A 115,343-nucleotide genomic window follows, 5' to 3' on the forward strand; every position below is an offset into this window, starting at 1 on the left:
CTGCGCCCCTATCAGACTGAGGCGGCGGACGCGGTGATCCGAGACCTCGACGCGAACGGCACCGCCTTGCTCGTCCTCGCGACGGGTCTCGGTAAGACGGTGGTGGGCGGGGAGATCATCAGCCGCCATCTCAGGGTCAATCCGGACGCCAGGATTCTCGTCGTCGCGCACATGAAGGAACTCGTCGCACAGCTCGAGAAGGCGATGTGGCGGCACATCCCCAAGTTCGTTCCCACGCGCCTGCTTACAGGAGAAAGCCGACCCGAAAGCCTGGACGGAGTTGTCGTCGGAACCGTCGAATCCGTTCTGGGTGCCGCACGCGTGGGCTACCGACCCGACCTGATCATGATCGACGAGACCCACCACGTGGCCGAGACCGGCAGGTTTGCGGAATTACTCGATCTGTGTGGGGATGCTGGGCAGTTCGGTGTGACGGCGACGCCCTGGCGCGGCGACAAGTTTGACATCACCTCCCGCTTCGGGTACCCGAGTTTCAAGATGGGTATCGCGGAAGGCATGGCCGCTGGCTACCTGTCCGCCGTCGACTACCGGCTGTACGTCGACAACGTCGACTGGAACGTGGTCAGGGACACCAGCGTGCACGGCCAGTCGATCAAGGACCTCAACAAGTCCTTGTTCCTTCCGCAGCGCGACGAGGAGATCATCGAGCACTTCCGCGAGGCGTGGCGAACCACGGTCGAGCCGAGGGCCATCGTCTTCTGTCAGACCATCGAACACGCGGAGCACATGGCCCAGTTGTTCGCCACGTCCGACTCGGCGTGGTCCAACGCGTCCTTCCTCCACAGCGCACTCCCGCGGCAGCGACGCCAGATCCTGCTCAACGAGTTCCGGCTCGGTCGGGTACCAGTGATCACGTGTGTCGACGTCTTCAACGAGGGTGTCGACGTCCCGGACGTCAACCTCATCGCGTTCCTGCGGGTCACGCACAGCCGGCGGATCTTCGTTCAGCAACTCGGGCGCGGGCTTCGGCTCAGTCCTGGCAAGGACGCCCTGAGGGTCCTCGACTTCGTGACCGACATCCGCAGGGTGGCGGCGACCCTGGAACTCCGGCGATCGCTGGAGGCGCAGGAGGCCCAGGAGAGCGAGCACCTGCGCGTACGAATGCCGCACGCCTCCCGTATCCAGTTCAGCGACGCGACCGTCGGGTCCCTGATGGACCACTGGATCCAGGACGCGGCAGACCTTGAGACCAAGGCGGACGAGGTCCGCCTTCAGTTCCCTCTGACGACTGGAATCGAATGACCAAGTACGCGATCCCCACGAACCTCGAAGAAGAAGTTGTGAGCCTTCTCTATAAGCGGATGGCCGACCTCAACTGGATCTACTTGCCGGACGCCGAACGCACCCGTCACTACGTGGCGTGGACGTCCGACCCGGCGGTCGGAGGAAGGCTTCTGCCGTTCATCGGGAAGCCGGAGAACATCCGGCCGTGGCTCAAGGACAGGCCCATGAAGGAATACGTCCGGGCCACCTACGGGGTGGGCAAGTGGGCCCCGCTCGTGGTCAAGCCCTCTACCCCGGTCAGCGAGCTCGTCGTCCGGGCTCTCGGTCCCGGCTGGATGGTCGACCTCGCGACCCTCGCCATCAAGCCGCTTTGCGTGACGATTCGCCGCGGGGACGACGAGGAGATGGAGCAGCGCTTCGCCTGGGCTCCGATGCGCGACTTCAAGCACCTCGCGTGGGCGGCCATCGCGGCGCAGGCCGGTGGCGATGCGCTGCCCTGGGTCATCTGCACGGTGGACTCCTTCGTTCGGAAGATCACCCCGGAGCAGAAGGCGACCAACGAGCGGATCGCGAACCGGCTCGATCTGATCAGCGCGCATGTCACGGATGGCTGAAGGGGGCTATTCGATGACGAGGGATGACGACGACTGGCTTGGCGCCGCGTGGCGTGCTCTCCCATTCCGGTCGCGTCGCATGGTTGAGGACCGTGCGAATGGAAGGACGCTCTGGAGTATCGGGCAGCAGCATGAGATGAGCCGCGAAAGGGTTCGCCAGTTGCTTCTGAAGGCGCAGGACCAACTCTGCGACTACGCCGACGTCTTCGTCGACGATTGGCGCGATCACCTCATGGCGCTCACCGTGAGTCCGGCGGTACGCGGATCCGAAGTGGCCGCGGCGCTGGGCGTACGCGAACACCTCGGTGTGGGACTTCTTGTCCAAGCTGTTGGGGCTGAGCCTCCGTTGACTTGGGCTGGTCGTCTGTATGGCTGGTGGACGCGCAACCCGAGCGCCCTGGAGGTTCTTCTGCGAGTTGGCGTGCAGGAGGCGCCGCTGCGTGGGGAGGACGTAGCGGTGACTTTCGCGTCGGCCGGCGTACCGGACGATGTTCCCTTGCTAGAGCTGCTTGGGCACCCGAAGAGCCCTCTTGTGCCTGGCGTCGAGGGATCTTGGCTACGTCGTCGCGCCCGCGGTAGGGACGCGGCCTACCTCTATCTGCTGGCGAATGGCGAGCCCTGTCGGGCTGAGGACTTGCTCGAACCGACTGGGATCAGGCGGAAGCCCGCTGTCGCCGAGGCGCTCAGGCGGGACGAGAGGTTCGTGCAGCTCCGACTGGAGGGGAAGTGGGCGCTCGCCGAATGGCCTCACTTGAACGGTACTGCGTACCCGAACGCCGCCGAGGCGTTCGTTGCCACGCTAACTGAGCTGGGGCCTTTGCCCAAGGAAGCCCTTTTCGTGAAAGTCGGCGAGCGGTACCCTGTGACGCTGTGGCGCCTCCAGCAGTGTCTGCTGGACGACAGGGTGGGCATGACGGAAGACGGGTCGATCGACCTTGTCGCGCGCGGGGCCATTCCTATCGAGGAGAGCGAGCCGGCGCGGCCGGCGACAATGGCCGCCGATCCTGCCGGCAACGTGTTCGGGATTCGGCTCACGGTGGACAAGGACATCCTCCGCGGCAGTGGCGTCGTCGTCAGTAGCTGGCTTACGTGGCAGCTCGGAATGCGGCAAGCTCCCATGGTCAAGACGTTCTCCATAGTTGGTCACCCGACGCCGATCGTTCTCAAGCGGGCGACGAGCGCGGCCCAGCTCTCCAGCCTGAGGGTGCTGGCGAAGGAGAACGGAATGGTCGGGGGCTGCGAGTTCGTCCTCTTCCTCCGCGCGGACGATTCGACCGCCCGCATCGAGCACGCTTGCGCCCGACAGTACTGTCGGGCGGCGAGGGCCCCTTTGTGAGCGAGGCGAAACTGGACGAGTCTGACGCACGAGCAGTTATTGTGGGAACGGTAGACTGTGGAATTCCTAGCCGCATGACGGCGCGCTTCGACGCCGACGGGTCGTTGTCGGTGAATCGATGGCTGAGCCGTGGCGGGCCGCGTTCTTGTCGTTGCGCTGGTGCTGATTTGTGATGCCCCTGCCCGCCGCCCACGAAGAGGTAGCCGTCTTCTTTCCATATCGGAGCAGGGTGGCTGTACCGGCCGCGACGAGGACCGGCCCGTGCGGTGCGCCGGCCGCAGGCCCTCCGCACCCGCCGACGCGAGTCGCCGCGCGATGCGGACGCCGGACTCGACGCGCTCGGCGCGGGCCGGTTGGTGGGTCGGTGGGGTTCGGCGCGCGAGGATGGTGCCATGCCGAATCGTCTCGCTGGGTCCACATCGCCGTACCTCCTCCAACACGTCGACAACCCCGTCGACTGGTGGCCGTGGGGTGAGGAGGCGTTCGCGGAGGCCCGCCGCCGTGATGTCCCGATCCTGCTCAGCGTCGGGTACAGCGCGTGCCACTGGTGCCACGTGATGGCCCACGAGTCCTTCGAGGACGAGGCCACCGCCGCGATCGTCAACGCGAACTTCGTCGCCATCAAGGTGGACCGCGAGGAACGCCCGGACGTGGACGCGGTCTACATGGAGGCCACCGTCGCGATGAACCACGGCCAGGGCGGCTGGCCGATGACCGTCTTCGCGACGCCCGACGGCGAGCCGTTCTACTGCGGCACGTACTACCCGAGCGAGGCGCGCCGGGGCATGCCCTCGTTCCGGCAGGTGATGTACGAGATCAACAAGGCCTGGGTCGACCGCAACGACGAGGTGCGCCGCACCGGCCTGCAAATCGCCACCTCCCTGGCCGCCCCGCGCGACCTGCACACGGAAGGCGACGCGCCCACCGCCGAGGACCTGGACACCGCGCTGACCCTGCTCGCGCGCGAGTACGACCGCGTGCACGGGGGCTTCGGCGACGCGCCCAAGTTCCCGCCGTCGATGGTGCTGGAGTTCCTGCTGCGCCACCACGCCCGGACCGAGTCCGAGGCGGCCCTGGAGATCGCCCAGGAGACCTGCGAGGCGATGGCCCGGGGCGGGATCTACGACCAACTCGGCGGCGGCTTCGCGCGCTACTCGGTGGACGCGGCGTGGGTGGTGCCGCACTTCGAGAAGATGCTCTACGACAACGCCCAGTTGATCCGGGTGTACACCCACCTGTGGCGGGCCACCGGAAGCGAGTTCGCCCGCCGGATCGCGCTGGAGACGGCCGACTTCCTGGTCCGCGAACTGCGGACCCCCGAGGGCGCGTTCGCCTCGGCGCTGGACGCGGACAGCCCGGACGCCGAGGGCAAGTCGGTCGAGGGCGCGTTCTACGCCTGGACCCCGGCACAACTGGTCGAGGTGCTGGGCGAGGCGGACGGCACGTGGGCGGCCCGCGTGTTCGCGGTCACCGAGGAAGGCACCTTCGAGCACGGCATGTCCGTCCTGCAACTGCTCGACGACCCCGAGGACGTCGAGCGACTGACCGACGTGCGGGCCAGGTTGCTGGCCGCGCGCGAGGAGCGGGCCCGGCCGGGCCGCGACGACAAGGTGGTGGCCGCGTGGAACGGGCTGGCCATCGCGGCGCTGGCCGAGGCCGGCACCCTGTTCTCCCGCCCCGACCTGCTCGATGCCGCGCTCGCGGCGGCCGACCTGCTGCTCGCGGTGCACCTGGGCGGCGACGAGGACGACGAGCTCGGCGACCGGCTCGTGCGCACGTCGCGCGACGGCCGACCGGGACCGAACGCGGGCGTCCTGGAGGACTACGCGGACGTCGCCGAGGGCTTCCTCGCGCTGTACGCGGTGACCTCGGACGACGCGTGGCTGACCTTCGCCGGCGTGCTCGTGGACGTGGTGCTGGGGCACTTCGTGGACGAGGACGGCGCGTTCTACGACACCGCCGACGACGCCGAGGAACTCTTCCGCCGACCGCAGGACCCCACCGACGGGGTCACCCCGTCCGGCTGGACCGGTGCGGCCGGTGCCCTGCTCGGCTACGCGGCGCACCTGGGCTCGGAGGACCACCGCGAGGCCGCCGGCCGCGCGCTCGGCCTGGTACGGATGCTGGCCGCCCGGGCGCCGCGACAGATCGGCTGGGGCCTGGCGGTCGCCGAGGCGTGGTTGGACGGGCCGCGCGAAATCGCCGTGGTCGGCCCCCGTGACGACGACGCGACCTGGGCGCTCTACCTGACCGCGCTGATGTCCACCGCCCCGGGCGCGGTGGTCGCGATGGGCGACCCGGCCGAGGAGTCGCCGGTACCGCTGCTGCGCGACCGGCCGCTGGTCGACGGCCTGCCGGCGGCGTACGTGTGTCGGCACTTCACCTGCGACGCCCCGGTGACCGACCCGGAGCAACTGGCCGAACAGGTGCTGGCCAAGGCGGTGGCCCGAGCCTGAGCCACCCGGCACGCGGGGCGGCTCGGCCCCTACGGGGCCGGGTGCGCGTCCGCTGCGCGGCCGGGGTCCGCCGGTCGCTCCGCGCTGGGTTGCTCGGTCCCTACGGGGCCGCTTGGTGGTGTGGTGTGGGGGTGGCGGGCGCGTAGCGGACGTGCATCCCGGGCGCGTAGCGGACGGCCCGACCGTGCCCGCGTAGCGGGCATGCGACCGGTCGGGCAGACCGGTGCTCGGCTCCTACGGGGCCGGTTGCGCGTCCCCTACGGGTTCGGGGTCGGGCCGGTCTCTCCGAGCCGGGTTGCTCGGCCCCTACGGGGCGGGTCGCACGTCCGCTGCGCGGCCGGGGCCGGAGCCGGAGCCGGGCTGGGCGCTGGGTGGGCCGGTTGGTGGTGTGGTGTGGGGGTGGCGGGCGCGTAGCGGACGTGCATCCCGGGCGCGTAGCGGACGGCTCGACCGTGACCGCGTAGCGGGCATGCAACCGGCGCGCCGACGGGGCGCCGCCGCGCTCTCACGGGCTGTCCCCCAACCCCCGCTCCAACAGGCCCAGGGACTCGTCGGCCAGCGCGACCAGGTCCCCCGTGCAGCCGTCGCGGGTCCACCCCACGATCGCCTCCGCCAGTGCCGCGCCGATCGCGGCGGCGGCGACCCGTAGTTCGAGATCGTCGGCCGAACGTCCGGTCCCGGCGGCGAACGCCTCGGTGATCATCGCCCAGGTCTGCATCTGGTGCTCGTAGTTGCGCCGGCGCAGCGCCGGGACCTCCAGGATCAGGGTCATCCGGGTGACCAGTTCCTCGCGGTCCTCCTCCAGGATCTCGCGCAGCGTGTCCAGGATGACGGTGCGCATCACCCGGAGCAGGCTCATGCCCTCGGGCGCGGTCCGCAGGATCTCCACCATCAGGGGGTCGTACTCGTCGGTGAGCACGATGTCCTCCTTGCTGGGGAAGTAGCGGAAGAAGGTGCTGGGCGAGATCTCCGCCGCCTCGGCGATCTGGTCGACGGTGGTCGCGTCGTAGCCGTGGTCGCGGAAGAGCCGGTAGGCCTCCCGGCGGATCGCCTGGCGGGTCTTGATTTTCTTGCGCTCGCGCAGTCCTACGGGCGAGGCGGCCAGGTCACGGATGGAGGACTCCTTCGCGGTCATGCCTCGATTCTCCCGGTCCGGCCGGGCTCGCCGCCGGCGCCGGTGCGTCGACGATGCGCCGGGGCAGGAAGGTCGCCACCGCGACGCCGAGCACCAGTGCGCTGACGCCACAGATCAGCAGGCTCAGGTTCATGCCGTGCATGAACGCCTCGCGGGCCGAGTCCAGCAGTGCCGGGTCCGCGCCGTGGGCCGACACCTTGGCCGCGCCGCCGATCGAGTCGCGCGCGGCGTCCGCGACCGGGCCCGGGCGTCCGGTGGTGTCGATCCGGTCGAGGTAGGCGGACGCGAGCACGCTGCCCAGGATCGCCACCCCGAGCGCACCCGCCATCTGACGCAGGGTCTGCACCAGGGCCGATCCCATCCCGGTACGCTCCGGCGCCAGAGTGGCCATGCACGCGTCCATCGCGGGCACCAGCGACAGGCCCAGGCCCAGGCCGGTCACGGTGAGCCAGCAGGCGATCGACCCGTACCCGTCGTGCACCGAGCCGGTCGCGCCCAGCAGCAGCCCGCAGCCGAGCACGAACAGGCCGCTGGGGATGACCACCTTGTAGCCGAACCGCGCCGCGAGCTTGGAACTCGCCAGCGAGGCCACGAACAGTCCGGCCAGCAGCGGCAGCAGCCGCAGGCCGGTGCCGAACGCGTTGTGACCGTCCACGGCCTGGAACCGCTGCGGGACCAGGAACAACACGCCGGCTATCGCGAAGGACGGCACCAGGGCGGCGATCGTGGCCCACAGGAAGTTGCGGTCGCGGAACAGGCCCAGGTCGATCATCGGCCGCGGGGCCCTGGTCTCGCGCACCACCAGGCTCGCGATGATCAGCACCGCCGCGCCGAACAGCGCGAGCACACGCGCGTCGCCCCAGCCCCACTCGGGCGCCTCGATCAGCGCGAAGATCAGCGTGGTCAGCCCCGTGACCACCAGCACGGTGACCGCGATGTCCACCTTGGGGGCGTCGGCCGAGCGCGACACCGGGAGCAGGAACCCGCACACGAACAGCGCCAGTCCGACCATCGGGATGTTGATCAGGAACACCGAGCCCCACCAGAAGTGCTCGAGCAGCAGCCCGCCCAGGATCGGGCCGAGCGGGATGCCCAGCGCGGTGCTCGCGGCCCAGACCGAGATCGCCTTGCCGCGCTCGGCGGCCGGGAAGAGCGAGGGCAGGATGGACAACGACAGCGGCATGATGAACGCTCCGCCGATACCCATCAGCGCACGCGCCGCGATCACCCCCTCGACCGAGCCGACCAGCGTGCCGACCACCGAGCCGACGCCGAATATCGCGAGCCCCACGAGCAGGAAGCGGCGCCGGCCGTAGCGGTCGCCGATCAGTCCGGCCGGAAGCATCAGCGCCGCGAACACCACGATGTACGAGTCGGCGATCCACTGCAGGTCGCCCGTGCTCGCGCCCAGTTGTTCGCTCATCGTCGGCATCGCCACGTTGATGATCGTGGTGTCCAGGCCGACCACCAGGAGTCCGACCACCAGCGCGCCCAGCGCCCACCACCGCCGAGGGTCGGGCGGCCCGTCGGCTTCGTTCGCCCGATTCGGCTCATGCTTAGTCGCATTCATGACAGTCTCCATCTATTGAGTGCATCTGCTTTATGACAGTAGCTCTCAAAATCTAGTGACAGTCAACTTCCTCGGCAAAGAGCAGCCCAAGCTCGGGGGAAAACCCGGAAAAGCCCGAAGGCCCACGACTCCGTTCGGAGTCGTGGGCCTTCGGGCCGATGAGTGGGGAACGATCAGTCGAGTGCCACCAGGGCCACGGCGACGAAGTGGCTCGCGAAGGCGAGCAGCGTGAAGGCGTGGAAGACCTCGTGGAAGCCGAACCATTGCGGCGAGGGGTTGGGTCGCTTGATCCCGTAGACCACCGCGCCCAGGCTGTAGAGCACGCCGCCGACGATCACCAGGACCACCACCGCGACGCCGCCCTCGCGCATGAACTCGGGCAGGTAGAACACCGCCGCCCAGCCCAGCGCGACATAGATGGGGGTGTAGAGCCAGCGTGGCGCGCCGATCCAGAAGACCCGGAAACCGATCCCGGCGAGCGCCCCGATCCACACCACCCAGAGCAGGATTTGATCGCTTTTGCCCAGCAATAGAATGGTCAAAGGGGTGTAGGTGCCCGCGATGATCAGGAAGATGTTGGCGTGATCGAGTCGGCGCAGCACCGCCTCGCCGCGCGGTCCCCAGTTGCCTCGGTGGTAGACCCCGGACGTGCCGAAGAGCATCGCCGCGGTCAGCGCGAACACACCACACGCTATGCGGGACTTGGTATCCCCGGCCAAGGCGACCAGGACGATGCCGGAGGCCACGGCGAGGGGAAAGGTCCCCGCGTGGATCCATCCGCGCAGCTTGGGTTTGATGGGCGTCAAGGGCGCCGTCAAGGCGTGCGCGTCCACACTCATGTCGCCGAGTGTACTTACGCCCACGTAGGTTACTGGTAAGTACGAAGTGAGACGCATCACGGGAGATCTTGTCCCGGAGGGGCGCGAAACCGCACGTCTTTGGGGTTTTCGGTCCGGTACGGGGCACAACTTCCAGGTGGGGACCTGTCCCGGGCGGTTCCGCGTTCGGATGACCGGATAAAATCCCCGCAACCCTCAACCCCGACGCCGGGGACTCGCCGTCCCAGGCGCGAAATGGAGCGATCGTGGCCAACGAGGTCCCGACGAAACACAGGCAGCTGCTCGACTGGGTGAGCGAGATCGCCCGGCTGACTCAGCCCGACCGAATCGAATGGTGTGACGGTTCGGAAGAGGAGTACCAGCGCCTCGCCGACCTCCTCGTCGAGAAGGGCACCTTCCGCAAGCTCGACGAGAACAAGCGCCCCAACAGCTACTACGCGACCTCCGACCCTCGGGATGTCGCACGCGTCGAGGACCGGACCTACATCTGCTCCGAGAAGGAGGAGGACGCGGGTCCGACCAACAACTGGATAGCCCCGGCCGAGATGCGTACCAAGCTCGGCGGCCTGTTCGCCGGCTCGATGCGTGGCCGCACGATGTACGTGGTGCCCTTCTGCATGGGTCCGGTCGGCTCGCCGCTGTCCGCCTACGGCGTGGAGATCACCGACTCCGCCTACGTCGCGGTCTCGATGCGCACGATGACCCGGATGGGTCAGGCGGTGCTGGACTTCCTGGGCACCGACGGAGAGTTCGTCAAGGCCGTGCACACCGTCGGGGCCCCGCTCGCCGAGGGCGAGGCGGACGTGCCGTGGCCGTGCAACACCGAGAAGTACATCACGCACTTCCCCGAGGACCGGGAGATCTGGTCCTACGGCTCGGGCTACGGCGGCAACGCCCTGCTCGGCAAGAAGTGCTACGCGCTCCGGATCGCCTCCGTCATGGCGCGCGACGAGGGCTGGATGGCCGAGCACATGCTGATCCTGAAGCTCACGCCTCCCTCGGGCGCCGAGCCGAAGTTCATCGCCGCCGCCTTCCCCTCCGCGTGTGGCAAGACCAACCTGGCGATGCTCCAGCCGACCATTCCGGGCTGGAAGGTGGAGACCGTCGGCGACGACATCGCGTGGATGCGGTTCGGCGAGGACGGCCGGCTGTACGCGATCAACCCCGAGGCGGGCTTCTTCGGAGTCGCGCCGGGCACCGGCGAGCACACCAACGCCAACGCGATGAAGACCATGTGGGGCAACTCGGTCTTCACCAACGTCGCGCTCACCGACGACAACGACGTCTGGTGGGAGGGGATGACCGAGGACAAGCCCGCGCACCTGATCGACTGGAAGGGCAACGACTGGACTCCCGAGTCGGAGACCCCCGCCGCCCACCCCAACGCGCGGTTCACCGTCCCCGCGTCGCAGTGCCCCACCATCGCGCCCGAGTGGGAGGACCCCAAGGGTGTGCCGATCTCGGCCATCCTCTTCGGCGGTCGTCGGGCCAGCGCGGTTCCGCTGGTGACCGAGTCCTTCGACTGGCAGCACGGTGTCTTCCTCGGCGCGAACGTGGCGTCGGAGAAGACCGCCGCGGCCGAGGGCACGGTCGGCGAGCTGCGCCGCGACCCGTTCGCCATGCTGCCGTTCTGCGGCTACAACATGGGCGACTACATGGCGCACTGGCTGGACATCGGCCAGGCCACCTCGGCGGACAAGCTGCCGAAGATCTACTACGTGAACTGGTTCCGCAAGGACGCCGACGGCAAGTTCGTCTGGCCCGGCTTCGGTGAGAACAGCCGCGTGCTCAAGTGGATCGTCGAGCGCCTGGAAGGGCTCGCCGACGGTGTGGACTCCCCGATCGGCGTACTGCCGACGCGCGAGTCGCTGGACCTGAAGGGTCTGGACCTCACCGACGCCGAGCTGGACCTGCTGCTGAGCGTGGACCGGGAGATCTGGAAGCAGGAGGCCGCGCTGGTCCCCGAGCACCTGGAGAAGTTCGGCTCGCACACCCCGCAGGGACTGTGGGACGAGTACAACAAGCTGGTCGCGCGACTCGACGACCGAGGCTGACTCGACGTCGAAATACCGGTACGCTCCGGGCCCGGCGGGATCTCTCCCGCCGGGCCCTCGGCGTTCGGAAAGCCACCCTCGGATGAGCGCGCGACACGCCGTCCGCGAGCCGACCTTCACCGCATCTTCACGCCCGCCCTCCGCCGCGTGATGTCGAGCGGGTGTCGGACGGGAGTAGGGTTTTCGGCGCGGGTGATCACGGACGGAGGAGCAGGTGGACATGGGCCTGCGGGACCTCGCATACGGCGCATACGGCAAGCGCATCGAGGCGTCGCTCGACCGTACGGTGATACCGCGTCACGTCGGCGTCATCCTGGACGGCAACCGCCGCTGGGCGAAGGCGTACGGCGAACAGGTGGCCGAGGGACACCGCAAGGGTGCCGACAAGATCCACGAGCTGCTCACCTGGTGTGAAGAGGTCGGCGTCGAGGTGGTCACGCTGTGGCTGCTGTCCACCGACAACCTCAATCGGCCGCCGGAGGAACTGGCCGATCTGATGGTGATCATCGAGAACGCGGTCACCGATCTGGCCGCCGCGCGGCGCTGGCGGGTGCACCCGGTCGGCGCACTGGACCTGTTGCCCGAACACACGCGCGAGGTGCTCAAGCGCTCCGAGACCGAGACCGCGGACCTGACCGGCGTGTTCGTCAACGTCGCGGTCGGGTACGGCGGTCGGCACGAGATCGCGGACGCCGTGCGCTCGCTGCTCGTGGAGCACGCCGGCAAGGGCACCTCGATCGAGGAACTGGCCGAGGTGCTGGATGTCGAGCACATCGCCGAGCACCTCTACACCCGCGGCCAGCCCGATCCCGACCTGGTCATCCGAACCTCGGGTGAACAGCGGCTGTCCGGTTTCCTGTTGTGGCAGAGCGCGCATTCGGAGTTCTACTTCTGCGAGGCCTTCTGGCCGGACTTCCGCAAGGTCGACTTCCTCCGGGCGCTGCGCGACTACTCCGCCCGGCATCGCCGCTACGGCGCCTGACGCCTCGTCATCGTGCCTGCGCAGAGCCGGGATTCCATCGGCATGTGATCATCCGGTTTGTGTTGGAGTCCCCTCGGACGGGAATAACCCCGTCGGGCCGGCACACATCATGTGGGCCGGTGCGCTATGTGGGTGACACCCCGTCACCTGCCCGGGAGGCCCTTCCGTGCACTACAGGCTCCACAGTTCACGGCGACAGGAGGGCCGGGCACCCGGCCTTCGGGCCGGGGCCCGGACTCCGAGCGATCAGGGCGCACGGTGCGCGTGCCCTGAGAGGGGGCGAGGCACTCCGTGGCCACGATCCAACGCCGTGCTCCGCAGCACCGGACGTATGTCCTCGACACCAGCGTGCTCCTTGCCGATCCGTCGGCGCTCTTGAAGTTCGACGAGCACGAGGTGGTTCTTCCCGTCGTCGTGATCACCGAGTTGGAGGCCAAGCGGCACCACCCGGAGCTGGGTTACTTCGCCCGTCACGCGCTGCGGATGCTGGACGAACTGCGCACGCAGTACGGCCGCCTGGACGCCCCCGTACCGATCGGGGAATCCGGCGGCACGCTGCGGGTGGAGCTCAATCACATCGACGCGACCGTGCTCCCACCCGGATTCCGGCTGGGCGACAACGACTCGCGCATCCTGGCGGTGGCCAGGCACCTCATGGCCGAGGGACACGATGTGACGCTGGTGTCCAAGGACGTGCCGATGCGGGTCAAGGCATCCGCGGTGGGACTGAGCGCGGAGGAGTACCGCGCCGAACTGGTGAACACGTCGGGCTGGACGGGGATGGCCGAACTCCAGGTGGACGCGGCCGACATCGACGCCCTGTTCGAGCACGATCGCACCCACATCGAGCAGGCCGCCGACCTGCCCTGCCACACCGGACTGGTCCTGGTGTCCGAACGCGGCAAGGCGCTGGGCCGGGTCACCGCCGACAAGCAGGTCCGCCTGGTGCGCGGCGACCGGGACGTGTTCGGCCTGCACGGACGCAGCGCCGAGCAGCGGATAGCTCTCGACCTGCTGCTCGACCCGGACATCGGCATCGTGTCGATGGGCGGCCGGGCGGGCACCGGCAAGTCGGCGCTGGCGATGTGCGCGGGCCTGGAGGCGGTGCTGGAGCGTAATCAGCACCGCAAGGTGATGGTCTTCCGTCCCCTGTACGCGGTCGGCGGCCAGGAGCTCGGCTACCTGCCCGGCACCGAGAACGAGAAGATGAGCCCCTGGGCCCAGGCGGTCTTCGACACGTTGTCGGCGGTCACCACGTCCGACGTGATCGAGGAGGTGGTCGCGCGCGGGATGTTGGAGGTGCTGCCGCTCACCCACATCCGAGGCCGGTCGCTGCACGACGCGTTCGTGATCGTGGACGAGGCGCAGTCCCTGGAGCGCAACGTGCTGCTGACCGTGCTTTCGCGGATCGGCAGCAATTCGCGGGTGGTGCTCACCCACGATGTCGCGCAGCGGGACAACCTGCGGGTCGGTCGGCACGACGGGGTGGTCGCGGTGGTGGAAAAGCTCAAGGGGCATCCGCTGTTCGCGCACGTGACGCTGACCCGGTCCGAGCGCTCGCCCATCGCGGCCCTGGTGACCGAGATGTTGGAGGACCTGCCGGGCTGACGGATGCCCTGGTGGGAACGGTTCGACCGACCCCGCCGTCGACGTCTCGACTGCTTCGAGACGTCGACGGCGGGGTCTCGCCGTGTCCGCATATTCCGGGTGGAAACGGTCTCGGGTGAAAAGGGAAAAGGCTTGGCCGTTCCGGGAGTTGTGATGTTCGCCACGCCCCGGGAAATTGCTTCCGAATGTTTGGCTGAGGCAGGCTGCTGGACTTGTAAGACCCCCGCGTACGGCTGTGCCCGACAACTCAACACATGACCTGCTGTACGCCGCCCACGCACGCGCCGAGTGAACCACTCGGCGCCGGGGCCGAAACACTCCCTCCGGGAGTGTGGGAAGACCGGGGGTTGGACTCGTTCGCCGCTTCGCTCGCGGTGCGCGCCTGCCGGAAGGAACGTGTGTGAGCCGGATCTCGGTTCGGGGGATAGCCGTGGCGTCCGCCACCGCTGTCACGGCCGTTGGCGCCGTCGTCGGATTCAGTGGCACGGGCGTTTCCGCGTCCGCCGACGCCCAGACGGTAGACGAAGCGAGCACCACGAAGCTTCTCGAGGTTCCTGCCGCCCCCCAGGCGCAGCAACTGAGCACTGGTATCACCCACCAGGCCGACGCGCAGACCGCCGCCTACGACGAGGCGCAGCGGGTCCAGGCCGAGGAGGCCGCCCGGGTCAAGGCCGAGCGCGACGCCGCCGAGAAGGCCGCCGCGGAGAAGGCCGCGGCCGAGAAGGCGGCGGCGGACAAGGCCGCGGCCGACAAGGCGGAGGCCGACCGCAAGGCCGCCCAGGAGCGCGCGGCGCGTTCGGACAACCGCGGCGCGGTGGAGAAGGTGTCGGCGTCCGCCGCCGATGCCCAGGCGATCGCCAAGTCGATGATGAGCGCGAGCGCGTACACGTGCTTCAGCAACATCGTCACGAAGGAGAGCGGCTGGCGGGTCGACGCGACGAACAAGTCGTCCGGCGCGTACGGCCTGATGCAGGCGCTGCCCGCGAGCAAGTACGCCTCGGCCGGCTCCGACTGGCGGACCAACCCCGCGACGCAGATCAAGTGGGGCCTGAGCTACATGAACGAGCGCTACGGCAGCCCGTGCCAGGCGTGGACGTTCTGGCAGAGCCACCACTGGTACTGAGTGGGCCGCGAGTCGATCGACTCGCCCTTGAACACGGGTCGAGCCCCGCACGCCGTCCGGCGCGCGGGGCTCGATCGTGTCCGGGGCCGACCGGGACTCAGATGCGTTCGATGATGGTGCCGGACGCGTTGGCGCCGCCCGCGCACATCGTCACCAGCGCGAACTGCTTGTCGGTGCGCTCGAGTTCGTGAAGCGCGGTGGTCAACAGTCGACCGCCGGTGGAGCCGACCGGGTGGCCGAGCGCGATCGCGCCGCCGTTGACGTTGACCTTGTCCAGGTCGGCCTTCTGCACCTGGGCCCAGGACAGTACGACGGACGCGAACGCCTCGTTGACCTCGAACAGGTCGATGTCGGACATCGACATCCCGGAGCGGGCGAACAGCCGCTCGGTCGCGTCGTTGGGACCGTCCAGGTGGTAGTGCGGGTCGGCGCCGACCATCGCCTGGGCGACGATCCGCGCGCGCGGACGCAGGCCCAGCGCGCGGGCCTTGTCCTTGTCCATGATCAGCAGCGCGGCGGCGCCGTCGGAGATCTGCGACGAGTTGCCCGCAGTGTGGATGCCGTCCGGCAACACCGGCTTGAGCTTGGTCAGGCTCTCGATCGTGGTGTCCCGCAGACCCTGGTCGCGGTCGACCAGGACGGTCTCACCGGTGGGCTTGCCCTCGGCGTCCAGTACGGGGGCCTCGACCGTGATCACCTGCGACGTGAACCGGCCCTCTTCCCACGCGCGCTTGGCGTTGGCCTGCGAGCGTACGCCGAGCGCGTCCACGTCGGCGCGGGTGATGCCCCGGTTGCGGGCGATCCGCTCGGCGGCGGTGAACTGGTCGGGCAGGTCGATCGCCCAGTCCTCCGGCTTGGACTTCTGGCCGGGCTTGGCGGTGTGCCCGAGCGGGTTGCGGCTCATCGACTCGATGCCGCAAGCGACTCCCGCGTCGATGGCGCCGGTCGCGATCAAACCGGCGATCAAGTGCACCGACTGCTGGGCGGATCCGCACTGGCAGTCGATCGTGGTGCCGCCGGTGCGGGTCGGCAGTCCGGCGTACAGCCACGCGTGCTTGACGATGTCGCCCGACTGCTCGCCGGCCTGGGTGACGCAGCCGCCGATCACCTGGTCGACGAGTTCGGCGTCGATCCCGGCCCGTTCGATCAATCCGCGCTGGGCGGCGGCGAGTAGCTGCACCGGGTGCAGACCGGCGAGCCGGCCGTTGCGCTTACCGATGGGCGTGCGCACGGCTTCGACGATGACGGGGTTGCCCATGAGGTCGCTCCTAGCGAGTCCTGTGTGGCCGGTCCTCGGGGCCGGGCCACGGGTGGCGACGCATTGATCCAGCCTGATCTCACCCTGCCCCAGGTGTATGACTAAGTCAAGGATATGATCGGGGTGACACCGGGGCTCTCGATCCTCCCGGAACCTGGGAATCTCCCGATCGCCGGCTCCGCCCGATCCGCGTTCCTCCGCACCGCGCCGGATCGCCCCGTGCCCTTGCGGCGGGTGGGTTCGTTGAGGCCGGTGGGGCGGAGAGGGACTACCGGAACGTGAGATTCCGCATGGGATTCCCAGGCGTACTACGCTTGGCACGTGTTGAGCGATCGAGCGGGTGCGGAGCGTCACATCAGGCCGCGAGCGGATCGACGCGCGGAGATCATCAGACACGCCTGTGCGCTGTTCGCCAAGCGGGGCTACGGGGCCACCACGGTCCGCCAGATCGCCGAATCCGCCGACATGCTCTCGGGCAGCCTGTACCACCACTTCCCGTCCAAGGAAGCGATGTTGCTGGAAGTGCTCGACACCTTCTTCGCCGACATCATGAGCCGCCAGCGGGCCACCGTCGAGCGCGGCGACGAGCCGATCGCGACGCTGCGCGGTCTGCTTCGGGACAGCCTCGAAGTGATCGGCAACAGCCCCGACGCGGCGATCGTGGTGGTCGGCGAGTCGCGGCGACTCTCCCGCAGCGAGGGCTTCGTCTGGCTCTCCGATCGCACCGCCGAGGCGTCCATCCTGTGGGGCCGGGTGCTGCGCCGGGGCATCGAGGACGGCAGCCTGCGTCGGGACCTGCACCCCGTACTGCTGTCGCTCATGCTGCAATCGGCGGTGTGGGGGATGGCGCAGTGGTACCGGCCGAGCGGGCGCTACGACCCGGACGCGGCCGCGGGACGTCTGGTGGACGTGTTCGTGCGCGGCATCGTGCGGCCCGGGCGCTACGCCTCGCAGCGGATCTGCAATCTGCTCGGCCCGGCCCGCTACGCGGCGCCGACGCTGCGTCGGGTCGGCCCCGTCGAGGACGCCAGGGTCGAGGTCGAGCGTCGGATGGCCCGGGTGCCGCGCCGGACCGACGCGCGCACCCGGATTCGGATCGCCTCGAACCTGCTCTTCGAACAGGACGGGTACGCGGGCACCACGGTGCGTCGGATCGCCGACCTGGCCGGCGTACCGGTCGGCAGCCTCGCGCATCACATCGGTTCCAAGGAGCAGTTGCTGGCCGAACTGCTCGGCGAGTTCCTCGGCGACCTGCGCACCGCGTTCGACAAGGACGCGGCCGCGCGGCCGACCCCGGTGGAGCGGTTGGCCGGGCTGATCGGGCGGACCGTGGAGGCGCACGCGTGCCACGGCGTGTCCACCGTGCTGGCGATAAACGAGGTGCGCGGCGACGAGTTGCCGGCGAGCCGACTGGCCGCGCAGCGCGCGAAGGTCTCGGAAACCTGGACCCGGGCGCTGTCCGCCGGCATTCGCTCCGGCGACTTTCACCCGGACCTGGACCCGGTGTTCACCCAGCGGGTGCTGCGCACGGCGATCTCGACCGGGAGTCGGATCTATCGCGGGATGGGCGTCCGGGACGCGGTGGGGCTGTACCGGGAGGTCGCGTTGGTGGGGATGGGGGCGGCGTGAGCGCGCGGTATGGGGTGTCGGGGCCCGGACCCGGGCCCGGACCGGTTCGGCTTCGGCGGGTGACTCGGCTGCGTGGGCTGACCCGGCTGTGGTGGGCGACGGGTGCCTTGTGGGTGACCCGTTCGCGGTGGGTGATTCGCTCTCGTCCGGTGTCCCGCTCGCGCGCGCGGCGATGAGCGCGCGGCGCGGGCGCGGACGCACGAGAGCCCGCCCCCGGATGGGGACGGGCTCTCGTGATTTTCCGGCGTTGTGGTGCCATGGTGCCGTGGGGTGTTCGCCGGTGGGCGATCAGGGCGTGCTCAGCCCTGGTCGGTCTCCAGCGTCACGCCGACCGCGTGGATCACGGCGGCGATCTTGATCGCCTCCTGGATCGTCTCGCGGGGCACGCCCTCCTTGCGCAGGACCTGCTCGTGCGACTCCAGGCACCGGCCGCAGCCGTTGATCGCCGAGACGGCCAGCGACCACAGCTCGAAGTCGGCCTTCGGGGCACCCGGGTTGGCCATCACGTTCATCCGCAGCCCGGCACGGAGGTTGCTGTACTCCGGGTCGCCGATGAGGTGCATCGAGCGGTAGTAGACGTTGTTCATCGCCATGATCGCGGCAGCGGCCTTGGCGGCGGTGAACGCCTCGTCGGACAGTCGGCTCTTGGCCTCGGGTTCGAGTTCGGCGAGCACCTTCGGGCTACGCGTGGCGATGGCGCAGGCGAGGACGGTGCCCCACAGCGTCTGCTCGGCGAGCTTCGAGTTGCCGACGACCGAGCCCAGGTTGAGCTTGAGGTCCTTGGCGTATTCGGGCAGAGCGGCCTTCAGGACGTCGAGACCCATGGATCAGGCGTCCATCAGCTTGGCGGCGTCGAGGGTCTCGCCGCCCTTCTGCCAGTTGCACGGGCACAGCTCGTCGGTCTGCAGCGCGTCGAGGACCCGCAGGACCTCGTCGGGGTTACGGCCCACCGAGCCGGCGGTGACCATGACGAACTGGATCTCGTTGTTCGGGTCGATGATGAAGACCGCGCGGTCCGCGACACCGTCGGCGTTGAGCACGCCGGCGGCCGAGGACAGCTCGCGCTTGAGGTCGGACAACATCGGGAACGGCAGGTCGGTCAGGTCCGGGTGGTCCTTGCGCCAGGCCAGGTGCACGAACTCGGAGTCCACGGATACGCCGAGCAGCTGCGCGTCGCGGTCCTGGAAGTCCTCGTTGAGGCGGCCGAACGCGGCGATCTCGGTCGGACACACGAACGTGAAGTCCTTCGGCCAGAAGAACACGACACGCCACTTGCCGTCGTAGGACTTGTTGGTGATCTGCTCGAAGGCCTTGTCCGCCTCCAGCGACACGACGCCGGTGAGGTCGTACTCGGGGAACTGGTTACCGACAGTAAGCACTGGATCTCCTCCGCGAAGGGGCCGGACTGGCAGGTTCACCAGCCCGGTCGGACGTACGGTGATCACGATGCCACGGCCAAATTGATAGATGAAATAAGCAATGCCTCAACCATTGATCGTGATCACCTATCAGTGCGTGCGTGGCGGGAAATGCCCAGCTCAACGCACACGCTCGCACGTTCGACCGCCGATCGGGGGTCACCGTGGGCGGCGGAGGAGGAGCATACGCGCCGATCGGTCGAACACCGAATCGGGACATTGCGATGATCTTGCGATCGACGGGGCGGGCGTTGGCGGGCCTGCGTCGTGTGCGCCGAGTGGGTGACGGGCTGGCTTACGCATGGTGATGGGGGCGGCGGCGCTACGGCGAACCTGGCATCGCCGCGCCGGGATCGTTCGGCGCGGCTCCTGTGGTCACGTACGCCCGCTCGCCTGCGCGTCGGGGGCGAACGGCGGGTCGTCCCACTCGGCCACGGGACCGGTGGGCAGGTCTCGTTCGAGGTCGGCGAGCAAGGCGAACCAGGCGGGACCGGTGGGTGGTTGCACGGTGGCGAGGGTGCCGTTGGAGACCGCCCACAGTTCGGTGATCTCCCCTGGCGGGCGGCGGGCCGCATCGTCCTTGCCGACGTAACGCACCCGTCGATACAGGCGCGGGGGTGGGAGTCGGAGGACCACCAGGGCCGGCAGCCGACACGTGAACTCGACCCCGCTCTTGGCGCGCAGGTAGGCGCTTCGCCCGTTCACGGCGGTGAGGATGCCCTCGCGTCCGGTGTGGCCGTCCCGACACCACGCGTCCCGATAGCGCGCGACGAACACGGCGGCCTTTGCAATCTCCTCGCCGGTCGACCATCCCGCGACCCGTTGCGTCGGGGTCATGGCATGCGTGGTCGTCGCCTCGCCCGTCCCGTCGGGGACTGCGGCCCGGAGCGGGCGGTCGAGGCGCACGAGCGCGGTCGAGCTGCCGAAGACCGTCCACACGACGGCGGCGGATGCGCCCACCGGCTCGGAAACGCCCCGACCAGGTCCGGGAATCGGCAACCGCATCCGCCGATCCGGCACCCGTTCGAGCGCCGAGCGACCGCCCGAGTCGCGCCGGCCGATACCTGCGAGATCATCTGTCATCGTTGACCCGTGTCCTCTCTGTTTGTGTTGGGCACGCCGGGGGTGGGGTCAGCTGTCCAGGTCGCCCCCACCCCCTCCGCCCGTCCCGTGATGTGGGGCGGGGCGGCGTAGGACCTCGGTGCGCGGGGGAGTGTCACGCGCGCAGCGAGGCGACTTTCAACGGCCGTGTGTGCCGGTGACCGTCGCGGATCGTGGGTGCGTCCGTGATGGGCGGCGCGCGATCGCCACGGCGAACCACACGTCCTTCCCGGCCGCATGCACCACATGGCCGTTGGCGCAGGCGAGCACCTCCACGAGCACCAGCCCGCGCCCGCCCTCGGCGTCCAGGGCCGGATCTGCGCAACGCCGGGGCGGACGGGGGCACTTGTCCCCAACGGCCACCAGAAGTCGATTCGCAGTCGACAGCCGCCAGACCCGCACCCGAGTCGCCCCACCGGCATGCCGAACCGCGTTGCTGTGCAGTTCGGCAAGACACACCCGAACCTCGAAGGCGGTGTCGCAGTCGCCCCCGACGAATCCGACGACGCCGTCCACGAGCCCCCGCAGCGACTCGGCATCGATCCGCGTGGTCAGCCGGGCTATCAACTCCGCGTCGGGCGTGGGTTGGGCGTCTTGGTCGAGAAGGGTGAGGGAGAGGCTGGACGGCGATGAACCCATGCATCACTCCTGGTGCGAGTCGCTAGAGCCATCTCGCGCAGAGTGCGAGATTGCGGACCGTGCGTGAGTGGCGACGCAGCCTGAGCATGACTTGTCAGGAATGTAAATTGCAAGTCGTAACTAGAAACTCGACAACTTTGGCGCTGTGATGGTCTCTCCAGTCACACTGCTGCCTGGAACTCGCATGCGAGGGGGATGAGATGGCTGACGCGCCGACCGTGCGGCGAAGGCAACTGGCAAGCAAGCTGTTGCGGCTGCGTTTGGCCGCAGGGCTCGATCAGGCTGATGTGGCGGCCCGGTTGGAGTGCGACGACTCGAAGGTGAGTCGCATCGAGACGGGGCGCTCGGGTGTGCGGCCCAGCGACTTGCGCATGATGCTCGACCTTTACGGTGTCGACGATCCCAACGAAGTCGAACAGATGGTGAAGGCCGCCCGTGAGTCGCGGCGTCGGGGTTGGTGGGTTCAATACTCGCTGGGGAAGACGTTCGCGTCCTTTGTGAGCCTGGAGGAAGAGGCCACCGCGATCCGAGTCTTCGAGACCCAGTTTGTGCCTGGACTGCTCCAAACCGAGGGATACACGCGAGCGATCTACAAGGTCTCCGAGCGGGTCACGGACCCGGCTCAGGTGGACGCCTTGGTGCGGGTGCGTCAGCAGCGGCAGGTAAATGTCTGGCGCGAGGGCCGAACCGTCGAACTGTGGTTCGTCATTGGGGAGGCCGCCCTCCGGCATGCCATCGGTGACGCGAGTGTGCGGATCGAGCAACTCCGCCACCTGATTGAGTTGTCCGACCTTCAGCACCTCGAGATCCAGGTGCTGCCGCTTGTTTCGAGTCTCTACGCTGCCATCGAGGGTCCGTTCAACCTGCTCAGCTTTCAGGCGGGCGAGCCGGACGTTGCCTATGAAGACACAAGTACGAGCGGGCTCTTCGTCGAAGACCCGGCAGATGTTGCGAACTTCGACCGGGCCTTCAGGCGGATCACGGCAGGTGCGTTGCCGCCGAGCGAGTCCCGTGAACTCATCGAAAAAATAGCGAAGGACCTGAAATGCGCGTAGGGGACTCCGGAATGCTCGGAAGCCAGTGGCGGAAGTCGAGCTACAGCGGTGGTGGGGAGTCCTCCTGCGTCGAGGTTGCATCCTTCGGGCGCTTCGCCGGCGTGCGTGACTCGAAGGTAGCCAACGGTCCGGCCCACCTGTTCACTTCCGCCGCTTGGGTCTCGCTCCTGAGGGTCATCCAGGAGTAGGCGGTCCCGAATGCCTATGGCCTCCGTGGTTACGGAGGGCTCTTGCCTGCTGACATGGCATCGGCGTCACTCGAAAGAGTGGTGCACTCGATTTCGGGTCACGAATTGTGTTTTACCTCTTGCGGCATGGGCTTCACCGAGCCGACACTCACAGAAAGTATCCGCTGCATCACGAGAGGTGTTCGCATGGGCAGCGACCCGCAGAAGGGCAACAAGGACAACGACAGCAACAGCGGGAACAAGCACGGAGGGAAGGGGCCGGGGGAGCACGGAAACCCCAGCGACGGCCAGAATCCGGCACCGGCGCAACCGAAGCCCTGAGGACGAGATGACGCAGGACGAGATCAGCCCCGAGGCCGGACCGGATGGACTGGCCTCCGAGCTCATCGCGAGCGGCGTACTGGCCGACGAATGGGCGTCGGCCCTCCGAGTCGCGCCTCGACACCTCTTCGTGCCGGACGTGATCTGGCCGGGGAGCGGAAACGGTGTGCGGCATGGGGGCCGTCTGGTTCGTCAGGACGATCCCGACGCGTGGTGGGCGAGCGTGCACAGCGACGTACCGATCACGACGCAATGGGACGACGGCACCTACGACGGACTCGGAACGGGCGTGCTCCCTTCGTCTTCGAGCAGCATGCCGACCATGGTGTTCACCATGCTCAACGCGCTGGGCGTCGAGGACGGCGATCGAGTCCTCGAAATCGGCACCGGGACGGGGTGGAATGCAGCGCTGCTCTCCGCCCGCGTCGGCGCCCGAAACGTCGTCACCATCGAAGTCGATCAGGACGTTGCGCACTCGGCCCGCAAGCGCCTCGCATCGGCAGGCTTCGAGCCGCGTTGTCTCGTGGGCGATGGTCGGGTGGGACGCGCAGACCTCGCCCCGTTCGATCGGGTGATCGCCACCGCGTCCGTGGGCCACATCCCGCCTGCCTGGACAGCACAGACACGACCCGGCGGAGTCGTCGTGACGCCATGGGGTCCGTTCTACGGTGGCGAAGGAATCGCCCGCCTCGTCGTCGGCCGAGACGGTTCCGCATCGGGCCACTTCGTTTCGTCCTCGGCCTTCATGCGGATGCGCCAGGAACGCAAGATCGAGCCCCCGCGCTCGCGCTACCTGACCGACCCATGGCCCGCAGCCGCCGAACGCGCGGTGACCACTCTCTCGCCCGACGATGTCGGCGATTGGATCGCGATGTTCGCGATCGGCGTGCAGGTCCCAGGCGTCTTCCTGGACATCACCGGCGGCGGAACCAGTGGTGACGAGCCCTACCGCCTCTGGCTGTTCGACACGGACGTCACCAGTTGGGCAACCGCCGACCACATTCCCGGCGCCGACAGCTTCGAAATCGCCCAATCCGGCCCACGCCGCCTGTGGACCGAACTCGAAACCGCCTGGCGCTGGTGGGACGACCAAGGTCGCCCCGACTTCCACCGCTTCGGCCTCACCGTCGACGCGACCGGCACCGAACAACTCTGGCTGGACGACCCGCGCAATCCCGTTCCCCTCCGACACCACTGAACCCCGGCGAACCCCGCCCTCGTCGAACCCCCCGTCCGCCCAGTGCGACCGAGAGGCAACGTGGATTCGGTAGCTGCGGAACTCGACATGCGCATGATCGAGCGTCTCGGCGCGGCAGGATTACCACCCGTCGAGCAGCTTCGGGTCGTGGTCACCCACGAGGGCCAATCGATCAGCCCTGGCCGAGATGATCGGTGATTGCGTTTCCTCGCGGCAAGCTCTTGCCGAGCAGGTCGCCGCGAAGGGCGGGTCCGTCGATCCGGCGTGGCGCGCGGCGGTTGAGGCGGTTCCGCGTGAAAGCTTCCTCGGTGGTGCCGTGTTTCGGCCCAGTGGGAGTCGGTGGGAGCCCGTTCGGCGGGCGAAGGTGGGCGAGGACGCGTGGATGCGGCTCGTCTACTCGGATGAGACGTGGGTGACCCAGGTGGATGGGGTTCATGTCGCCGACGTCGAAGGGCCGGTGGCGGGCAGCCCCACATCCTCGTCGACATTGCCGTCGTTGGTGGTGCGGATGTTGGAGGTGGCGGGCATTCGGGACGGTGACCGGGTGCTGGAGATCGGGACCGGGACGGGATATTCCACTGCGATTCTGTGCCATCGGCTCGGGGACGTGAACGTCACGTCGATCGAGTACGACCCCGGCGTCGCTCGGCAGGCTGCCGGAAATCTTCGCGCGGCCGGGTATGAACCGAACCTCGTAGTAGGTGACGGGCTTCTTGGCCATGAAGCGGGGGCCGAGTACGACGCGGTCATCGCCACGTGTTCGGTGCGGCATGTCCCGGTCCCGTGGTTGTGGCAGGTGACCGACTCCGGCAGCGTCACGACCACCCTCGGCGGATGGTTGCCCGCCTCCGGGCTGGTGCGGCTCACCCTCGGCGACGACGACATCGCTTCGGGCCGGTTCGTCGGCGACACGGTCTCCTATATGCTCGCGCGCCCACACGAGCGGCCGCCCCATCCCGTTTTCCATCGGTATGAGGGCATGACCCGCGATTGTCGCGTCGATCCCGACCTGATCGAGGGGTGGACCGGAGCGTTCGTTGCCCAACTGGCGGCGCCATCCGCAGAGTTGATGACTTCGGCGGACGGTTTGATCCTTTGGGACGTCGCTACCGGGTCGCAGGCTTGGACCGAGGAAACCGGCGGCGGCCACGTCGTCCATCAGCATGGCCCGCTTCGGTTGTGGGATCAGGTGGAGGATGGGCTCACCGCGTGGCAGGAGGCCGGTTCGCCCGACCAGTCCGAGTTCGGGCTCACCGTGGCTGCCGACCTCACCCAAACCGTTTGGATCATCGGGCCTGATGGTCCCTCCTGGCGGCTTCCCGTTTGAAAGGGTGCCTCGTGCGGCGCGGGGCCCGGGCGCCGACGGCTCATTCGCCGAAGGACGCAACTGTTCACCGGCGCCCGGGAAACCACGCTCCGATCAGTCTCACATCGGGTGGGTGCGCCAGAAGTCGACCGCCTCCAGGAAGGTGGGATCGGTGACCACCCGGAGCACCTGCTCGTTGCCCACCGGGGGCGCCGAGTCGGTGCGCTCGTCCCGGAACAGCGTGAACATCACCTGGGCACCGTGATATTCGAAGTGCGCGATCGGGGTGGACGGGGCCGCGACCGCTCCCTTGTCACCGGTTTCGCCGCCCTTCGTGGTCGCGATGTGACCCACCGAGATCACGCTTCCGTCCGGCAGCCGCCCGTCGACGCACGGAAGCGGCGGGTTCTGCGGCGCCCGCTCGGCGCACGGCTTGTTTCCGGCCAACCAGGCGCCGTCGCCCGGCCCGGCCTGCGCCGTGGCCCCGGCCGGGTCGATCTGCGAGTCCACCCGGACGGTGATGTTGTACGTCTTGTTGCCCGAGACCAGCCGGTAGGAGTTCATGCCGTCGTCCGGGATCACCATCCGGCCCGCGTCCGCGGGCAACAACCCGGTGAGCACGTCCGCGAGCTTCTGCTTGAAGGCGTAGCGCAGTTCGGCCTCGGCCCGGGTGGGTTCCTTGACCTTGCCCTTCTCCGTCGGCGGGACGTGCACCGTCGGATACGCCGTCGTCGGCGCGGCCAGCGGCTGGTCCGTGGGCCAGTTCGCCGGGATCAACGGCAACTCGCCGGACCGCGAGCCGCCCGCCCGGGTCGTGTCGGTGCCGGCCCACGGCGCGAGCAGCAGGGTCGGCACGGCGATCGCGGCGACCGAACCCAGGCCCACCGCGCCCATCACCGCGCGCGAGCGCAGCCGGAGCCGGCGGCCCCGGCGCACCGCGCCCGGGACCAGGTCGGGCAGCGGAGGCAACTCCGCCGTGGCTCGATCCAGCACCAGCCGAAACTCCCGATCCGTACCGTCTTCACGCGGCATGGCGATTCCTCAGCTTTCCGTCGCGTACAGGTGGAGGTCTCCGAGTTCGGCCCGGAGCTTGGCCATCGAACGGGCGCACTGGCTCTTGACGTTGCCGGTGCTACAGCGCAACAGTGCGGCGACGTTCTCCACGCTCAGGTCCTCCCAGTAGCGCAGGATGACCATCACGCGTGGCTTGGGCGGCAGCGTCGCCAGTGCCGCGAGCAGGGTCAGCCGCAGATCCGGGTGCCCTTCGACCGTGTGCGTCTCGGAGGCCAGTTCGTGCGCCGCCCTTTCCCGCCGCCGGCCGCGCTGCTCGCTCAGGAAGGTGCGGCTGAGCACGGTCTTGGCGTACGCGTCCAGGTTCTCCGCGCGGCTCGCCCGCCTCCAGTGCCGAAACAGCTTGGCCAACGTGGTCTGGGCCAGGTCCTGGGCCCGGTCGGCGTCGCCGCACAACAGGTACGCGGTGCGATAGAGCTGATGTTGGCGCGCTCGCGCGTACTCCTCGAAATCTCGCTGTCCCGCCGTCGGCATCTGTGCCCCCTTGGTGTCATCCCGTTCAGAGCAGCCGACGGGCGAAAGGGTTGCAGCCGGATCCGCGCGAATCCGAAAAAGAAAGCGGGCCCGACCGGAGTCGGGCCCGAGCGTGGTGGTTCGGCTAGGCGATGCGGACGTTGTCCGCCCAGTCGTCCGGGAGTTGCGGCAGCGGCCAGGCCGGGTTCGGACGCCAGTTCTCCCATCCCTGGTCGAACGGCGCGCCCCAGGCCCGGATCGCCTCGACCGCGGCCCGGCCCTCCGCCTCGATCGCCGCGACCTGCTCGTCGGTGAGCCGACCCGCCTCCCGGGAGGCGGCCAGTTCGTCCTGGTCCTTGTACTCCCAGCGCCGGTCCGGGGTGACCCACACGTCCAGCACGTGGTCCTCGGTGTCCACGCCGCCGGCCCACCGGGTACGCGGGCGTTCGAGGTTGACGTACCAGCCGGAGAAGCGCCAGTCGGCCTGCCAGAACAGCCAGACCGACCACGGTTCGCCGGGCCGGGCCAGCATCAGCACCCCCGTCCCGGTCCACTCGACGATCGAGGGGATCCGGCCGAGTCGGAATCTGCGTTCGATCGGGGCCGTGCGGATATCGGATCCGTCCGGCAACATCGGCTTGACCCGTGAGGTGCCGCCGGCCAGCCAGACGGCGAGCTGGTCCGGGTCGTCGCGGACGACGGTCACCGGACGACAGTCCAGGACCTGATCGCCGCGCAGATAGCGCCACAACACCTGGTCACCGGGAGACCAGGTGCCGGCCGCGTGACGGGGATCCTCGAAGTGCTCGTGTATGCGCAGGATGTTGGACATGACCTTGATTTACCCAGCGCCCGTGACACCTGACCGTGAGTCATGTTACGGGTGGGTCATCATGCGAAGAACATCACGGGTGTGGGCGCACACACCCGTCGCCGTGTGTGCGTCGCGTGACGCGTGGGGTCACGGTCGGGTCATCCCGAGCACGTCCAGCGCCGCGTCGAGTTCGGCCTCGGTCAGCCGCCCCTCGCGCACGTGCCCGCGCTCGATCACCACCTGCCGGATCGTCTTGCGCTCGGCCAGCGACTGCTTGGCGATCCGCGCCGCCTCCTCGTAGCCCAGGACGCGGTTCAGCGGGGTGACCACCGACGGCGACGACTCGGCGTACTCGCGCATGCGCTCCACGTCGGCCTCGATGCCCGCCACCGTGCGATCGGCCAGCACCCGGGTCACGTTGCCCAGCAGCCGGATCGACTCGAGCAGGTTGCGGGCGATCACCGGCAACATCACGTTGAGCTCGAAGTTGCCCGCCGCGCCGCCGAAGGCCACCGCCGCGTCGTTGCCGATCACCTGCGCGACCACCTGGCCGACCGCCTCCGGGATCACCGGATTGACCTTGCCCGGCATGATCGAGCTGCCCGGCTGCAGATCCGGCAGGCGGATCTCGGCGAGCCCGGTGCGCGGCCCCGAGCCCATCCAGCGCAGGTCGTTGACGATCTTGTTCAGGCCGACCGCGATGGTGCGCAACTGGCCGGACAGCTCCACCAGCGCGTCCCGCGCGCCCTGCGCCTCGAAGTGGTCGCGCGCCTCGGTGAACGCCAGTCCGGTGGAGGCCGCGATCTCCGCGATCACCCGCGCCGAGAACCCCGGCGGGGTGTTGATGCCGGTGCCCACCGCGGTCCCGCCCAACGGCAGTTCGACCACCCGCGGCAGGCTCGACTGCAACCGCTCGACGCCGTAGCGCACCTGCGCCGCGTACCCGCCGAACTCCTGCCCCAGGGTCACCGGTGTCGCGTCCATCAGGTGTGTACGGCCGGACTTGACCACGTCGGCGAACTCGGTCGCCTTCGACTCCAGCGTGGACGCCAGGTGGTCGAGCGAGGGAATCAGCGCGTGGGTGACCGCTATCGCCGCCGCGATGTGGATCGAGGAGGGGAACACGTCGTTGGACGACTGGGACGCGTTGACGTGGTCGTTGGGGTGGACGTCCCGACCCAGGCGCTCGGTGGCCAGGGTGGCGAGCACCTCGTTCATGTTCATGTTCGAGGAGGTGCCCGAGCCGGTCTGGAACACGTCCACCGGGAACTGCTCGGCCCACCGGCCGTTCACGACCTCGGCCGCGGCCTGCTCGATGGCCTCCGCGACGTCCTTGTCCAGCACGCCGAGTTCGGCGTTGACCCGCGCCGCCGCGCCCTTGATCCGGGCCAGCGCCTCCACGTGCGCGGGCTCCAGTCGTTGCCCGGAGATCGGGAAGTTCTCGACGGCGCGCTGGGTCTGCGCGCGCCACTTGGCGGCGGCGGGCACCCGTACCTCGCCCATCGAGTCGTGCTCGATCCGGTATTCGCCGGTCGGACCTGCGGTCGGTGCTGCCTCGGACATCGCTGCGGCCTCCTAGAAAGCGTTTCCAGGGCCACAACGGCTCGTCGGCCCGACCTTGTTCCTGACGAGGTGACCCGACGGGTGGCTACCCGATCACCACGACGTGCAACGTGCGCGGCCCGTGCACACCCTCCACCCGGCGGAGTTCGATGTCGCTGGTTGCCGAAGGGCCGGAGATCCAGGTCTGCGGCCGGCGCGGATCCAGCCGGGCGATCGCCTCGGGCACGGTGCCCACGATCTGGTCGGCGCGCACCACGCACAGGTGGTAGTCGGGCAGCAGGGTGAGTACCCGGCGACCCTGGTCCGGGCCGGCGTCCAGGACGATGGTGCCGGTCTCGGCGATGGCGAGCGCGCATCCGGTGGCCACCGCGTCGATCTCGCCGAGCGTGTCCCGGCTCAGCTCGGGCGAGTCCACCACCAGATCGACGCCGAGCCGGGCCAGCCAGGACAGCCGCCTCCCACGGGGCACCACCAGCCGGGTCACGCCCGCGCGGCGCAGCAGCTCGCTCGTGCCCAGCAGCAGGTCGTGGGCGTCGTGCGCGCGCAGCACGGCGGCCTCGTAGTCGGCGACCCGCTCGGCGAACCGGCCGACCACGTCCAGGCCCACCGGACGCTCGCGCCGGTACGCCCGACGCACCGGCGGCGGCTTGGGTCGGTCGTCCAGGGCGGTGCGCAACCGGTCCAGGATCACCGTACGGGCCTCGCGGTCCGCCTCGTATCGCTCCACCGTCATTCCTCCAGACCACCGTCGGTGCGCTTGTGCCAGGTCCGGAACGACTCGGGCGGCGGCGCCGGCGCGTCCCGGTCGGCGAACCACGCACCGAGCGGGCCGGTGAACCGTTTCGGCAACGGCACCCGACCGATCACCCCATGCCTGGTGAACCGCGCGCCGACCCCGGCCACGTGTTGCGCGAAGCCGATCCGCCACGGCTTCTCGAAGGCCCACCGCACGGCCTTCATGCCGGCGTCCTCGGCCCGGTCGTGCGGACCGCGCCCGCCGTCCACAACCTGTGCACGAAGGTGCACGAGCACCTCGGGGATGTCGATCCGCACCGGACAGGCGTCGAAGCACGCGCCGCACAGCGAGGACGCGAACGGCAACGACGCGGTCTGTGCGTCCACCCGGTGCCTGGCGATCCCGCGCAGCTGCGGGGTCAGGATCGCGCCGATCGGCCCCGGATACACCGACCCGTACGCGTGTCCCCCGGTGCGCTCGTACACCGGGCACACGTTCAGGCAGGCCGAGCACCGGATGCAGCGCAGCGCCTGCCGGCCCACCGGATCGGCCAGCACGTCCGAGCGGCCGTTGTCGAGCAGGATCAGGTGGAACTCCTGCGGCCCGTCGCCGGGCGTCACCCCGGTCCACATCGAGGTGTACGGGTTCATCCGCTCACCGGTCGAACTGCGCGGGAGCAGTTGCAGGAACACCTCCAGGTCGCCCCACGTGGGCAGCAGCTTCTCCACACCCAGCACGGTGATCAGCGTTTGCGGCAGGGTCAGGCACATCCGCCCGTTGCCCTCCGACTCGACCACGCACACGGTGCCGGTCTCGGCGATCGCGAAATTGCCGCCGGAGACCGCGACCTCGGCCCGCAGGAACTTCTCCCGCAGATGCCGGCGCGCGGCGGTGGCCAGCGCACCCGGCTCGTCGCTCAGCCGCTCCGGCGCGGGCCGGCCCACCTTGCCCATCTCGCGGACGAAGATCTCCCGGATCTCGGCCCGGTTGCGGTGGATCGCGGGCACCAGGATGTGCGACGGCAGGTCCTCGCCGAGCTGCACGATGAGCTGGGCCAGGTCGGTCTCCCACGCGTGGATACCGGCCTCGGCCAACGCGTTGTTGAGCTCGATCTCCTCGGTGGCCATCGACTTGACCTTGACCACCTCGTCCACGCCCTGGGCCCGGACGATCTCCACCACGATCGCGTTGGCCTCGGCCGCGTCCCGGGCCCAGTGCACGACGCCGCCCGCCGCGCGGACCGACACCTCCAGACGTTCGAGGTGGGCGGGCAGCCGGGCCAGTACGTCGTCCTTGATCGCCTCGCCGGCGCGCCGGAGCAGTTCCCAGTCCGGCAGTTCGGCGACCACCTCGTCGCGCCGGGCCCGGATGCTGTGCGTGGCCTCGCGCAGGTTGGCCCGCTGCACGTCGTTCGCCAACTCGGCGCGCGCGGCTTCGGGGAAGGGCGGCATCCCGACGAACGTGGGTTCCCTGCGTACGGGCGCGGTCATCGCGTCACCTCCGGTCCGTGGGCCCGCGCCGCGTCGAACCCGGAATCGGCGCCCAGGGCCGGCCCGTACGGCGGCACGTCCGGCAGCGCCGCGGTGTGCGCCAGGATGTCCGCGAGGTGCAGGACCCGAATGCCCGCGTGTTGCCGCGAGGCGAGTCCGCCGATGTGGGTCAGGCACGAGTTGTCGCCCGCGCACAACACCTGGGCGCCCGATTCCAGCACCGCGGCCACCTTGTCGTCGCCCATCGCCGCCGAGGTCTCCGCGTTCTTGACCGCGAACGTGCCGCCGAACCCGCAACACTCGTCCGCGCGCGGCAGGTCCACCAGGGTCAGGCCGCGCACCGCGCGCAGCAGCCGGGTCGGTCGGTCGCCCACCCGCAGCAGGCGCAGCGAGTGGCAGGTGGGGTGGTACGCGACGCTGTGCGGGAAGTAGGCGCCCACATCGGTCACCCCGAGCACGTCGACCAGGAACTCGCTGAACTCGTACACCTTGGCCGCCACCCGCGTGACGCCGGCCGGCAGCGTGCCGCCCGCCTCGCGGGCCACGCTCGCGTGGTACTCGCGCACCATCGCGGTGCACGACCCGGAGGGCACGATCACCGCGTCGTAGCCCTCGAAGGCGTCCACGAAGGAACGCACCAGCGGCACCGCGTCCTTGCGATACCCCGCGTTGAAGTGCATCTGCCCGCAGCACACCTGGCCGTACGGGAACTCCACCTCGTGTCCGAGGCGCCGCAGCACCCGGACCACGGACTTGCCGGTCTCCGGGAAGAGCGTGTCGTTGAAGCACGTGATGAAAAGGGCAAGGCGCACAATTGACCTCCTCGGTCGACTGTACGGACGTCCTTCGGCGGGCGCCCGGCCACAGCCGCCGCACGCGTCCGGTCGTGTGAACCCGGAGGCGGGGTGTGTCACGCCGGGTCGGGGCCGGTCGACGAGCGGGGGCCTTGTGCCCGACCTGCGAGGTCGCACCACGTAGGGTCGGCGCATGAGCCTCCGGACGGCACTCGGCCGCCCCTTCGCCGTCGCCCGTTCGCGGTTGACCACGCGTCGATCCCGTGTCCTGGCCGGTGTCCTCGCCCTGGTGGTGGTGATCATCGCGGTCGTGGGCGTCGGCGCCGTCGCCGGCGACGACCCCGCGACACCGGTGCGCAGCAGTGAGCAGCGCCTGGACGTCGCCGCCGGGCCGGGCGATTCGGCCAGGATCGGCATCGACACGACACTGTTCCTGCCGCCGGGAGTGCGCGAGCGCGCGCCCGCCGTGCTGCTCGCGCACGGATTCGGCGGCAGCAAGGCCGAGTTGCGCCGGGAAGCGGAGGCGTTGGCCCGTTCGGGGTATGTGGTGCTGACCTACTCGGCACGCGGCTTCGGCGCCTCGGGCGGGCAGATCATGCTGGACCAGCCGGACTACGAGGTGGCCGACGCACGGGCGCTGATCGACTGGCTGGCCGCCCGGCCCGAGGTGCGCCTGGACGGACCGGGCGACCCGCGTGTGGGCGTCGCGGGGGCCTCCTACGGCGGTGCCCTCGCGCTGCTGGCCGCGGCCCACGACCCGCGGGTGGACGCGATCGCGCCGCAGATCACCTGGCACGACCTCGCCGACGCGCTGTTGCCGAATGCGGCGGGCGGCGGGCCTGCCGGCGGGGTGTTCAAGAAGATGTGGGCCGGGCTGTTCTTCTCGTCCGGGACCAGCCCGCTGGGCGGCCTGACCCCGATAGACGCGAACACCGGCTGCGGTCGGTTCGCCGAGCGGGTGTGCGCGATCTACCGCGAGGTCGCCGTCGGCGGGAAGTCCACGCCGCAGGCCGTCGACCTGCTGCGTCGGGCCAGTCCGGCGTCCGCGGCGGACCGGATCGCGGTGCCCACGCTGCTGATCCAGGGTCAGAACGACTCGCTGTTCCCGCTCGACCAGGCCGACCGCAACGCCGCCGCGATCGCGCGCAACGGCGCGCCGGTGGAGATGGTGTGGACGGCCGGCGGGCACGACGGCGGGCGGCCGCAGAGCGCGATGGTGCGCGATCGGATCACCGGTTGGTTCGACCGGTGGCTGAAGCCGGCGCAGGCCGCGCCGAAGGCCGGTACGCCGACCTCCGCCGGGGCGTTTCGGGTGACCCGCTCGGGCGGCGTGGACAGCGCCACCCGTGAGCAGCGGCTGCGGATCGCCGACACCGACCGCTATCCGGGCCTGGACGGCACCCGGCAGCGTGCGGTCGCGCTGGCCGGGCCGGAGCAGACCGTGGCCAATCCGCCGGGGGGTGCGCCGACCTCGGTGTCCGGGCTGCCCGGGCTCGGGGCGCTGGCCGGCGCCGGCAGCCTGGGCGCACTCGCGTCGAGCGCGGGCGACCTGGGCGGGATCGCGTTCGACCTCCCCGGGCAGAGCGCGTTCTTCCAGAGCGATCGCTTCGACCAGAGCACCTGGATCACCGGCTCGCCGACGGCACGCGTGCGGGTCTCGGGCGCCGACGACATCGTGTTGTTCGCCAAGCTCTACGACGTCGCGCCGAGCGGCGGCACCGTGCTGCCGCACCAGCTCGCGGCGCCGATCCGGGTGACCGGCGCCGCGGCCGGGCGGGACGTGGAGATCCGGCTGCCCGCGATCGACCACCAGGTCGACTCGGGGCACCGGTTGCGCCTGGTGCTCACCGCGACCGACCTGGGCTTCGCGTCGCCGGACGCGCCCGCGAGCTACCGGGTCGCGCTAGCCGGTGCGCTGACCGTGCCGTCGGTGCCGCAACTGCACGTGGCCTCGACCGGCTACCCGTGGTGGACGTGGGGCCTGCCGCTGATCGCGGTACTCGTCGCGGGTGTCCTGTTGCTCACCGGGCGGCGGCGGGCCGTCGCGAAGGCCCCGGACCCGGCGCTGGCCGAGGTGCCGCTACGGATCCACGGGCTGACCAAGCGGTACAAGGGCGGCAAGCTCGCCGTCGACGACCTGTCCTTCCGGGTGGAGGCGGGCCAGGTGCTCGGCCTGCTCGGCCCCAACGGCGCGGGCAAGACCACGACGCTGCGGATGCTGATGGGGCTGATCCTCCCGGACGACGGCGAGATAAGGATCTTCGGCCGGGTGGTCGGCCCCGGGGCGCCGGTGTTGTCCCGGCTCGGCTCGTTCGTCGAGGGCCCCGGCTTCCTGCCGCACCTGTCCGGGCGGGAGAACCTGTCGCTGTACTGGCGCGCCACCGGCCGCCCGCACGCCGACGCGCACTTCGACGAGGCGCTGGAGATCGCCGGGCTGGGCGAGGCGCTGGATCGCAACGTGCGCACCTACTCGCAGGGCATGCGGCAACGGCTGGCCATCGCGCAGGCGATGCTCGGCCTGCCGGACCTGCTCGTGCTGGACGAACCCACCAACGGGCTCGACCCGCCGCAGATCCGGGCGATGCGCGACGTGCTGATCGGCTACGCGGCCACCGGCCGCACCGTGGTGGTCTCCAGTCACCTGCTGGCCGAGGTCGAACAGACCTGTACGCACGTCGTGGTGATGCACCGGGGCCGGCTGATCGCCGCCGGTCCGGTCGAGGAGATCGTCGGCAACGGCAACACGCTGGTGATCGGGACCCCCGTCCCGGACCTGGCGATCGCGACGCTGAAGGATCTGCCGGGCGTCGGCTCGGTGGAGCCCGAGGAGGGCGGCGTGCTCGTGCATCTCGCGGGCGCGCAGACCTCCGTCCTGGTGGCCGAACTGGTCGGCGCGGGCGTCGCGGTGGACCGGGTGACCGCACGCCGCCGCCTGGAAGACGCGTTCCTGACGCTCATTGGGGAGTCCTGATGACCCGTACGCTCCCCGACCTGCCGACCGACGAGGGCGCGCACCCGATCCCGGGCGCGGCGCACGCGCACGGTTACCGGCCTCGGCACACGCTGCCCGTGTGGGTGGAGACCGTGCGTCAATTCCGGCGCCGGCGCACATTGTTCATGATCGGGCTGCTGCTCGCGCTGCCGTGGATCCTGGTCGCCGCGTTCAAGATCGGCGGCGATCCGTCGGCGGACGCGGTGCCCACGCTGGTGGACGTGGCGACCAAGAGCGCGCTCAACTTCACCGCGTTCACGCTGTTCGTCTCGACCGGCTTCCTGCTGGTCGTGGCGGTGGCCCTGTTCTGCGGCGACACCGTTGCCAGCGAGGCGAGTTGGTCCTCGCTGCGGTATCTGCTGGCGGCACCCGTTCCGCGCGCGCGGCTGCTGCGGGTCAAGCTGGTGGTCGCGCTGGGCTACAGCGTGCTGGCCCTGGTGCTGCTGCCGCTGATGGCGATGATCGCGGGCACGATCGCGTTCGGCTGGGGCCCGTTGGACCTGCCGGTGGGGGCCTCGCTGCCCACCGGCGAGGCGCTCGGGCGGATGTCGGTCGTGGTCGTGTACGGCGTGGTGGCGCAACTGGTGGTGATGGGCATCGCGTTCTGGCTGTCCACGGTCACCGACGCGCCGCTGGGCGCGGTGGGCGGCGCGGTCGGCCTGGTGGTGGTCTCCAACATCGTGGACGCGGTCACGGCGCTCGGCTCGTGGCGGGACTATCTGCCCACGCACTGGCAGTTCGCGTGGGTCGACGTGCTCCAGACCGACCCGCAATGGGACGGCATGATCAAGGGCAGCGCGGTCTCGGTCGCGTACGCGGTGGTCTTCCTGGCGCTGGCCTTCCGGCACTTCGGGCGCAAGGACATCGTGTCGTGACGTCTCCTTCGGCAGCGGTGATCACGGGCGGCGAGCCGGGGTCGTTCGCGCGGTCGGTGCTCGCGGAGCGGCATCCGGCGCTGATCGCACGGGTGCGGGAGGCGTTCCCGTGGCCGCCCGAGCGCGGGCGGGCGCTGGACGCGCTGCTCGACGAGATCACCGACGGGGTGATCACGCCGCTCGGGCCCGAAGCGCACGACGGTGGCGTGTGGGATGCCGCCCACCTGGGCCGTTCGTGGTTCGACGTGCCGTTTCTGTGGGCGGAGAGCTACTTCTATCGCCGCTTGCTCGCGGCGACGGGCTACTTCCGGGACGGTCCGTGGCACGGGGTCGACCCCTTCGCGCCGTTCAAGCGCGACGAGTTGCGCGGTGCGGTGGTGGACGAGGAGTTGGCCGCGCTCGACGGTCTCGGCGCGGAGTCGGGCGACGCGCTCCTGCACGGCGCGTTGTGGGGGAACCGGGCCGACCTGGGCTTTCGCATCTCCTCCTCGGCCGACGACCCCGCCCCGTCGCACCTGGTCGCCGACGACAGCGGCCGGTTGTGGTCTTTGCTCCCGGTCGGTGGCGGCGCCGAGGTGCACCTGATCGCGGACAACGCCGGCCGCGAGTTGATTCCGGACCTGGTGCTGCTCGACCACCTGTTGCACACGGGGCGGGCCGCCGAGGCCGTGCTCCACCTCAAGCCGTATCCGTACTTCGTCTCCGACGCGACCACGGCCGACTTCCTGGCCGCGCTGGACCGCCTCCGGTGCGCACCCGGCCGCGCCCGCGACATCGGCGCCCGCCTTTGGTCGGCGCTGGGCACCGGTCGGCTCGCGGTGGGCGCCCACGCGTTCTTCTGCGCGCCCCTCCCGTATGACGCGATGCCCGACGACCTGCGCCGGGACCTTTCGAAGGCCACCGTCACCATCCTCAAGGGCGACCTCAACTACCGCCGCCTGGTGGGCGACCGGCTCTGGCCGGCCACCACGCCGTTCGCCGAGCGGGTCGCCCACTTCCCCGGCCCCACGGCCGCCCTGCGCACCCTCAAGTCGGACGTGGTGGTCGGCCTCGACACCGCCACGTCGACCGCCTTGGACGCGAGCGGGCAGGCGTGGCGCACCAGCGGCACACATGCGCTGATCCAGGTGAGCGGCTGACACCGGCTGTTCTCGTGGCCGGCCCGGACATGAATCGTCCCCACCCCGTAACCCCGGCGGGCGAAGCCGTTCCCGCCGAGCCGGCCCACGCCCCGGCGCGCGGCCCGCGCCGTCGCGATGTCGGTCAGCGCACCAGGGGCAGGAAGATCGTGTCGACGATCTCTTCGAGGACGTGGTCGGGCACGGGGACGAAGGTGGTCAGGATCTCGTGGCGCAGCAGGTCGAAGGGGAGGGACTTGACGCGCTCGGTGAGGCGTTGCGGTTCGATCTCGCCGCGCTCGACGGCGCGGTCGAAGAGCACGTCGACGGCGTCCTGACGCCCCGTCCCGAGGAGGTCGCCCGGGCTGGTGCCGGTCTCCCGGTAGTAGCCGGCCAGGTGCACGCTCATGACGGTGGCGAATTCGACGCGGGTGGCGTTGATCTCCCGCATGAGGGTCAGCACGTCCTCCCGCAGGCTTCCCGTGTCGGGGACGTCGAGGCGGCTCTCCTCCAAGGCGTGCACGATGGCCGCCCGGACCAGTTGCTCACGGTCGGACCAGCGGCGATAGAGCACGGGAGGGCTGGTGCCCGCACGTCGGACGACGGCGTCCATGGTGAAGCCGGCATAGCCGTTGTCGGCGAGTTCCGCCCAGGCCGCATCGAGAAGAGCCTTCTCCAATGCCGCCCCGCGGCGTCGCTCGGCCATCGACATCTCCCTTAGATAGACTTGCCTATCTTATCTCGGCGCCCTATCGTCGGAGCCGTAAGATAGGACTCTATATCTTAGGCGGTTGTCCGTGCACACCCCCCAAAGAGCCGACGCCGACGCCGGAGCCGCACCCGTGACTGCGGCGACGGACCCCGACCGGGTAGACCCCGCCGTGTGGCGCATGGCGTTCACCCTCATCGTGGGCGCCCTCGCCGTGGTCTTCGACACCACCGTCGTCAGCGTCGCCCTCAACGACCTGGCCGGCGAACTCGACGCCCCGCTGTCCACGATCCAGTGGGTGAGCACCGGCTACCTGCTGGCCATGTTCGCCACCATGCCGATCGCCGGATGGGCCCAGTCCCGCCTGGGCGGCAAACGTCTGTGGATCGCGGCGCTGGGCATATTCCTGCTCGGCTCGATCCTGTGTGCGCTCGCCTGGAACGCGGCCGCCCTGATCGCCTTCCGCGTCGTCCAGGGCGTCGGCGGCGGCATCATGATGCCGCTCATGATCACGCTGATCATGCAGGCCGCCAAGGGCCGCAACATCGGCAGGGTGATGGCCGCCGTCACCCTGCCCGCCTCGCTCGGCCCGATCCTCGGCCCGGTCCTGGGCGGCCTCATCCTGCATCTGGCCGACTGGCACTGGCTGTTCCTGGTCAACGTCCCGTTCTGTGCCGTCGGCGCCTGGCTCGCCCGGCGCAACCTGCCCGAGGACCGACCCGCCCCCGACAGCCCCCGGGCCCGGCTCGACGTGATCGGCCTGTTCCTGCTCTCGCCCGGCGTCGCCGCGGTCATCTACGGCCTCTCCCGGGTCGAGGGCAGCGCGGGCTTCGCCGCCGCCGAGATCCTCGTCCCGCTGATCGGCGGCCTCGCCCTGATCGGCGGCTTCACCGCCTGGGCGCTGACCCGCACCACCACCGGCGCCCTGGTCGACCTGCGGCTCTTCCGCCATCGCGCGCTCGGCTCCGCCGCCGGCCTCGGCTTCCTGGCCGGCATCACCCTGTACGGGGCGATGCTGCTGCTGCCGCTGTACTTCCAGCAGGTCCGCGGTCAGGACGCCCTCGGCGCCGGACTGCTGCTCATCCCGCAGGGCGTCGGCGTGCTCTGCTCACGCACCCTGGCCGGCAAGTACACCGACCGCCTCGGCTCCCGCCGGGTCGCCCTCGTCGGATTCGCCGTCGCCGCCGCGGCCACCGTGCCGTTCGCCTCCGCGACCGCCGACACCGGCGAAGTCCTGCTCATGGCCGCCCTGTTCGTCCGCGGCGTCGGTCTGGGCGCCGCCACGATCGCACTCACCGGCGCCGCCTACATCGGCCTGGCGCACCGGGAGATCCCGGACGCCGGCATCATCACCCGCGTCTCCCAGCAGATCGGCGGCTCGGTGGGCACCGCCGCCGTCGTCCTCCAGCACACCACCGCCGACGCGCACACCCCGGGCGCAGTGGCCGACGGCTTCGGCGTCGCCTTCGGGTGGTCCGTGGCCTTCACCGCCATCGCCGTCCCCCTGTGCCTCCTCCTGCCCGGCCGCCCCACCCCACCACCGGACGGCCGGCAGTCGAAGGCGCGAGCACATGCGCGCTGATCGTCTATCCCGCCACCACGCGCACCGGCAACCCGCCGACCGCGCGCCGCAGGGCGATCGCCAGATCGGCGAACTCCTCGCCTCGTCCCGTGCTGGAGCGCATCACCAGGCCGATGGTGCGGTACGGGGCGGGCGCGGCGAACCGGGAGACGGCCAGCTGCGAGCCCGGCCGGGTCTCCACGTCGATCGCGGTCTGCGGCAGCAGGGTGACGCCCAGGCCGCCCGCGACCAACTGCACCAGGGTCGGCAGGCTCGCCGCGCGGGTCGCGCCCGCCTCGCCCGCTCCCACCTCGCGGCACACGTCCAGCGCCTGGTCGCGCAGGCAGTGGCCCTCGTCCAACAGCAGCACGTCCAGCCCGCGCAGCGCGGCCCGCGGCACGTCCGCGCGGTTCGCCAACTCGTGCCCCTCGGGCACGATCAGGGTGAAGTCCTCCTCGTAGAGCGGGATCTCCTCGACACCCGAGATGCCGGAGGGCAGCGCGAGCAGCAGCAGGTCGAGCCGGCCGCTGGTGAGGCCGTCCAGGAGCGAACCGGTCTGCTCCTCGTGCACGTACAACCGCAGGTCCGGATACTCCTCGCGAACCAGCCGCAGCAGCGCCGGCAGCACGTACGGCGCGACCGTGGGGATCACGCCCAGGTGCAGCGGCCCGGTGAACGGGCGTCGGGCGGACTCCGCCTCGTCGACCAGGTCGGCGAGCGCGTCCAGCACCCGCCGGGTGTGCCGCGCGACCCGCTCGCCGGCCGGCGTGAGCAGGACGCGGCGCGTGGTGCGCTCCACCAGTTGGGTGCCCAGCGCCTCCTCCAGGGCGGCGATCGCGCCCGAGAGTGCGGGCTGGCTGGTGCCCACCGCGGCGGCGGCGTCGCGGAAGTGCAGGTAGTCGGCGACCGCGGAGAAGGCCCTGAGCTGCGACAACGTCGGCGTACGAGTGCTGATGGGAACCACCTGTGAAGTGCGTGCGAACGACCGGCCCCGCCGTGCCTCCACGATAGGGCAACCGGTTCGACCGGCCCGGACCCGCGCCGGCGGCCCGCCGGCGAAGGCGGGGTTTGTCACCTACATGCCTTCATTTCCCCTCTACCCGCCGGTAGCTTGCTCTCGCTCCACAGAGCCCAAGTCCCCTTTGGGCGGCTCGTGCGTGTTCCTTCCATGCCACGAAGGCGAGGGTGCATGTCCACATTCGAGCGTGTGTGCGACAAGGTCCTACCGGTGGCGCTGATGGCGACCCTGATGGGTCTCACCGGCGGCCTGACGGCGGGCGGATCGGCCGGCGCGGCGCCGGCGGCCCCGGTGGCCGCCGCGTTGTCCCCCCAACTGGAGGCGATCCGGCAGGCCGAGGCCCAGGCGCTGTACGGGAGCCCCGGGGTCAAGCCGTTGGCCGAGCGAAAGACCTCGCTGATCTCGCTCGGCGACAGTGAGATCGCCGGCGAGGGCGTCGGCGTGTACGAACCCGGCACCGACGGTCCGGACAACTGGTGCCACCGGTCGCCGGACGCGGCCATCCACCGGACCGGGATCCCGGCCGACGTGACGTACAACGTCGCGTGCTCGGGAGCGTCCACGGTCAACATCCGGATCGGCGGCACCAAGCAGTACGCCGACGAACTCGTGCAGTCGGACAACCTGGCGATCAAGGCGCGCAACACGCGCGTACGGCTGATCCTGCTGGTGGCCGGTGCCAACGACGACATCCGGTTCGGCCCGACCATGACCGACTGCGTGACCAGGCGGGTGTTCTTCCAGGGCGAGTGCTACGGCACCTATCAGCCCGGCTGGCAGGCGCGGGCGGACGCGATGCGGCCCAAGGTCGAGCAGACCGTTCGCGACCTGAAGACCACCATGGCGGACGCCGGCTACCAGAGCGGCGACTACAAGCTGGTGCTGATGGGTTATCCCTCGCCGATCGCCCCGGACGTCGAGGACAACCCCGACTTCCCGGGTTGGTACCGCGGCGGTTGCGTGGGCTACCTGCGCGACGCCGCGTGGGGGCGGAACGAGGCGGTACCGATCTTCGAGCGGGCCGAGCGGCAGGCCGCGGCGAACACCGGCGTGACCTACCTGGACAACTCGCGGCTGTTCCACGGCCACGAGGTCTGTACCGACAACACCTGGGCACGCGGACTGTGGTTCGCCGGGCCGGACATCTTCGACGAGAACACCACCCGGCAGAGCTTCCACCCCAACGACCGGGGCCACCTGGCCTTCGCGTCCTGCCTCACCCAGCTCTACAACTCCGGATTGAGCCAGGCGAGTTGCGCGGACTCGGCAAGCACGGGGGCGACCACGCTGTACCCGGGCGTACTCAGTGCCGACTTCCGGCAATTGCGTAACGAGGGCACCGGATTGTGCGCCGACACCTACGGTTTCTCGTCGCGCAATGACACCCCGGTGAAGCTGTGGCCCTGCCACGGCGGACGCAACCAGGGCTTCTGGTACGACGCCGCGAACCAGTCGCTGCACACCGAGCTCAGCCAGGACCGGTGTGTCGATCCGCTCGGCGGCGGCCGCACCTCGGGCACCGCGCTGGTGTTGTGGAACTGCAACGGCGGCGGCAACCAGCGCTTCGTCGAGGTCGCGGGCACGCTGCGGCCCGCGGACACCCAGTCGTTGTGCGTCGCGGCGGCATCGGCGGCGGAAGCGTCCCTGGGCGCCGCGCTCGTACTGGCCGGATGCGACGGATCGGCGGGGCAGCGCTGGGTGAAGGAGTCCGCGCAGTCGGTGCGCTTCGCGGAACTCAAGGCCGGGGGCACCGCCAAGTGCCTGGACGTGGACGGCGGCACGATGACCGCCGGGCGCGCCGTGCTGGCCTGGGACTGCACCGGCAACACCAACCAGAAATGGTGGCGCAACCCCGCCACGGGTCAGGTGCACAGCCTCAAGGACCCGGCGTTCTGCCTGGACAACCGCGGGGTCACGGCGGCGGGCGCGGGGATGGGCATCTGGCGCTGCGACGAGGCGCGGGGTGCGTACCTGAACAACCTGCGATTCGACGCGGACGCGGACGGCCGACTGGTCAGCCGGGTCTCCGGTCTGGTCGCGACCGCACCGACGGGCAACGGCGCGATCACCCAGCAGCCGGTCGGCACCTCGGCCGCGCAGCGTTGGACGGCGGGCGCCTCGGTTCCGCTGCCGTACACGGTGATTCCGTACGACGCCTACTGATCGCGGCCTCGCGGCCCCGAGCGATCGCGGGATCGCCGTTCGAGCACGCGGCCTCCGTCCGGAACGCGGGCGGGGGCCGCGGCACGTCGCGGGTCAGTCGACGTCCTTGCGGAAGCGGTCGATCTCGCGCCGGGGTCCGCCGTCGATCTCGTGCCCGCGCTGCTCCTTGCGGCGCTTCGCCTTGACCACCACGCCGCCCATGATCGCCAGGCCCTTGATCACCACGACCGGTGCGCGCGGGTCGTCGGTGTACTGCTCGTGCACCTCGAAGCCGCCCATGAAGCCGAATCCGTGGTCGCGGACCGTGACGCCCTCCGGGATCCGGATGTCGATGCCACCCCAGAGCGTGAAGACGTTGATCACCAACTCGGGTTCGTCGAACACCGCGTCGGTGAGGTCGATGTCCACACCGCCCATCACCGCGACCGCGTTCAGCTTCGCCCCCGCGCGCCAGCGGCCCTTGCGGGTCGAACTGCTCCAGAACGCGAACATGTTCGACCGGGCCGGGCGCGGCGGCACCGAGTTGGCCGCCGCGGGCTCGTAGCCGACCGGGGCCGGTGCCGGGAGATCGGCGATGAGCGGTTCGAGTTGGCGCACCGTCTTCGCGGCCAGCGCGGCGTCCACCCGCTCGGCGTGCTCGTCGGCGGTCAAGCGGCCTTCCGCGAGCGCGTCCCGCAATACGTTCACGTAGCGGTCGCGGTCGGCGTCGGAAGCCCGCAGCTCGGGGGTGGGCGGCTGGGCTCGACGCTCTGGGCTGTTGTCCACGAGGTAAATCTAGCCCGGGGGTGCATCGGCCGGGAGTACGGAGCGGGCGAGCAGCCGGACCGCTTCGCGCAGTCGGTCGGGGGAGAGCCCGGCGTAACCGATGATCACGGCGGGCGGGCCGGCCGCGAACGCGCGCAGATCGGCCATCGGTTCCACCCGCACACCGTGCTCGCGGGCCCGGCGCACGGTGGCCGACTCGTCCGATCCGGGCGGGAGTTCGACGCACAGGTGGATGCCGGCGGAGATGCCGTGCACGCGCGCGGCCGGCAGGTGCTCGGCGACGGCCTCGGCGACCGCGTCGCGCCGGATCCGGTAGTGCGCGCGCATCGACCGCAGGTGGCGCTCGTAGGCACCGGTGGCCAGCATCCGGACCAGGGTCAACTGGGGCAGCGTGGCCGAGCCGAGGTCGGCGTTGGTCTTGAGGTCGTGGATCCACTCGATCAGCGGGGCCGGCAGCACCGCCCAACCCAGCCGCATGCCCGGCGCGAGCGCCTTGCTGGTCGAGCCCAGATGCACCACCCGGTCCGGGGCCAGCCCCTGGAGGCAACCGACCGGGTCGCGGTCGTAGCGGAACTCGGCGTCGTAGTCGTCCTCCACGATCAGCCCGTCGTGCGTGCGTGCCCACGCGACCAGGGCCGCGCGGCGGCGGGGCGACAACACCACGCCGGTGGGGTACTGGTGGGCCGGGGTGACCAGCACCGCGCGGGCGCCGGTGCGGGCCAGCGCCTCGACGTCGATGCCCTCGGCGTCGGTGCGCGCGTAGGCGACGGTCAGGCCGTGGGTGGTGAAGATGCCGCGCTGGCGGTCGCTGGAGGGGTCCTCCACCGCGAGCACGTCCCGGCCGAGTCGGCGCAGCGCCTGGGAGACCAGGGACAGCCCCTGGGCCACGCCGTTGACCACCACGATGTGCTCGGGCCGGGCCTGTGCGGCGCGTACCCGACCCAGGTAGTCGGCCAACGCGGCGCGCAACTCGCTCGCGCCGGACGGGCCGGGGTAGTCGAACGCGGTGTGCGGGGCGGTGTGCAGCACGTGCCGCGTCGCGGCCGACCACGCCGCGCGCGGGAACGCGGACAGGTCCGGGACGCCGGGCTTGAGATCGTGGGTGATCGGGACCGCCGGGCGCGCGTCCCCCGCGTCCGCCGGTTGCGGCGCCGCGCACGCCGCGGTGACCCGGGTGCCCGATCCGTGCCGCGAGGTCAGATAGCCCTCGGCGACCAGTTGCTCGTACGCGTCGACCACCATGCCCCGGGAGACGCCCAGGCTCTCCGCCAGCGCGCGGGTGGACGGCATCCGGAAGCCGGCCGGAAGTCGACCCGAGCGGATCGCCGTGCGCAGGCCCGACTGCACCTGGGCGCCGAGCCGGCCGGCCGATCGGTCGAGGTGGACGAGGAGTTCGCGCACTGGGGATACCTGCCGCTCGGGGTTCGCCGGATCGAGTCGGTTCGGCGGTCTCGACGCACGCCCGGGGAGGGGAGAACGTCGGGGCCGGCTCCGGGTGGTCCGCCGGCGATCCGGAATTGGTCCGGTTTCTCGGCCCGGAAGTGGCTCTGCCGGGGAAGCCACCCGCTTCCTAACGTTACGTCACATGAAGTCATCCGCGATGTCACCCCGCTCGATCGGCCTGGTCTGCGCGGCGTCCGCGCAGGGGTTGATCGGGGCCGCCGCCGGGGTCTCCGCCGTGTTGTCGGACTATCCCGTGACCGGCGGTCAGATGCTCCGCTACGCGGTGGCCGCGCTCGTGCTGTTCGCGGTGCTGCGGCTGCGCCGGATCCCGTTGTTGCGCCCGACCCGTCGTGAGCTGATCCGGCTGGGACTGCTCTCGTTGTGCGGGCAGACCCTGTTCAACCTGTTCCTGTTCGCCGCGCTGGACCGGGCGGATCCGGCCACGGTGGGCAGCATCCTGGGCGCCACACCGCTGCTGCTGGTACTGGCCGCGCCGCTGTCGGGTGGGCGGCGGCCGAGTCGGTCGGTACTGGTCGCCTCGATCGTGGTGGTCGCGGGGGCGGCGGTGGTGCAGGGCTTCGGCGGCGGGACTGCGGCGGGCCTGGTCTTCGCGTGCGGGGTGGCGCTCTGCGAGATGGGCTTCACGCTGATCGCGGTGCCGCTGCTGCCCCGGCTGGGGGCCTGGCGGATCGCCGCCTACGCCACCGCGATGGCGATTCCGCAGATGCTCGTGGTCGGGATGTTCACCGACGGCACCGAGCTGATCCGGATGCCGTCGGGGACCGAGTTCGCCGCGCTGCTCTACCTCGCGTTGCCGCTCACCGCCGGCGCGTTCCTGCTGTGGTACTCGGCTCTGGCCCGGATCGAACCGGAGCGGGCCGGGCTGTTCATGGGCCTGGTGCCGGTGACGGCGGCGCTGTCGGGCCTGGCCCTGGGCACCGGCGCGCCCACCTGGGCACAGTTCGGCGGCGCGCTGCTGGTCGGCGTGGGCGTGGTCCTGGGCATGCGCGCCGAACGCGGCGGCGGCACCGAACCCGAAACCGGCCCGGTCCGGGAGCTCGCCGCGCAAATCCCGCTGCCGGCGACCTCGAAGCCGTGACCGGTTCGGGGCCGCTCTACCCTGGACGAGGCCCCGTACCGGATGAGCACCGCATGAGTGAGGATCACGATGCCCGCCCCTGAGAACACCTTCAGCGCCTACACGGATCTGCTGCCGCTGGGGGAGGACACCACGCCGTACCGGCTGCTGACCGCCGATGGCGTGTCCACGTTCGAGGCGGGTGGGCGTCGGTTCCTCAATGTCGACCCCGAGGCGATGACGCTGCTCGCCCGGACCGCGATGCGGGACATCTCGCACCTGCTGCGGCCCGGGCACCTGGCCCAGGTCGCGCGGATCCTGGAGGACCCCGAGGCGTCGGCCAACGACCGCTTCGTCGCGCTCGACCTGCTCAAGAACGCCAACATCGCGGCCGGCGGCGTGCTGCCGATGTGTCAGGACACCGGCACCGCGATCGTGATGGGCAAGCGCGGCCAGCACGTGCTCACCGACGGGCGGGACGAGGAGCACCTGTCCCGCGGCATCTCCAACGCGTACACCGAGCTGAACCTGCGCTACTCGCAGATGGCCCCGCTGACCATGTGGGACGAGAAGAACACCGGCAACAACCTGCCCGCCCAGATCGAGCTGTACGCGACGCCCGGCGAGGCGTACAAGTTCCTGTTCATGGCCAAGGGCGGTGGCAGCGCCAACAAGTCGTACCTGTACCAGGAGACCAAGGCCGTCCTGAACCCGCAGAGCATGCTGCGCTTCCTGGACGAGAAGATCCGCTCGCTGGGCACCGCGGCCTGCCCGCCGTACCACCTGGCGATCGTGGTCGGCGGCACCAGCGCCGAGCACGCGCTCAAGACCGCGAAGTACGCCTCCACCCGCTACCTCGACACGCTGCCCGGCCAGGGCTCGGCGCTGGGCCACGGCTTCCGCGACGTCGAGTTCGAGGCCGAGGTGTTGAAGCTGACCCAGCAGATGGGCATCGGCGCGCAGTTCGGCGGCAAGTACTTCTGCCACGACGTGCGGGTGATCCGGCTGCCCCGGCACGGCGCGTCCTGCCCGGTGGCGATCGCGGTGTCCTGCTCGGCCGACCGCCAGGCGCTGGCCAAGATCACCGCCGAGGGCGTGTTCCTGGAGGAGCTGGAGACCGACCCGGCCAAGTACCTTCCGGACACCACGCACGAGGACCTGGACGACACCGTCGTGCAGATCGACCTCAACCGGCCGATGAGCGAGATCCGCGCGGAGCTGTCCAAGTACCCGGTCAAGACCCGGCTGTCGCTGACCGGCCCGGTCGTCGTCGCGCGCGACATCGCGCACGCGAAGATCAAGGAACTGCTGGACGCGGGTCAGCCGATGCCGCAGTATCTGCGTGACCACGCGGTGTACTACGCGGGCCCGGCCAAGACCCCCGAGGGCTACGCGTCGGGCTCGTTCGGCCCGACCACGGCGGGCCGGATGGACTCCTACGTCGAGCAGTTCCAGGCGGCGGGCGGCTCGTTCGTGATGCTGGCCAAGGGCAACCGCAGCAAGCAGGTCACCGACGCGTGCAAGACGCACGGCGGCTTCTACCTCGGCTCGATCGGTGGCCCGGCGGCGCGGCTGGCGCAGGACTGCATCAAGAAGGTCGAGGTGCTGGAGTACCCGGAGCTGGGCATGGAGGCGGTCTGGAAGATCGAGGTCGAGGACTTCCCGGCCTTCATCGTGGTCGACGACAAGGGCCAGGACTTCTTCGCCGACGTCACCACGCCGACCTTCCAGATCAACAAGCGCGCGTGAGCCGATCGGCCCGGGGACGAGCGTCCCCGGGCCGATCCTCGGCGCGCTCACCGGTGACGAACGCGTGAGCGCGCTCACCCGGTGACGGACGCGTCGCCGACCGTGGCAGCGAGCCGGACCGTCGGGCGCGAACCGGCGGGCTGCCGGCGGCCGGTGCCGCTCGGTCAGCGCACGGTGCTCGGGCTGCCGGCGGCCTCGGCCACAGCGCGAGCTGACCCGGTCCGCGCAGACCCGCGTCCGCCTCGCCGGCCAGAGCCATGAAGTAGTCCGCGTGCGCACGCCGGATCCGCTCCTCCTCGCCCGCTTCGGCCAGCCGCGCCGCGCCGAACGCGCGGATCGTCTCCAACATCCGGAATCGGCCGCCGTCCCCGTCCGCGAGGGTGATCAACGACTTCTCGGTGAGTCCGGCCAGCAGGTCGTCGGCCTCGTCCTCGGACCCGCCGCACCGCGGCGACGGCGGCCAGGGTGGCGCCGCCGGTGAACACGGTGAACCGGCGGGCCAACGCGCGCTCGTCCGGGTCGAGCAGGTCCCGGCTCCACTCGACCACCGCGTGCAGCGTGCGATGCCTGGGCGCGGCCGTACGGCTGCCGCGCGAGAGCAGCCGGAACCGGTCGTCCAGGCGCGCGGCGATCTCGGTCAGCGGGAGGGTGCGCAGGCGGGCCGCGGCGAGTTCGATGGCGAGCGGCAGACCGTCCAGCGCGGTGCAGATCCGCGCGACCTCGGGCGCGGTCTCCGCGGTGACCGCGAAATTGGGCCGTACGGCGGCGGCCCGGGCGGCGAACAGTTCGATCGCCGGGGCGGCGCGCAGCGCGTCCAGATCGGCGTCCGGGTCGGGCAGCGCCAATTCCGGTACCGGGCACAACACCTCGCCGGTGATGCCCAGCGGTTCCCGCCCGGTGGCCAGGATCCGTACGCCGGGACACTCGTCGAGCACCAGATGGGCGAGTTCGGCCGCGGCGCCCACCACGTGCTCGCAGTTGTCCAGGATCAGCAGCAGCCGGTGGCCGGCGAGTACCGAGACGATCCGCGCGCCGGGATCGACCTCGGCGGCCGACGCGGTCACGCCGCCGGCCTCGCGGATGCCCAGCGCGCTCGCCACCACGTGCACCAGCGCCGCGTCGTCGGCGGCGCGGGTCAGGTCCACGAAGCACACCTCGTCCGCGGTGCGGGCGGCGGCCTCGATCGCCAGTCGGGTCTTGCCCGCGCCGCCGGGCCCGGTCAGGGTGAGCAGCCGCGCCGCGGTTCCCGACCCGGTCAGCCGGGCGAGTTCCGCCTCGCGGCCGACGAAGCCGGTCAGCCGGCCCGGCGGCGGGGTGAACACCGGTCCGGGCAGGGCCGGTTCCGGGGCCGGTGGGGGTGCGCTCGGCGCGCCGGGGCCGCGCAGGCCCGGGATCTCGCCGCGCAGCACGGCGACGTGGACGGCGGCCGGCTCGGGGGAGGGGTCGGCGCCGAGTTCGTCCGCGAGCACCCGACGCAGGTCCTCGTACACCTCCAGCGCCTCGGCCTGGCGGCCGGTGCCGTGCAGCGCGCGCATCAGCAGCCCGCGCGGACGCTCCCGCAGCGGATGCGCCTCGACCAGCACGCGCAACTCCGGGATCACCCCGCGCAGTGCGCCGATCGCGATCTGGGCCTCGATGTGATCCTCGGTCGCGGCCACCCGCAACTCCTCCAGGCGGGTGGCCCGCGCCCCGGCGAACGGCACGTCCGCCGGCGCCGGCCCCCGCCACAGCCCGATCGCCTCGCCCAGCAGCGCGGTGGCGGACGCGTGCTCACCCGCCGCCGGCGCCGCCCGCCCGCCGCGCGCCAGTCGTTCGAAACGATGCGCGTCCACCGCTTCCGGGTCCACCGCGACGCGATAGCCCATCGCGTGGAACTCGACGAGTTCGCCGTCGCCGCCATGGGCCCGCAGCCCGCGCCGCAAGCGGGAGACGTGCGACTGCAACGCGTTCGCGGCACCCGCCGGCGGGTCCTCGCCGTAGAGCCCGTCGATCAGTCGTTCGGTGGGCACGATGTGCCCCGCGTCCAGGAGCAACAGCGCGAGCAGCGCCCGCGCTCCCGGTCCGCCGGCGGCGATCGGGCTCCCGTCGGGGAGTCGAACCTCAACGGGTCCCAGGATGCCGAAGATCATGCGGCGATTATCGCTGCCCGGGATCGCGGCGGGCGGGCCGTCGGCGAGGTCGGTGCGTGGTCCGGGAACACCTGCCGCGGAGCGCGTCGTTCCGTGGATGTCCTCGAGGTTTCCATGTGGTTACTTGTCGTCGCGTTGTCGCGCCGGCGCGCATGGGGCGGTTCGCCCCGGGTAGGCGACTGACACACCCGACCCGAGGAGAGCAGCGTGACGGAACGGATCGACATACTTCGCGGAGCCCGCAGCGCGACCTGGACGCCCCCGGTGGCCGGCGCGTGCGCGACCGCGGATCGGCAGTTGTTTCTCGGATATCCCGGTGAACCCGTCGTCGCCCGTCTCGCCCGCGAGGAGGACGCCAAGCGCGTCTGCGCGCGCTGCTCCGTCCTGCTCGAATGCCGCGCGAGCGCGCTGGCCGAGACCAACCCGGTCGGTGTCCGAGGCGGCCTGACCCCCAACGAGCGCGGCGCCGTGCGTCGACGCCGCGCCTATCACTGATCCGCCGTCGGCCCGGACGTCGGTCGGGCTCGGGCCGTGTGTCGGTCGGCCTCGCCGACGATGTGATCGTGCGGGGTGTCGGTGGTCAGCCGCGCCAATTTGCGCAACAGCGCGGTCAGTTCCTCGGACTGTTCCGGTGACCAGTCCGCCATCACCTCGGTGAGCATTTGCCGACGGGCCTCGACCAGCGCCTCCAGCGCCTCGTGGCCCTTGGCGGTCAGTGTCATCGTGCCCTCGCCCAGCCGCTCGATGTAGCCGGCGAAGGTCAGCTCGTCGGCGTATCGACGGACCCGGTCCTGGGCCTCGTGCAGCCGGTGGGCGAGGTCGGGGATCGAGATCGGCCCCAGGAGGTCGAGCTGCACGAGCCCGTACGCGCACGGTACCGACAACTCGACGCCCGAGCGCTGGATCATGCGTTCGTAGCGCGACCAGCCGTTCTCCCGGTGCACCATCTGTGCCATCGCGCGCTCGATCTCCTCCACCGAACTGCGCGCGGTGGACGACATCGGCGGCGTGGGCTCGGCCTCGCGGGTGGCCTCGCGCAGCGGGACCTCCTCGAGCAGGAAGGACAACACGAACGCGATCAGCACGATGCCCGAGGCGACCAGGAACACGGTCTGGAGCGACTCGGCGTAGGCGTGGATGAAGCCGGTCTTGGACGCCGGCGGCAACTTGTTCAGGTCTTCCGGGTTGATCGCGGACGCAGACCCGGTGCCGGTTCCCGCGGGCATGCCCTCGCCGCGTGCGGCGGCCTCGCGCAGGTGCACCGTGAGTCGGTTGTTGAAGATCGTGCCGAAGATCGCCGCGCCGAACGAGCCGCCGATGGAGCGGAAGAAGGTCGCGCCGGCGGTGGCCACGCCCAGGTCCGAGTAGGGCACCGAGTTCTGTACGGCGAGCACGATGACCTGCATGACCAGGCCCAGTCCGACGCCGAAGACCAGCATGTAGAGCGAGGACGCGGCGGTGGTGGTGAACTCGTCCATCCGCGACATCAGGAACATGCCGACCGCCATCACGGCGGTGCCCAGGATCGGGTAGATCTTGTATCTGCCGGTCCGGCTGATCAGTTGCCCGCTGACGATCGAGGTGACCAGCAGGCCGCCCATCATCGGCACCAGCCGCAGGCCCGACTCGGTCGGCGTGGCGCCGTTGACGACCTGCATGAACAGCGGCAGGAAGCTCAGCCCGCCCATCATCGCGAAGCCGACGATGAAGCCGATGCCGGCGGTCACCGAGAAGATCCGGTTGCGGAACAGCTTCAGCGGCAGCACCGGCTCCTGCGCGCGCCGCTCGACCGCGACGAACCCGGCGAGCAACAGCACTGCCGCGACGCCCAGTCCGATGATCTGCGCGGAGGCCCACGGGTAGGTGGTGCCGCCGAAGGTGCTGAGCAGGACCAGGCAGGTGGTACCAGCGGCCAGCAGCGTGATGCCGAGGTAGTCGATGCTCGGCCGGGTGTGCATCTCCTTGGTGTGCAGCGCGGCGGCGATCACGGCCAGCGCGATGAGGCCGATCGGCACGTTGATGTAGAACACCCAGCGCCAACTGAGGTTGTCCACGAAGAACCCGCCGAGCAGCGGCCCGGCCACCGAGGTGACCCCGAAGACCGCGCCGAACAGGCCCTGGTAGCGCCCGCGCTCGCGGGGCGGCACCACGTCGCCGATGATCGCCTGGGACAACACCATCAGGCCGCCGCCGCCGAGCCCCTGGATCGCGCGGAACGCGATCAACTCGAACATGCCCTGGGCGATGCCGCACAGCACCGAGCCGATCAGGAAGATCACGATCGACGCCTGGTAGAGCTTCTTGCGCCCGAACAGGTCGCCGAGCTTGCCCCACAGCGGCGTACTCACCGTCGACGCGAGCAGGTACGCGGTGACCACCCACGACAGGTGGTTGAGCCCGCCGAGGTCACCGACGATGGTCGGCAGCGCGGTCGACACGATGGTCTGATCGAGCGCGGCCACCAGCAGCCCGAGCATCAACCCAATCAGGATCAGTCCGAGTCGGGGCGCCGCCTCGGTCTTCGCCGGGCTGCTGCCGTTGCCTTCGGCGGTTTCGGCATGCCTACCGCGCGGCGCGCTCATCCGGGGGGCCTCCTCGATCGATGCTCAAGGAGGATCCCCATAAACAGGTATAAAATCCGCACCTATTCGTGGGACGGGCAGCCCTGTCGGATCGAACGCCGGCCGAGTCGCGCATCCGACGTCGACCCGGTCGCGCATGTCGACCGCCGATCGCGTCGCGTATCGAACGCCGGCCGAGCCGTTTTCGGCCCGGCCGGCGTTTGAGGCCACCCTCGGCCGCAGGCCGGGTCAAACCCCCGGCCGCACGGCCTTAACGCGCGTGGTCGAAGTCGATCGCGCTGTACGCCCGCAGCTTCGCGAGCCGGTGCTGGCTGTCGATCTGGCGGATCGTGCCGCTCTTGGAGCGCATCACCAGCGACGACGTGAGCGCCGTGCTCGAGCGATACCGCACGCCGCGCAGGAGTTCGCCGTCGGTGATGCCGGTCGCCACGAAGAAGACGTTGTCGCCGCGGACCAGGTCGTCGGTCAGCAGCACGCGCGACAGGTCGTGGCCCGCGTCGATCGCCTTCGCCCGCTCGGCCTCGTCCTTGGGCCACAGGCGACCCTGGATCACGCCGCCCATGCACTTGATCGCGGCGGCGGTGATGATGCCCTCCGGCGTACCGCCGATGCCGAGCAGCAGGTCGACGCCGGTGCCGTCCTTGGCCGCCATGATCGCGCCGGCCACGTCGCCGTCGGTGATGAACTTGATCCGGGCGCCGGCCTCGCGGATCTCCTTGACCATCGAGTCGTGGCGGGGCCGGTCCAGGATGCAGACCGTGACGTCCTCGACGGCGCTGTGCTTGGCCTTGGCCACCCGGCGGATGTTCTCCGCGATCGGCGCGGTCAGGTCCACCACGTCGGCCGCCTCCGGGCCGGTGACCAGCTTCTCCATGTAGAACACGGCGGAGGGGTCGTACATGCTGCCCCGCTCGGACACGGCCATCACCGCGACCGCGTTGTTCATGCCCTTGGCGGTCAGCGTGGTGCCGTCGACCGGGTCGACCGCGACGTCGCACTCGGGCCCGGAGCCGTCGCCGACCCGTTCGCCGTTGAACAACATCGGGGCGTCGTCCTTCTCGCCCTCGCCGATCACCACGACACCGTTCATCGACACGGTGTGGATCAGGCTGCGCATCGCCTTCACGGCGGCGCCGTCCGCGCCGTTCTTGTCACCTCGACCGACCCAGCGGCCGGCGGCCATCGCGGCGGCCTCGGTGACCCGGACGAGTTCGAGGGCGAGGTTGCGATCCGGGGCTTCCGGCGCGACCTCGAGCTGCGGGGGTACAGATTGGTCCGTCATCTGGCGGGCCTTCCTGTAGGGGAACCGGTCCGTAACCACGAGGGGTGCCCTGATCCCCGGGAGCCGTGCGTCATCGGTGCGGGTGGCACGGCGATTGCGCGGCCCCGAGTCCGGACTGGTTCCAACGGGATTGCCCCGATGTTATCGGTGAGCGGTGTTATCGGTGCAGGTAGGCCGTGCAAAACGAGCCGGCCCGCAATGCGACCATGTTCCGGTGGCGACAAAGTCGGGTCGAGAGACCGTCCGGGACATGGTTCTTTCCCTCGGAGCATGCGGCCTCGTGGTCGGCGCGCTGTTCCTGGTGGCACCGCACAACGGTGGGGATCCGGTGAAGCGGGTGCAGTACGAGCAGTCCTTCCGCCAGGCGGCCCGGGTCTCGCCGTATCCGCTGCTCGCGCCGCAGGGGCTGAGCGAGCAGTGGCGCGCGACGTCGGTGAACTACTCGGGGTACGACCGCAACCAGACCACGTGGCACATCGGCTTCATCAACCCGAACGACAAGTACGCCGCCGTCGAGCAGACCAACGGCTTCACCGACGAACTCGTCCGGGACAAGGGCAAGCGCGGGCAGCCGGTCGGCAACCGGGACGTGGTCGGCGAGCAGTGGAAGGCCTACGACGGACCCAAGTACCGCTCGCTGGTCCGCGTTCGCGACGGCGTGACCACGATGGTCACCGGCAATGCGACTTTCGAGGATTTGACCGTTCTCGCCGCATCCCTGCGAACTGCCGCCCCGTGAGCCGATGGCCGGCGAATCCGTCGGCCATATCGGGGCGACTCGGGCGCTCGGGTGAACAGGATGTGCAGTGGCTTGTAAAGAGATTGTAAAGACCCCACGCCCTCCTCTGCCCCGCGCGTTACTCCCGCCCCTAGGGTCCGGAAGCCCGGTCGAACACGAGTCGGCATCGTCGTGACCCGATGGTTGCCCTCGCGTGTCCGCCGAGCTTTCCGAGCCGTCCCGATGTCGTGTGCGCTTGATCAGATCCCGCGCGACGTCGCTTTGCGTCCGGGGGGTCGCCCCCCGGTCGGAAAGGGGAGCACGTTGAGTCCAGCGATACCCGGGAGGGGCCCGACGCCCCCGAGCGGCGCCCGGCGGGTCAAACGCCGTGTGGCGCTGTTGTCCGTTTCCGCGCTGGCGATCACAGGGCTGGCGGCCACGACCGCGCCCTCGACATCGGCCACGCCTACGCGCGTCGACACGACGAAGGCGGTGTGGAATCCGGGCCCCGAGGACCACTACGTCAACTCCGTCGACGCGGCCATCGACACCAGTGCGCTGCCCGGCGACCCGGCCAAGGCCGCGTCGCTGAAGGCACAGAACGCCGCGGCCGACCGCAAGAACTCCGACGGCAACCCCCGTGCCGCCGCCCAGATCAAGGAGCTCGAGGCCGAGGCCGGGCGTACCGGCAAGAGCCCGGCCGAGATCAAGGCCGAGCGCAGCGGCAAGCCCGTCGACGCCAAGCAGACCGCGAAGCTGCTCACCGTCCTGGTCGAGTTCAACGACCAGGCCAACGACGACTTCTCCGGCTTCAAGCGACCGACCAGCGTTTCGGATCCGACCTGTGTGACCGAGCCTCCCGGCACGATCAAGAACGGGCCGCTGCACAACCGGATCCCGAACCCGGCGCTGAACCCGAACGACAACAACTCGCAGTGGGTGCCGAACTTCGACCAGGCCCACTACAACAAGATGCTCTACTCCAAGGAGGGCATCACCGAGCGCATGCGCACCGACCTCACGGGGCCGGACGGCAAGCCGGGCATCAGCCTCGCTGGCCAGACCATGCGCAACATGTACGAGGAGATGTCGGCCGGAAAGTACTCGGTTTCCGGCGAGGCGACGCCGTGGGTCAAGGCGCCACACTCCGAGGCCTGGTACGGCGCGGGCGCCTGCGGCAACGCGCAGCAGGACAACAGCGGCAGCCCGGCCAACCCGCTCGGCGCACAGCAGCTCGCCATCGACGCGGTCGACGAGTTGGCCAAGCAGCAGCCGAAGTTCCCGTGGGCCGACTACGACAAGGAAGACCCGGGCGACGCCGACCACGACGGCAACACCCAGGAGTCCGACGGTGTGGTGGACCACCTGGTCCTGGTGCACGCGGGCAAGGACAAGTCGGCCGGTGGCGGTGCCGAGGGCACCTACTCCATCTGGGCGCACGCGAGCACCGTGCTCTTCGGCCACCAGGTGCCCGGCAGCAACATCAAGATCGCGAACTACATCGTGCAGCCCGAGGACTCCGGAGTGGGCGTGTTCGCCCACGAGTTCGGCCACGACCTGGGCCTGCCCGACCTGTACGACAACTTCAGCGCCGGCCAGACGGACCTGAACTTCTGGGACCTGATGTCGGCCGGTTCGCACACCGGTGCGCTGTTCCAGTCGCAGCCCGCGCACATGGGCATCTGGGACAAGTACGCGCTCGGCTGGCTGACCCCCGACCTGGTCAAGGTCGGTGACCGACCCAAGGTCGCCACCCTGGGCCAGGCCGCCAAGACGCCCAAGGGCACCTCGCGGGGCATCCGGGTGAACCTGCCGAACAAGCAGGTCAAGGTCGGTACGCCGCACGGCGGCCAGAACATGTGGTACTCCGGTCAGGACCAGGCTTGGTCCGACATCCGGATCGAGCGGAACATCGCGGTGCCCGCGGGCACGGACGTGAAGTTCTGGATGTGGAACGACTACGTCATCGAGCAGGACTGGGACTTCGGCTTCGTCGAGGTGTCCACCGACAACGGTGCCACCTGGAAGCAGCTCGCGGTCAAGGACGAGTCGGGCAAGCTGGTCAGCACGCCGCCGGACTACCCGGACCCGACCAAGAACCTGGCCACATTCCGCAAGACCAGCGGTCTGACCGGCGACAGCGGCGGTTGGCGGCACGACAACGTCGACCTGGCCCCGTACGCGGGGCAGAGCATCAAGCTGCGGCTGGACCTGAACACCGACGCCGCGTTCATGGAGAAGGGTTGGTTCGCCGACGACTTCTCGCTCACCAACGGCGGCGCCACGGTGTGGTCGGACGACGTGGAGAGCGGCGACAACGGCTGGACCGCGATCAAGGGCACCAACGCGATCACCAAGGGCGAGGGTTGGGGCCGCACCGGCGGCACCTTCGAGCGGGAGCAGTACTACCTGCTCGAGTGGCGCAACCTGTCCGGCTTCGACGAGGGCCTGAAGTACGCGTACACCGGGGGCGTCAACGGCAAGACCAACCGGGTGCCGTACAACGCGCCGGGCATGCTGGTCTGGCTGCGCGACAACCAGTACCAGAACAACGGCGTCAACTTCAACATCGACAACGGGCCCTCGTGGGGCCCCAAGGGCGAGCTGTTGATCGTCGACTCGCACCCGGACCCGCTGCGCTACACCGGCGAGGCCGCGGCGCAGTTCCCGCAGGTCGACCCGAACACGCCGAACATCGAGCGGCGGAACGTCTTCGCCAACCTGCCGACCCGGCCGCAGGCCGCGAACGCGGCGTTCGGGTTCGTCAAGACGTCGCCGTTCACGGACTGCATCCCCGGTACCGCGTACTGCACGTCGTTCCCGGCGCAGGCGCCGGTGACGCTGTTCACCGACACGGTGGGCTGGGCACCGGGCACCGAGCTCTACAAGGGTCGGGTGCTTCCGAAGGACCGCTACGGCTCGACCGTGGTGCCGGCGAAGGCGCCGTACTCGACCAAGGTCACCAAGGCGGACGGTTCGCTGGACCGGGACAACTTCGGCAAGCTGTTCCACGGTTCCGAACTGGGCACGGGCAACCCGGGCTTCGACAAGGGCTACGGCGTGACCGCGCTGCCGGTGCTCCCGCTGCCGGGCAACTCCGGCGCGGTGGTCTGGATCCTGCCGGCGCAGAAGTAGCGGCCGCCGCGCACGTGTTCCTCGCGTGCGGGTAGCCGCGTACCGGTTCCAACGGAAGGGGCGCTCCCGAATTCGGGAGCGCCCCTTCTGCCGTGCGCGGCGCGCGGCGCCGGCGGGTCAGTCCTCCTCGACCGCCTCGTCCGACTCGACGCCCGCGCGCTCGGCCCGGACCGCCGCGTCCAGCCGGGCCCGGGCGCCGTCGAGCCACTGCTCGCACACCACGGCGAGTCGCTCGCCGCGCTCCCACAGGGCCAACGACTCCTCCAGGGTGATGCCGCCGGTCTCCAGGCGGCGCACGACCTCGATCAGCTCGTCACGGGCCTGCTCGTAGGCCGGTGCCTCGTCCGGCGCGGGTGCGGTCTGCTCGCTCATGCCGCCAGCCTAAGGCCGGATCACGGGCGGGCCGACGTGACCCGCACGGCGGCGCCGCGGTCCGGACGCTCCCTCGACAGCGGCGCGACCAGCGTGGCCGAGGCGCCGTAGGCGAGGTCGGGACCGGGATCGCCGGTGCCGAGCACGGAGCCCTTGTACGGCACGCCGTAGTGCGCCGGATCGGGCGCGCCGTCCGCGTCGACCACGCGGGTGCTGTACGGGCCGCGCGCGGGCACCACGGTGGACCCGTTGGTGAAGCGGTCCACCGGCGCGCCGTCGACGTACTCGACCCCCGGCGCCCAGCCGCGGTCGTCGCCGAACGCGCGGACCGGTTCGCGGGCCGCGAAGTCCTGACACCACGCGCCGTTGCCGTGACACGCCCCGAACGCCGGGGTGGGCAGGAAACCGAAGGCGGCGTCCGCGGACTGCGCTCGACTCTCCAAATTCTTCCGGGGGTTGCTCTTGACCAGGTAGTGCTCGCCGGCCTCGCCGGTCCACCGGCGCGGATCCGGATGCGCGTCCACGAGCAGCGTCTGGCCCTTGGCGCCGTAGCTGGGCGGCGCGCTCAGATTGAAGTTCACGCCGTTGTTCTGGTACTCGGCGTCGCGCAGCCACACCAGCATGCCGGGCACGTCGTAGGCCAGTCGGCGCACCCGCACGCCGCGTGCGTCGCTGTGCTCGGCGGTGTACGCGTACCGCAGGCCCTGGTCGAAGCCGACCGGCGCGCGCCACTCCATCAGGTAGTACTGCTCGCGCTCGACCTCGCCGGAGGTCCGGCCCCAGCCGGCCCCGCGGGTCACCGTGTTGGTGCCCTTGATCGCGGTCCAGCCGTTGTCGCCGCTCTCCACGTCGTCCGACCACACCGTGGCGCCGCCGTTGGTGAGCGAGAAGTCGTCGGCGAACCAACCCTTCTCCATGAACGCGGCGTCGGTGTTCAGGTCCAGCCGCAGCTTGATGCTCTGCCCCGCGTACGGGGCCAGGTCGACGTTGTCGTGCCGCCAGCCGCCGGTGTCGCCGGTGAGGCCGTTGACCTTGCGCAACTCGGCGAGGTTGCGGTTCGGGTCGGGATAGCCGGGCGGGGTGCTGACCAGGTTGCCCGCGTCGTCGTGCACGGCGAGTTGGGTCCAATTCGCGCCGTCGTCGGTGGACACCTCGACGAAGCCGAAGTCCCAGTCCTGTTCGATGGTGTAGTCGTTCCACATCGAGAAGGTCGCGGACCCGCCGGCGGGCACCGCGAGGTCGCGGACGAGGCGGGCGTCGGACCATTCCTGGTCCCGCTCCGAGTACCACATGTTCGCGCCGCTGTGCGGGGTGCCGATCCGGACCCGTTCGGTGGGCAGGTCCACCCGAACCGCGGCCAGGGTGCCGGGCGCGGGCTCGGCGGCGGCGCCGAGCGAGACGGTACGCGAGCCGCCGCCGACCGGCACCACCGGCGGATCGATCCAGCCCAGCACGTACTTCGACCACGCGCCCAGGTGCGTGGGCATGGTCTGGAACAGCGGCCCGGCGTGCGAACCGGAGGACATCAGGTCCCAGAAGTCGACGTCGGTCTCGCCGCCGCTGAAGTTGTCGTACAGGTCGGGCAGGCCCAGGTCGTGGCCGAACTCGTGGGCGAACACGCCCACTCCGGAGTCCTCGGGCTGGACGATGTAGTTCGCCACCTTGAGGTCGGTGCCCGGGATGGGGTGTCCGCGCAGCACGGTGCTCGCGTGCGCCCAGATCGCGTAGGTGCCCTCGGCACCGCCGCCCGCCGACTTGTCCTTGCCCGCGTGCACGAGCACGAGGTGGTCGATCACGCCGTCGGGCTCCTGGGTGTCGCCGTCGTCGTCGGCGTCGCCCGGGTCCTCCCGGTCGTAGTCGGCCCAGGGGAGGTTCGGCTGCTGTTTCGCCAACTCGTCGACCGCGTCGGTGACGAACTGCCGCACTCCGCGCGGGTTCTGTGGACTGCCGCTGTTGTCCTGGCGGATCGCGCCGCAGTGGCCGGCCGCGTACCAGGCCTCGGAGTGCGGCACGCTCACCCAGCCCGCGGCCTCACCGCCGATCGTGTACGCGCCGTGCGACATCTCCCGGTACATGTTGCGCATGGTCAGCCCCGCGAGGCTGACGCCGGGCCGGCCGTCCGGGCCGGTGAGGTCGGGACGGACCCGCTCGGTGATGCCCTCCTCGGAGTAGAGCATGCGGTCGTAGTGGGCCTTGTCGAAGTCCGGGACCCACAGCGTGTTGTTGTCCCGGCCGGCGACGGCCGGGTCGGGGAGCAGGTTGTGCCGGGGGCCGTTCTTGACCGTGCCCGGCGGCTCGGTCACGCAGGTCGGGTCCGCGACGCTCGTCGGTCGGCTGAAACCGGAGAAGTCGTCGTCGGCGTGGTCGTTGAACTCGACCAGGATGGTCAACAGCCGGGCGTCGCGGGTGCCGGCCCCGGCCTGGGCGCGTGGGCTGACCCCGGTTCGGGCCGCGGTCGCCTCGGCCCGGGCGAGCCGGCGCGCGGGGGCGGGGTTGCCGGCGGCGAACTTGCGGTCGTACTGCCGGGCCCGTCGGTCGGCCGCGAGCGCGCGCTCACGGACCTCGGGGGACGCGCCCGGCGGGCCGTCGGGCGGCAGCGGGTCCCTCGGTGCGACGTAGTTGACGTAGGAGTCGGCGGCTGACGGATTCCACCGCGCGGGCGAGTCGTCGGCGGCGGCCACGGAGGACGTGGCGACGCCGGTGAGCAACAGCGCGGACGCGGCGAGCAGATGACGCAACACACGCGCAAACTAAGCCGTTTTCGCCGCCGATCGGGTGAGACATGACTGCTTGTCATACGAACGGGTCAATGATGGGGATTTGGGGGCAGGCGGGACGTGTGGCGTGATGGGGCGTGGCGATCGGGCCGGGGCGGTCGCCGGTGGATTCGGCGGTGGGTTCGAGTCGGGGCCGGTGACGGGCTTGCCGACGGGCGCCTCCGGGGTGATCAGTCCTTCGGGACGACCACGTCGAAGCGTCCGGCCGCCACCCGGGCGGTCAACCGCTCGCCGGCCGCCACCTCCGCGGGATCGCGCACGGCGTGCCCGTCCGCCCGCTGCAACACCGCGTAGCCGCGCTCCAGGGTGGCCGCGGGGGAGAGTGCGACGACCCGCGCGCGGGTGTGCGCCAGGTCACTCTCGGCGCGGTCCAGGAGGTGGCGCAGGGTGCGCCGGGAGCGGTCCACGAGGGCGGCCACCTCCTCCGCGCGCAGGTCCACCATGCGTTGCGGATCGGCCAGCACCGGACGCGAACGGGCGGCCCGCAACCCCTGGTACTCCCGATCGAGCCGGGCCCGCAGCGCGAGCCGCCCCCGATCGCGCACCTGGTGCACCCGGTGCATCTCCTCGCGGATGTCCGGCACGATCCGCTTCGCGGCGTCGGTGGGCGTGGACGCCCGATAGTCGGCCACCAGGTCCAGCAGCGGCGAGTCCGGCTCGTGCCCGATCGCGCTCACCACCGGCGTCGTACAGGCGAAGACGACCCGTACCAACTCCTCGCTGGAGAACGGCAACAGGTCCTCCACACTGCCGCCGCCCCGGGCCACCACGATCAGGTCGACGTCGGGGTCCGCGTCCAAAGCGCGGATCGCCTCGACCACCTGCGACACCGCGCTCACCCCCTGCACCGCGACGTTGCGCACCGCGAACCGTACGGCCGGCCAACGCCGCTGGGCGTTCTCCAACACGTCCCGCTCGGCCGCCGAGGCGCGCCCGCAGACCAGGCCGATGCGATGCGGCAGGAACGGCAACGCCTGCTTGTGCCGGGGATCGAACAGCCCCTCGGCGGTCAGCGCCCGCTTGAGCTGCTCCAACCGGGCCAACAACTCGCCGATCCCCACCGGTCGGATCTCCGCGGCCCGCAACGACAACGTCCCACGTGCCCGATACCAGTCCGCCTTCGCGTGCACGACCACCCGCGAGCCCTCGGCCACGATGTCCCCGACCGCGTCGAAGACCTTCCGATAGCAGGTCACCGAGATGGACACATCCTGCTCGGCATCCCGCAGCGTCATGAACACCACGCCCGCCCCCGGTCGCCGACTGAGCTGCGTGATCTGCCCCTCGACCCACACATCCCCCAGCCGATCGATCCACCCTCCGATCAACCGAGAGATCTCGGCCACGGGCAGGGGCGCGTCGGCGGAAGTCGTGAGAGCCATCCCCAGAGGCTAACCGGCCGACCGCCCGCCCGGGACGACGCGCGCCGAGGCCGGCGACCCGCACAACAGATCGACCCCCACGTGCGTTTCCAGGGATAGGAGAATCGCGATGCCGCCGCGGGCAGCCGGCCCTCCGTGTGTGCCGCTCCGGCGAATGCTGGAAGGCACCGTGGGCGGAGTGTTCGAGGCTCCGGACGGTGTCCGGGCCGCCTCCGGCCACGGGCCTTCGACGTCTCGAGTTCGGCCGGCGTCAGTAGTGATAGCGGGCGGCGAGGATAACGACCTCGCTGTCCGCGACCAGGTAGACGAGGCGGTGCTCGTCGTCGATCCGCCGCGACCAGGCGCCGGGCAGGTGGTACTTGAGCGGCTCGGGCTTGCCGATCCCGGTGCAGGGGTCGCGCCGCACATCCTCGATCAGCTTGTTGATCCTGGCGAGCATCTTGCGGTCGTTCCTGAGCCAGGAGGTGTAGTCCTCCCACCCGTGATCCTCGAAGACGAGCCTCACTCGGTGTCGACCTCGTCATTCGCCGAGTCGGGGTCGACCAGCGCACGCTCGGAGACGTTGCCGCCGCTCAGCGCGTTCTCGTAGGCCTTGAGCAGACGACGAGCGTTCGCCGGCGAGCGCAGCAGGTAGGAGCCTTCCCGCAGGGCCGCGTAGTCCTCGGCGGAGATGAGGACGGCGTTCCCGTGCTTGGAGACGATCTCGATGGCCTCGTGATCGTCGTTGACCTTCTTTATCAACGGGAAGAGATCCCTGCGGGCCTCGCTCGCGGTGATCGACATGACGTCACACCTTTCGGCAAGTGGTACCGAATAACGTACCACTTTTCATTGGCGAAGCCGGAAGAACGGCGACGGGCCCGCCTCCGAGAAGGCGGACCCGTACGGTGTGCGGTGCCGGTGCGGCGACCGGCGATGGTCAGACGTTGAAGCGGAACTCCACCACGTCGCCGTCCTGCATGATGTAGTCCTTGCCCTCCATGCGGGCCTTGCCCTTGGTGCGGGCCTCGGCGCGGCTGCCGGTTTCGACCAGGTCGTCGAAGCCGATCACCTCGGCCTTGATGAAGCCGCGCTGGAAGTCGGTGTGGATCACACCGGCCGCCTCGGGGGCGGTGGCGCCCTTGGCGACGGTCCAGGCGCGGGCCTCCTTGGGGCCGGCCGTGAGGTAGGTCTGCAGGCCCAGGGTGTCGAAGCCGACCCGGGCCAGGATGGACAGGCCGGATTCCTCCTGGCCCAGGCTCTGCAGCAGTTCCAGCGCCTCGGCCTCGTCCAGTTCGATCAGCTCGGACTCGATCTTGGCGTCCAGGAAGATTGCCTCGGCCGGCGCGACCAACTCCCGCAGTTCGTCCTTGAGCTCCTCGTTGACCAGTTCGTCCTCGTCGACGTTGAAGACGTACAGGAAGGGCTTGGCGGTGAGCAGGTGCAGCTCGCGCAGCGGCTCCGGGTCGAGGCCGGCGGCGAAGACCGTGGTGCCCGCCTCCAGCACCTGCTTGGCCTTCTCCACGGCGGCGGCGACCGCGACCTTGTCCTTTTGCAGGCGCGAGTCCTTCTGCAGGCGCGGCAGGACCTTCTCGATCGTCTGCAGGTCGGCCAGGATCAGCTCGGTCTCGATGATCTCCTTGTCGTCGACCGGCGAGATCTTGCCGTCGACGTGCACCACGTCCGGGTCGGTGAAGACCCGGATGACCTGGCAGATCGCGTCCGACTCGCGGATGTTGGCGAGGAACTTGTTGCCCAGGCCCTCACCCTCGGAGGCGCCGCGCACGATGCCCGCGATGTCCACGAAGTCGACCGTGGCCGGGACCTTCTTGGCCGATCCGAAGATCTCCGCCAGCTTGTCCAGACGCGGGTCCGGCACGCCCACCACGCCCACGTTCGGCTCGATGGTCGCGAACGGGTAGTTCGCCGCGAGCACGTCGTTCTTGGTCAGGGCGTTGAAAAGCGTCGACTTGCCGACGTTGGGCAGGCCGACGATTCCGATGGTGAGCGACAACTGGATTCCCTGGCTTCTCGGCGATCGATGTGGCGCGCTGCGGACATACAAGCGCCTTCGGAAAGTGTAGGTGGTGGCCTGTGGCCAGTAGCATCCCTGGTTTCGTACGCCGGCCACTCAACGACGGGGACATCGATGAGCCGCACCTCGAACACCCAGCACAACCGCAGGCAGCTCATCGACGGCGTGCTGTGGGAGTCCAAGCCCATGCGCGTCCTGCTGTTCACCGCGTTCATCCCGATCGCGCTCGGCTTCCTCGACCTGGCCGGCCTCGGACTGCCGACCGTCGTGGCCGTGGCCCTCTACGGCGGGCTCAGCCTCTTCGTACTCGTCGGCTTCGCGCTCTACCAGTACCGCAAGCTCTCGATCGGCCCCAACGGTCTGGTCTTCCACGGCCTGTTCCGCACGCGCGGCCTGCGTTGGGAGGAGATCTCCTCGGTCGAGGTCAAGCTCAAGGCCAACGCGGGTGACAGCCCCTGCTACGCGGTGGTGCGCTGCGCGATGCGGGCCGGCGGCCGCAAGCAGCACACGATCAACTTCCTGGGCAAGGAGATGTTGCCGTACCTGGCCGTGGACCTGCGCTGGTACGCCGCCTCGCGCGCCATCCCGGTCCAGGTCCTCGGCACCGCCGAGGTGGTTCACGCCGTGGACACGGTGGAGAGCGGCGCCCGGGCGTGACCGACGCCACGCCCATCCGACGACCCGGGTGAATTACTCGACCCGAACTGCCACCAATCCCGGCCGGGAAAGCGTCCTCCCTGGTGAACCCGAGAAATCGGGGGCAGGAAACAGATCGGTCGAGGACGAGGTGAGCGGCGACCGGGCGGACGTTTCGACACGGGCGGAGTGAGGTTTTTCGTGTTCTTGGACGGTTTTGACCGTGATGCGGCAATACCTTGGGTGGATGGAACAGCGCAGCCGAGCGGGAGCGCGTCCCGTACCGACCCGGAACCCCCGGAAAAGGCCGCCCGTGCCGGCGCCGGGACGAGGTGACGCCGTGCGCCGTCGATCCGTTTCGTCCGCGCCGATTCCACCGGCCTCGACACCCGCCGACCGCGAACCGCCCCGGGAGCGCACCGGCCCTCGGCCCCACCCTCGTCGCCCCGGCGCCCCCTCGCGGCGGGCGAACGGCGCGCCCGGCGGATACCGCCCGTCCGGCAGCGGCCTGACCGCCGCCGGTGCGGCCGTGTTCGGCTTCGGCGGCACCCTGCTCGGCGGCCTCGTCGACCACCTGGCCACCGATCGGCTGGGATTCGTGTTCGGGTTCGCGTTCCTGGTCGCCTCGGTGTTCGTGGCCTGGAAGGTGCGCGCCCAGGACTGGCTCGCCGCGATCATCACGCCGCCGATCGCGTTCGCCACGACCGTCGTGCTCGTGAGCACCCTGCTGGGCGACGACACGCAGGAGAGCCATCTCTCCCGGGTGGGCCTGGACCTGATCACCGCGCTGTCCTTCAAGGCCGGTCTGCTGTGGGGCGGTACCGCCCTGGCCGCCGTCGTCGTCCTGGTCAAACGCCGCGCGGCCGACCACCCGTAGCGCGAATCCCGCGAGCCCGCGATACGCGGGGCGGGTCCGCGTACGCCGAAAAGGCCCCGGGCGCGCCGAAAGGCTCGCGGGTGCGCTCGAAAGAGCCGAGCGGGCGCCGAAAAGCCGACGGGCCCGTCCGATGCCTCGGACCGGCCCGTCACCGACAAGTCGCCCACATCACGCACCCCGCGCCCGCCACCGGCACGCGCGGCCTCAGGCGTTGCGCAGGTCCCGGCGCAGCTCCTGCGGCAGCGCGAACTGCAGACGCTCCTCCACCGATCGGTGAATGTGCACGTCGCCGAAGCCGCGCTCGGCCAGCCACGCCAGCACGCCGTCCACGAGCACCTCGGGCACCGACGCGCCGGAGGTGACGCCGACCGTGCCGACCCCCTCCAGCCACTCGTCCTTCAGCTCTTCCGCGTAGTCGACCAGGTACGACGCCCGGGCGCCCGCCTCCAGCGCGACCTCGACCAGCCGCACCGAGTTGGACGAGTTGGTCGAGCCGACCACGATCACCAGGTCCGACTCGGCGGCGATCTGCTTGACCGCGACCTGGCGGTTCTGCGTCGCGTAGCAGATGTCGTCACTCGGCGGGTCGATCAGCAGCGGGAGCCGCTTGCGCAACTCCTTGACCGTGGCGATGGTCTCGTCCACGGACAGCGTGGTCTGGGACAGCCAGGCCACCTTCGACGGGTCGCGCACCTCGACGTTCGCGACGCCCTCGGGGCCGTCCACCAGGTGGATGTGATCGGGCGCCTCACCGGCGGTGCCGATCACCTCCTCGTGGCCCTCGTGGCCGATCAGGAGGATGTCGTAGCCCTCCTCGGCGAAGCGCACGGCCTCCTTGTGCACCTTGGTCACGAGCGGGCACGTGGCGTCGATCGTGCGCAGCGAACGGGCCGCCGCCTCCTCGTGCACCACGGGAGCCACACCGTGGGCGGAGAAGACGACCGTGGCGCCCTCGGGCACCTCCGCCGTCTCGTCCACGAAGATCGCCCCGCGCTTCTCCAGCGTCTCGACGACGTATTTGTTGTGCACGATCTGCTTGCGCACGTACACCGGCGCACCGTACAGATCGAGGGCCTTCTCGACGGTCTCGACGGCTCGGTCGACGCCCGCGCAGTACCCCCGGGGGGCGGCGAGCAGGACGCGGCTGGTTGACGACATGTGTCCATCGTACGGGCGGCCACGCGTGCTCCACCGGGGCCCGCGCGGCAAAGCGCGCGTAATAGGGTCCTTTGTCGAGGCCGGCCGTCGGTGCGCCGCGCCCCGGACAGGACCAGGTCCACTCCACCCACGCCGTCCACGGGAAGACGTCGGATGCCCTTCAGCTCAGCGGAACGGCCCGGAAACGACACGTCGCGTCGATCGGAGTCCGCGAAGCGGCGCCGGGTGAGCTGGGATCTGCTGCGGGTGACGTTCGTGGGGCTGGTGCTGCTGTTCCACGGCACCCATCTGGCCCGGCAGTGGCATCCCGAATTGGCCGCGCGTCCGTTCGTCTTTCCGTACCAGTTGGGCGCGAGCCTGCTCCTGGTCGTGTCCGGCTACTTCGCGGCGGTCTCGCTGCGCAAGGGCGACGTGGTGCGCTGGTGGGTCGGCCGGATGGCGCGGATGTTGCCGGCGTTCTTCGTCGGCGTGCTCGGCACGTCGCTGTTCCTGCGGCTGTGCGCGCCGCCGGGATGGTACGCGCCGAACCTGCGCGACGTGCTCGCCAATCTGGCCATGCTCTGGAACTGGAAACCGCAGTCGTACACCTATGTGGACGCGGCCTACTGGACGATTCCGCTGCAACTGGTGTGGTTCACCGCGATCTTCGCGCTGTGGCGCTCGCGCCGGGTGCACGGGGACGCGACGGTGCGCACGTTGTGGCTGGTGTTGTGCCTCGAACTGTTCCTGTTGCCGGTCCGGCTGCACCTGCAATCGGAGGCGTTCCGCACGCTCTACGACGGGTTCGGGCTCTACCGCGTGCACCTGTTCGTCGCCGGCATCGGGGTGCACCTGTGGTCACGGCATCGCGTCCGCGGCCCGCACGCGGTGTTCCTGCTCGGCGCGTGCTCGTTCGTGCACCTGTGCCAGACCCGGCACGCGTCCTGGACGGTCGGACTCGCGCTGGGCATCGCCGCGATCTGCGTCGCGGCGCTGGGGCCGGACTGGGACCGATGCGTGCCCGCGTGGGCGGGTCGCGCGCTGCAGTGGACGGCCGGGATCACCTACGCGATGTACCTGGTGCACCAGTCGATCGGCTACGTGGTGATGCGCCGACTCCAGGACCACGGCGTCGGCGCGGTGGGGCAACTGCTCGCGTTGGGTGTGCTGGCGGTGCTGCTCGGCTGGCTGCTCACGGTGCTGGTGGAACGTCCCGCGCATCGCGCGATCATGCGCGGCTTCGATCGGTTGCGGCCGAAGCCCTGAGCGGCGGTCCGGCTAGGTGCTGCCGCGCGCGATCCCCGGGCATTCCTCGCGCCCTCACAGCGTGTACTCGGAGAAGAACGCCCACATCAGTTCATTGGCCGAGATCTCCTGGTTGATCCGGCCGAAGCCGCGCACCTCGGTGCCCGCCGCGCCCGGCCAGGTGTGCCCCGCGTCGGACTGCGTGTACAGGACCACCGCCGCGCCGCCCGCGCAGCCGGTGTACGCCGTGCGCTCGACGTGCCGGGACACGCGGGTGCGTACCGCCGTGCTCGGGCAGTCGTCGACGGCCGCCCAGCGCCGCGCCGCCTCGGTCACCGAATAGGTCCAGCGCGACGCCCGCCCACCGTCGTAGGGGTTGGCCTGGTCGGCCAGGCCGTGGAAGGTCAGCACCGGGACCGGTCGGATCGGTCGGCACGGCGCCGGCCGCGCGCCGTCGGTGCCGTCCGCGCGCAGGCCCGCGACCGGCGCCACGGCCGCTATCCGCCGACTCAGCGTGCAGGCCAACAGCGAGGTCATCCGCGCCCCGCCGGAGAATCCGGTCGCGTACACGCGCCGGTCGTCCAGGCACAACGAGCGGTCGAGCGCGTCCAGCGTGGCGCCGACGAAGCCGACCTCGTCCCGGCCGCCGACCGCGGCCGGGTGGCCGCCGTACAGCGGCACACCGGGGATGTTCCAGGCCCGCCCGCCGGTCGTCCCGGGGTAGCTCAGGCCGCCCTCCGGGATCGCCACGACGAAGCCGTAGCGCTCGGCGGACGCGCCCAGACCGGTGATGGCCATCTGCGCCGCGCCGGTGCTGTTGCTGCCGTGCAGGTTCAGCACCAGCGGCCGCGGCCGGGCGCCGTCGTAGCTGCGCGGGACGTACGCCTGGACCCGGTAGGTCTCGCCGGAGAAGGACACCGGCACGGCCACCCACCCCTGCCGGTCCCGCCCGTCGCACCCGGTGTCCGCGGCGGCGGATCCGGTCGCCGCGGCCGGGCCGTCCTGGCGGGCCGTCAACCGGGCCAGCGCGAACACCGCGAGCACCGCCGCGACCGCGGCGAACACCGCGAGCACCCGGCACACCCGCAGGCCGGTACACCGGAATCCCGCCACAGCCACCCCACCTCGTTCGGTGATCCGGGTCCGGATCCGGTCCGTTTCGCGAGCATGTCCCCGAAGACAGACGTTCGCGAACCGTCCAAGGTTGCCTCATACGGCGACCGCTCGGCACGTAGAGTTGTCCGCCATGACCGGGACCCGCATCGTCGTCGGCGCCGCGATCCTCCACCGAGGGCGCGTACTCGCCGCGTGCCGCAGCGCGCCGGCGGAGTTGGCGGGTGGTTGGGAGTTCCCCGGCGGCAAGGTCGAGCCGGGCGAGAGCGAGGCCGCGGCCCTGGTCCGGGAGTGCCACGAGGAGCTCGGCGCGACGGTGCGACCGGTACGCCGGCTGCCCGGCGCCTGGCCGCTCGCGCGTGGGTATGTGCTGCACGTGTGGCTCGCCGACCTGGTCGCGGGCGAGCCCCGGGCGCTCCAGGACCACTCGGCGCTGCGCTGGCTCGGCTCCGGCGAGGTGTCCGGGCTCGACTGGCTGGCCCCCGATCGCCCGGCCGCGGAACTGGTCGCGAAGGTGCTCGCGAAACCGGTCGCGGCCGAGTCGGAGAAGCGGTCCACAGGCCCCGAAATGCCGCCGAGAACACCTGTCGGGTCGACTCGGCCGCACCCGGCGGCCGGGCTTGAGAACGTGATCAACCGGGAAAACGGTCCGGAGTAGCAGCGACAAAGGGATCCGCCGTCCATGGAGCAGCGCCGAGAAGCCGATCGGAATCCGGGGGACGCGACCCGGCGATCCACGGCGCCCGGTTCCCTGTTCGATCTCGTCCCGTCGGCCACGTGGGTGCTCGACGCCGAGGGTCGGATCGTGATGTGGAGCGCCGCCGCCGAGCAGTTGTTCGGCTATCGACGCGAGGACATCCTCGGAGCCCGCGCGGTCGACCTGGTGCATCCGCCGTTCACCGCCGCGCAGGAGGCCGCCACGGGGCAGGCCGTCGCGGGTGCGGACGTCTTCGCCGGCTCGTACACGATGCGCAGGGGCGACGGCACGCTGTGCACGGTGGAGTCGCGCGCGGCCTTCGCCGAGGACCTGGCCGGGAACCGGTTCGTCCTGATCACCTCGATGGACTCGACGGTGGTGCGCAAGGTCGAGGCCGACCTGGCGATCCGCGAGGCGCTGTTCGACCAGTCGCCGATCGGCGTGGGCATCTTCGACGCCGACCTGCGCTACGTCGCGGTCAACGACGCGCTCGCCGCGATCAACCGGCTGCCCGTGGAGGAACACATCGGGCGCCGGCTCGAGGAGGTCCGTCCCGGGATGGACACCGAGCGGGTGCGCACGATCCAGCAGCGGGTGCTGGAGACCGGCGAGCCCGTGGTCGACTCGCGGATCTTCGGCCCGATCCCCACCGACGGCAGCCCGCGCACCGTGTGGTCGATGTCGTACAACCGGCTGGAGGCGCCCGGCGGCCGGATCCTGGGCATCAGCTGTTCGCTGATCGACGTGACCGAGCGGCACTACGCGATGGTCAAGGTGGACGCCGCGCGCAAGCGGCTCGCGCTGCTGAACGAGGCGGGCACCCGACTCGGCGCCACCCTGGACATCCCCCGGATCGCCGAGGAGCTGACCGCGTCGGTGGTGCCCGGCTTCGCCGACCTGGCCGCGGTGGACCTGCTCGACGCGATCGTGCAGGGCGAGGAGATCCCGCCCGGCGCGCACGCCGAGAAGGCCCGCCTGCAACGTGTGGCCTCGCGCGGCGCGCGCCCGGGGCGATACACCGACGAACTGCTCCGTCAGGGCAGCACCCTGGTCTACGCGGCCGACTCGACGTTCGGCCGATGTCTGCGCACGGGCGGCTCGTACCTGATGCGCAACGTGCAGGACGACATGTACGACGAGCTGATCCACGATCCCGGCCGGGCCGAGGCCGCCCGCGCGCTGGGCCTGCACACGATGATCGTGGTGCCGCTCAGCGCCCGGGGCGTGGTGCTCGGCACGATGCTGCTCGGACGCGGCGAGGGCCGACCCGCGTTCGACCCGGACGACCTCACGCTCGCCACCGAACTGGGCTCGCGCGCGGCCGTTTCGGTGGACAACGCGCGGCTGTACCACCACCAGCGCGAGACCGCGGTGATGCTCCAGCGCAGCCTGTTGCCACAGAACCTGCCCACGCTGCCGGGCATCGCGGTCGCGCACCGCTACCTGCCGGGCAGTTCGGTGACCGAGGTCGGCGGCGACTGGTACGACGTGATCCCGCTGTCCGGCGGCCGGATCGGGCTCGTGGTCGGCGACGTGATGGGCCACGGCGTGCACGCGGCGGCGGTGATGGGCCAACTGCGCACCGCGGTACGCACGCTCGCGGGCCTGGAGTTGCCGCCGGCCGAGGTGCTCGGGCACCTGGACGACATCGTGGTGGGCCTGGGCGAGCTGCACTACGCGACGTGTGTCTACGTGGTCTACGACCCGGTGGCGCGCACCTGCGAGTTCGCCAGCGCGGGGCACATGCCGCCGGTCCTGGTACCGCCGGGCGGCCGGCCGCGCGTGGTCGACAACCCGCCCGGGACGGTGCTGGGGGTGGGCGGCCTCGGCTTCGAACAGGGCGATTTCGCGGTCGAGTCGGGCAGCACCCTGGTGTTGTACACCGACGGCCTGGTGGAGACCCGTGATCGCTCGCTCGACGTCGGCATCGACCTGCTCTGCACTGCCGTGGCGGGCCCCCTGGGCACCCTCGAGCAGACCGCGGACAAGGTGGTCGCGGACGTGCACGAGGAGCCGGGATTCGACGACGTCGCCCTGCTCGTGGCCCGCCTGGACGCGCTCGCCGAGGACTCGGTCGCCTCCTGGTGGCTGCCGGCCGAACCCGCGGTGGTCTCCCGCGCCCGCGAACTCAGCCGCAAGACCCTCACCGAGTGGGGCCTGGACGCGCTGGTCGACATCACCGAACTGCTGGTCAGCGAACTCGTCACGAACGCGCTGCGCTACGGCGCGGGCCCGATCCGACTGCGCCTGCTGCGCGGCCGGGCCCTGCTGTGCGAGGTCGCGGACGCCGGCACCACCCTTCCGCGCATGCGTGAGGCCGAGGACACCGACGAGGGCGGCCGCGGCCTGCAACTCGTCAACCAACTCGCCGAACGCTGGGGCAGCCGAAAGTCCGGCCACGGCAAGACGGTCTGGTTCGAACTGCCTTTGCCGGAGTAGCCGTTGCCGATCGACGCCGTGGACAATCGACACGGCCGGCCGCGCCGGTCGACAACAAACAATGGCCCCGCCATCGGCGGAACCGCCGTCCGGTTCATTGATGTGCCGTACGACGGCACGTCGTCCGGGGCGTAATCGAGGGGGACCGCCGGATGGGATCGAGTGCGGCCGGGTGCCACTCCTGCGAGCAGGAGGCGCTGTTCGCGGAGTTGCCGACGCGGGAGCGGGTCGCGTTCGACGCGCACTGGCGGGTGGCGCACGCGTTCGACAGTGCGCTCGAGGGGTGGTTGGTGCTGGTTCCTCGGCGGCATGTCGAGTCGATCGCGGAGTTGACCGAGGCCGAGGCGCTCACGCTCGGGACCTGGCAGGTCGCCCTCGCGCGGGCGTTGCGCGAGGTGACCGGCTGCACGAAGACCTATGTGGCGCAGTTCGCCGAGCGCGAGGGGTTCGCGCACGTGCACTTCCACATCGTGCCGCGACCGCCCGACTCGGTGGCGGAGCTGCGCGGGCCGCGCGCGTTTGCGATGCTCGGGCGTCCGGAGGGCGAGCGGGTCGCGGCCGAGCGGATGGACGCGTTGGCCGACGCTCTGCGCGCGGTGCTGGGCCGACCGGCGATTTCCGGCCGGCCCAGGTGACGACGCGAGGCTCTGGGCCGAGCGTCGTCCCGCCCCTCAGTCCCCGGACCCCCGTCGCCGGATCTTGTTGCCCAGCCACACCAGCGGGTCGTACTTGCGGTCCGCGACCCGCTCCTTCATCGGAATCAGCGCGTTGTCGGTGATGTGGATGTTCTCCGGACACACGTCCGTACAACACTTGGTGATGTTGCACAGGCCCAGGCCGTGCTCCTCCTGGGCGGCCTTCTGCCGGTCCGCGACGTCCAGGGGGTGCATGTCCAGCTCGGCGATCCGCATCAGGAAGCGCGGGCCGGAGAAGGCCGCCTTGTTGTCCTCGAAGTCACGGATGACGTGGCAGGTGTTCTGGCACAGGAAGCACTCGATGCACTTGCGGAACTCCTGCGAGCGTTCGACGTCGACCTGCTGCATGCGGTACTCGCCCGGCTCCAGGCCGGGCGGCGGCGTGAACGAGGGCACCTGCCGGGCCTTGGCGTAGTTGAACGACACGTCGGTGACCAGGTCGCGGATCACCGGGAACGTGCGCATCGGGGTGACCGTGACCACCTCCTCCGGCGTGAACGTGCTCATCCGCGTCATGCACAACAGCCGGGGCCGGCCGTTGATCTCGGCGCTGCACGAACCACACTTGCCCGCCTTGCAGTTCCACCGCACCGCGAGGTCCGGCGCCTGGGTGGCCTGCAGGCGATGGATGATGTCGAGGACCACCTCGCCCTCGTTCACCTCGACCTTGAAGTCGCACAGCTCGCCGCCGGCCTCGTCGCCGCGCCAGATCCGAAAGTCCGCCTTGTAGGACATCAGCCGTCCTCCCCGGGAAGTTCCGCGTCGGTCAGGTACTTCTTCAGCTCGTCGCGCTCGAAGAGTTCGAGCAGGTCGGCACGCATCGGTACGGCCTCGCTCCGGGTCAGGGCCACGGACAGGTGCTCCGCGTCCGGGTCGACGATCGAGCACGCGAGCACCACCCGACGCCACTGCGCGGACATCCCGGGGAAGTCGTCGCGGGTGTGCCCGCCCCGGCTCTCCTGGCGTTCCAGTGCCGAGCGCGCCACGCACTCGCAGACCAGCAGCATGTTCCGCAGGTCCAGGGCCAGGTGCCAGCCCGGGTTGTACTGCCGGTGGCCCTCCACGCCCGCCTTGGCCGCGCGCGCCTTGAGCTCCTCCAGGCGGCCCAGCGCCTCGGTCATCTCGCTCTCTTTGCGGATGATGCCGACCAGGTCGTTCATGGTCTGCTGGAGTTCCTGGTGGACCGTGTACGGGTTCTCCGCGCTTTCCACCGCGAACGGCGCGAGCGCCTCGGCGGCGGCCGCGTCGATCTGCTCCTGGGCGGCTTCGCGCCGCGCCTCGCCGATCTCCTCGGCATAGCGCGCCGCGTGCTCGCCCGCCCGACGGCCGAACACCAGCAGGTCGGACAGCGAGTTCCCGCCGAGCCGATTGCTGCCGTGCATGCCGCCGGCGACCTCACCGGCCGCGTACAGGCCCAGCACGCCCGGCGTCGCGGCGGTGTCCGGATCCACCGCGATCCCGCCCATCACGTAGTGGCAGGTGGGCCCGACCTCCATCGCCTCGGCCGTGATGTCGACGTCGGCCAGTTCCTTGAACTGGTGGTACATCGACGGGAGTTTGCGGCGGATCTCCTCGGTCCCGCCGGCCATCCGGCCGACCACGGTCAGGAACACCCCGCCGTGCGGCGACCCCCGGCCCGCCTTGACCTCGGAGTTGATCGCACGGGCGACCTCGTCCCGGGGCAGCAACTCGGGCGGGCGCTTGTTGTTCTCCTGGTCGTTGTACCAACGGTCGCCCTCGGCCTCGGACTTGGCGTACTTCTCCTTGAACACGTCCGGGATGTAATCGAACATGAAGCGCCTGCCCTCGGAGTTGAGCAGCACTCCGCCGTCCCCGCGCACCGACTCGGTGACCAGGATTCCCTTCACCGACGGCGGCCAGACCATGCCGGTCGGGTGGAACTGGACGAACTCCATGTTGATCAGCGGCGCGCCCGCGAGCAACGCGAGGGCCTGCCCGTCCCCCGTGTACTCCCACGAGTTCGAGGTCACCTTGAAGCCCTTGCCGATCCCGCCGGTGGCCAGCACGACGGCCGGCGCGTCGAACACCGTGAAGCGGCCCGACTCGCGCCAGTAGCCGAACGCGCCGGTGATCCGGGTGCCGGCCTCGGAACCCGCGTCCGGGACGGTCAACAGGCGGGTGATCGTGCACTCCTGAAAGACCTTCAGTCGTGCCTCGGGATCGCCGAACTCGCGCTCGTCCTGCTGTTGCAGGGCGACGATCTGCTGCTGGAGGGTACGGATCAGCTCCAGACCGGTGCGGTCGCCGACGTGTGCCAGCCGCGGATACTCGTGGCCGCCGAAGTTGCGCTGACTGATCCGACCGTCCGCGGTGCGGTCGAACAACGCGCCCCAGGACTCCAACTCCCAGACCCGGTCCGGGGCTTCCTTCGCGTGCAGTTCGGCCATCCGCCAGTGGTTGAGGAACTTGCCGCCGCGCATCGTGTCGCGGAAGTGCACCTTCCAACTGTCCTGCGAGTTGACGTTGCCCATCGAGGCGGCGATCCCGCCCTCGGCCATCACGGTATGGGCCTTGCCGAACAGCGACTTGCAGACGACGGCGGTGCGCAGGCCGCGCATCCGGGCCTCGATCGCGGCCCGCAACCCGGCGCCGCCCGCGCCGATCACGACCACGTCGTACGAATGACGTTCCACTTCGGACACGAGTGCCACTCCTGTACTGGGCTGGGCCGGGGTGTTTCCGGTGATGCTCGGGCTTGGGAGCGTTTACACGGGGGTGAGTCGCCGCTCCAGGCGGGCGAACTCGGAACAGGCGCGCTCGAACCGGCGAAGCTTGCGCGAGCGCGCTCGGAGCAGACGCGCTCAGAAGAAGCGGGGGTCGTCGAAGGCGCCGCTCGCGACCAGGTACACGTACAGATCGGCCAGTGCGACGCTGAACAGCGAGGCCCAGGCGAGTTCCATGTGCCGGCCGTTGAGCCTGCTGACGAAACCCCACAAGCGGTAGCGCACCGGGTGCTTGGAGAAGTGCTTGAGCTTGCCGCCGACGATGTGCCGGCACGAGTGGCAGGAAAGCGTGTACGCCCAGATCAGCAACACGTTGGCGAGCAGCACCAGCGTGCCGAGCCCCATGTGCCCCCAGGCGCCGTGCTCGTCGCGGAACGCGATCAGCACGTCCCAGGACAGGATCACCGCCACGATCGTGGCGAACCAGAAGAAGTAGCGGTGGATGTTCTGCACGATCAGCGGGAACCGGGTCTCACCCGAGTACGAGCCGCGCGGCTCGGGGACCGCGCACGCCGACGGCGACGCCCAGAAGCCCCGGTAGTAGGCCTTGCGGTAGTAGTAGCAGGTCAGTCGGAAGCCGAGCGGGAAGATCAGGATCAGCAGCGCGGGGGACAGGCCCCACCAGTCGCCGAACAGTGGCGCGTTCGCGCTCATCGGCATGCTGTCGCACTTGGACGCCAGACACGGCGAGTAGAACGGCGACACGTACGGCTCGGCGAAGTAGTCGTCGTTCGCGAACGCGCGCCAGGTCGAATAGACGATGAACGCGGACAGGATGGACACCGTCACCGCGGGCGAGAGCCACCAGCGGTCCGTGCGCAGATGCCGGGCTTGGATCTGTGCCCGGCCGGGCGCGTTGGTGCCGGTACCGCCGGCGGGTCCCGTCGTCCCTGTAGCCAAGACGTCACCTTCCTGTGCGGCGGGGCGGTCGCATGCCACCCACGCCTTCGTCGTCCGCGTCCGCGAAGAGGACCGGGTCGTAAGGCAGGTCGGACATCACTTCGGTCGGCGTCGGGACGGGAACGACCGCCGGTTCGCTCTCGGCGACCGTCTCGGCCAGGAAGCCGAGACTGCTCCGCGCCCGGTCCACGTCGTCGCCGAGCCTGCGGACGCCGTACGTGTCGCCGAGCGTGCGGCGCAGAGCGCGCACCGCGCGTGCCAGATCGTCGAGCCTGCGCCTGGCCAGAGCCAGGTCCTCTTGCGCCCGATTCGTCAAGATCGCGCTCACCTCCTGCTTTTCCGGCGCCACGTCGTCGGGGGCCGGGGGATGGGGATGGTGTTGCGGACTTGCCATTGATTCCCGAGGTGGGATCGTCGGCAGTCTGGCGCGAACGATCAATCGATGGAAAGTGTTTCGAGGATCTGATGGGTCACAGATCGGGAAAACATGATCAACGACGAAAAGATCACCGGAATTCGATCTTCGAGGAACAAGATCGAATTCCGGTGATCAGGACGAACGGGGTTCGAGGATCTCCGCGACGGGCGGGAAAGTCGAGGTTTAACGATCTTCGCGAGGCTTAACGGTCCTCGATGCGCATCGTGGCCGCCGGGCTGGATTCCACCCGGGTACGGGTCGCGCCGATTCGCGGCCGGCCGGGAAGAATGCGCTCCGCTTCGGCGAGCGCCTCGCGCGCGGCGACGATGTCGCCCTCGGCGCACACGCACAGCGCGAAAGTGCACAACGCGTCGGCGTGCCCGGCGCGCGACGAACGCTTTTCGGTGGCCACCAGGCGTTTGGCGGCGCGTACCGCCTTGGGCGCGTTTCCGTGCAACACCATCAGCAGCGGTTCGTCGTCCTCGGATTCGAGCCGGATGGTCGCACCGGAGGGATGCAGGTAGGAATCACCGGGTTTGCGCAGTGCCTCCTCGGCGGCGGCCAGGTTGTCCGCGAGCGGCACCGTGCCCATGATCAGCGCCTGCACCATCACCTCGCCGAACAGCGCGCGGGCGGTGTCCCAGGCCGGGTGGCTCGGTCCGATCCGGTCCAGGTAGGCCCGGGCGACCGCCGCCGCGGCGGCGTCGTCGGCGTGCGCCTCGAGCGCCTGGACCCGTGCGAAAGTGCGATAGGGCTCACTTTCGGGCCCCTCGGGAATCAGATCGGCCAATTGTTCGACCATTGCGACATCCCCGTCGCGATACGCCTCGGTGGCCCGTTCGTACAGCAGCCGGGCCCGCCCCGCCGGGGTGCCCTGATCGGACGATGGGGGTGTCTCACCGGCCCCCATATCGGATGGAACGGGCCCAAAGGTCCCGTCCTGCCGGTCGGCGGCCCGTCGGGACCACCGCTTGCGGATGCGCTCGTTGAAGGACTCGCCAGACTCGCTCACACCTACGGATTCTGCCCTGTGGGGCCTTCGAACGGCGGTCGGCGGGCGCCGGGACCGAGCGCGGGACGCTCCTCCCCGTACGATTGACCTTGGCGCCGAGGAGGCAGGCCGGTTCGCGCGACGCTTATCGCGCGGCTGAGGAGGCTCGCGGTCGCCGGCCCGTCCGTAGCATCCCCGACTGAAGCCGAGAGACACGCAGCCGTGCCCACGCGCCATGACATCCGCAACGTCGCCATCGTCGCCCACGTCGACCACGGCAAGACCACCCTCGTCGACGCCATGCTGAAGCAGGCGGGCACGTTCAGTGCCCACCACCAGATGGACGATCGGGTGATGGACTCCAACGACTTGGAGCGCGAGAAGGGCATCACCATTCTCGCGAAGAACACCGCCGTCGCCTATCACCCCAAGGACGGTGGCCCCACGGTCACCATCAACATCATCGACACGCCCGGCCACGCCGACTTCGGCGGAGAGGTGGAGCGCGGACTGTCGATGGTGGACGGTGTCGTGCTGCTCGTCGACGCTTCGGAAGGCCCGCTTCCGCAGACCCGCTTCGTGCTCCGCAAGGCGCTCGCGGCGAAGATGCCGGTCATCCTGTGCATCAACAAGGTCGACCGTCCCGACTCGCGCATCTCCGAGGTCGTCGACGAGACCTACGAGCTGTTCATGGACCTGGACGCGACCGAGGAGCAGATCGAGTTCCCCATCGTCTACGCGTGCGCGCGGGACGGTGTGGCCACCCTGGTGCGTCCCACCGACGGCACCGTGCCCACCGACAGCGACAGCCTGGAGCCGTTCTTCCAGGCCATCCTGGACTCCATCCCGGCCCCCGAGTACGACGAGGGCGCGCCGCTCCAGGCGCACGTGACCAACCTGGACGCGTCCAACTTCCTCGGCCGGATCGCGCTGTGCCGCGTGCACCAAGGCACGATCCGCAAGGGTCAGCAGGCCGCGTGGTGCCGGCACGACGGCACCATCGAGCGGGTCAAGATCACCGAGCTGCTGATGACCGACCAGCTCGAGCGCAAGCCCGCCGAGGAGGCCGGTCCCGGTGACATCATCGCGATCGCCGGTATCCCGGAGATCATGATCGGCGACACCATCGCCGACCCCGAGGACCCGCGTCCGCTGCCGCTGATCACGGTGGACGAGCCCGCGATCTCGATGACCATCGGTACCAACACCTCGCCGCTGGTCGGCAAGGGCGGCAAGGGCCACAAGGTCACCGCGCGCCTGGTCAAGGACCGCCTGGAGCGCGAGCTGGTCGGCAACGTGTCGCTGCGCGTACTGCCCACCGAGCGTCCCGACACGTGGGAGGTCCAGGGCCGCGGCGAGCTTGCCCTGGCGATCCTGGTGGAGACCATGCGCCGGGAGGGCTTCGAGCTCACCGTCGGCAAGCCGCAGGTGGTCACCCGCGAGGTCAACGGCAAGATCCACGAGCCGGTGGAGCGGCTGACCATCGACTCGCCGGAGGAGTATCTCGGCGCGATCACCCAGCTCCTGGCGTCCCGCAAGGGCCGCATGGAGACCATGACCAACCACGGCACCGGCTGGATCCGGATGGAGTTCGTGGTGCCCGCGCGTGGCCTGATCGGCTTCCGCACCGAGTTCCTCACGGACACCCGGGGCACCGGCATCGCGCACAGCGTGCACGAGGGCTACGAGCCGTGGTTCGGCGAGATCCGGACCCGCAACAACGGCTCCCTGGTCGCCGACCGCGCGGGTGTCGCGACGCCGTTCGCGATGATGAACCTGCAGGAGCGCGGCCAGATGTTCGTCGAGCCGACCACCGAGGTGTACGAGGGCATGATCGTCGGCGAGAACTCGCGCGCCGACGACATGGACGTCAACATCACCAAGGAGAAGAAGCTCACGAACATGCGCTCGTCGACCTCCGACGAGACCGAGAAGCTGATCCCGCCGCGCAAGCTGTCGCTGGAGCAGGCGCTCGAGTTCTGCCGCGAGGACGAGTGCATCGAGGTGACCCCGGAGACCGTGCGCATCCGCAAGGTCGTTCTCGATCAGAAGGAGCGCGGCCGCTCGGCCTCGCGTGCCAAGCGCTGATCATTTGACGGTCGCCGTCGGCGACCCGAAACGAGCCGGTGACCTGCGGTCGAATCCGCAGGTCACCGGCTTTTCGCATGCTGAGACCAAGTCGATATCTTTGCCCGGTTATATTCGTTATGTTGGCTATGTGCGCGAAATATTCGATCAATAATCGATCAACTTCGAACTTTCAAAGAAACGTAAATGTTAATTACTTTTCGTTTCAAGGTTTACTCTGACTGCCTCTTGACGTCCGGGTAATTGGGTTGCGAGAGTCCGTGCGGCCACCAAACCAAACGGCACTCGGTCGAACCCGACCTCACCTCGGGGGTATTTGCGGCAATGACCATGCAACCCCAGCTGGTCCCGGAAGCGGGCGGACCCCCGGCTTCAGGGGAACCCGGCGCGATGCTCGACAAAACGGGCGTCGGCGCCGTACCGAAAGAGATCGTGGGGCGTTCGCCGAGCCAACTGGCATGGCGGCGCTTTCGCAAGGATCGTATCGGTATGGTCTCGACGGCCATAGTGGTTTTCTTTTTCGTGATCGCTTTTGCCGCGCCCTTGATCTCGAAGCTGTACGGCAAGAACCCTTACACGCGTTACGGCCAGACCGAGCCCGGGCTGCTCAACTCCCGCGGGTTCCCGATCGCGCCCAACGGTGGCATGTCCGGGGAGTACTGGTTCGGCATCGAGCCGACGCTGGGCCGGGACGTGCTGACCCAACTCGTCTACGGCATCCGGACGTCCCTGCTGCTCGCGGTCATCGTGGTGCTGATCGTCACGATCATGGGCACCATCCTGGGGATCACGGCCGGCTACCTCGGTGGTCGGACCGACTACGTCATCAGTCGGGTCATCGACACCCTCCTGGCGATGCCGTCGCAGCTGTTCTTCATCGCCTTCACGCCGATCGCCCTCGCGCTGTTCGTGAGCGACCGCGAGACCACGCCGACCTGGCTGCGGGCCACGGCGCTGATCATCGTGTTGTCGCTCTTCGGCTGGTGCCGGATCGCCCGCATCCTGCGCGGGCAGGTGCTGTCGATGCGCGAGCGCGAGTTCATCGAAGCCGCCAAGATCAGCGGCGCGAGCTCCAGGCGGATCATCTTCCGCGAGCTGCTGCCCAACCTGTGGACCCCGATCCTGATCGTCGCGACGATCGAGGTGCCGACCTACGTCACCACCGAGGCGGCACTCTCCTTCCTCGGCGTCGGCATGACGGAGCCGACCCCCGACTGGGGCCGGATGATCCACAAGGGCTTCGAGAACATGCAGAGCGACGTCACGTACATGGCCTTCCCGGCCGCCGCGATGGTGATCTTCGTACTCGCCTTCAACCTCTTCGGCGACTCGGTCCGCGACGCGCTGGACCCCAAGGCCAACCGATGAGGGGGCGTGGTCACGTCCCTGGTCGACGCGCATAAACCGCGTTCCGTCACGGCCTTCGCGTCTGCTTCTGGCACTTCCTTGCATGCCGTAAGGCACCAGCCGGGTCAACCCGGATTTCTTGATGAGGGGATTACATGACAACGACCGGGAAGCACCGGTTCGCCGCGTTGCTCGCAGTGGGGGCCCTCGCGGTCTCGGCGTCCGCGTGCAGCAGCGGCGGCGGGGACGAGAAGGAAGAGCAGGGCAAGCCGCAGGCCAAGACCGCGGCCGTCTCGGTGGGCACGGCCGCCGATTCGAAGGGGCCCGCCCCCGAGATCCCCGGTGCCAAGAAGGGCGGCGTGGCCGGCGTCCTCAACCGCAGCGGCTTCGCGCACCTGGACCCCCAGCGCGCGTACGTCAGCAACCTGATGACCATCTCCGAACTGGTCTCGCGGCGCCTGACCTTCTACAAGAAGGAGGGCGACAAGACCACGCTCGTCGGCGACCTGGCCACGGACCCGGGCACCACCACCGACGGTGGCAAGACCTGGAAGTTCACCCTGAAGGACAACCTCAAGTACGAGGACGGCACGCCGATCGTCGCGGCGGACGTCAAGTACGGGGTGGAACGCTCCTTCCACAAGGCCTACAACCAGGGCCCCAAGTGGGTGCAGCAGTGGCTCACGGGCACCGAGAACTACTTCGAGGTGTACGAAGGCCCGTTCAACGGTAAGGAGTTGGGTCCGGACAAGATCGAGGTGCCGGACGCGAAGACGATCATCTTCAAGCTGACCGAGGCGCACCCCGACTTCCCGTTCGCGGTCGCCATGGGTACCTCCTCGCCGATGCCGAAGGCGAAGGAGACCAAGGACGACAACGACCGCAAGCCGTTCGCGAGCGGTCCGTACAAGATCACCACGCACGAGCCGGACAAGGCCCTGATCCTGGACAAGAACACGAACTGGGACCCGGCGACCGACGCGATCCGGCACCAGTACGTGGACCAGTTCAAGTTCGAACTCGGGGTCGCGGCCCCGCAGCAGTTCCAGCGGCTGACCGCCGCGGCCGGCAGTGACGCCGCCGCGTTCACCCTCAACGAGCGCCCCGACGCCAACTTCGCGCAGCAGATCGCGACCGACCCGGCGCTCAAGAACCGGGTCACCGACGCCGTGGGCCCGTACACGAACCGCTGGGACATCAACAACAAGCGGATCACCGACGTCAACGTGCGCAAGGCGATGTTGACCGCGTTCCCGCGCAACTCGGCCCGACTGGCCGAAGGCGGCCCGACCGCGGGCGACTTCGCGAACTCGCTCGCCTCGGTGACCCAACTCGGCTTCGCGCCGTACAAGAGCCTGTTCGACGGTCTGCCGCCGGACGGTGACCAGGCCAAGGCCAAGCAGATGCTGGAAGCGGCGGGCAAGGTCGGCCAGAAGGTCGTCTTCTGCTTCACCACGTCCAAGACCCAGCAGGAGCGCGCGCTGCCCATCATCGACTCGCTGAACAAGGCGGGCTTCCAGATGGAGCGCAAGGAGATCTCCGACAAGGAGTACTACGACGTCATCGGCAAGCTGGACACCCCCTGCGACCTGTACTGGGCCGGCTGGGGCGCGGACTGGCCGACCGGCGCCACCGTCTACACCCCGGTCTTCGACGGTCGCAAGGTCGTCGACGACGGCGAGAACTACTCGCAGTACAACAACCCGAGCGTGAACACGGAGATCGACCGGATCCTCAAGATCACGGACGTGAACCAGCAGGCGGTCGAGTGGATGAAGCTGGACCAGAAGATCATGGAAGACGTGCCGACGATCCCGTACCTGTACCAGCGGCACCGTCTCGTCTACGGCCCGCAGATCGGTGGTGCCGGGCTGAACATCCACGGTGCGATCGACCTGCACAACGTCTTCGTCAAGTAGTAGCCGTCAGCCCCTCTTCCGGTTGATCCGACGGTGAAGCGTTCGGTCCGGGACCCCGAGACGGGGGTCCCGGACCGACGCGGCGGGACGGATCCACCCCCTGGGCACATCGCGGAGGAAGCCCGGCCTCATGCTTCGATTCCTGGTCCGTCGGCTGATCGGCGTAGTGGCGATCCTGCTCGTCGTCAGCGGCATCACCTTCTATCTCTTCTTCGCGGCCTCCGGCGCCGACGACGTCGTACGACTTTCGTGCGGTCGCAACTGCACCCCGGAGATGCGCGAAGTGGTCCGGCAGAACCTCGGCCTGGACAAACCCCTCATCGAACAGTTCTGGATCTTCATCTCGGGGATCTTCACGGGCCGGACCATCGGCGACAAGGCCTGCGACGCGCCTTGTCTGGGCTACTCGTTCGCCAACAACGAGAACGTCTTCGACAAGTTGTCCGACCGTTTCCCGGTGACCCTGTCGCTCGCGATCGGCGCGATCCTGCTGTGCACCACGATCGGCATCGGGATGGGCGTGCTGGCCGCGCTCAAGCGCGGCAAGACCACGGACAAGGTGACCACCGGCGTCGCACTGCTCAGTGGCTCCGCCCCGATCTACGTTCTGGGCCCGCTGTTCATCTACGTCTTCGTGCAGCAACTCGGATGGCTCGACCGACCGACGGACCCCCCATCGTTCTTCGGTGATCCCGGAGGATGGGCATCCGCTCTGCTGCTGCCGTGGATCTGTCTGATGACGATCCATATGGCGATGTACTGCCGCCTCACCAGATCCACCATGGTCGACGTGTTGTCCGAGGACTACGTCCGAACACTCAAGGCCAAGGGCCTGTCCGGACGCAGCGTCTACTTCAAACACGCCTTCCGCGGCGCGCTCAGCCCGATCGTCACCGTCCTGGGCGTGGACATCGGCGTCCTGATGAGCGGCACGATCATCACCGAGTCCACCTTCAGCCTGCACGGCATCGGCATGCTCGCGGTGACCTCGGTGGTCGACTCGGACCTGCCGATGATGATGGGCGTGGTGATGGTCGCGGCCACCTTCACGATGCTCGCCAACCTCGCGGTGGACATGGCCTACGCGGCCATCGACCCCCGGGTACGGCTGTCATGACGGGCGGCCCGCGATGAGACTCCGCCGCGGCGCGGCCACCAGCCCCGCCGAATCCGAAGCGTCAAAGCCCACCACGCCCGCGGCATCCACGGATGTCACGGTCTCCGACGAACAGGCCCGGGAGCAGGACATGGCCGCCGGCACCGATACCACCGACGGCACCCCGAGCCTGGTCAAGCAGCGCGATTCGAGTTCCTCTGGCGACCGGCCCGACGCGTTCCTGTCGGTCCGGGACCTGCAGGTGCACTTCAGCACCGAGGACGGTGTGGTCAAGGCCGTCGACGGGTTGTCCTTCGACGTCGAGAAGGGCCGCACGCTCGGCATCGTCGGCGAGTCCGGATCGGGCAAGTCGGTCTCCTCGCTGACCATCCTGGGACTGCACAACCGGGAACGGACGAAGATCCACGGCGAGATCCGGTTCGACGGCCACGAGTTGGTCCGGATGCCCGAGCGCAAACTGCGCGACCTGCGCGGGCGCCGGATCTCGATGATCTTCCAGGACCCGCTGACCGCGCTGTCGCCGTTCTACACGGTCGGCGAGCAGATCGCCGAGTCCTACCGCCGGCACACCGGTGCCAATCGGCACGACGCGCACGCGCGGGCCATCGAGATGCTGGACCGGGTCGGCATCCCCAACCCCAAGACCCGGGTGAACGACTACCCGCACCACTTCTCCGGCGGCATGCGCCAGCGCGCGATGATCGCGATGTCCCTGGTCTGCGACCCCGACCTGTTGATCGCCGACGAGCCGACGACCGCGCTCGACGTGACGGTCCAGGCGCAGATCCTCGATCTGCTGCGGGACCTGCAGGACGAGTTCGGCACCGCGATCCTGTTCATCACGCACGACCTGGGCGTGATCGCGTCGATGGCGCACGACGTGCTCGTGATGTACGCGGGCCGCAGCGTCGAGAAGGGCACCGTGCGCGAGGTGCTCAAGAACCCCCGCCACCCGTACACGTGGGGCCTGTTGTCGTCGATGCCCAACCTCTCGGGCGACGTCGACATCCCGCTGCGGCCGGTCCGCGGTACTCCGCCGAGCCTGTTGTCCCCGCCCTCGGGATGCCCCTTCCACCCGCGCTGCGACTACGTCGACGTGGTCGGCGGCGACCGGTGCTCGACCGAGCGCCCGCCGCTCGCCCTGGTGGACGGTCGCGGCGCCGCGTGCCACCTGAGCGCCGAGGACAAGCAACGGATCTTCATCGACGACGTCCGCCCGCTGCTCGGCTGACCGCCCAAGCCCGGCCGACGACGGTAGAAAGCAGGAGAACGACGATGACCGAGACGATCAGCGAGTCCCCGGCGCCGACCCCGGACCCCGCGCCCGCGTCGCCCGGCGAGGCGCTGCTCGACGTGCGGGGCCTGGTCAAGTACTTCCCCGTCAAGGGGGGCGGTCTGGTCCGCCGCAAGACACTGCACGTGCGCGCGGTCGACGGGATCGACCTGTCGGTCGCGGCGGGGGAGAGCGTGGGCCTGGTCGGCGAGTCCGGCTGCGGCAAGTCCACGACCGGTCGGCTGATCAGCCGGCTGCTCGAACCCACCGGCGGCACGATCCGCTACGACGGCAAGGACATCACGCACGCCACCCGGCGGCAGATCGCGCCGATCCGCACCGAGATCCAGATGATCTTCCAGGACCCGTACTCGTCGCTGAACCCGCGACAGACGGTGGGCGCGATCATCGCGTCGCCGATGGAGGTCAACGGGATCGATCCCGAAGGTGGCCGAAAGAAGCGGGTCCAGGAGCTGCTGGAGCGGGTGGGCCTGAACCCCGAGCACTACAACCGCTTCCCGCACGAGTTCTCCGGCGGGCAGCGTCAGCGCATCGGCATCGCCCGCGCGCTCGCGCTGCAACCGCGGCTGATCGTGGCCGACGAGCCGGTCTCCGCGCTCGACGTGTCGATCCAGGCGCAGGTGATCAACCTGCTCCAGGGCCTGCAACGGGACCTGGGCATCGCGTTCGTGTTCATCGCGCACGACCTCGCGGTGGTGCGGCACTTCTCCCAGCGGGTGGCGGTGATGTACCTCGGCAAGATCGTGGAGATCGCCGACCGCACCTCGCTGTACGCGAACCCGCACCACCCGTACACGCACACCCTGCTGGCCGCGGTGCCCGAGGCGGACCCGGACAAGGGCTCGAACCGGACACGGGTACACGCCTTCGGCGACATGCCCTCGCCGATCAACCCGCCGTCGGGTTGCCGGTTCCGGACCCGCTGCCCCAAGGCGCAGGACGTGTGCGCGAGCGAGGAACCGCCACTGATCGGGATCGAGAGCCTGCTCCAGGGCCACCGCGTCGCGTGCCACTTCCCCGGACCGTTGGAGGCGACCGCGAAGGCGGAGGAGGAGATGCCCGAGGAGCGGATCGAGGCGGCCTTGGAAGCGGGCATCGTCTCCGACCCGGAGTAACGACCCGCCCCTCTATCGCACTCCGGAACGGGATGCCACCGATTTGGTGGCATCCCGTTTTTCGTGCTTTCCTGCAGGTCAGCTACGCGCGTTGAACCGGATCCGATGCGCCGGCGGAGGCCGTCTCGGCCGGGCGAGTATCGTCACGCTCGGTAGCGTTTCTCGCTTTGTGAGACGAGGTAGGGGCCGTGCTATGGGTGTTCGTTCATCGGACTGTATGCTCCGGGCAGCGGTACATGGTGTCCGTTTGATACGGCTTCATTACTGGTCTCATATGTCTGGGTTTCGAGATTGATCACAGATTTACGTGATCAAACTGAAACCTGTAGGGGATTGGTCGCAGCCAATCGGTGACGGATAGTAGATCCGCTTGTGCTCGGAACCTGGTCACGCGCTCGGGGGCGCCGACTCTACGAGCAGCTGTGACGGAAGCTTCCCGCTTGGGAGCCCCGTTGCACTTCACTTCGGTAGTGATTCCATGAGGAGGCAACCCATGCGCGGAACAACGCGCGTGAAGTGGGTCGTGGGTATGGCCGTTCTCGGCCTGGCCGCGACTGCGTGTGGCAGCAGCGATGACGACAAGGGCAGCAAGGGCGGCAGCGGGCTCCCCGCCGGCTACTACTCCGCCAGCAGCACCGAGCCGCAGAACCTGATTCAGCCGGCGAACTCGAACGAGACCGGTGGGTTCTACCCGCTGCAGCTCATGTTCCGCGGTCTGTACACCTACGACTCGAAGACCGGCCAGCCCGTGCCGGCCATGGCGCAGTCGGTGGACAGCCCGGACTCGACGAACTACACCGTGAAGCTCAAGCCCGGGTGGACCTTCCACAACGGCGAGCCGGTCACGGCGAAGTCCTTCGTCGACGCTTGGAACTGGGGTGCCAACTCCGAGAACAAGCAGATCAACTCGACCTGGTTCGAGCTGATCGAGGGTTACGACGCGGTGCACCCCAAGGAGGGCGCGCCGGCCACGAAGGAGATGTCCGGTCTCAAGGTCGTGGACGACAACACGTTCACGATCAAGCTGACCCAGGCCGTTTCGTCCTTCAAGTCGCGCCTCGGCTACGTGGTCTACTCGCCGCTGCCGCAGGAGTTCTTCAAGGACCCGAAGAAGTACGGCGAGGCGCCGATCGGCAACGGTCCGTTCCAGATCGACGCCGCGAACGGCGGCTGGAACCACAAGAAGTCGATCACCGTGAAGAAGTACGACAAGTACGCCGGTGACGACAAGGCGAAGTCCAACGGTGTGCGTCTGGAGATGTACACCACGTACGACGCCGCCTACACGGCGCTGCGCGACAACAAGCTCGACGTGATCGACCAGATCCCGACGGCGGCGGTCGGCAGCTTCAAGAAGGACCTGGGCGAGCGCGCGATCGAGGCCCCGCAGTACTCGATCCAGAAGATCGGCTTCCCGCTGTACGACGCCGGCTGGGGCGCGCCGGGCAAGGAGAAGGTCCGTCAGGGCCTGTCCATGGCGATCGACCGGGCGAGCATCGTCAAGGCGATCTACAAGGGCGCCGAGCAGCCGGCGACCGACTGGCTGGCCCCGAACATCCCGGGTTACAGCAAGGACATCACCGGCGATTTGACCAAGTACGACCCGGCCAAGGCCCGTGAGCTGGTCCAGGCCGGCGGCGGCATCCCCGGTGGCACGCTCAAGATCGCCACGAACGCGGACGGCCCGCACAAGGAATGGGTCACCGCGGTCTGCAACAGCATCAACGAGGCGCTGAAGCAGCCGACCGCCTGCGAGCCGAAGCTGTACCCCGAGTTCAGCGTGGCGCGCAAGGACATCACCGAGAAGAAGATGACCGGCGCGTACCGCACCGGTTGGCGTGGGGACTACCCGTTCCCGGACAACTTCCTCGCCGACATCTACAAGACCGATGCCGCTTCCAACGACTCGGGCTACTCCAACCCGGTGTTCGACGACCTGGCCAAGCGCGCGATGTCCGCGACCGACCAGAACGAGGGCGTCAAGCTCTGGCAGCAGGCCGAGCAGCAGATGGCGAAGGACGTTCCGTCCATCCCGCTGTGGTACTACGTGACCAAGGGCGGCTCCTCGACCAAGGTCTCCAACGTCCAGTTCGACCCGTACGGCAACCCGGTCTTCACCGAGGTCACCGTCAAGTAGTGATCCGGACATGAACCGGCGCTGACATCGGTCCGGCCGCACCCCCGGGTGCGGCCGGACCTTGCCGGTGGCGGCCGGACCGGCGACGTGCGATCCGCGGCGCCGGTTGCTGGTCCGATCCCTCGCTTCGGGCCGACGACGACAGCAGGAGGCTGGCATGGGGCGATATGTCGTACGGCGACTGCTCCAGATGATCCCGGTGTTCATCGGGACCACGTTCTTGATTTATTTCATGGTGTACCAGCTCGGTGGCGACCCCATCGCAGCCATGTTCGGCGACAGGGGTGCCGACCCCGTCTTCGTGCGCCAGATGCGGGAAGAGTTCCACCTGAACGACCCGCTGATCGTGCAGTACTGGTACTACATCACCGACCTGCTCCAGGGTGATTTCGGGACGAGCTTCAACGGCCGTCCCGTCGCCGACGAGCTCAAGCGAGCCTTCCCGGTGTCGATCCGGCTCGCGATGATCGCGTTCGCGATCGAGGTCGTCGTCGGTGTCGGCCTGGGCCTGCTGTCCGGCCTGCGCCGCGGCAAGTTCGTCGACACGCTCGTTCTCGCCGGCACGCTGGTGGTCATCTCGATCCCGGTCTTCGTGCTCGGTACCGTCGCCCAGTTCTGGCTGGGTTCGGAGTGGGGCATTTTCGAGGCCACCGCCACCGTGGGCGACGCGACCTGGAGTCAGCTCCTGTTGCCGGGCATCGTGCTCGGCTCACTTTCCTTGGCCTTCGTCGCCCGACTCACCCGGACCAGCGTCGCGGAGAACATGCGCGCCGACTACGTCCGGACCGCGACCGCCAAGGGTCTTCCGCGTCGGCGGGTGGTCACCCGCCACCTCCTGCGCAACTCGCTCATTCCCGTGGTGACGTTCCTCGGTGCGGATCTCGGTGCCCTGATGGCCGGCGCGATCGTGACCGAGGGCATCTTCAACGTCGACGGTGTCGGCCGCCTGATCTATCTCGCGGTCACCAAGCACGAGAGCGCGACAGTGGTCGGCGCGGTGGCGGCGCTGGTGATGATCTACCTGGTCATGAACCTGATCGTCGACCTGCTGTACGCCGTCCTGGACCCGAGGATCCGGTATGCCTGACATGAACAAGCAGCAGCGCGAACAACTGGGGACCAGCAGCGACGAGCAGCCCCAGTCCGCCATCGAGCTGCCCGGAATGCTGCTCGCGGACGAAGAGGGCACGACCCTGGAGAAGCGCGGCGCCTACGCGGCGCCCGACGTGCAGGGACCGCAGGACAAGCCGCGCGGGGCCTGGGCCGAGGCGTGGCGCGAGCTGCGCAACAGCCCGAGCTTCTACGTGTCGGGCGTGCTGCTGCTCTTCCTGGTGTTCATGGCCTGCTTCCCGGGTGTGTTCACGAACATCGACCCGCGGCACTGCCCGATCCTGGACACCAACAAGGACCCGTCCGGCGACCACTGGTTCGGCACCAACGTCCAGGGCTGCGACGTGTACGCGCGTACCGTCTACGGCGCCCGCGCCTCGATCATCGTCGGCGTGGCCACGACCGCGCTGATCGTGGTCATCGGCGGTCTCATCGGTGCGCTGTCCGGCTACTTCGGTGGCTGGCTGGACACCATCCTGGCCCGCATGACGGACATCTTCTTCGGCATTCCGCTGCTGCTGGCCGCGCTCGTGTTCATGAGTTCGGTCAAGGACCGCACCGTGTGGACCGTGGTGGCCGCGCTCGGCATCTTCGGTTGGATGCAGATCGCGCGCATCATGCGCGGTTCGGTGATCACCGTGAAGAAGTCCGACTACGTGGTCGCCGCCAGGGCGCTCGGCGCCGGCACCCCGCGGATCCTGGGCCGGCACGTGCTGCCGAACGCGATCGCCCCGGTGATCGTGGTCGCGACCATCTCGCTCGGCACCTTCATCGCCACCGAGGCGACGCTGTCCTTCCTGGGCATCGGGCTGCCGCCCACCGAGATCTCGTGGGGCGCGGACATCAGCTCCGCGACCACCGCGCTGCGCGACTCGCCGTACCAGCTGATCTTCCCGTCGATCTTCCTCTCGGTCACGGTGTTCAGCTTCATCCTGCTCGGCGACGCGGTGCGCGACGCCCTCGACCCGAAGCTCCGCTGAGGGAGGGGACAGACAAGTGACGACGATCGACACGAAGAACAAGCCCGAGGGCTCGGGCTCGGCCGCCGCCGCGCCGCTGCTCGAAGTGGACAACCTCCACGTCGAGTTCCGCACCCGCGACGGCGTGGCCAAGGCGATCAACGGTGTCTCGTACGACGTCAGCGCCGGCGAGACGCTCGCGGTGCTCGGCGAGTCCGGCTCCGGCAAGTCGGTGACCGCGCAGACGATCATGGGCATCCTGGACATGCCGCCGGGGCACATCACCGGTGGTGAGATCCGCTTCCACGGCAAGGACATGCTCAAGATGTCCAAGGAGGAGCGCCGGAAGATCCGCGGCCAGAAGATCTCGATGATCTTCCAGGACGCGCTCTCCGCGCTCAACCCGGTGTACTCGGTCGGCTTCCAACTCGCCGAGATGTTCACCGTGCACCGCGGGATGTCCAAGAAGGACGCCAAGCTCAAGTCCATCGAGTTGATGGACCAGGTGCGCATCCCGGCCGCCAAGGACCGGGTGAACGACTACCCGCACCAGTTCTCCGGCGGTATGCGCCAGCGCATCATGATCGCGATGGCGCTCGCGCTGGACCCCGAGCTGATCATCGCGGACGAGCCGACCACGGCGCTGGACGTGACCGTGCAGGCGCAGGTGATGGACCTGCTCGCGGAACTCCAGCGCGAGCGCAACATGGGCCTGATCCTGATCACCCACGACCTCGGCGTGGTCGCCGACGTCGCGGACAAGATCGCGGTCATGTACGCGGGCCGGATCGTCGAGCAGGCGCCGGTGCGCGAGTTGTACCGGCAGCCGACCCACCCGTACACCAAGGGTCTGCTCGAGTCGATCCCGCGCCTGGACCACAAGGGCCGCGAGCTGTACGCGATCAAGGGCCTGCCGCCGAACCTGATGCGGATCCCGTCCGGCTGCGCGTTCAACCCGCGCTGCCCGTACGCGCAGGACGTGTGTCGCAGCGAGGTTCCGCCGCTGCACGAGATCTCGGTCGGGCGTGGCAGCGCTTGCCACTTCTGGGAGACCGTGATGGAGGGAGAAGTCCGTGGCTGAGTCCGCGAGCGGCGCGACCGCCGCCGATCTGCGCAAGCTCGTCAAGCCGGTGGCGCAGGGCGAGCCGATCCTTCAGGTGCGGGGGCTGGTCAAGCACTTCCCGATCACCCAGGGCATCCTCTTCCAGAAGAAGATCGGCGCCGTCAAGGCCGTCGACGGTGTCACCTTCGACCTGATGAAGGGCGAGACCCTCGGTCTGGTCGGCGAGTCGGGTTGTGGCAAGTCGACGGTGGCCCGACTCCTGATGAACCTGGAGACGATCACCGCCGGCAGCGTCCTGTACAAGGGCGACGACCTGGCGAAGCTGTCCGGTCGCGCGCTCAAGGCGGTGCGCCGCAACATCCAGATGGTCTTCCAGGACCCGTACACCTCGCTGAACCCGCGGATGACGGTCGCCGACATCGTCGGCGAGCCGTACGACATCCACCCGGAGGTCGCGCCCAGGGGCGACCGCAAGCGGCGGGTCCAGGAACTGCTGGACCTGGTGGGTCTGAACCCGGAGCACATCAACCGGTATCCGCACCAGTTCTCCGGCGGTCAGCGCCAGCGCATCGGGATCGCCCGCGGCCTCGCGCTCAACCCGGAGATCATCATCGCGGACGAGCCGGTCTCCGCGCTGGACGTGTCGGTGCAGGCGCAGGTGGTCAACCTACTGGAGAAGCTGCAGAACGAACTGGGTCTGTCCTACCTGTTCATCGCGCACGACCTCTCCGTGGTGCGGCACATCTCGGACCGCGTCGCGGTGATGTACCTCGGGCGAATCGCCGAGATCGGCACCGACGCGCAGATCTACGACCACCCGACGCACCCGTACACCCAGGCGCTGCTGTCCGCGGTGCCGGTGCCGGACCCGGACGGCCGTGAGCACCGCGAGCGGATCATCCTCACCGGTGACGTGCCCTCGCCGGCGAACCCGCCGTCGGGCTGCCGGTTCCGCACCCGCTGCTGGAAGGCGCAGGACATCTGCGCCGAGCAGGAGCCGTTGCTGGAGATCCGCAAGGGCCTCTCCGGTCTGGGCGCGCACGACAGCGCGTGTCACTTCGCCGAGGAGAAGGACATCGTCGGCGCGTCCTGAACCGCGCACCGACCCGACAGTGCCCGCCGTTCCGATCGGAACGGCGGGCACTGTCGTGTTTCCGGGCGGCTTCGGGTCAGCCGGCGCCGTCGGTCGCCGGCCGCGCCAGGGCGCGGTGCAGGAAGTCGACCTGGAGGAGCAGGAGGTTCTCGGCGACCTGCTCCTGCGGTGTCATGTGGGTGACTCCGGACAGCGGCAGCACCTCGTGCGGGTAGCCCGCCGCGAGGAGCGCGCCGCTCAGCCGCAGGGTGTGCGCCGCGACCACGTTGTCGTCGGCGAGGCCGTGCACCAGCATCAGCGGGCGGCGGGTCGCCGCCACTTCGCCCGGCTCGGTCCCCGAGACGAGCGAGTTCTCGCGGTACACCTCGGGCCGTTCGCTCGGCAGGCCGAGATAGCGCTCGGTGTAGTGCGTGTCGTACAGCGCCCAGTCGGTGACCGGCGCGCCGGCGACCGCCGCGTGGAAGACGTCCGGGCGGCGCAGGACGGCCAGCGCCGCCAGGTAGCCGCCGTAGGACCAGCCCCGGATGCCCACCCGCGTGGTGTCCAGCCAGGGCCGCTCGGCGGCGAGCGCTTGAAGCGCGTCCACCTGGTCCTGGAGGGTGATCGGGCCGAGGTCGAGGTGGACCGACTTCTCCCACTCGGGGGAGTGCCCGGGGGTGCCCCGGCCGTCCGCGACGAGCACCGCGAAGCCCTGGTCGGCGAACCACTGCGAGGTCAGGTGCGGGTTGCGGGCGGCGAGCACGCGCGGGCCGTGCGGGCCGCCGTACGGGTCCATCAGGACCGGTAGCCGCTCGCCTGAGGTGGGGTCGAACCCGGTCGGCAGGAGCAGCGCGCACGGGATCTCGCGGGCCCCGGCGCGGAGCAGCTCGACTCGTGCGGTGAGCACCGGGGTGGCCGCGTGCGAGGTGATCTCGGCGAGTTCGGCGCCGTCCCGGTGCACGGTGACCCGGGTGCCGAAGCGGTCGAGCGAGGCGGACAACAACACCGTGGTGTCGCCGGAGCGCACCGCGCTGTGCCAGCCGGGCTCGGTGCTCACCCGGGTGACCCCGTCGGAGGCGACGCGGTACACGTGCACCTCGCCGATCTCGGCGGCGCTCGCGTCGGTGCCGGCCGACGCGGTGATCAGCACGTCCTCGTCGGCGATGTCCAGGATCGTGCGGACGAACAGGCGCCGGTCGGTCGACTCCTTGTCCGCGACCACCAGGCGACGCGCGCCGTCGGCGTCGACCAGCCGGACCAGCCGGCCGTCCGGCGTCCACGCCGGTACGCCGGGGATCAGGTCGACCCACACGTCGTCGGTCTCGGTGTGCAGTTCGCGGGTGGTCCCCGTGGCGACGTCCACGGCGAGGGTGAGCAGGCGCTTCTGGTCGCGCGGCTGCACACTCAGCAGCGGGTCGCCGCCGGCCGACCAGTGCACGCTCGCGAGGTAGGGGTACGCGTCGTGATCCCAGCCCAGTTCGGTGCGGTTGCCGTCCAGACCGATCAGCCACGCGGTGACCTCGGCGTTGGCGGTGCCGGCCGCCGGATAGGCGACCCGGGTCGGCGCGGCGGCCGGGTTCGCGGGGTCGCCGATCCACCAGCGGTCCACCGGCGCGTCGTCGGCGCGTGCGGCGATCAGCGCGGAGCCGTCGGGGGCCCACCAATAGCCCCGGAACCTGGACATCTCCTCGGCGGCGATGAACTCGGCCAGACCCCACGTGACGCCGTCGCCGTCCGGTTCGGCCAGCGCGACGTCGAGCGAGCCGTCGGCGGTCACCACGCGCAGCGCGCCGCCGGCCACGTAGGCGATGTGCGTGCCGGTGGGGGAGGGCCGCGGATCGATCACCGGGCCCGGCACGGCAAGCTCGCGCGGGGCCTCGCCGGTGGCGAGGGAGACCGCGAACAGCCGGCCCGAAAGGGTGAAAGCGGCCAGGTCGCCCACGCTGTCGAGCGCGTAGCCGACGATGCCGGCCGCCCCCTCGCGACTGCGTTCGCGCCGGGCCCGCTCCTCGGCCGACAGGTGCTCGGCCGCGCCACCGAGCAGGACCGCGGGATCGGCCACCAGGCGCTCGACGCCGGTGAGCGGATCCAGCGTCCACAGGCACGTGGTGGAGTCGTCGGCGGCCTTGGACCGCAGGAATGTGATCCGGCGGTCGGCGATGCCGAAGCCGCGTGGAGCGCCTTGGGTGAAGCGCTGCGTGCGGGCGTATTGCCGGGGAAATGTGATCTCCGAGCTCATGCGCCACAGCGTACGGGGGCGGTGACGGCGGGAGGAGGGGAGACCGAGGGAGAGTGCGGACGGTTGTACGAACACCACCTCGCGCCCGCTGAACGAGTGAACGCGGTTCGTGACCGTTGCCTTACAGTCTGTGTGTAGACATGTCCCTTTGGGTGCGAAGGCCGGTTTCCCCGAGTCGGCCCCGGACCCCCTGCGCACAGGAGGTGCGTGACTGTGGTGGTGTCCGTCTCCGCCGTGCTGCTGCTCGGTGTCACCGTGGTCTTCCTCGTCCGGAAGTCCTCCCTCAGGCCCGTCCACGCGATCGTCTGCGCGTTGCTCGGCTTCTATTTGTCGAGCACGTCCATGGCCCCCTCCATCCGCGACGCGGGCATGAGCTTCGCGGGAGTGGTGAACGGGATCCACTTCTGACCGAGTCGCGGGATCGATCTTCGACGGGCCCGCTTCCTGATCGAGCCTCGTCGGCGTGGGCCCCGGGGCCGCTCCCGGGGTCGGCACGTTGCGATGACGGGTTCGGCGGGCTTTGTAGGCTCGTCTGCCATGACCAATCGATGGCTGGCCAATACCGGTGGCACCCGAGGGCCCGAGTACGCCGAGCGGTTTCGCAGGCTCGCCGCGGAAGGGCGGGACCTGCACGGTGAGGCGCGGTTCTGCGACGAGCTGCTGGACGAGCCCGCGCGCGTGCTGGACGCGGGCTGCGGGACGGGTCGCATCGCGATCGAGTTGGCCCGGCAGGGCCACGAGGTGGTCGGCGTCGACCTGGACGCCTCGATGCTGGCCGAGGCGGAGGCCGCCGCTCCCGGGCTGACCTGGGTGCTCGACGACCTCGCCGACCTGGAGCCGCGGGCGCTCGGCGGTCGCGGGAGCTTCGACCTGGTGGTGGCCGCGGGCAACGTGATGATCTTCCTGACCCCGGGCACCGAGGCCGAGGTCGTGCGCGCGCTGGCCACGATGTTGCGGCCGGGCGGCGTGCTGGTCGCCGGCTTCAGCCTCGCGGGCGGCCCCGACGGGGTCGGGGCGACGCTCGGCGTCGACGAGTACGAGGCCGCGTGCGCGGCGGCCGGGTTGGTCCGGCGCACCCGGTACGCCGGGTGGGCGCGCGAGCCGTGGATCGAGGGCGGCGACTATCTGGTCGCCGTGCACGCGATGCCGACCGGCTGACCCGTGACCGCGGGGGTCGCCCCCCGGGCACGTCGGTTCGGCTGCGTAGGCTGTCGAACATGACCGAACGCACCGAGGCCCCGCTGCGGCTGTTGCTCGTGCACGCCCATCCGGACGACGAAGTGATCAACAACGGCGCTTCCATGGCGCGCTACGCGGCGGAGGGCGTGCACGTCACGCTCGTCACCTGCACGCTCGGCGAGGAGGGCGAGATCCTGGTCCCCGAGCTGGCCCACCTGGCCGCCGACCGCGAGGACGCGCTCGGGCCGCATCGGATGACCGAGATCGCCGACTCGATGAAGGTGCTCGGCATCGCCGACCAGCGCTTCCTGGGCGGCCCGGGGCGCTACCGCGACTCCGGGATGATGGGCGTGCCGAGCAACGAGCGGCCCGACTGCTTCTGGCAGGCCGACGTCGACGAGGCCGCCGAGCACCTGGTGCCGGTGATCCGCGAGGTGCGCCCGCAGGTGCTCGCCACCTACGACGAGCGCGGCGGCTACGGCCACCCGGACCACATCCAGGCGCACCGGGTGGCCCTGCGCGCCGCCGAGTTGGCCGCCGACCCGACCCACGCCGAGGGCGAGGGCGAGTCCTGGACGATCGCCAAGATCTACTACAACGTGATGCCCCGGTCGGTTCTCAAGGCCGGCATCGAGCGCATGGTGGAGGCCGGCCAGGAGGTGCCCTTCACGGCCGTCGAGGTCGACGAACTGCCGTTCGCGGTGGACGACGACCAGGTCACCACGGCGGTGGACGCGGGCGAGTACGTGGGCGCCAAGTTCGACGCGCTGCGGGCCTACCCCACCCAGGTCTCGGTCGAGGACGGCTTCTTCGCGCTGTCCAACAACATCGGCCAGAGCATCATGTCGGTCGAGCACTACCGACTGGTCCGCGGCGACCTCGGGCCCACCGGCCCGGACGGCCGCGAGGACGACCTGTTCGCCGGACTGCGCCCGTAAGGTAGCCCTCGTGCCACAGAAAGCCGGCCGCGTCGCGGCATACGTCGTGCTGTTCCTGCTCGGCGTGGTGATCGCCTTCATCGGGGCGTTCACCCAGGCGGCCTACCCGCCCGCCGGGCTGATCGTCGCGCTCGCGGGCAGCGGCGCCCTGTTCGTCGCGGGCGGTTCGCTGTTCAAGGCGAAGGCCGGGGCGGTGGTGCCGGTGGCGGGCTGGATGTTGACCGTGTTGTGGCTGGCGAGCTGGACCAAGCCGGAAGGCGACTGGATCTTCGTCAGCGGGTTCCTGTCCTATATCTATCTGCTCGGTGGCACCATCTTTGGTGTCGCCTCGGCCACTTACCCCTGGGGCGGCATCAAACCCGTCCTTCTTTCGGGTGAATCGGTCAAGACGCATACGAGGTGAGGCCCTTGCGCGGCCATGCTTGCCGACGGCGCGTGTCATGCGGCACGCGACGGTGCGGGGTACCGGTGTGGCGGGAGCGCAGTATTGTGTTTGCCGAGGTGCGGTGCGTGTCATGCCCTGTCCACAGGGCCGTCGCGACCGACTCCTCTAGCCCGTCGTACCGGGCAACCTCGGTGGCCGAGTTCGTCCACTCGCCTTCGAAGGGGAGCAGGAAAACCCTCGAAGGCGGTGTCACGACCCGCACGCGGCGTGTGTCAACGCACCGTCGTCGCACTTTCCTGGATACCGTCCGACCCCGGGCGGGGGCGGCCGTGCGCCGCCACGCAACCTTCAGCTGTCGGAGAGCTCGTTCTTCGTGAGTAACGACCAGCCCCCCACGCCCGACGACCCGGGCGCGCAGCCGCGCCGCGACGACCTCGGCGGTGATCCGCATCCGTTCTTCGGACGGGTCGGCCGGCAGTCGCAGGCAGCGCCCGCTGCCCGTGAGCGATCCGTCGCGCCCGCGTCGCCCCACCCATCCCCCGATCCGTTCGGGGACGACGACGAGTTCGCGTCGTGGTTCGACGACGAACCGCCCCGGCCCGCGCCCGTCGCGGGGCCGCCCGGTGGCTCGTCTTGGCCCAGCGCGGACGACGATGTGCCACCCGTCGCGGAGCCGCCTCGGCACGCGGCCCCGCAGTTGGGACCCAACGGGCTGCCCCAGCGCGTTCCCGGCGCCTCGGGAGCCAGGAGCCTGACAGCCGACGGGACGGGTGCGCCCGGTCCCGTGCCGTTCTCGGACGGGCCGCCGCCGTTCGTACCGGCGCAGCCCGGACAGCCGCCGGCCCAACCCCGACCGCCGGGGCAACCGGGATCCGGCATGCCGGCCGCCCACGCGGGCGAGCCCGGCCCGGGCACGCCCGGTGCCAGCCTGGACGACGCCGGCTACGGCCCGCCGCCCGGGACCGAACCGGTCGTCCAGCCGAACCAGCCGGCCGCGGCGGCCGAGAGCGGTGCGCTGCCCCCGCGGGTGGGCCGCCGCCGACTGATCGCCGGCTTCGGCACGCCCGAGGCCGCGCCGGTCCCGGTCGCGCCGACCGAGGAGGCGGACGCCGAGTCGGGCGACCAGACCATGACCACCCGGGTCAGCATCAAGATCCCCGGGTCGCGGCCGATCCCGCCGGTGGTGCTGCGCGGCCAGGCTCCGCTGCCCTCACAGGAGGCGCCGCGGTGGACCCGGGACGGCGAGGGCGAGGGACCGTACGAGTACCAGACCCGGCAGGAACAGGACGCCGCCGACCACGGGTTCCCGCAGTACGGCAGCACCGACGCGCACGCGACGGAGACCGGCGCGGGACACCCCGCCGACGCCGGGGAGAACCGTGAGGAAGCCCGGCCGGCGCCGGCGCGACCCGCGCGGCGCAAGCCGAAGGCGCTGATCGCGTGCGCGGCCGGTCTCGCCGTCCTCGGCGGGGTGTACGGCGCGTCGCTGGCCTACGCCGGCGGCGGGGTGCCGCGCGGCACCTCCGTGCTCGGCGTCAACATCGGCGGCCAGTCCCGGGACGAGGCGGTGCGTACGCTCGAACAAAAGCTCGGCGACCGCACCACCAAGCCGATAAAGCTCACCCTGGCCGGCAAGCAGCTGGAGCTCGCCCCGGCGGTGGCCGGACTGCTCCTGGACGCCCGCGCGACGGTCAGCGAGGCGTCGAAGGGCGGGATGAACCCGCTCACCTCGGTGCCCGCGATGTTCGGCAAGACCCGGGAGACGGCGCCGCGTACGGTGGTGGACCCGGTCAAGCTGGGCGCCGAACTGGAAGCGCTCGCCGCCGAGGCCGGTGGCGCGCAGACGGACGGCGGGATCTCGTTCGCGGGCGGCCAGGCCGCGGCGGTGGCCCCGAGCAAGGGCAAGGTGCTGGACACCCCCGCCGCGATCAAGCTGGTCGAGGCGGCCTTCCTGCACGGCAACGGTCCGGTCGAACTGCCCACCAAGGCCGCGGACCCGAAGGTCAACCAGGCCGAAGTCGACCGTGCGATGCGCGAGTTCGCGGTGCCCGCGATGTCCGGACCGGTCACCCTGACGGCCGGCAACAAGAGCCAGAAGCTGACCCCCATCGTGCTCGCCAAGTACCTCACGATGGTCCCGGACGGCAGCGGCAGGCTACAGCCCAAGATCGACGTGAACGGGTTGCAGGACGAACTGGGGCAGACCTTCTCCTCGGTCGGCGAGAAGCCGAAGAACGCCACGTTCAAGGTCGAGGGCAAGTTGGCGGCCGGGGCCAAGGTGTCCGTGGTGCCGTCGGTGGCGGGCAAGGGCGTCTCCGGCGCGACCGCGGCCGACGCGCTGCTGTCGGTGCTGGCCAAGACCGGCGCGGCGCGGACCGCGAAGGTCAACCTCGGTCCGGTCGAGCCCGAGCTGACCACCGAGGCCGCCAACAAGCTCGGCATCACCGAGGTGATGTCGACCTACACGACGAACTACCCGTACGCCGCGTATCGGTTGACCAACATCCACCGGGCCGCCGACCTGATCACCGGCTCGGTGATCAAGCCCGGCGAAACCTGGAGCCTGAACAAGACGGTCGGCGAGCGCACCGCGGAGAACGGCTTCGCCAAGGGCACGATCATCAACAACGGGCGCTTCCAGACCGACTTCGGCGGCGGCGTCTCGCAGGTGGCCACGACGACCTTCAACGCGGTGTTCTTCGCCGGGCTCAAGGACGTCATGCACCGCCCGCACAGCTTCTGGATCGATCGCTACCCGGCCGGCCGCGAGGCCACCGTGGCCTGGCCCTCGCTCGACCTGAAGTTCCAGAACGACTCCGGCAAGAACGTCTATCTGGAGTCCACATACACCGACTCCACGGTGACCGTGACGCTGCTCGGGACGCGCAAGTACGACGACATCAAGGCCGAACCCGGCAACAAGTACGACGTGGTCAAGCCCAAGTCGGTGGTCGACAAGTCGGCCGGCTGCGTGGAGCAGGCAGCGTCCGACGGGTTCAAGATCGACGTGACCCGGGTGTTCTTCCAGGGCGGCAAGGAGACGGCGCGGGAGAAGTTCCACACCAAGTACGACCCGGCGGACAAGATCACCTGTGATCGCACCGGCGGCGGTGAGGGCGAGGGGCAGGGCCGCACCGCGGACGCGCCGCCGGCGGGCGGATTGCCGGTGCGCGCCTCCGACGACTGACGTACCGACGGACCGACCGACCGGCGGATCATCGCCGGCACCGGGGACCGGACACGCGCGGCACACGCCGGACGGGCTCGACGAGCTCGTCCGGCGTCGTGTCCTCCGGGGCGGTCTCGTCGCCGGGTGGGGTCGCTCCCGAGGTGGATCAGACCCCGCGCGGGCTCGGTCCCCGGCCTTGGACCCGGGCCTTGGGGGCCTTGGTCCCGGGCCCGTTCAGTCCCTGGGGCGACCCACGTCTCGGGACAGGTCCAGGGCCAGGAAGCGGTCCACGTGTGCCAGTGCCTCGAACCGGGCGCCCGGCGCGAACCCCTGGTCGCGGGACAGCTCGATCAGGAGCCGTAGCGCGGTGCGGGTGTCCAGGTCGTCGTCGAGCGCGGCGTGGATCGACCCGATCGCCTCGGCCGGCATCGCCTGGGACGGGGACTCGGCGAACTCCGCCGTCCGGGCCCGCAACTCGGCGAGTGTGCGCTCGGCCTCGACCACGCCGTGATAGCCCTTCGCGTCCGCCCGCAGGGGCTGGTCCGCGGCCAGCGTGAGCAGGAGCAGGCGCAGCGCGAGCGGGTCCCCGGGGTGCGGGACGGGGTGCCGATTCGCCGCCTCGACCACCGCCGACGGATGCAGCACGTGCACCCGGGCCCGCGGGCCCTGATCGCCGTTCTCCCCGATGTACAGGTCGATCGCGCCGTCCGGTTGCCCGGTGGTGGGCACCGGCATGTTGTACCGCCCGTAGCCGGCCGCGTCCGCGATTCGGGCGCGGTACGGCAGTTGATGGATCGTCACGGTCAGCCGGTGTCGGCCCGCGACCCGACGGAAGGTGTCGGCGAGGATCGCCGCGCGCAGCGAGCGGCTCGGATACGCCACGCGCACCCGTCGGCCGATCGAGGTGGTCACGGTCTCGGACTTGCCGGTCTGGGAATCGGTCAGTCGCACCATGCCGCCCACCGTAGGCGCCCATGACATCTGTCATGGCGCGATCAGGAGGTTTCCCACTTCGTCGTGTCCACGCCTTCGGCCAGGCTGAGGCCATGAAGATCAGGGCTGGGGAACAGACGACCGCGCCGGCCGTCGCGCTGAGCGGCGTGCGCAAGCGCTTCGGTGACCTGCACGCGGTGGCCGGGCTCGACCTGGAGCTGCGCCAGGGCGAGACGGTCGCGCTGCTGGGGCCCAATGGGGCGGGCAAGTCGACCACGCTCGACCTGCTGCTGGGCCTGAGCAGGCCCACCGAGGGCACCGTCGCGCTGTTCGGCGCCGACCCGCGCGAGGCGATCCGTCGCGGCCGGGTCGGCGCGATGCTCCAGACCGGCGGCCTGATGCCGGACGTGACCGTCGGCGAGATGGTCGAGCTGGCCCGAGACCTGCATCCGCGCCCGTTGCCGCAGGCGGAGGTGCTGCGCCGCGCGGGCATCGAGGACCTGGTCGGCAAGGACGTCGGCAAGCTCTCCGGCGGGCAGGCCCAGCGAGTGCGGTTCGCGGTCGCCATCGCGGGCGAGGTGGACCTGATCGTGCTGGACGAGCCGACCACCGGGATGGACGTGGACAGCCGGCAGCGGTTCTGGGTGAGCATGCGCGAGCAGGCCGAGCTGGGCCGCACCGTGCTGTTCGCGACGCACTACCTGGAAGAGGCGGACAACGTCGCCGACCGGGTGCTCGTGCTGCACCGGGGCAGGTTGCTCGCCGACGCGAGCGCCGCGCAGATCAAGGCCCGCGCGGGACTGCGCCGGATCGCCTTCGACCTGGACGCCCCGGTCGAGCGGTACGAGCCCACGCTGCGCGCGCTGCCCGGCGTCGAGCACCTCGAACTGGGCGCCGGCACGGTGCGCATCCGCAGCGCCGACGCGGACGAGACGGTCGCCGCGATCTACGCGGCGGGCCTTCGGCCGCGCGGACTCGAAGTGGCCGGACTCGGCCTGGAGCAGGCGTTCCTGGCGATCACCCAACAGGCGGACGAGGCGGAAGGCACGGAGATCGCGTCATGAAGACCCTGATGAGGCTGGAGATCCTGCGGATGTTGCGCAACCGCCGGTACCTGATCTTCACGCTCGCCTACCCGGTCGCGATGTACCTGATCTTCGGCAGCCAATCCGGTGACGTCGACGGCACCGACGTCTCCGCCTACATCATGGTGTCGATGGCCTCGTTCGGCGCGGTCGGCGCGACGCTCAGCGCGGGCGTGCAGCGGATCGCGGCGGAACGGCAGAGCGGGTGGACCCGGCAGTTGCGGCTGACCACGCTGACCGGGCGCCAATACGTGATCTCCAAGCTCGTGTCCGCCTCGGTGGTCGGCCTGCCCGCGATCGTGCTGGTGCTGTTCACCGGCTTCCTGCGCGGCGTGCGGCTGGACCCGTGGCAGTGGGGCGTGATCGTGCTCGCCCTGTGGTTCGGCTCGTTCGTGTTCGCGGTGCTGGGGATCGGGTTGGGCTATCTGGTCGCACCCGACTCGGCGCAGCCGATGTTCATGCTGGTCTATCTGGGCATGGCGGTGCTCGGCGGGATGTGGGTCCCGCTGACCGGGTTCCCGCGCTTCCTGCAGGACGTCGGACACGTGATGCCGACCTACCGATTGGGCCAACTCGGCTGGGAGGTGCTGGGTGGACACCACCCCCGGGTGTCGGACGTCCTGGTGCTGGCCGGCTATCTGGTCGCGTTCACCGCGCTGGCGGCGTGGCGCTACCGTCGCGACGAGCAGAAGGTCGCGGCCTGATCCGGGACCACTCGCAGGACGGGGTCTCGTGCACGACGGGATCCTTCGTACGGAGGGCGCACGACATGGACTGGTCGGACCCGACGCGGCAGGACAGCGCGCGAGGGCGGGCGATCCGGATGTCGTGGTCGCTGCTGTGGTTGTTCTTCCTTACCCCGGTCGTGCACGACCTGGCGACCGGGGACTACGGGCCGGTACGGCTCGCGGTGGGCGCGTTCGGCCTGCTGGTGGTGGTGGTCTGCTACGTGTCGCTGGTGTTCGGCGGGGTCGGCTGGTTCGGGCTGTTCGGGCGGGTGGAGGGCGCGCTGCGCAAGGCGCTGGACAGCGATCGCGCCCAGCAGGTGACCTGCCTGGTGTTGTGGGCGACCGCGGTCGCGCTGATCCTGACCTTCGACGACGCGTGGTTGGGCCTGATGGTCTACGTGTCGGTGTCGGTCGGCGCCGGGCTGCGGTTCCCGCGGTCGATGTGGGCGATCCTGGGCTGTGTGCTGAGCGGGCTCGTGCTCGGTGTGCTGCTGGACGCGGCCGGCAACGACATGCTCGTACTCGCGTTCGTCACGGTGCTCACCGGCGGCCTGATGATCGGCGTGCGCCGACTGCTGGAGACGCTGGCCGAGTTGCGCGAGGCCCGGGAGATCGTGGCCCAGCTCTCGGCCAACGAGGAACGCCTGCGGATGGCGCGCGACCTGCACGACGTGCTGGGCCACTCGTTGTCCCTGATCACGCTCAAGAGCGAGCTGGCCGGCCGGTTTCTGCCCGGGCACGTCGAGCGCGCGGCCGAACAGGTCGCGGACATCGAGCGGGTCAGCCGGCAGGCGCTGGTGGACGTACGCGAGGCGGTCGGCGGATATCGGCGGCCGACCTTCGCGGTCGAGCTGGCGGGCGCCCGGATCGCCGCCCGGGCGGTGGGCATCGAGCTGATCCAGCTCCCGGAGCAGTGGCCGGTGTGCCCCGACCCGGAGGCCGAGGCCGTGCTCGCGTGGGCGCTGCGCGAGGCGGTGACCAACACGATGCGGCACAGCGGCGCACGGCGCTGCACGGTGGCGCTGGGCACGGGCCCGGTGTGGAGCCTGGACGTCACCGACGACGGGCGGGGTGCGGCGGGTCGCGAGGGCAACGGGCTGACCGGGCTGCGCGAGCGGTTCGCGGCGGCCGACGGCAGCATCGGTGTGGGTGTCCCCGAGGGCGGCAAGGGGTTCCGATTGACCGCTTCGGTCCCGGTGCTTCCCGGTAAGGACGAGGAGGGGCAGATCGATCCCGGGGCGAACCGCTAACGTTCGGCCGGTGATCAACGTTCTGCTCGCCGAGGACCAGGCCATGGTGCGCGAGGCACTCGCCGCGCTGCTGGGCCTGGAGGAGGACATCCGCGTCGTCGCCCAGGTCGCGCGTGGTGACGAGGTGGTCGAGGCGGTCCGGACGAGCGCGGTGGACGTGGCCCTGCTGGACATCGAGATGCCCGGTCAGGACGGCCTGGCCGCCGCGGCCGACCTGCGCCGGGCGTTGCCCGGGTGCCGGATCGTCATGTTGACCACGTTCGGCCGGCCCGGCTACCTGCGTCGCGCGATGGAGTTGGGTGCGGACGCGTTCCTGGTCAAGGACGCGCCCGCGGCCCAATTGGCCGACGCCATCCGGCGGGTGCTGCGCGGTGAGCGGGTGATCGACCCCACGCTCGCGGCCACCGCGCTCTCGGTCGGCGCCGATCCGCTCACCGAGCGCGAACGCGACGTGTTGCGCGCGGCGGCGGACGGCTCGACGGTGTCCGAGATCGCGTCGCGGTTGCACCTGTCCGAGGGCACCGTGCGCAATCACCTGTCCTCGTGTATCGGCAAGACGCACGCCCGCAATCGGGCGGACGCGGTCCGCATCGCGCACGAGAACGGCTGGTTGTGAGCGGCCGACCGTGAGCCGCCGGGCGGGTCAGGTCGCGACCGCGACGAAGCGCAGCCGGACGTAGTCCGCGTACCACGTGCCCTCGCGCGACCGGCGGTCGCGCACCAACTCGTCCACGCGGGCCAACAGCGTCTCGTGCGCGGCTTCGGGGAAGTGCGCGAGGGTGCTCGGCCCGAACATCCGCCACCAGTCGGCCGCGGTGTCGCCGGGGGCCAGTGCCGTGGGACGGTCGAAGTACTGCATCAGGCGCACCTCGAAGCCGGCCCGCTCCAGCCGACCGGCGTGCTCGGCCGGGCTCGGGAAGTACCACGGCAACACCGGTTCGCCCAGGCCCTGTTCGGCGGCGGCCGTGCGCAGGCCCCGGATCAGCGCGGCGACGTTGCGGCCGCCGCCCTGCTCGGCGACGAAGACGCCGCCCGGGCGCAGCGCGGCGTGTACGCGGGCGAGCACCTCGTCGGGCCGGGTCATCCAGTGCAGCGCCGCGTTGGAGAAGACCTTGTCGACCGGCTCGGCCGACGTGAAGGTGTGGCCGTCGGCGACGTCGAAGCTCACCCCGGACCCGGCGTGCTTGGCCCGTGCGGTCCGGATCATCCGCGCGTCGGCGTCGATCCCGTGCACCCGCGCACCCGTTCCGGCGATCTCGACGGCGAGGTCGCCGGTGCCACAGCCCAGATCCAGGATCGACTCGTCCGGCCGGGGCGCGAGCAGATCGATCATGGGGCGTCCATGTGCCGAGACGAAGCCGAAGTTGCTGTCGTACGTTGTGGCATCCCAATCCATGCCTTGCAATGTATGACTCCTATCCAGAATTCGATACTCATATCTCATGGAGTGAGACGAAAGATCTTTCTCGTGGATCACGCGGACAAGATCGATGGGACGCGAGCCCGAAGGCCGGTAGAGTCCTCGTGCCCGGCGGCCCGAGTGCCGCCGGAGAGGATGTCGGAGGAATGGGCATGGGGTCGCACCGGGCAAGCGGGCCCGAGCCGGGCTCCCGTCGTCCCCGTCGGGAGCGGATCCGCTGGCTCGCGGCGAGTGCCGCGCTCGCCGCACTGCCCGCCGCTTTGATCGTGGCCCTGTCCGGGGATTCCTCGACCCCCGACCACGCGCTCAGCGCCGATTACGTCCGCACCGGCTCGTGGCCCACCGGCTACAGCGGGCAGTACGTCCTGCGCAACTCCGGCTCCGACACGGTCAAGGGCTGGACCCTGCGCTTCGACCTGCCGGCGGGCACCCGGATCGCCAACGTGTGGAACGGCAGGCTGGAGCCCGCCACCGGCAAGTACACGGTGCGCAACGAGAATTGGAACAAGGCACTGCGTCCGGGCGAGAGCATCGTGGTCGGCTTCGAGGTCCGCCGGGACGGCGCCGGTGTGCCGACCGCGAGCGAACCGGCCCGCCCCGACGGGCCGATCGCCTGCACGATCAACGACAAGCCGTGCACCGGGGCCGGTCCGACCGCCTCGGGCGAGCGGTCGACGCCGGCCGGTTCGATTCCGCCGGTCGGCCCGCTCGACACCGACCGGCGCACCGCCTCGGCCGCCCCCACCGCGACCGGCACCGCACGCGCCGGCGGCTCGCCGGCCGGCTCGACACCGCCACCCGCGAGCGGACCCGCCGGCGGCGCGACCCCGCGCTCGGGCACGGTCGAACACCTCGCGCCCTACCTGGACATGACGCTCCCGGGCCCGCTCGACCCCACTCAGGCGGGAGCGGCCGGCACGGTGCGCGAGCGCACGCTGGCCTACGTCGTGGACGGCGGCGGCTGCCGGCCGATGTGGGGCGGGGTGACCCGACTCGATGATCCGGCGACCACCGGCCGGATCGCCGCGCTGCGCGACGCGGGCGGGTCGATCCGGGTCGCGTTCGGCGGCGCCGGCGGCACCGACCTCGCCGCGTCCTGCGGCACGCCCGAGGAACTGGTCGCCGCCTACCGGCAGGTGCTGGCCGCGACCGGGGCGAGCGGCATGGACCTGGACATCGAGGGCCGCTCGCTGGTGCGCCCCGACGTGGTGCAGCGGCGCAACGCGGCACTGCGCCTGCTCCAGGAGGGCGCCCGCGCGAACGGACAGAGCGTGGACGTCGGGTACTCGCTGCCGGTGGACCCGCTCCAGGGCCTGGGCGAGGAGGCCAAGGCGCTGCTGCGGGACGCCGCCGCGCAGCGGGTCGAGGTCTCCTACGTCAACGCCAAGGCGCTCAATTACGGCGCGGCGGTGGCGCCTCGACCGGAGGGCCGGATGGGCCGGTTCGCGAGCGATGCCGCGCACGCCGTGCAGGGGCAGATCCGCGAGGTGTGGCCGAACCTGTCCGAGGAGCAGGCCTGGCGGCGGGTGTCCGTGACGGTGATGATCGGCCGCAACGATGTCGCCGGCGAGGTGTTCACGCTGGAGGACGCCCGCACCTTCACCGAGTTCGCCCGGTCCGTGCATCTGGGACGGGTCGCGTGGTGGTCCGCCGCGCGCGACAAGCCGTGCCCCGAGGACGCCGCGGACGCGACCGGCGCCGACCCCACGTGCAGCGGGATCGCCCAGGACGCCGACGCGTTCCTGCGTGTCTTCGGCGGCGGCTGAGCCGCGCCACGCCGCCGGTTTCGAGGCCTCAGTTCAGTCGGGCTCGGGCGGCTTTGGCCTCGGCCAGCACGCTCTCGGCGACCTTCGGGTCGATGCGTTCGACCAGCTCCGCGTACTCCTGCAGCTGTCGGGCGCCGGCCGCGAACTGGCCGGTCCGCGCGAGCAGCGAGCCGCGCTCGTGCCGCAGCGCCGCCGGATGACGCGGCAGCAGCAGGGACAGCTCGACCGCCCACAGCCGGGTCCAGGCACCCTCGATGCCGCGCTCGGGCTGGGCGGCCCAGGCCCGGATGTTGTTCAGGACGCGGAGCAGGATCGTGGTCGGCCTGGCCGGTTGCAGCAGCGTCGGATCGCCCGCCTGGCCGCCCGCCTCCGCGGCCAGGCGCCGGGCTCGGGACACCGACAGCGGCACCCCGCCGTGGAACGGGTCGGCCAGCTCGAACGCGCCGTCCGGATCCCCGATCCCGACCACGAAATGTCCCGGCAACGCGACGCCGTACACCGGCAGCCCGGCCCGTCGGCCCACCTCGATCCACACCACCGACAGCAGGATCGGCAGTCCGCGCCGGCGGCGCAGCACCTCGTGCAGCAGCGACGAGCGCAGGTCGGCGTAGTCGGACTGCTGCCCGAAGAAGCGGGCCCGCCCGCCGAGCACCGAGGCCAGCGCCGCGGCGGCCCGCGGCGGGTCGTACTCGGATCCCGCCTCGGCCCGCACCGCGGCCGCGAGCCGATCCAGCTCGGCGATCCCCACCGCGGGGTCGAAGGCCGGGTCGACCTCGACGCCCATCAGCAGCGCGGCCTCGGCCAGATTCACCTCGTCTGCCCGGACCACCGAGGCGAACCGGTCGCGGGGGTTGCCGGGAGCGCTCACGGGCGCTCGACCGGCGACCGGCGGTAGTGGTAGCCGTGGTGGTCGGTGAAGCCGAGCGCGTCGTAGAGCTCGCGCGCGGGCCGGTTGTCCGATTCCACCTGGAGCCAGCCGGTGACCGCGCCGCTCGCCAGCGCCCGGTCGGTCAGCGCCCGCACGATCGCCCGGGCGTGGCCCCGACGGCGGTGGGCCGGGTCCACCTCCAGGGCGGCGAAGCCCGCGTACCGACCGAGCACGCACACGCGTCCGATCGCGATCGGCTCGGCGGAGGCCGGATCCGAAACGGTCGCGAACAGGGTGCCCGGCGGTCCCTGCAGCACGTGTCGCTCGGCGCCGCCGCCCGGGCCCGCGACGTGGTGGTAGAGCGAGAGCCACGCGTCGGTGAGGGTGCTCTCCACCCGAACCGCGCTCGCGTCCACGTCGCGCAGTACGTCCGCCGCGCGCACCAGTCGCCCCGTGCGCATCAGCGCGTCGCCCTCCGCGGGCCAGTCGGCCGCGTCCAGGAAGCGGTCGAACGGGTCGTCGTGCGCGACCTGGAACAGTGTCGGCAGCCTGCGCTCGGCGTACCAGGCATTCACTCGATCGAGTGCCTCCGCGAACGGCACGCCCGGCTCGCCCAGGACCAGCACCGAGTTCGCCCGCCGGGTGAATCCCTCGGCCGCGCGCAACAACCACTCGCCGTAGGTGGCGATCTCCGGCGCGGGCCAGGACCGGCTGGCCACGTCCTGCAACCGGGCCGGGGTCAGGCGTCGGACCGGCGGCGGGACCACCTTGGCGGCCACGATGCTCGCTTCGGCCACCCGGGCGATACTGCCGTCCCTGCGGGTGATTGTCAGCACACCGTCGCGCCAGTCCACGAGGTCGCCCACGACGTCTGTGTAGGTCGCTCCGGAGTCCTCCGGCGGCAGCTCGCGGCGCACCGACACGCGTCTGCCCACATCCCGTGGTGTGATCCTCTTCACCTGTCCGGCTTCCCCGATCCGGGCTGACCTCGTCCGCCCACGTCTGCTGACATGTTCCCGGCCCACAGGTAAGGGCCACCTGCTAGGAGTAGGCCCCGGCCCACCGCGATACTAGTTGCGGGCACCGACGTTGCCGCGCTCCCGCGCACCCTGTACCGCCCGCATGAGGAGGAACCCGACGTGACCTACGTCATCGCGCAGCCCTGCGTCGACCTGAAGGACAAGGCATGCATCGAGGAGTGCCCCGTCGACTGCATCTACGAGGGTGAGCGTGCGCTGTACATCCACCCCGACGAGTGCGTCGACTGTGGAGCCTGCGAGCCCGTCTGCCCGGTCGAGGCAATCTTCTACGAGGACGACACCCCGGAGCAGTGGAAGGACTACTACAAGGCGAACGTGGAGTTCTTCGACGACCTCGGTTCCCCGGGTGGCGCGTCGAAGATGGGTCTGATCGCCAAGGACCACCCGCTGATCGCCGCGCTGCCGCCGCAGGCGACCGGCGAGTAGCGCCGACGTGACCGCTTCGCACAACGGTGCCGAAGCACCCGCCGACCCCGCCGCCGCGCGGGGTCGGCAGGCGCGTCGTGTCACCGACCTGCTCCCCGTCTTCCCCTGGGACCGCCTCGAACCGTTCGGCCGGCGGGCGCGCGCCCACCCCGACGGCGTGGTCGACCTCTCGGTGGGCACGCCCGTGGACCCCACCCCGGAGCCGATCCGCGCCGCGCTGCGCGCGGCCGCCGACTCGCCCGGGTATCCGACCGTGTTCGGGAAGCCCGAACTGCGCGAGTCGATCGCGGCGTGGCTGCGCCGCCGGCTCGGTGTCACCGGCGCGAACCCGGACGCGGTGTTGCCGGTGATCGGCACCAAGGAACTCGTCGCGGCGCTGCCGGCCCAGCTCGGGCTCGGCCCGGGCGACACGGTCGCGCACCCGGCGCTGGCCTACCCCACCTATGACGTGGGCGCGCGCCTGGCCGGCGCCACGCCGCTCGCGGTCGTGGACGGCACGCTGCCGGACCCGGCGGGCGTGCGGATGATCTGGCTCAACTCGCCGGGCAACCCGCACGGCGCGGTGCGTTCGGCCGACGAGCTGCGCCGCATCGTCGAGTGGGCCCGCGCGCACGAGATCCTGGTGGTCTCCGACGAGTGCTACATCGAGCTGTGCTGGGACGCCCAGGCGGTGTCGGTGCTGCACCCGGACGTGTGCGGCGACTCGCACGAGGGGCTGCTCGCCGTGCACTCGCTGTCCAAGCGCAGCAACCTGGCCGGCTACCGCGCGGGCTTCGTCACCGGCGACCTCGCGGTCGTCCGCGAGCTGCTCGCGGTGCGCAAGCACTCCGGGCTCATCGTGCCGGGTCCGGTGCAGGCGGCGATGACCGTTGCGTTCGCCGACGACGAGCACGTCGCGGCGCAACGCGCCCGCTACGCGGCCCGGCGGACGGCACTGCGCGGCGCGCTGGAGTCGGCCGGCTTCCGGATCGAGCACTCCCAGGCGAGCCTGTACCTGTGGGCCACGCGCGACGAGGACTGCTGGGAGACCGTGGCGTGGTTCGCCGAGCGTGGCATCCTGGTCGCCCCCGGCGACTTCTACGGCTCGCTGGGCGAGCGGCACGTGCGGATCGCGTTCACCGCGACCGACGAGCGGGTGGCGGCGGGCGTGGACCGGCTCAAGAACGGTTGAGCGACGAACCCCGATTCACTTGACACATCGTCAGTTGTCGTGTCCCGGGGCAGGGATAGGCTGCCGGTATGACCGTGAGGCTTGATCTGTCCCAGGACGCGGCGTCGCTTACCGCGCAACTCGTCGACATCCCCTCCGTCAGCGGCGACGAGCGTGTGCTCGCCGACGCGGTGGAGGAGGCGCTGCGCGCCTGTCCACATCTGACCGTGTACCGCGACGGCGACTCGGTGGTCGCGCGCACCGACCTCGGTCGGGCCGAGCGGATCCTGATCGCGGGCCACCTGGACACGGTCCCGATCGCGGACAACCTGCCGTCGCGGATCGAGGGTCCGCTGATGTACGGCTGCGGCACCTCGGACATGAAGAGCGGCGTCGCGGTGCAACTGCGGCTCGCCGCGCACCTGCCCGAGCCCAATCGCGACGTCACCTACGTGTTCTACGACTGCGAGGAGGTCGACGCCGCCCGCAACGGCCTGCTGCGGCTGGCGAACACCCATCCGAAGTGGCTGGAGGCCGACTTCGCGGTGCTGATGGAGCCGACCGGCGGCGCGGTCGAGGGCGGCTGCCAGGGCACGTTGCGGGTGCGGATCACCACGGTGGGCACCCGGGCGCACTCGGCCCGCTCGTGGCTGGGCGACAACGCGATCCACGCCGCGGCGCCGATCCTGACCCGGTTGCAGGGCTACGAGGCGGCCCGGGTCGTGATCGACGGGCTCGAATACCGCGAGGGGCTCAGCGCGGTCGCGATCGAGGGCGGCGTCGCGGGGAACGTCATCCCCGACGCGTGCACGGTCACGGTCAACTTCCGGTTCGCGCCCAATCGCAGCGTCGAGGAGGCGTTCGAGCACGTGCGCGAGGTGTTCGCCGGCTTCGACGTGGTGCTCACCGACTCGGCGGAGGGAGCGCTTCCGGGACTGGACCGGCCGGCCGCGGCGGCGTTCGTGGCGGCGATCGGCACCGCGCCGCGGGCCAAGTTCGGCTGGACCGACGTGGCACGCTTCTCCGCGCTGGGCATCCCGGCGGTCAACTACGGGCCCGGCGACCCCAATCTCGCGCACAAGCGGGACGAACACGTGGAGATCGCGCTGATCGGCGACAGCGAGAGCCGGTTGCTGCGCTGGCTCGGGTAGCGGTCGGCGCGCGGCGCCTTCGCCGCCCGCGCGGGGCGGTTACCGGGTAAATCCGATCAACCGCCGCTCCGGCGTGACAGGGTGGCCGGATGGATGCGCGATTCGCTCCGTCGGAGGAGCCACCCGAGTTCGCCTCGCCCAGTGAGGTGGAGGAACAGCATCCCGGCATGGGTCACCTCGGTACCGAGGCGTGGCGCGTGCTGCGGATCCAGACCGAGTTCGTCGACGGCTTCGGCATGCTCGCCGATCTCGGCCGGGCGGTCAGCGTGTTCGGCTCGGCCCGGACCAAGCCGGGCTCGGCCGAGTACCGGATCGGCGAGCGGGTCGGCCGGGCACTGGCCGAGGCCGGCTACGCGGTGATCACCGGCGGTGGCCCCGGCGCGATGGAGGCCGCGAACAAGGGCGCCCGGGACGCCGGCGGCCAATCCGTGGGCGTGGGCATCAAGCTCCCGTTCGAGTCCGGGCTCAACCCGTACGTGGACCGGGGCATCACGTTCCGGTACTTCTTCGCGCGCAAGACGATGTTCGTCAAATACGCGCAGGGCTTCATCGTGCTGCCCGGCGGAATCGGCACGCTGGACGAGTTGTTCGAGGCGCTCACCCTGGTCCAGACCGGCAAGGTCACGCACTTCCCGGTGGTGCTGATCGGGCGCGACTACTGGACCGGGCTGATCGACTGGGTGCGCGACGTGGTGATCGCGCAGGGCAAGGCGTCGCCGGCCGACCTGGACCTGATCCGGATCACCGACGACGTGGACGAGGCGGTGCGGATCATCCGGGACGCGGATCTGGAGTGCTCGAAGATCGAGGCCGAGTCGCGCGCGGACAAGGCCGCCGCCGAACGCCGCGCCGGTGGCGGAGCAATTGCCACCTGACGGGCATTCGGGCGCCCCGTCGCGTTCACTTGGGGGACACCGACGGGCGAAAGCGTAGGGGCGTCCCGATTTTTCCCGCCTGTCACTGGAGAAACCAGATGTCGCTGTCCCGTAGGGGTTTCCTCGGTCGCACCGCCACCACCGGTGCCGGTGTCGCCCTCATCGGCAGCACCGGCATGTTGCTCGCCCCCAACGCCTCGGCCTCGTCCCGCGGCGGTCACGGCCGGCCGCCGGCCCAGCCCGGCTACGGTGCGCTGATCAACGACCCCGCCGGGCGCCTGGCGCTTCCGAAGGGCTTCTCGTACCAGATCGTCACCGAGGCGGGTGTCACCAAGCTGGAGTCGGGCGAGGCCACCCCGAGCAACCACGACGGCACCGGCGCGTTCAAGCTGCGCGGCGGCGGCACGGTCCTGGTCAACAACCACGAGCTCGGCGGTTCGCTCAAGGACACCCCGCTGCCGGTTCCGCACCTGTCCGGTCTGACCTACGACGAGGGGCTCGCCGGCGGCTGCACCGTGGTCGAGGTGAACCGTTACGGCAGGCGCATACGCGAGTACGTCGGCGTGGCCGGCACCGCGACCAACTGCGCGGGCGGGGTGACCCCCTGGGACACCTGGCTGACCTGCGAGGAGACCGAGCAGCTCGCCGGTCAGGGCAGCGCGACCAAGGACCACGGCTACGTGTTCGAGGTCGACCCCTACGACCGCCGCGCCAACCGCGACCCGAAGCCGATCAAGGCGCTCGGCCGGTTCGCGCACGAGGCCGTCGCGGTCGACCCGCGCCGCGGTCACCTGTACCTGACCGAGGACGCGGGCAACCCGAACGGGCTGTTCTACCGCTGGGAGCCCCCGCGCCACTGGGACGGCGGCCGCGGCCGGCTGCGCAAGCTGGCCGACGACGCGGGCACCCTCGCGGCGATGCGCTGCGTGGACGCGAGCGGCAAGCACGTGGACGACCTCTCCCGCGCGACCGAGATCGGTACCACGTACGCGGTCAACTGGGTGACCGTGCCCGAGCGCGACGCGCGCACGGTGTCCATCCGCAAGCAGTTCCAGAACAGCGACATCACCCGCGGTCGCAAGATCGAGGGCATCTGGTGGGGCGACGGTGGCGCGTACGTCGTCACCAGCTTCGCCCGCAAGGAGAGCCCGGGCACGCCGCACGACGGCCAGATCTGGTTCTACGACCCGCGTCGGGGCCGGCTGACCCTGAAGCTGCGCTTCGGCGTCAACACCACGCCGGACGTGGACGGTCCCTACGACGGTCCGGACAACATCAGCGTCTCGCCGCACGGCGGCGTGATCATCGCCGAGGACGGCGAGGGCGTCCAGCACCTGCTGGGTGCGACCGAGGACGGCAAGACCTACCCGATCGCGCGCAACGACATCCCCGGCGGCAGCGAGTTGACCGGCCCGACCTTCTCCGAGGACGGCCGCACGCTGTTCGCGAACCTGCAGAGCCCGGGCACGATGTACGCGATCACCGGTCCCTGGAAGCGCTGCTGATTCGACGGCGACGCCGCCCCGGCGGTCCGCACCCCCCGATCGGCGCCCCCAACGTCGGCGCCCGCCCCCACCTTCCCGGTGGGCGCGGGCGCCGTACGCGTCCCCGGGGGCCGCGTGGGCGGCCCCCGGGGGGTCAGGCCAGTCCCCGCCGGGCCACCGCGGGCTGCCGGATGCCGTGGATCGAGGACACCATGTCCAGCACCTGCCGCGTCTCCGCCACCTGGTGCGCGCGGTACACCCGGGCGCCCAGCCACGCGCTCACCGC

Annotated in this window: 96 protein-coding genes (2 of these 96 running past the window's edge); 55 read left to right on the forward strand and 41 right to left on the reverse strand. The window is 70.2% G+C overall.

All coding sequences use genetic code 11. The features are described 5' to 3' along the window. From ACIRL2_RS20810 to ACIRL2_RS20825, 4 genes are all read left to right on the forward strand, one after another. On the forward strand, positions 1-1,263 hold the 3' portion of the coding sequence (locus tag ACIRL2_RS20810) for a DEAD/DEAH box helicase family protein (protein ID WP_402233903.1). Its footprint begins 417 nt before the window's first position; only the last 1,263 of its 1,680 coding nucleotides appear in the window; its start codon lies off the left edge, out of view; its stop codon occupies positions 1,261-1,263. Next, on the forward strand, positions 1,260-1,859 hold the full coding sequence (locus ACIRL2_RS20815) for a hypothetical protein (protein ID WP_402233905.1): 600 nt from the start codon (positions 1,260-1,262) through the stop codon (positions 1,857-1,859). The genes ACIRL2_RS20810 and ACIRL2_RS20815 overlap by 4 nt, the downstream gene beginning before the upstream one ends. 13 nt (positions 1,860-1,872) lie before the next feature. Next, a complete protein-coding gene (locus tag ACIRL2_RS20820) occupies positions 1,873-3,195 on the forward strand; it encodes an RNA polymerase subunit sigma-70 (RefSeq protein ID WP_402233907.1) in 1,323 nt (440 codons plus the stop codon). 392 nt (positions 3,196-3,587) lie between these two features. Beyond that, a complete protein-coding gene (locus ACIRL2_RS20825) occupies positions 3,588-5,651 on the forward strand; it encodes a thioredoxin domain-containing protein (protein ID WP_402233909.1) in 2,064 nt (687 codons plus the stop codon). A gap of 505 nt (positions 5,652-6,156) precedes the next feature. Here ACIRL2_RS20825 and ACIRL2_RS20830 read toward each other — a convergent pair. The 3 genes from ACIRL2_RS20830 to ACIRL2_RS20840 all read right to left on the reverse strand — a co-directional run bounded on the left by ACIRL2_RS20830 (position 6,157) and on the right by ACIRL2_RS20840 (position 9,195). Beyond that, positions 6,157-6,786, reverse strand: a complete 630-nt coding sequence (locus tag ACIRL2_RS20830) for a TetR family transcriptional regulator (protein WP_395870340.1) — start codon at positions 6,784-6,786, stop codon at positions 6,157-6,159. After that, positions 6,758-8,356 (reverse strand): MFS transporter, encoded by a 1,599-nt coding sequence (locus ACIRL2_RS20835; RefSeq protein ID WP_402233911.1) that lies wholly within the window; start codon positions 8,354-8,356, stop codon positions 6,758-6,760. The genes ACIRL2_RS20830 and ACIRL2_RS20835 overlap by 29 nt, the downstream gene beginning before the upstream one ends. Before the next feature lie 173 nt (positions 8,357-8,529). Beyond that, positions 8,530-9,195, reverse strand: a complete 666-nt coding sequence (locus tag ACIRL2_RS20840; RefSeq protein ID WP_395870344.1) for a hemolysin III family protein — start codon at positions 9,193-9,195, stop codon at positions 8,530-8,532. Between the two features lie 245 nt (positions 9,196-9,440). Between ACIRL2_RS20840 and ACIRL2_RS20845 the strand changes: the two genes are divergently transcribed. The 4 genes from ACIRL2_RS20845 to ACIRL2_RS20860 all read left to right on the forward strand — a co-directional run bounded on the left by ACIRL2_RS20845 (position 9,441) and on the right by ACIRL2_RS20860 (position 14,962). Then, a complete protein-coding gene (locus ACIRL2_RS20845; RefSeq protein ID WP_402233913.1) occupies positions 9,441-11,249 on the forward strand; it encodes a phosphoenolpyruvate carboxykinase (GTP) in 1,809 nt (602 codons plus the stop codon). A 220-nt stretch (positions 11,250-11,469) separates the two neighbouring features. After that, complete coding sequence (locus tag ACIRL2_RS20850) at positions 11,470-12,231, forward strand: isoprenyl transferase (RefSeq protein ID WP_360311901.1); 762 nt, start codon at positions 11,470-11,472, stop codon at positions 12,229-12,231. A gap of 291 nt (positions 12,232-12,522) precedes the next feature. Continuing rightward, complete coding sequence (locus ACIRL2_RS20855) at positions 12,523-13,839, forward strand: PhoH family protein (protein ID WP_395870348.1); 1,317 nt, start codon at positions 12,523-12,525, stop codon at positions 13,837-13,839. A gap of 400 nt (positions 13,840-14,239) precedes the next feature. Further along, positions 14,240-14,962, forward strand: coding sequence for a transglycosylase SLT domain-containing protein (locus ACIRL2_RS20860; protein WP_395870350.1), 723 nt, complete (start codon positions 14,240-14,242; stop codon positions 14,960-14,962). Positions 14,963-15,059: 97 nt separating this feature from the next. Here ACIRL2_RS20860 and ACIRL2_RS20865 read toward each other — a convergent pair whose 3' ends face one another. Then, positions 15,060-16,220: a steroid 3-ketoacyl-CoA thiolase gene (locus tag ACIRL2_RS20865; RefSeq protein ID WP_395870352.1), complete on the reverse strand. Its 1,161-nt coding sequence runs from the start codon at positions 16,218-16,220 to the stop codon at positions 15,060-15,062. A 321-nt stretch (positions 16,221-16,541) separates the two neighbouring features. On the opposite strand from ACIRL2_RS20865, the gene ACIRL2_RS20870 reads away from it, so the two are divergent. Next, complete coding sequence (locus ACIRL2_RS20870; protein WP_395870354.1) at positions 16,542-17,849, forward strand: TetR/AcrR family transcriptional regulator; 1,308 nt, start codon at positions 16,542-16,544, stop codon at positions 17,847-17,849. 299 nt (positions 17,850-18,148) lie between these two features. On the opposite strand, the gene ACIRL2_RS20875 is transcribed toward ACIRL2_RS20870, so the two are convergent. The 4 genes from ACIRL2_RS20875 to ACIRL2_RS20890 all read right to left on the reverse strand — a co-directional run bounded on the left by ACIRL2_RS20875 (position 18,149) and on the right by ACIRL2_RS20890 (position 21,007). Then, positions 18,149-18,673 carry a carboxymuconolactone decarboxylase family protein gene (locus ACIRL2_RS20875; protein WP_395870356.1) on the reverse strand — a complete coding sequence of 175 codons (525 nt, stop codon included), beginning with the start codon at positions 18,671-18,673 and terminating at the stop codon, positions 18,149-18,151. 3 nt (positions 18,674-18,676) lie between these two features. Further along, positions 18,677-19,228: a peroxiredoxin gene (locus ACIRL2_RS20880; protein ID WP_078976832.1), complete on the reverse strand. Its 552-nt coding sequence runs from the start codon at positions 19,226-19,228 to the stop codon at positions 18,677-18,679. A gap of 414 nt (positions 19,229-19,642) precedes the next feature. Continuing rightward, positions 19,643-20,350, reverse strand: coding sequence for a hypothetical protein (locus ACIRL2_RS20885; RefSeq protein ID WP_402233917.1), 708 nt, complete (start codon positions 20,348-20,350; stop codon positions 19,643-19,645). 156 nt (positions 20,351-20,506) lie between these two features. Then, the gene (locus ACIRL2_RS20890; RefSeq protein ID WP_402233919.1) at positions 20,507-21,007 is read right to left on the reverse strand and encodes an ATP-binding protein; all 501 of its coding nucleotides are present in this window, start codon (positions 21,005-21,007) and stop codon (positions 20,507-20,509) included. Between the two features lie 200 nt (positions 21,008-21,207). Between ACIRL2_RS20890 and ACIRL2_RS20895 the strand changes: the two genes are divergently transcribed. The 4 genes from ACIRL2_RS20895 (at position 21,208) to tgmC (ending at position 25,096) form a co-directional block, all read left to right on the forward strand. Continuing rightward, entirely contained in the window at positions 21,208-22,062 is an 855-nt protein-coding gene (locus ACIRL2_RS20895; RefSeq protein WP_395870363.1) for a helix-turn-helix domain-containing protein, read from the forward strand. 11 nt (positions 22,063-22,073) lie between these two features. Next, positions 22,074-22,250, forward strand: a complete 177-nt coding sequence (locus ACIRL2_RS20900; protein WP_395870664.1) for a DUF397 domain-containing protein — start codon at positions 22,074-22,076, stop codon at positions 22,248-22,250. 328 nt (positions 22,251-22,578) lie between these two features. Next, positions 22,579-23,769 (forward strand): methyltransferase domain-containing protein, encoded by a 1,191-nt coding sequence (locus ACIRL2_RS20905; RefSeq protein ID WP_402233921.1) that lies wholly within the window; start codon positions 22,579-22,581, stop codon positions 23,767-23,769. 187 nt (positions 23,770-23,956) lie between these two features. Then, positions 23,957-25,096 carry an ATP-grasp peptide maturase system methyltransferase gene (gene tgmC / locus ACIRL2_RS20910; protein WP_395870369.1) on the forward strand — a complete coding sequence of 380 codons (1,140 nt, stop codon included), beginning with the start codon at positions 23,957-23,959 and terminating at the stop codon, positions 25,094-25,096. Between the two features lie 99 nt (positions 25,097-25,195). On the opposite strand, the gene ACIRL2_RS20915 is transcribed toward tgmC, so the two are convergent. The 7 genes from ACIRL2_RS20915 to ACIRL2_RS20945 all read right to left on the reverse strand — a co-directional run bounded on the left by ACIRL2_RS20915 (position 25,196) and on the right by ACIRL2_RS20945 (position 32,014). Next, entirely contained in the window at positions 25,196-26,107 is a 912-nt protein-coding gene (locus ACIRL2_RS20915; protein WP_402233923.1) for a hypothetical protein, read from the reverse strand. 9 nt (positions 26,108-26,116) lie between these two features. Beyond that, the gene (locus tag ACIRL2_RS20920) at positions 26,117-26,620 is read right to left on the reverse strand and encodes a SigE family RNA polymerase sigma factor (protein WP_402233925.1); all 504 of its coding nucleotides are present in this window, start codon (positions 26,618-26,620) and stop codon (positions 26,117-26,119) included. 124 nt (positions 26,621-26,744) lie between these two features. Further along, positions 26,745-27,431, reverse strand: a complete 687-nt coding sequence (locus ACIRL2_RS20925) for a DUF402 domain-containing protein (RefSeq protein WP_395870373.1) — start codon at positions 27,429-27,431, stop codon at positions 26,745-26,747. Between the two features lie 129 nt (positions 27,432-27,560). Further along, positions 27,561-28,976 (reverse strand): class II fumarate hydratase, encoded by a 1,416-nt coding sequence (locus ACIRL2_RS20930; protein WP_402233927.1) that lies wholly within the window; start codon positions 28,974-28,976, stop codon positions 27,561-27,563. An 85-nt stretch (positions 28,977-29,061) separates the two neighbouring features. Further along, the gene (locus ACIRL2_RS20935; RefSeq protein WP_402233929.1) at positions 29,062-29,709 is read right to left on the reverse strand and encodes a lactate utilization protein C; all 648 of its coding nucleotides are present in this window, start codon (positions 29,707-29,709) and stop codon (positions 29,062-29,064) included. Continuing rightward, entirely contained in the window at positions 29,706-31,202 is a 1,497-nt protein-coding gene (locus ACIRL2_RS20940; RefSeq protein WP_402233931.1) for a lactate utilization protein B, read from the reverse strand. The genes ACIRL2_RS20935 and ACIRL2_RS20940 overlap by 4 nt, the downstream gene beginning before the upstream one ends. After that, positions 31,199-32,014 carry a (Fe-S)-binding protein gene (locus ACIRL2_RS20945; protein ID WP_395870381.1) on the reverse strand — a complete coding sequence of 272 codons (816 nt, stop codon included), beginning with the start codon at positions 32,012-32,014 and terminating at the stop codon, positions 31,199-31,201. The genes ACIRL2_RS20940 and ACIRL2_RS20945 overlap by 4 nt, the downstream gene beginning before the upstream one ends. A 175-nt stretch (positions 32,015-32,189) precedes the next feature. Between ACIRL2_RS20945 and ACIRL2_RS20950 the strand changes: the two genes are divergently transcribed. Genes ACIRL2_RS20950 through ACIRL2_RS20960 form a run of 3 tightly spaced genes read left to right on the forward strand, consistent with a single transcriptional unit; the run spans position 32,190 to position 37,002 of the window. Then, positions 32,190-34,967 (forward strand): alpha/beta fold hydrolase, encoded by a 2,778-nt coding sequence (locus ACIRL2_RS20950; protein WP_402233933.1) that lies wholly within the window; start codon positions 32,190-32,192, stop codon positions 34,965-34,967. Beyond that, positions 34,967-35,863 carry an ABC transporter permease gene (locus ACIRL2_RS20955; RefSeq protein ID WP_395870385.1) on the forward strand — a complete coding sequence of 299 codons (897 nt, stop codon included), beginning with the start codon at positions 34,967-34,969 and terminating at the stop codon, positions 35,861-35,863. Before ACIRL2_RS20950 ends, ACIRL2_RS20955 begins: the two co-directional genes overlap by 1 nt. Beyond that, a complete protein-coding gene (locus ACIRL2_RS20960) occupies positions 35,860-37,002 on the forward strand; it encodes a damage-control phosphatase ARMT1 family protein (RefSeq protein ID WP_395870387.1) in 1,143 nt (380 codons plus the stop codon). Before ACIRL2_RS20955 ends, ACIRL2_RS20960 begins: the two co-directional genes overlap by 4 nt. A 124-nt stretch (positions 37,003-37,126) precedes the next feature. Here ACIRL2_RS20960 and ACIRL2_RS20965 read toward each other — a convergent pair whose 3' ends face one another. Next, on the reverse strand, positions 37,127-37,687 hold the full coding sequence (locus ACIRL2_RS20965; protein ID WP_395870389.1) for a TetR/AcrR family transcriptional regulator: 561 nt from the start codon (positions 37,685-37,687) through the stop codon (positions 37,127-37,129). Positions 37,688-37,871: 184 nt separating this feature from the next. On the opposite strand from ACIRL2_RS20965, the gene ACIRL2_RS20970 reads away from it, so the two are divergent. Continuing rightward, on the forward strand, positions 37,872-39,272 hold the full coding sequence (locus tag ACIRL2_RS20970) for an MDR family MFS transporter (protein WP_402234071.1): 1,401 nt from the start codon (positions 37,872-37,874) through the stop codon (positions 39,270-39,272). A gap of 4 nt (positions 39,273-39,276) precedes the next feature. Here the strand turns inward: ACIRL2_RS20970 and ACIRL2_RS20975 are convergent, their stop codons facing one another. Then, entirely contained in the window at positions 39,277-40,215 is a 939-nt protein-coding gene (locus tag ACIRL2_RS20975; RefSeq protein ID WP_395870393.1) for a hydrogen peroxide-inducible genes activator, read from the reverse strand. A gap of 225 nt (positions 40,216-40,440) precedes the next feature. Here ACIRL2_RS20975 and ACIRL2_RS20980 point away from each other — a divergent pair, with 225 nt between their 5' ends. Next, entirely contained in the window at positions 40,441-42,432 is a 1,992-nt protein-coding gene (locus ACIRL2_RS20980) for a ricin-type beta-trefoil lectin domain protein (RefSeq protein WP_402233935.1), read from the forward strand. 93 nt (positions 42,433-42,525) lie between these two features. Here the strand turns inward: ACIRL2_RS20980 and ACIRL2_RS20985 are convergent, their stop codons facing one another. Then, on the reverse strand, positions 42,526-43,197 hold the full coding sequence (locus ACIRL2_RS20985; RefSeq protein WP_402233937.1) for a DUF1707 domain-containing protein: 672 nt from the start codon (positions 43,195-43,197) through the stop codon (positions 42,526-42,528). A 9-nt stretch (positions 43,198-43,206) separates the two neighbouring features. After that, a complete protein-coding gene (locus ACIRL2_RS20990; RefSeq protein WP_402233939.1) occupies positions 43,207-44,598 on the reverse strand; it encodes a PLP-dependent aminotransferase family protein in 1,392 nt (463 codons plus the stop codon). Between the two features lie 184 nt (positions 44,599-44,782). Between ACIRL2_RS20990 and ACIRL2_RS20995 the strand changes: the two genes are divergently transcribed. Together ACIRL2_RS20995 and ACIRL2_RS21000 are read left to right on the forward strand one after the other, a co-directional pair. Further along, positions 44,783-45,739, forward strand: coding sequence for a DMT family transporter (locus ACIRL2_RS20995; protein WP_402233941.1), 957 nt, complete (start codon positions 44,783-44,785; stop codon positions 45,737-45,739). Between the two features lie 69 nt (positions 45,740-45,808). Beyond that, a complete protein-coding gene (locus ACIRL2_RS21000) occupies positions 45,809-47,467 on the forward strand; it encodes a fumarate hydratase (RefSeq protein WP_395870401.1) in 1,659 nt (552 codons plus the stop codon). A 164-nt stretch (positions 47,468-47,631) separates the two neighbouring features. Here ACIRL2_RS21000 and ACIRL2_RS21005 read toward each other — a convergent pair whose 3' ends face one another. Beyond that, complete coding sequence (locus ACIRL2_RS21005) at positions 47,632-49,596, reverse strand: BTAD domain-containing putative transcriptional regulator (protein ID WP_402233943.1); 1,965 nt, start codon at positions 49,594-49,596, stop codon at positions 47,632-47,634. Positions 49,597-49,803: 207 nt separating this feature from the next. Here ACIRL2_RS21005 and ACIRL2_RS21010 point away from each other — a divergent pair, with 207 nt between their 5' ends. After that, positions 49,804-50,091, forward strand: coding sequence for a WhiB family transcriptional regulator (locus ACIRL2_RS21010; RefSeq protein WP_395870405.1), 288 nt, complete (start codon positions 49,804-49,806; stop codon positions 50,089-50,091). On the opposite strand, the gene ACIRL2_RS21015 is transcribed toward ACIRL2_RS21010, so the two are convergent. Both ACIRL2_RS21015 and glpX read right to left on the reverse strand, forming a co-directional pair. Continuing rightward, on the reverse strand, positions 50,085-52,178 hold the full coding sequence (locus ACIRL2_RS21015; protein WP_402233945.1) for an MFS transporter: 2,094 nt from the start codon (positions 52,176-52,178) through the stop codon (positions 50,085-50,087). The genes ACIRL2_RS21010 and ACIRL2_RS21015 overlap by 7 nt on opposite strands. A gap of 250 nt (positions 52,179-52,428) precedes the next feature. Continuing rightward, positions 52,429-53,460, reverse strand: a complete 1,032-nt coding sequence (glpX, locus tag ACIRL2_RS21020; protein ID WP_395870409.1) for a class II fructose-bisphosphatase — start codon at positions 53,458-53,460, stop codon at positions 52,429-52,431. A 214-nt stretch (positions 53,461-53,674) separates the two neighbouring features. Here glpX and ACIRL2_RS21025 point away from each other — a divergent pair, with 214 nt between their 5' ends. Both ACIRL2_RS21025 and ACIRL2_RS21030 read left to right on the forward strand, forming a co-directional pair. Beyond that, positions 53,675-54,199 carry a DUF4245 domain-containing protein gene (locus tag ACIRL2_RS21025; protein ID WP_395870411.1) on the forward strand — a complete coding sequence of 175 codons (525 nt, stop codon included), beginning with the start codon at positions 53,675-53,677 and terminating at the stop codon, positions 54,197-54,199. Between the two features lie 369 nt (positions 54,200-54,568). Further along, on the forward strand, positions 54,569-57,313 hold the full coding sequence (locus ACIRL2_RS21030) for an immune inhibitor A domain-containing protein (protein ID WP_402233947.1): 2,745 nt from the start codon (positions 54,569-54,571) through the stop codon (positions 57,311-57,313). Between the two features lie 117 nt (positions 57,314-57,430). Here ACIRL2_RS21030 and ACIRL2_RS21035 read toward each other — a convergent pair whose 3' ends face one another. The 6 genes from ACIRL2_RS21035 to ychF form a co-directional block, all read right to left on the reverse strand. Continuing rightward, complete coding sequence (locus ACIRL2_RS21035; protein WP_395870415.1) at positions 57,431-57,685, reverse strand: exodeoxyribonuclease VII small subunit; 255 nt, start codon at positions 57,683-57,685, stop codon at positions 57,431-57,433. 20 nt (positions 57,686-57,705) lie between these two features. Further along, on the reverse strand, positions 57,706-60,426 hold the full coding sequence (locus ACIRL2_RS21040) for an immune inhibitor A domain-containing protein (RefSeq protein ID WP_402233949.1): 2,721 nt from the start codon (positions 60,424-60,426) through the stop codon (positions 57,706-57,708). 206 nt (positions 60,427-60,632) lie between these two features. Beyond that, the gene (xseA, locus tag ACIRL2_RS21045) at positions 60,633-61,844 is read right to left on the reverse strand and encodes an exodeoxyribonuclease VII large subunit (RefSeq protein ID WP_402233951.1); all 1,212 of its coding nucleotides are present in this window, start codon (positions 61,842-61,844) and stop codon (positions 60,633-60,635) included. Positions 61,845-62,094: 250 nt separating this feature from the next. Then, positions 62,095-62,349: a Txe/YoeB family addiction module toxin gene (locus ACIRL2_RS21050; RefSeq protein ID WP_395870420.1), complete on the reverse strand. Its 255-nt coding sequence runs from the start codon at positions 62,347-62,349 to the stop codon at positions 62,095-62,097. Next, on the reverse strand, positions 62,346-62,627 hold the full coding sequence (locus ACIRL2_RS21055; protein ID WP_395870422.1) for a type II toxin-antitoxin system Phd/YefM family antitoxin: 282 nt from the start codon (positions 62,625-62,627) through the stop codon (positions 62,346-62,348). Before ACIRL2_RS21055 ends, ACIRL2_RS21050 begins: the two co-directional genes overlap by 4 nt. 136 nt (positions 62,628-62,763) lie before the next feature. Continuing rightward, the gene (gene ychF, locus ACIRL2_RS21060; protein WP_395870423.1) at positions 62,764-63,837 is read right to left on the reverse strand and encodes a redox-regulated ATPase YchF; all 1,074 of its coding nucleotides are present in this window, start codon (positions 63,835-63,837) and stop codon (positions 62,764-62,766) included. Between the two features lie 135 nt (positions 63,838-63,972). Here ychF and ACIRL2_RS21065 point away from each other — a divergent pair, with 135 nt between their 5' ends. Then, the gene (locus ACIRL2_RS21065; protein ID WP_395870425.1) at positions 63,973-64,515 is read left to right on the forward strand and encodes a hypothetical protein; all 543 of its coding nucleotides are present in this window, start codon (positions 63,973-63,975) and stop codon (positions 64,513-64,515) included. A gap of 319 nt (positions 64,516-64,834) precedes the next feature. Then, entirely contained in the window at positions 64,835-65,371 is a 537-nt protein-coding gene (locus ACIRL2_RS21070) for a DUF6542 domain-containing protein (protein ID WP_402233954.1), read from the forward strand. Between the two features lie 204 nt (positions 65,372-65,575). On the opposite strand, the gene ACIRL2_RS21075 is transcribed toward ACIRL2_RS21070, so the two are convergent. Continuing rightward, on the reverse strand, positions 65,576-66,529 hold the full coding sequence (locus tag ACIRL2_RS21075; protein WP_395870429.1) for a 4-hydroxy-3-methylbut-2-enyl diphosphate reductase: 954 nt from the start codon (positions 66,527-66,529) through the stop codon (positions 65,576-65,578). 225 nt (positions 66,530-66,754) lie between these two features. Here ACIRL2_RS21075 and ACIRL2_RS21080 point away from each other — a divergent pair, with 225 nt between their 5' ends. Then, a complete protein-coding gene (locus ACIRL2_RS21080) occupies positions 66,755-67,774 on the forward strand; it encodes an acyltransferase (protein ID WP_402233956.1) in 1,020 nt (339 codons plus the stop codon). 54 nt (positions 67,775-67,828) lie between these two features. Here ACIRL2_RS21080 and ACIRL2_RS21085 read toward each other — a convergent pair whose 3' ends face one another. Next, positions 67,829-68,872, reverse strand: a complete 1,044-nt coding sequence (locus tag ACIRL2_RS21085) for an alpha/beta hydrolase family esterase (protein ID WP_402233958.1) — start codon at positions 68,870-68,872, stop codon at positions 67,829-67,831. 127 nt (positions 68,873-68,999) lie between these two features. Between ACIRL2_RS21085 and ACIRL2_RS21090 the strand changes: the two genes are divergently transcribed. The 3 genes from ACIRL2_RS21090 to ACIRL2_RS21100 all read left to right on the forward strand — a co-directional run bounded on the left by ACIRL2_RS21090 (position 69,000) and on the right by ACIRL2_RS21100 (position 72,637). Further along, positions 69,000-69,524: a (deoxy)nucleoside triphosphate pyrophosphohydrolase gene (locus ACIRL2_RS21090; protein WP_395870435.1), complete on the forward strand. Its 525-nt coding sequence runs from the start codon at positions 69,000-69,002 to the stop codon at positions 69,522-69,524. Between the two features lie 24 nt (positions 69,525-69,548). After that, on the forward strand, positions 69,549-72,002 hold the full coding sequence (locus tag ACIRL2_RS21095) for a SpoIIE family protein phosphatase (RefSeq protein ID WP_395870437.1): 2,454 nt from the start codon (positions 69,549-69,551) through the stop codon (positions 72,000-72,002). A 152-nt stretch (positions 72,003-72,154) separates the two neighbouring features. Then, a complete protein-coding gene (locus ACIRL2_RS21100) occupies positions 72,155-72,637 on the forward strand; it encodes an HIT family protein (RefSeq protein ID WP_402233961.1) in 483 nt (160 codons plus the stop codon). Positions 72,638-72,673: 36 nt separating this feature from the next. On the opposite strand, the gene ACIRL2_RS21105 is transcribed toward ACIRL2_RS21100, so the two are convergent. From ACIRL2_RS21105 to ACIRL2_RS21125, 5 genes are all read right to left on the reverse strand, one after another. Next, complete coding sequence (locus tag ACIRL2_RS21105) at positions 72,674-73,432, reverse strand: succinate dehydrogenase/fumarate reductase iron-sulfur subunit (RefSeq protein ID WP_395870444.1); 759 nt, start codon at positions 73,430-73,432, stop codon at positions 72,674-72,676. Further along, positions 73,432-75,360, reverse strand: a complete 1,929-nt coding sequence (locus ACIRL2_RS21110) for a fumarate reductase/succinate dehydrogenase flavoprotein subunit (RefSeq protein WP_395870446.1) — start codon at positions 75,358-75,360, stop codon at positions 73,432-73,434. The genes ACIRL2_RS21105 and ACIRL2_RS21110 overlap by 1 nt, the downstream gene beginning before the upstream one ends. A 159-nt stretch (positions 75,361-75,519) precedes the next feature. After that, entirely contained in the window at positions 75,520-76,341 is an 822-nt protein-coding gene (locus ACIRL2_RS21115; protein WP_395870448.1) for a hypothetical protein, read from the reverse strand. A gap of 4 nt (positions 76,342-76,345) precedes the next feature. After that, a complete protein-coding gene (locus tag ACIRL2_RS21120) occupies positions 76,346-76,669 on the reverse strand; it encodes a hypothetical protein (RefSeq protein ID WP_395870449.1) in 324 nt (107 codons plus the stop codon). Between the two features lie 292 nt (positions 76,670-76,961). Further along, positions 76,962-77,771 carry a hypothetical protein gene (locus ACIRL2_RS21125; protein WP_395870451.1) on the reverse strand — a complete coding sequence of 270 codons (810 nt, stop codon included), beginning with the start codon at positions 77,769-77,771 and terminating at the stop codon, positions 76,962-76,964. A 201-nt stretch (positions 77,772-77,972) separates the two neighbouring features. Here ACIRL2_RS21125 and typA point away from each other — a divergent pair, with 201 nt between their 5' ends. The 11 genes from typA to ACIRL2_RS21180 all read left to right on the forward strand — a co-directional run bounded on the left by typA (position 77,973) and on the right by ACIRL2_RS21180 (position 92,992). Further along, on the forward strand, positions 77,973-79,838 hold the full coding sequence (typA, locus tag ACIRL2_RS21130; protein WP_395870453.1) for a translational GTPase TypA: 1,866 nt from the start codon (positions 77,973-77,975) through the stop codon (positions 79,836-79,838). A gap of 324 nt (positions 79,839-80,162) precedes the next feature. Continuing rightward, positions 80,163-81,206 (forward strand): ABC transporter permease, encoded by a 1,044-nt coding sequence (locus ACIRL2_RS21135; protein ID WP_395870455.1) that lies wholly within the window; start codon positions 80,163-80,165, stop codon positions 81,204-81,206. Between the two features lie 134 nt (positions 81,207-81,340). Then, positions 81,341-83,104: an ABC transporter substrate-binding protein gene (locus ACIRL2_RS21140; RefSeq protein ID WP_395870457.1), complete on the forward strand. Its 1,764-nt coding sequence runs from the start codon at positions 81,341-81,343 to the stop codon at positions 83,102-83,104. Between the two features lie 130 nt (positions 83,105-83,234). Next, entirely contained in the window at positions 83,235-84,221 is a 987-nt protein-coding gene (locus tag ACIRL2_RS21145) for an ABC transporter permease (protein ID WP_395870459.1), read from the forward strand. 13 nt (positions 84,222-84,234) lie between these two features. Next, positions 84,235-85,452 carry an ABC transporter ATP-binding protein gene (locus tag ACIRL2_RS21150; RefSeq protein WP_395870461.1) on the forward strand — a complete coding sequence of 406 codons (1,218 nt, stop codon included), beginning with the start codon at positions 84,235-84,237 and terminating at the stop codon, positions 85,450-85,452. 44 nt (positions 85,453-85,496) lie between these two features. Next, positions 85,497-86,630, forward strand: a complete 1,134-nt coding sequence (locus tag ACIRL2_RS21155; protein ID WP_395870463.1) for an ABC transporter ATP-binding protein — start codon at positions 85,497-85,499, stop codon at positions 86,628-86,630. Positions 86,631-87,123: 493 nt separating this feature from the next. After that, on the forward strand, positions 87,124-88,767 hold the full coding sequence (locus ACIRL2_RS21160) for an ABC transporter substrate-binding protein (RefSeq protein WP_402233966.1): 1,644 nt from the start codon (positions 87,124-87,126) through the stop codon (positions 88,765-88,767). A gap of 157 nt (positions 88,768-88,924) precedes the next feature. After that, complete coding sequence (locus ACIRL2_RS21165; RefSeq protein WP_402233967.1) at positions 88,925-89,854, forward strand: ABC transporter permease; 930 nt, start codon at positions 88,925-88,927, stop codon at positions 89,852-89,854. Then, complete coding sequence (locus tag ACIRL2_RS21170) at positions 89,847-90,857, forward strand: ABC transporter permease (RefSeq protein ID WP_402233969.1); 1,011 nt, start codon at positions 89,847-89,849, stop codon at positions 90,855-90,857. Before ACIRL2_RS21165 ends, ACIRL2_RS21170 begins: the two co-directional genes overlap by 8 nt. Positions 90,858-90,873: 16 nt before the next feature. Continuing rightward, on the forward strand, positions 90,874-91,917 hold the full coding sequence (locus ACIRL2_RS21175) for an ABC transporter ATP-binding protein (RefSeq protein ID WP_395870471.1): 1,044 nt from the start codon (positions 90,874-90,876) through the stop codon (positions 91,915-91,917). Beyond that, a complete protein-coding gene (locus ACIRL2_RS21180) occupies positions 91,910-92,992 on the forward strand; it encodes an ABC transporter ATP-binding protein (protein WP_395870473.1) in 1,083 nt (360 codons plus the stop codon). Before ACIRL2_RS21175 ends, ACIRL2_RS21180 begins: the two co-directional genes overlap by 8 nt. Positions 92,993-93,068: 76 nt before the next feature. On the opposite strand, the gene ACIRL2_RS21185 is transcribed toward ACIRL2_RS21180, so the two are convergent. Beyond that, positions 93,069-95,210 (reverse strand): prolyl oligopeptidase family serine peptidase, encoded by a 2,142-nt coding sequence (locus tag ACIRL2_RS21185; protein WP_402233972.1) that lies wholly within the window; start codon positions 95,208-95,210, stop codon positions 93,069-93,071. A 207-nt stretch (positions 95,211-95,417) separates the two neighbouring features. Between ACIRL2_RS21185 and ACIRL2_RS21190 the strand changes: the two genes are divergently transcribed. From ACIRL2_RS21190 to ACIRL2_RS21210, 5 genes are all read left to right on the forward strand, one after another. Beyond that, the gene (locus tag ACIRL2_RS21190) at positions 95,418-95,618 is read left to right on the forward strand and encodes a DUF2304 domain-containing protein (protein WP_395870477.1); all 201 of its coding nucleotides are present in this window, start codon (positions 95,418-95,420) and stop codon (positions 95,616-95,618) included. A 129-nt stretch (positions 95,619-95,747) separates the two neighbouring features. Continuing rightward, positions 95,748-96,368 carry a class I SAM-dependent methyltransferase gene (locus ACIRL2_RS21195; RefSeq protein WP_402233974.1) on the forward strand — a complete coding sequence of 207 codons (621 nt, stop codon included), beginning with the start codon at positions 95,748-95,750 and terminating at the stop codon, positions 96,366-96,368. A 59-nt stretch (positions 96,369-96,427) separates the two neighbouring features. Then, positions 96,428-97,327 carry an N-acetyl-1-D-myo-inositol-2-amino-2-deoxy-alpha-D-glucopyranoside deacetylase gene (mshB, locus tag ACIRL2_RS21200; protein WP_395870481.1) on the forward strand — a complete coding sequence of 300 codons (900 nt, stop codon included), beginning with the start codon at positions 96,428-96,430 and terminating at the stop codon, positions 97,325-97,327. Between the two features lie 10 nt (positions 97,328-97,337). Continuing rightward, complete coding sequence (locus ACIRL2_RS21205) at positions 97,338-97,730, forward strand: DUF6113 family protein (protein ID WP_395870483.1); 393 nt, start codon at positions 97,338-97,340, stop codon at positions 97,728-97,730. Between the two features lie 355 nt (positions 97,731-98,085). Next, on the forward strand, positions 98,086-100,899 hold the full coding sequence (locus ACIRL2_RS21210; RefSeq protein WP_402233976.1) for a VanW family protein: 2,814 nt from the start codon (positions 98,086-98,088) through the stop codon (positions 100,897-100,899). Positions 100,900-101,115: 216 nt separating this feature from the next. Here ACIRL2_RS21210 and ACIRL2_RS21215 read toward each other — a convergent pair whose 3' ends face one another. Further along, a complete protein-coding gene (locus tag ACIRL2_RS21215) occupies positions 101,116-101,835 on the reverse strand; it encodes a hypothetical protein (protein ID WP_395870487.1) in 720 nt (239 codons plus the stop codon). Between the two features lie 92 nt (positions 101,836-101,927). Between ACIRL2_RS21215 and ACIRL2_RS21220 the strand changes: the two genes are divergently transcribed. The 4 genes from ACIRL2_RS21220 (at position 101,928) to ACIRL2_RS21235 (ending at position 105,493) form a co-directional block, all read left to right on the forward strand. Next, a complete protein-coding gene (locus ACIRL2_RS21220; RefSeq protein WP_395870489.1) occupies positions 101,928-102,878 on the forward strand; it encodes an ABC transporter ATP-binding protein in 951 nt (316 codons plus the stop codon). Beyond that, positions 102,875-103,603: an ABC transporter permease gene (locus ACIRL2_RS21225; RefSeq protein WP_395870491.1), complete on the forward strand. Its 729-nt coding sequence runs from the start codon at positions 102,875-102,877 to the stop codon at positions 103,601-103,603. The genes ACIRL2_RS21220 and ACIRL2_RS21225 overlap by 4 nt, the downstream gene beginning before the upstream one ends. Positions 103,604-103,668: 65 nt before the next feature. Next, a complete protein-coding gene (locus tag ACIRL2_RS21230) occupies positions 103,669-104,877 on the forward strand; it encodes a sensor histidine kinase (RefSeq protein ID WP_395870492.1) in 1,209 nt (402 codons plus the stop codon). A 10-nt stretch (positions 104,878-104,887) separates the two neighbouring features. Continuing rightward, positions 104,888-105,493, forward strand: coding sequence for a response regulator (locus ACIRL2_RS21235; protein ID WP_395870495.1), 606 nt, complete (start codon positions 104,888-104,890; stop codon positions 105,491-105,493). A gap of 27 nt (positions 105,494-105,520) precedes the next feature. Here the strand turns inward: ACIRL2_RS21235 and ACIRL2_RS21240 are convergent, their stop codons facing one another. After that, positions 105,521-106,273: a class I SAM-dependent methyltransferase gene (locus ACIRL2_RS21240; protein ID WP_402233979.1), complete on the reverse strand. Its 753-nt coding sequence runs from the start codon at positions 106,271-106,273 to the stop codon at positions 105,521-105,523. A gap of 176 nt (positions 106,274-106,449) precedes the next feature. Here ACIRL2_RS21240 and ACIRL2_RS21245 point away from each other — a divergent pair, with 176 nt between their 5' ends. After that, positions 106,450-108,063 carry a cellulose binding domain-containing protein gene (locus ACIRL2_RS21245; RefSeq protein WP_402233981.1) on the forward strand — a complete coding sequence of 538 codons (1,614 nt, stop codon included), beginning with the start codon at positions 106,450-106,452 and terminating at the stop codon, positions 108,061-108,063. A gap of 28 nt (positions 108,064-108,091) precedes the next feature. Here the strand turns inward: ACIRL2_RS21245 and ACIRL2_RS21250 are convergent, their stop codons facing one another. Both ACIRL2_RS21250 and ACIRL2_RS21255 read right to left on the reverse strand, forming a co-directional pair. Beyond that, positions 108,092-108,931 carry a SirB1 family protein gene (locus ACIRL2_RS21250; protein ID WP_402233983.1) on the reverse strand — a complete coding sequence of 280 codons (840 nt, stop codon included), beginning with the start codon at positions 108,929-108,931 and terminating at the stop codon, positions 108,092-108,094. After that, positions 108,928-109,866 carry a GNAT family N-acetyltransferase gene (locus tag ACIRL2_RS21255; protein WP_395870504.1) on the reverse strand — a complete coding sequence of 313 codons (939 nt, stop codon included), beginning with the start codon at positions 109,864-109,866 and terminating at the stop codon, positions 108,928-108,930. Before ACIRL2_RS21255 ends, ACIRL2_RS21250 begins: the two co-directional genes overlap by 4 nt. Positions 109,867-110,070: 204 nt before the next feature. On the opposite strand from ACIRL2_RS21255, the gene fdxA reads away from it, so the two are divergent. The 5 genes from fdxA to ACIRL2_RS21280 all read left to right on the forward strand — a co-directional run bounded on the left by fdxA (position 110,071) and on the right by ACIRL2_RS21280 (position 115,078). Continuing rightward, the gene (gene fdxA / locus ACIRL2_RS21260) at positions 110,071-110,397 is read left to right on the forward strand and encodes a ferredoxin (protein ID WP_020556628.1); all 327 of its coding nucleotides are present in this window, start codon (positions 110,071-110,073) and stop codon (positions 110,395-110,397) included. 88 nt (positions 110,398-110,485) lie between these two features. After that, a complete protein-coding gene (gene dapC, locus ACIRL2_RS21265; RefSeq protein WP_402234073.1) occupies positions 110,486-111,568 on the forward strand; it encodes a succinyldiaminopimelate transaminase in 1,083 nt (360 codons plus the stop codon). A 68-nt stretch (positions 111,569-111,636) separates the two neighbouring features. After that, positions 111,637-112,698, forward strand: a complete 1,062-nt coding sequence (gene dapE, locus ACIRL2_RS21270; protein ID WP_395870506.1) for a succinyl-diaminopimelate desuccinylase — start codon at positions 111,637-111,639, stop codon at positions 112,696-112,698. Between the two features lie 89 nt (positions 112,699-112,787). Beyond that, positions 112,788-113,573 carry a TIGR00730 family Rossman fold protein gene (locus ACIRL2_RS21275; RefSeq protein ID WP_395870508.1) on the forward strand — a complete coding sequence of 262 codons (786 nt, stop codon included), beginning with the start codon at positions 112,788-112,790 and terminating at the stop codon, positions 113,571-113,573. 98 nt (positions 113,574-113,671) lie between these two features. Continuing rightward, positions 113,672-115,078 (forward strand): alkaline phosphatase PhoX, encoded by a 1,407-nt coding sequence (locus ACIRL2_RS21280; RefSeq protein WP_395870510.1) that lies wholly within the window; start codon positions 113,672-113,674, stop codon positions 115,076-115,078. A 133-nt stretch (positions 115,079-115,211) separates the two neighbouring features. Here the strand turns inward: ACIRL2_RS21280 and folP are convergent, their stop codons facing one another. Next, a protein-coding gene (gene folP, locus ACIRL2_RS21285; RefSeq protein WP_402234074.1) for a dihydropteroate synthase crosses the window boundary here: on the reverse strand, positions 115,212-115,343 show its final stretch. Its footprint extends 681 nt past the window's final position; only the last 132 of its 813 coding nucleotides appear in the window; the start codon falls outside the window, past its right edge — the gene reads right to left on this strand; its stop codon occupies positions 115,212-115,214.

Source organism: Embleya sp. NPDC127516, from assembly GCF_044765325.1.
GTDB lineage: Bacteria > Actinomycetota > Actinomycetes > Streptomycetales > Streptomycetaceae > Embleya.

Bases quoted from the DNA above. Each gene is read 5' to 3' on its own strand.
- ACIRL2_RS20815 (WP_402233905.1), top strand. From the start codon at position 1,260: ATGACCAAGTACGCGATCCCCACGAACCTCGAAGAAGAAGTTGTGAGC.
- ACIRL2_RS20820 (WP_402233907.1), top strand. From the start codon at position 1,873: ATGACGAGGGATGACGACGACTGGCTTGGCGCCGCGTGGCGTGCTCTC.
- ACIRL2_RS20825 (WP_402233909.1), top strand. From the start codon at position 3,588: ATGCCGAATCGTCTCGCTGGGTCCACATCGCCGTACCTCCTCCAACAC.
- ACIRL2_RS20830 (WP_395870340.1), bottom strand. From the start codon at position 6,786: ATGACCGCGAAGGAGTCCTCCATCCGTGACCTGGCCGCCTCGCCCGTA.
- ACIRL2_RS20835 (WP_402233911.1), bottom strand. From the start codon at position 8,356: ATGAATGCGACTAAGCATGAGCCGAATCGGGCGAACGAAGCCGACGGG.
- ACIRL2_RS20840 (WP_395870344.1), bottom strand. From the start codon at position 9,195: ATGAGTGTGGACGCGCACGCCTTGACGGCGCCCTTGACGCCCATCAAA.
- ACIRL2_RS20850 (WP_360311901.1), top strand. From the start codon at position 11,470: ATGGGCCTGCGGGACCTCGCATACGGCGCATACGGCAAGCGCATCGAG.
- ACIRL2_RS20865 (WP_395870352.1), bottom strand. From the start codon at position 16,220: ATGGGCAACCCCGTCATCGTCGAAGCCGTGCGCACGCCCATCGGTAAG.
- ACIRL2_RS20875 (WP_395870356.1), bottom strand. From the start codon at position 18,673: ATGGGTCTCGACGTCCTGAAGGCCGCTCTGCCCGAATACGCCAAGGAC.
- ACIRL2_RS20885 (WP_402233917.1), bottom strand. From the start codon at position 20,350: ATGACAGATGATCTCGCAGGTATCGGCCGGCGCGACTCGGGCGGTCGC.
- ACIRL2_RS20890 (WP_402233919.1), bottom strand. From the start codon at position 21,007: ATGGGTTCATCGCCGTCCAGCCTCTCCCTCACCCTTCTCGACCAAGAC.
- ACIRL2_RS20895 (WP_395870363.1), top strand. From the start codon at position 21,208: ATGGCTGACGCGCCGACCGTGCGGCGAAGGCAACTGGCAAGCAAGCTG.
- ACIRL2_RS20900 (WP_395870664.1), top strand. From the start codon at position 22,074: ATGCTCGGAAGCCAGTGGCGGAAGTCGAGCTACAGCGGTGGTGGGGAG.
- ACIRL2_RS20905 (WP_402233921.1), top strand. From the start codon at position 22,579: ATGACGCAGGACGAGATCAGCCCCGAGGCCGGACCGGATGGACTGGCC.
- tgmC (WP_395870369.1), top strand. From the start codon at position 23,957: ATGATCGGTGATTGCGTTTCCTCGCGGCAAGCTCTTGCCGAGCAGGTC.
- ACIRL2_RS20915 (WP_402233923.1), bottom strand. From the start codon at position 26,107: ATGCCGCGTGAAGACGGTACGGATCGGGAGTTTCGGCTGGTGCTGGAT.
- ACIRL2_RS20920 (WP_402233925.1), bottom strand. From the start codon at position 26,620: ATGCCGACGGCGGGACAGCGAGATTTCGAGGAGTACGCGCGAGCGCGC.
- ACIRL2_RS20925 (WP_395870373.1), bottom strand. From the start codon at position 27,431: ATGTCCAACATCCTGCGCATACACGAGCACTTCGAGGATCCCCGTCAC.
- ACIRL2_RS20930 (WP_402233927.1), bottom strand. From the start codon at position 28,976: ATGTCCGAGGCAGCACCGACCGCAGGTCCGACCGGCGAATACCGGATC.
- ACIRL2_RS20935 (WP_402233929.1), bottom strand. From the start codon at position 29,709: ATGACGGTGGAGCGATACGAGGCGGACCGCGAGGCCCGTACGGTGATC.
- ACIRL2_RS20940 (WP_402233931.1), bottom strand. From the start codon at position 31,202: ATGACCGCGCCCGTACGCAGGGAACCCACGTTCGTCGGGATGCCGCCC.
- ACIRL2_RS20950 (WP_402233933.1), top strand. From the start codon at position 32,190: ATGAGCCTCCGGACGGCACTCGGCCGCCCCTTCGCCGTCGCCCGTTCG.
- ACIRL2_RS20955 (WP_395870385.1), top strand. From the start codon at position 34,967: ATGACCCGTACGCTCCCCGACCTGCCGACCGACGAGGGCGCGCACCCG.
- ACIRL2_RS20965 (WP_395870389.1), bottom strand. From the start codon at position 37,687: ATGGCCGAGCGACGCCGCGGGGCGGCATTGGAGAAGGCTCTTCTCGAT.
- ACIRL2_RS20970 (WP_402234071.1), top strand. From the start codon at position 37,872: ATGGCGTTCACCCTCATCGTGGGCGCCCTCGCCGTGGTCTTCGACACC.
- ACIRL2_RS20980 (WP_402233935.1), top strand. From the start codon at position 40,441: ATGTCCACATTCGAGCGTGTGTGCGACAAGGTCCTACCGGTGGCGCTG.
- ACIRL2_RS20995 (WP_402233941.1), top strand. From the start codon at position 44,783: ATGAAGTCATCCGCGATGTCACCCCGCTCGATCGGCCTGGTCTGCGCG.
- ACIRL2_RS21000 (WP_395870401.1), top strand. From the start codon at position 45,809: ATGCCCGCCCCTGAGAACACCTTCAGCGCCTACACGGATCTGCTGCCG.
- ACIRL2_RS21005 (WP_402233943.1), bottom strand. From the start codon at position 49,596: ATGATCTTCGGCATCCTGGGACCCGTTGAGGTTCGACTCCCCGACGGG.
- ACIRL2_RS21015 (WP_402233945.1), bottom strand. From the start codon at position 52,178: ATGAGCGCGCCGCGCGGTAGGCATGCCGAAACCGCCGAAGGCAACGGC.
- glpX (WP_395870409.1), bottom strand. From the start codon at position 53,460: ATGACGGACCAATCTGTACCCCCGCAGCTCGAGGTCGCGCCGGAAGCC.
- ACIRL2_RS21035 (WP_395870415.1), bottom strand. From the start codon at position 57,685: ATGAGCGAGCAGACCGCACCCGCGCCGGACGAGGCACCGGCCTACGAG.
- xseA (WP_402233951.1), bottom strand. From the start codon at position 61,844: ATGGCTCTCACGACTTCCGCCGACGCGCCCCTGCCCGTGGCCGAGATC.
- ACIRL2_RS21055 (WP_395870422.1), bottom strand. From the start codon at position 62,627: ATGTCGATCACCGCGAGCGAGGCCCGCAGGGATCTCTTCCCGTTGATA.
- ACIRL2_RS21065 (WP_395870425.1), top strand. From the start codon at position 63,973: ATGAGCCGCACCTCGAACACCCAGCACAACCGCAGGCAGCTCATCGAC.
- ACIRL2_RS21075 (WP_395870429.1), bottom strand. From the start codon at position 66,529: ATGTCGTCAACCAGCCGCGTCCTGCTCGCCGCCCCCCGGGGGTACTGC.
- ACIRL2_RS21090 (WP_395870435.1), top strand. From the start codon at position 69,000: ATGACCGGGACCCGCATCGTCGTCGGCGCCGCGATCCTCCACCGAGGG.
- ACIRL2_RS21095 (WP_395870437.1), top strand. From the start codon at position 69,549: ATGGAGCAGCGCCGAGAAGCCGATCGGAATCCGGGGGACGCGACCCGG.
- ACIRL2_RS21100 (WP_402233961.1), top strand. From the start codon at position 72,155: ATGGGATCGAGTGCGGCCGGGTGCCACTCCTGCGAGCAGGAGGCGCTG.
- ACIRL2_RS21105 (WP_395870444.1), bottom strand. From the start codon at position 73,432: ATGTCCTACAAGGCGGACTTTCGGATCTGGCGCGGCGACGAGGCCGGC.
- ACIRL2_RS21135 (WP_395870455.1), top strand. From the start codon at position 80,163: ATGACCATGCAACCCCAGCTGGTCCCGGAAGCGGGCGGACCCCCGGCT.
- ACIRL2_RS21140 (WP_395870457.1), top strand. From the start codon at position 81,341: ATGACAACGACCGGGAAGCACCGGTTCGCCGCGTTGCTCGCAGTGGGG.
- ACIRL2_RS21145 (WP_395870459.1), top strand. From the start codon at position 83,235: ATGCTTCGATTCCTGGTCCGTCGGCTGATCGGCGTAGTGGCGATCCTG.
- ACIRL2_RS21150 (WP_395870461.1), top strand. From the start codon at position 84,235: ATGAGACTCCGCCGCGGCGCGGCCACCAGCCCCGCCGAATCCGAAGCG.
- ACIRL2_RS21155 (WP_395870463.1), top strand. From the start codon at position 85,497: ATGACCGAGACGATCAGCGAGTCCCCGGCGCCGACCCCGGACCCCGCG.
- ACIRL2_RS21160 (WP_402233966.1), top strand. From the start codon at position 87,124: ATGCGCGGAACAACGCGCGTGAAGTGGGTCGTGGGTATGGCCGTTCTC.
- ACIRL2_RS21165 (WP_402233967.1), top strand. From the start codon at position 88,925: ATGGGGCGATATGTCGTACGGCGACTGCTCCAGATGATCCCGGTGTTC.
- ACIRL2_RS21170 (WP_402233969.1), top strand. From the start codon at position 89,847: ATGCCTGACATGAACAAGCAGCAGCGCGAACAACTGGGGACCAGCAGC.
- ACIRL2_RS21185 (WP_402233972.1), bottom strand. From the start codon at position 95,210: ATGAGCTCGGAGATCACATTTCCCCGGCAATACGCCCGCACGCAGCGC.
- ACIRL2_RS21195 (WP_402233974.1), top strand. From the start codon at position 95,748: ATGACCAATCGATGGCTGGCCAATACCGGTGGCACCCGAGGGCCCGAG.
- mshB (WP_395870481.1), top strand. From the start codon at position 96,428: ATGACCGAACGCACCGAGGCCCCGCTGCGGCTGTTGCTCGTGCACGCC.
- ACIRL2_RS21215 (WP_395870487.1), bottom strand. From the start codon at position 101,835: ATGGTGCGACTGACCGATTCCCAGACCGGCAAGTCCGAGACCGTGACC.
- ACIRL2_RS21220 (WP_395870489.1), top strand. From the start codon at position 101,928: ATGAAGATCAGGGCTGGGGAACAGACGACCGCGCCGGCCGTCGCGCTG.
- ACIRL2_RS21225 (WP_395870491.1), top strand. From the start codon at position 102,875: ATGAAGACCCTGATGAGGCTGGAGATCCTGCGGATGTTGCGCAACCGC.
- ACIRL2_RS21230 (WP_395870492.1), top strand. From the start codon at position 103,669: ATGGACTGGTCGGACCCGACGCGGCAGGACAGCGCGCGAGGGCGGGCG.
- ACIRL2_RS21240 (WP_402233979.1), bottom strand. From the start codon at position 106,273: ATGGATTGGGATGCCACAACGTACGACAGCAACTTCGGCTTCGTCTCG.
- ACIRL2_RS21245 (WP_402233981.1), top strand. From the start codon at position 106,450: ATGGGGTCGCACCGGGCAAGCGGGCCCGAGCCGGGCTCCCGTCGTCCC.
- dapE (WP_395870506.1), top strand. From the start codon at position 111,637: ATGACCGTGAGGCTTGATCTGTCCCAGGACGCGGCGTCGCTTACCGCG.
- ACIRL2_RS21275 (WP_395870508.1), top strand. From the start codon at position 112,788: ATGGATGCGCGATTCGCTCCGTCGGAGGAGCCACCCGAGTTCGCCTCG.
- ACIRL2_RS21280 (WP_395870510.1), top strand. From the start codon at position 113,672: ATGTCGCTGTCCCGTAGGGGTTTCCTCGGTCGCACCGCCACCACCGGT.